This is a genomic window from Winogradskyella sp., assembly GCF_003712105.1.
Taxonomy (GTDB): domain Bacteria; phylum Bacteroidota; class Bacteroidia; order Flavobacteriales; family Flavobacteriaceae; genus Winogradskyella.
Map to the genome: position 1 here is coordinate 230,686 of NZ_RHLG01000002.1, position 115,343 is coordinate 346,028.

Genomic DNA, 115,343 nt, shown 5'->3' on the forward strand with positions numbered 1-115,343 from the left:
AAAAATTTCTTGGTGGTTTTCACTTTAATTACAAACCTAAGTTTAAGTTATCTTATATTGTATTTGTCATTTTTAAGAATCTCGGTGTGTTTAAGATTAAAAGACGTTTTAGCATAAATTAATGAAGGAAAATAACATCATATTAAAAGTTGATAATGTCTCTAAGCAATACCGTTTGGGGCTTATAGGTACTGGCACACTTAGTGATGATTTAAAGCGCTTTTGGTATAAGGTTAGAGGTAAGGACGACCCATTTTTAAAAGTAGGAAATACTAATCAAAGGGATAAATCTGCAAGTTCGGATTATGTTTGGGCATTAAGAGATATCAATTTTGCTGTTAATAAAGGAGAAGTATTAGGAATTATTGGAAAAAATGGAGCCGGAAAGTCAACACTGCTAAAAATATTGTCTCGTATAACATTGCCAACTCAAGGTGAAATAAAAACAAAAGGCCGCATAGCATCTTTACTAGAAGTAGGTACAGGTTTTCATCCAGAATTAACAGGTTTGGAGAATATTTATTTAAATGGTGCGATACTCGGTATGACAAAAGCTGAAATACAATCTAAAGAAGAAGAGATTGTTGAATTTAGTGGCTGTAAAATGTATATAGATACACCTGTAAAACGTTATTCCTCAGGCATGCGAGTACGTTTGGCATTTGCTGTCGCTGCTTTTTTAGAACCTGATATTTTAGTTATAGATGAAGTTTTAGCGGTTGGAGATGCTGAATTTCAGAAAAAAGCTATTGGGAAAATGCAGGATATTAGCAAAGGCGAAGGCCGCACAGTTCTGTTTGTTAGCCATAACATGGCTTCCGTAAAAACCTTATGTACCAGAGCTATTGTTTTAGAACATGGTAAAATTGTGTTTTCTGGCGGAACAGACGAGGCTGTAAGTTATTATCTAAAAGGTGGTGGCGATGTGGAAAATTCAAAAAACTTTGATGAAGATTATGAAAAAGATGACTTTAAGCTAAACCATATAAGTGTCTATAATTTAGGCTCTGATATTAAAGATGCCATCAAAGAAAATAAAGACATAGAAGTAAAAACTTCACTATTTGTTAAGACCAATACTCCAGAAGATTTACACATTACCTATCATTTAACCAATGAATTAGGAGATACAATGTTTTCATTTTCAAACTATAATTCAAAAGCAGTTTTAAAACACGGCAATAATGTTTTAAAGTGTGTAATTCCAAAGATGTTCTTGCAATCAGGTCAATATTTTTTGTCATTATTAATCGTTAAGAATAAAAAACATGCAGCGTTTGTTGGAAGAGATATTTTAAGCTTTACGGTAGTAGATTCTAGCAGAGAACTTGGAGCTTATATGGGAAGAGAACCAGGATATATAAGACCTAACTTTAATTGGAGTACAGCTGATGATTAACGTTACCAAAACATTTTTACCACCTCAAGATGAATATCAAGCTATCTTAAAAAGAGCTTGGCTTAATGGCTGGATAACTAATCGTGGAGAATTGGTTAAAGAGCTTGAGGATAAGCTCAAGAGACATCTTAATACTCCTAATATTATTTGCATGACCAATGGTACGTTACCAATACAGATTGCAATTAAGGCCTTAGCTTTAAAAGGAGAAATTATTACAACACCTTTTAGTTATGTTGCGACTACATCTAGTATAGTTTGGGAAGGTTGTAAACCTGTATTTGTAGATATACATCCAGAATATTTAACCATTGACGAAACCAAAATAGAGGCAGCAATAACAGAGCGAACATCAGCTATTTTAGCTACTCATGTATTTGGTAACCCGTGTAATGTAGATGCAATTAAAGCCATTGCCTTAAAATACAACTTAAAAGTAATTTACGATGCTGCACATTGCTTTGGAGTTACATATAATGGGAAAAGTATTTTTCAGTACGGTGATATTAATACCTGTAGTTTTCATGCTACCAAATTGTTTCATACTGGAGAAGGTGGCGCAATAATTTTTAAGGATAAAGACTTGTATAATGATTTGTATTACCATCACAATTTTGGGCATGATGGGCAAGAAAACTTTTTCGGCCTAGGTATTAATGCTAAAATGTCGGAGTTACAAGCCGCTATGGGATTAGCAGTGTTTCCTTATTTAAGCTCAATTTTAGAAAATAGAAAACGTATTGTAGACTTTTATAATGAACAGCTGTATGATACGGGTTTAAAGTTTTTAAAACTGAGAGATAAAACTCATTGGAATTACAGCTATTACCCAGTGATTTTTCAAAATGAAGCACAACTGCTAAAAGCTGTTAAGGCTTTAAATTCTGAAAACATATTTCCTAGACGCTATTTCTATCCTAGTTTGGATAATCTGCCGTATATAAAAAATCAGTATTGCGAAATTTCAAACACTATTGCTGCTTCTATTCTTTGCTTGCCGTTATATGATGATTTGACAGAAAAAGAGCAAATTAATATTATTGAATTGATTAAAACCAATGTATGAAAATTGCCATAATGCAACCTTATTTTTTTCCTTATATAGGTTATTTTCAGTTAATCAGCGCTGTGGATGAGTTTGTGTTTTATGACGATGTCAATTTTATAAAAAAAGGATATATCAACAGAAATTCGATATTAGCTAATGGAGAAAGATATCAATTTACACTACCATTAAAAAAAGCTTCACAGAATAAACTAATAAACGAAACAGAATTAGCCTTATCCAAAAAATGGATTGGTAATTTTTTAAAGACTCTAGATCACACTTATAAAAATGCACCTTATTTTAAAAGTACCTATAGTTTGGTTAAAAATGTACTAGAAGAAGATTCTAAATCCGTTTCAGAAATTGCTATTAAAAGTATAAGAGAAGTATGTAATTATATAGGTTTGACCACTAATTTCACTTTAAGTTCTCAAAAATATTCTAATAGTAAAACACTTAAAAAAGCAGACAGGTTAATAGCAATTGCTATAGAAGCCGGTAAATATAATTATATTAACCCAATTGGTGGTTTAGAATTATACAGCAAGGATTACTTTGAAGAGAGAAATGTAAAGCTCAATTTTTTAAATTCGAAAACAGTTAGCTATAAACAGTTTCAAAATCAATTTGTTGATTCGCTATCAATTATTGATGTACTGATGTTTAATTCGAAAGCATCGATTAGAGACATGTTAAATCAAAATACCCTGATTTGAAAAAGGACTTAATACGTTTATTAGATTCTATAAACTCTGAATTTTCAGGAGAATTAATTCCCGTTAAAATAGAGCATTATGCAAATAAACTTATTAATAATAGTAAGTTATTCTTAGAATATGATGGCAATAGTTTAATTGGTTTTATAGCGTTTTATGCAAACAATGAAGAAGATAAACGAGGTTATTTAAGCATGCTGGCAATTGATAAAAATTATAGAGGCAAAGGTGTAGCTCAACTATTGCTTTCTAAAGCTATTATTTACCTTCAGAATATTACGTTTGAGTATTTCGATTTAGACGTATTAAAATCTAATTCAAAAGCAATAGAATTTTACAAAAAAAATGGCTTTGATGTTCAAAACGAGAATGAAACACATTTCCAAATGCGAAAACCTTTATAAATATGGAAGTAAGTGTTTTAATGATTACATATAATCACGAAGCTTATATCACTGAAGCCATTAATGGGGTTATCAATCAAATTACCGACTTTGATTTTGAACTTGTTATTGCAGATGATAATTCTCCAGATAATACAGAACACATTGTCAATTCAATTCAGAATTCCTCCAATAAATTAGATATTAGATACTACAAGAATAAGACTAATCTCGGAATGGTTAAGAATTTTGAGTCTGCATATTTTAAAACTACAGGAAATTATATTGCAATATGTGAAGGAGATGATTTTTGGACTGATAGCTATAAACTGCAAAAGCAAGTAGATTTCCTTAAAGAAAATAGAGCATTTAGCTTTTGCTATACGCGCTTTAAAGTTTATAGTCAAACCAATAAAACGTATAAAGAAGATTTTAATGGTAAGCATTTTAGTGATGAAATAAGTTATGTTCCTTTTGACTATAAGTTGTTTTATCGAGGTTGGCATATAGGCAATCAGACGTTAGTTTTTAGAAAAACTGATTTTGACGAACAATCATTTAATAAGTTCAATAATTTTAAAGATGTGCATCTTATATCTCAATTATTAAAAGTCAATCCAGGTGCTTGTCTTAACTTTTTCGGCGCTGTATATCGCCAACATGATGGTGGTATACATACTACTGTTTCAGAATATAATGGCTATAAGATTGGATATCTAACGCATAAGGAAATATACTTAGATAATAAAGCTAATATCTATTTAAGGCTCAAATATTTACATTCATACAAGAACTTTGTCAATGTCAATATCAGAACTGGGCATTTAACTAAAGCATTTTGGATGACCTTCGATTTGTTTTTTAAAGATTGGAAATTCCTAGATTTTTTACGTCATATAAAGCGTATTTTAGTAAAGCTAGTTGGTAATAAATGAATAGCCCTAAAAAAATAGCGATAGTTGTTGGTGTTTTTCCAAGTGTTTCAGAAGCTTTTATAGTAAATCAGATAGAATATTTAATTAGTAAAGGACATAAAGTTGATATCCTAGCCACAAGAAAGTTAGATAAGGCAAACTCACTTTTTTCTTCCGAGAAGTACAAAGATTTAATAGAAAGAGCAAATTTATTAAGCAATGAAGGTGTAATACCAAACTCAAAAGCAGCAAGATTTGTAAAGGCCATAAAGTTGTTCTTAAAATTTAAACTCACCATAAACTTATTTAAGACGTTTAACATCTTTAAATATAGAAATGAAGCCTTAAGTTTTAAAGCATTTTATAGACTATATTACCAACACTTCTTTACAATTAACAACTACGATATAGTACATATCCATTTTGGAGATAATGCAATACATTTAAAAAATCAGATTAAAAATTTTGATAAAAAGATTTTGCTTTCGTTTCACGGGTATGATGCACATAAGTTTGATGCAGAGTTTTATAAGCCATTAGTAGATGTCGAAAATATAGAAATTACAGTTAATACAAATTATACTTCATCAAAAGTGAGACAATTAGGCTTTCGACATAAAATACATGTTTTGCCAGTTGGTTTAGACACAAAATTCTTTAAGCCTATTGATAATCAATCTTCTGAAGAAAAAGATAGTATTAAATTACTTTTTGTCGGAAGGTTAGTGGAATTTAAGGCGCCATTAATTGCAATATCTATAGTTGAAGAATTAATTAAGCAAGGTGTTTTAGCTGAAATGAATATTATTGGAAATGGACCGCTTATAGATAAATGTAAATCCGTTATCACAGAAAAAAATCTAAAAAATCATATTAATTTGCTAGGAAGCAAATCACAAGAAGAAATTGTAGAAATGATGAACATGTCTACAATATTTGTATATCCCGGTATCGTAGATCAGACAGGTAGATGTGAAAATCAAGGTTTAGTTTTACAAGAGGCACAAGCAATGCAATTACCAATAGTAACATCTAATGTTGGTGGTATTGCAGATGGGTTAATTGATAATAAAACGGGATTTTTAGTCGCTGAAAAAGATATATATGAGTTTGTTTCTAAAATTATTTGGTTAATAGATAATCCAAAAGAAAGAAAAGCGATGGGAGAAGCTGGGCGTGAGTTTGTAAAAGCTAATTACGATAGCGCCATTTTAGGAAAGAAACTATTGTCAATTTATAATAATTCTGTTTGTATTTAGGATGAAAGACAACAATCAACCATTAGTTTCTATAATTATACCAAGCTATAATAGGGCAGATTTAATTGGCGAAACATTAAACTCTATAAAAGCGCAAACCATTACTAATTGGGAATGTATTGTGGTTGATGATGGTAGTACTGATAATACTCATGAAGTAATGGTAGGATTTTGTGAAAATGATAACCGCATACAATTTGTTCAGAGGCCTCAAGATAAACCCAAAGGTGCAAATGCATGCAGAAATTATGGCTTAGAGATTTGTAAAGGCCAATATGTAAATTGGTTAGATAGCGATGATATGTATCATCCTGAAAAATTACAAAAACAAATTTCTAGTATTCAAGATAATGAGATGCCCTTCTCGGTTTGTAAGTCTTATGTTTTTAATACATCTATTGATGAGAGTGAATCACTTCTGTTAAAATCGCAGAAAATAAAAACGCAAGATTCTTTCAATGATTTTATATCTAAGCATATTATTATACCAATTCAAGCACCAATTTTTAAGAAACAATTTTTAATTGACAATGATTTTTATTTCGATGAATCTTTACAAGCTGGGCAAGAATGGGAGTTATTTGCTAGGATTTTACACAAGGAAACAAATTACTCTGATTTAAATGAACCACTTGATTATATTAGAAATCATGATAATAACATATCAAATAACATATCTAACGAAAAGTATTGGCATTATTACCTTGCTAGAAATATGTTAGAGAATAAGCTAGAAGGAAATCTTAGTCAAAAGAGTAAAGACATTTTAAATATTTTCTACCTTTTTATCTTTAAACGATTTACTAGACTTGGTAGTTTTAAATATGCTGCGATTGTTTATAAAGAAAAAATTAAAAAAATAGATAAGCTTTCAAACAAAGAAAAAAGACTTTTGAAAATGGGCTTATTTAGTTATAAGTTGTTTTCTAAGGGTGACTCTTTTTTAAGTAAAGTATCTCTATACAAGTAAATATTTATGTTTTTGAATGTAAAAAATAAATACATCAAGTTTATTATACTGGTAAGGCATTTAATCTTTACACTTATAAATAAATTGCTCAATAAAACAGTTAAAGGTCAACTTAAAAACCCTAAAACTATCCCAATAATTATCATAAACTTTAATCAGCTTTTTTATTTAAAACTGTTGATAGATGCATTGCTAAAAAGAGGGTATTCTAATGTTGTTATTATTGACAACAATTCAACATACAAGCCACTTTTGGATTATTATAATGATTTACCTGAAGGTATAAAAATTCATCGATTAAAAACCAATAAAGGACATTTGTCCTTTTGGCATGAAGATCAATTGGTGGAGAAATATGCCAAAGGTTATTATGTGGTTACTGACCCAGATGTTGTCCCAGTTAAAGATTGCTCTGAAGATTTTTTAGAGACCTTTAGAAAGCTATTAGACAAGGCTTATGATAGAACTAAAGTAGGTTTCTCACTTAAGATTGATGATATACCAATGCATAATCCACAGGCTCAAATCATTAAAGATTGGGAAGCACAATTTTGGAAGTCTAAAATTCACCCCAAAGCCTATAAAGCAGAGATAGATACCACCTTTGCTTTATATAGACCTAATTACAGATATAAGCGTAAGAACTTTACCAAAGCATGGCGGACAGATTTTCCATTACAAGCTATACATGGCGGTTGGTATGTGAACCCTAACAAGCTAACTGATGAGCAATGTTATTATATGAAAACAGCTAACGCATCAGCATCTTGGTTGTTAGACGATTCAGGAAACATAAAAGAAACTTTGCATAAAAATACTTATACAAATGAAGACAGATAAACCTCTTGTTTCTATTTGTATCCCAACATATAATGGGGAATTATTCATTGAAGAATGTCTGACTTCGGCAATACACCAAACCTATGATAATTTAGAAATCATAGTTTCTGATGATGCATCTTCAGATAATACACTTTCTATTGTAAATACCTTAAAGCAAAACACGGATATTCCTATTCATGTTTTTAATCATAAACCATCTGGTATTGGTGCTAACTGGAATAATTGTGTAAAGCATGCAAAAGGAGATTACATAAAATTTTTGTTTCAGGACGATATGTTATATCCCAATTGTATTGAAACACTAATGGCACTTATGGCATCTGAAACAAATGTGGGTATGGTCTATGCAAAGCGAAAATTTATTTATAAAGAAAAAACGGAGTCCATTTCTCAATTTGAAGACTTTTATGGAGACTTACACTTGCATTGGTCTGAGATTGAAGTAATACAAGGAGTGTTGGATGGGAGACAATATCTCAAAGATAAAAGCTTCTTAAATGCTCCTAAGAATAAAATTGGCGAACCTACAAGTGTACTTTTGTCTAAGCAGTGTTTTGAAAAAGTAGGCTATTTTAGACAAGATTTAAAACAAGCATTGGATTGTGAGTTTTGGTATAGATTAATGCCATTTTATAAGATTGGGTTTGTAGATGAAGTGTTGAGCTCTTTTAGATTACATGATGCACAAGCATCTGCTATTAATAAATCCAAAAAAATAAATGAAACTGAAACTTTATATAACATCTATTATAATAGTTTATTGCCCTATTTACATATATTATGTCGCAGGAAACTACAAAAAAGATTTCATCCAATAATATCAAGGTTATACAAATTAAAAGTTGTGTTGCGTGGTCTAATTACCTTTAATAAGGAGTAAGTTTATGTTCGGAATATTAAGAACACTTTTAGCAATTAACGTTATGCTATTACATATTTTTAGCGTTCCTAGTCTTGGTAATTATTCAGTTTCTTTTTTCTTTATTCTCTCAGGTTTTTTGATGACTTATATTTCTCATAACACTTATGGTTATAACTATAAAGGCTTCAAACTTTTTTGGGTTAATAGAGTATTAAGACTTTTTCCTGTGTATTGGTTTATTTTTGCCTTAACGATATTATTTATTTTAGTATTTCCAAAGGCGACATCAACTGTAAAAGCAGTTTTTATTCCTACATCTATTTTAGAATGGTTATCCAATATAACCATGATTTTTCCGGAGATAGTTCCGCATAGGTTTAGCCCAAGAGTGGTGCCAACGTCATGGGCATTAACTAATGAGTTATTATTTTATTTTCTCATTTCTTTAGGTATTTCTAAAACACGTTTTAGGACATTGATTTGGGTTGGGTTGAGTATTGGCTACTATATATTTACATACATTTTCTATGATATACCTACATATAGGTATAGTGCGGTATTTGCATCTTCATTACCCTTTTCTTTGGGCGCATTATTATTTTGGATAATAGATCTTTATAAACCTAAAGCATATAGATTTTCATACGTTATTTATATATATATATTATTTATAATTAATGCTATAGTCACATTTTATATGTCTTCTCTAGTAAGAGAGATATCTATTTATATAAATATGATTTTAGCTATGGTTTTAATTTATTGTTTATTCAATATTTCGTCTGATAAAAAATTGAGAAATTTTGATAAGAAAATAGGTATGTATAGTTATCCGATTTACCTTTCTCATTATTTGGTTGCTTTTTTTTATATAACATTTGTAAATATTGGGGTATTAAAAAATAGTTTTAAAATGGAGTTAAAAGCATTGCCAATTTATGGTCTAATGCTGTTTGTGTTTTGTTATTTGGTCGTAGTTTTAATAGATAAAAAAGTTGATAAATTAAAAAATGTTATTAAAAAAAAGCACAAACTTAAAAGTATAAGAATCAAATAAATTAGAATGTCAATAATTACCATATTACTTCCTGTATATAACGGTGAAAAAACACTAAAAGCTACTTTAGAGAGCTTATTGTCTCAAACGTATAAGGACTTTGAGATTATTATTGGTATTGATGGCACAAAGGACAAGTCAAAAGCTATAGCGCTTGCTTTTAATGACCCAAGAATTAGAATTATTGAACATCCACAAAACTTAGGTCTTGCAAATAATCTTAACGCTTTAATTAAATGTGCTCATCAAAGCACTAAATATTTTGCCATGGCCGAACAAGATGATATTTATGTATCAGAAAGATTAGAATGGCAAGTCGAGATTATGGAAGCTCATAGTGATGTGGGTTTGGTTTCAGGAATTTCAGAATTCCAGTCCGATAGTGGCAATGTTTTATTTCCGGGTATATTGGTATATGGTAAGCAGTTTCCTTCAGGTCTAGAACTGTTTAAGCATCTTTATATACATCAGTTAAAAGTTGTTAATACCTGTATGCTTTGGCGTAAATCTGTGCATCAAAAAAATAAGTTGACATTTAATAATACGTACGGGAATTTTAATGTGGATTGGGATTTTGTATTACGTTTTTCATTAATAAGAAAAATACATGGGGTTCCAAAAGTTTTAGTAAAAATGAACCGACATAAAAATAATGAATCTGTAACTAAAAATAGAAAACAACAGCATTTAGCATCAAGGCGCCTATTAAAAGATTTTAGAAAGGAGTTTCCTAATTTATTATCAAAAAACACATATCATAAAGCTATTAAAAACCATTGTAAAATTGAGTTAGGGCATTATAAAAAGCCAGAGCTGTTTTTTAAAAGTATATACTACACAATTGTTTTTAGAGATTTATATTTTTTGCGTTATTTTATGTTTGCATTCAAAAAAGCCCTAAAAGCCAAAACACATTGATTTTTTTATGAAAACCTTTCTTAGTATTCTTAAATCATATGGACTTGAAGGCTTGAAACAATACGTAAAATTGTTTCTAGGAAGAATCGACTATCTGAGATTTAAGGATTCTAAATTTGAAACTATTTATATTAAGGGGTTTTTAAAACCTATTTTACTTAGAACACATACTACAGATTTTAGCACTTTTAAGCAAATATTTCATAACAACGAATATGATATTCAATTTGATTTTAATCCAAGGGTAATTATTGATGCTGGCGCTAATATAGGTTTAGCATCATTATATTTTTCAAAACGATATCCTGAAGCAAAAATTTTTGCCATAGAGCCAGAAGTATCAAATTATGCTAAACTAAAAGAAACTGTTGATGGTTATCAAAACATTAAACCCATACTGGCAGCACTGCATCACACAGAAGGAGAAATATTAGAAGTTTTTGATCAAGGAGTTGGACATTGGGGGTTTGCAACACGGAAGTCTGATGATACAACTATAAATAATACAGCAAGCACTATAGATACTATAAGTATTCCGAGTTTAATTAATAAGTGCGAATTAGATATAATAGATGTACTTAAAATAGATATTGAAGGAGCAGAAGTAGAGGTGTTCGAAAAATATTTTGAGAATTGGTTACCAAAAGTGCGTTGTATCATTATAGAATTTCATGAACGTTTTAGACCAAATTCTGAAAATAAAATTAAATCTGTTCTCAGTAAATTTGGTTTTACATCTTATAAAAAAGGAGAAAACTGGATTTTTACTAATAGTATCATCGCAAAGGATTAGAGTAATAAAATGAAAAAGTCTGTTTATTATAAAAGAGAACTTTTGGCTGAACTAAAAATGCTGGTTCCTAATCTTGCTTATACATTTACGCGAAAAATTAAAACAATTTATATCGGTTGTACCGATTCAAATAATTTAGGTGATGAAGCTGTATTCATAGCTTTAAAGAGAATGCTTTTTAAAAGGTGTTTTTTATATAAAATTTCTTATACTAAGCCATCTAGTGGTCGGTATTTTAGGAAACTTTTTTTTAGAAAACCAGACTTAATATTATTAGGAGGTGGAACACTTATTTTGAAGAATAAAGATGAAGGTTTTTTAAAACTTGCGAGTTATTACAACAAAAAGTATCCAAAATCTAAACTTGCAGTATTAGGGACTGGTGTGGCTAACTCTGATTTGGCTAAAGAAAATGGATTTCCTACTGATTTTATTGCTTGGAAATCTTTTTTAAAGGATTCGGTTTTCACTGCATTACGAGGTGAGAATTCAATAAAAATTTTAGATTACAACATTACTCCAAATTTAGATACTCACGTTTTTTATGATCCAGGTATATATTTTTCAAAGAAAAAAGTTACAAAAAAGAAGGGAGAAAAGACTATCGGTATAAATTTCTGTAATTTAGAAAACAGACTCTTCGGCCATAATAAATTAGAGGTTGAATTGTTTTTTAAAGATTTGATAAAATTATTAATAGATTCCAATTTTCGAATTCATTTTTACGCCACTGCTTTAAAAGACTATTATTACATGAAGGAAGTTTTAGATAGTGTTGATTTGTCTAGAAAAGATATGTTTTTTCATGAATATGAACCAAACATTGAAAAATCATTAAAATTCTTTAATAAGGTAGACGTATTTATTGGACAAAGATTACATTCTGTAGTTTTTGCTACAGCAACTTATACCCCTTTTTTTGCGGTTGAATATGAGTCTAAAACCAGTGATTTTTTAAATAGTCTTGGCCTTTATGATAAGTCTATTAGAACTGACAGTTTAGATGCAAAACTCGTGTTTGATAATATAATTTCAATTTATAATAATTTAGATATTGAGCAAGATTTATTGTTTTCTAAATCTCAAGAAGCTATCAGACTTCAACAGGAATGTCTAGATTCATTTTTTAGTGTTTTATAATGTCGAAGGAAACAGTTACAATTCTACATCCATTTTCAGCAGAAGCAATTGGTCTAAGCTTTAGTGATGTTTTAACATCTCATAGTAAACCGCATAAGTCGGCATTAAAAAGTCTCCAAAGTGCTGGTTATACTGTAAAGGTAATGTATTTGTATTATGGCCTTTTTCCTAAATCTAGATTTGTTAATGGTATTATCCATAAATTCTGGCCGGTGATAAGTCTTAATTTCAAGAAAAAAAATAAATGGCGGAAAGAGAGTTCATGGCTGCACTATTATTCTAATTTTTTCAATCCTAATGATTTAACGATCATTAATATGTCCGGACGTTTAAGTCCTTACACAATAAAGATTGCAAGACTATTAACCTTAAAAAATAAGCCTTATATAGCTATGATTGGCGGGCTTAGTATAGCCACGGGACCAAAGGCATTAGATTACTATAAAGGTGCAAAACATATTATTGTTCATACAAAAAAACAAAAAGAAAGTCTCTTACAGCTAGATGGTTTTAAAACATTAGATGTTCGAGTGATTCCTTTAGGTATTGATACGTCTACCTTCAAGCCTAAAAAGAAAGATAGAAGTTCTAAATCACTTTTGTATGTTGGTAGAATATCTCGATTAAAACAAATTGAATTAGCTATCGATGCATTACATTATTGTAAAAATAGAGGTGTTGACTGTAAATTAAAGATTATTGGTCCCTTTAGTGATAAGCATTATTTTGATGAATTGCGAGAAAAAATAAGAGTATTAAAATTACAGCATAATACTGAGTTTATTGGGCCAGTACCGTATTCTCAATTAGTAGAACATTATCAGAATGCGTCCTTATTACTATTGCCAAGTCAACATGAATCCTTTGGAATGGTTGCGGTAGAAGCAATGGCATGCGGTACACCTGTTGCAGCAATTACTGGTTCTGGAGGTCCAGATGAAATTATAACACACAATGTTGATGGGTTTTTAACAACTAAACAGAATTATGCAAGTTTAGTTTATGAAGTGATAAATAATCTGAGTAATTATTCCGAGGTTTCATCCAATTGTAGAGCAACTGTACTAAAAAAATATAGTGAAGAAGTAACATCTCAATTGATTTATAAATCCGTAAAACATGCATTAAGTAATGGCTAATATTTTAGTTAAAATATACGCGCCTCAAGAGGTAAACCACTCGTCTTATATACATACTGGCTTATTCGAAATGCAGGCTTTAGGGTTGATTGATGTAAAAATATACTTGAAATTAAAAACATATCTGGGTACAATAAGGATTGAAGGTAGTCGGGTTTATAAAGAGCATAAACGCCCTCAACCAAAGACATCTTATTATAAAATAATTGACAAAAAGAAACAAAAAACCCTAACGATTGCTATAGATTTATACGATGCCGCAAATCAATTTTCAGCATATGCCTTGAGTCATTGCGATGTTGTTTTTAAGAGAAATTATGAAACGAAATATATGAATCAATTGCCAAAATCACAGGCACAAAAAATTAAGAGATTTGGGCTTTCGTTTCCATTAAATTCCAAAAATTATACTCATAAAAATAGGATGTTTTTTGGTTTAATAATTAATACGATGCATCTTAATTTAAAATTCGATAAAAACATGTTTTCTCGAATTAAAAAATCTATTAATGTTAACCTCAATGAATGGCGTTATATTCAAAAATCTAGAGCGTTAAGTAATTTTCAGCATTATGCAAAATCTCGATCCAACACTGTTTTGTTTCAAACGCGTTGTTTCCCTCACCAGAATGACACTGATGTAAAAGAAATTCATGAACAACGTTACACTATTATAAAATGTCTTAAGAATAACTTTCGGGATAATTTTAATGGAGGATTCGTGCCATCTAAAATTGCCAATGAATTATACAATGATGCATTAACGAATTTACCAACTGAACAAAAACTATATATAAAAGCGGTTAAAAATGCTGGTATAGTTATATATACAAGAGGTTTATCAAACTCTCCAGCTTGGAAGCTTCCCGAATATTTATCTCAAGGTAAAGTAATAATAGCTGAAAATTTAACGGCCGAGTTACCTGTTCCCTTAGAACATGGTAAAGACGTATTGTTTTTTAATAATTTGGAGGAGTTAGTTTCAAATGTAAATTTGGTATTGAATAATATGAAATTGAGAGAAGAGCTTAGTAAAAATGCTAGGAAATATTATGAAAATTATATAAATCCAGTAGAGCGAATGAAGTATGTAATAAACAACAGTTTTGATTACCAAATAATTAAATGAAAGTTTTCAAAGTATATCATCGTTCTTCTCATCATGCCAGTGTTTCTGGATACAATCAGTTAACTCAATACGGTGAAGATTCTTTAATTTCTGCAACACCTAAGTATATTCCATATAGAGTAGCCAAATATATAAGTCAAAGAACAGATCAGGATGCAGGAATCTATGATTCAAACAGTGTTTTTAAAGATATTAATCTAACTATCAAGATTCTTAAATATGGCATAAGAGCAAAAACTATCCATTACCTAAATGCAGAAAGAGATATTAGAATAGCTAGCATTTTGAAACCCTTTCTACATAAAACAAAAGTCTGTGCTACATTTCATAAACCACCTTCTATTTTAAAGACACAAATTTCAAATACAACATATTTATCAAAATTGGATGGTGCTATTGTAGTGGGTTCTAATCAGGTTTCTTTTATTAAAGAGACGTTTGGCCTGGATAATGTAAAATACATTCCGCATGGAGTAGATGTTCATTTTTTTAAACCTTCCAAAGATGTTTTCAAGTCCTCTAATAAGCCCAATATTTTGTTTGTTGGTCAACATTTAAGAGATTTTGATACTTTAAATAAAGTAATTAAAGTATTTGAGAATAAAAATCAATCCATAATATTCAATATTGTATTACGCGAAGATTTTAGAAACAACGTATGTGATTCGCCAATAGTTAATGTATTCTCAAATATTGATGATTATAAACTTTTAGAATTATATCAGAAAGCAACCTTACTTTATTTACCTTTAAAGGATAGCACTGCATGTAATTCAATACTTGAGGCTATGGCCTGTGGTTTACCAATAATTACAACCAAAGTAGGAGGTAATAGTGATTATTTAAGTAATACAAGTAGTATTCTGTTAGACCCAGCAACCGTTCAAGACAGTGTTACTGTTATTACAAAAGTTATTAATAGTCAAGAATTGCAAAAACATATGTCATTATCTGTTCGAAAAAAAGCCGTTGATTGTTTTAGTTGGAAAATCATTTCTAAATCAATTTCACAATTTTATCATGAGTTGCATAATAAATAAAGTAATTGAAAAGACCTCTTAAAATAGCGATTTATTCTGGCTCCATACCGAGTACAACCTTTATAGAAAACCTTATAGAAGGGTTGGCAGAGCATGAAGTCTCGGTGTTATTGTTTGGGAAAAAGTCTAAACGTGTTGCATACAATAACAAAAATATTAAAGTATATGGCGATTCAAAAAATAGAGGAATTAGACTTGTATTTACACTCTTTCGTTCTTTATTATTACTAATAATATACCCAAAAAGATTTAGCATTTTAATAAATGAAATCAAATCGTATTCATCTGTATATGTGAGGTGGATTTGGTGGAGTAGGTATGTGCCTGTAGTATTATATATACCAGATATTTTTCATGTGCAATGGGCAAAAGATTTAGAACACTGGCTATTTTTAAAACGTAAATTCAACAAAAAAATAATACTAAGTTTACTAGGATCTCATATTAATTATTCGCCCAAAGTAGATAAACAATTAGCAAAATCATACAGAGAAAATTTTTCAAGTGTAGATGCATTTCATGGGGTGTCTCAGGCAATAATAACAGAAGCTAAACTATATAATAATAGTTTAAAAAACGTGAAATTAATATATACTCAGCTTAAGCCAGTTACTTTTGAATATTTTAAAAACGATAAAAAAGAAAAAATTAATAAACTCAGAATTTTATCTGTTGGAAGACATCATTGGGTTAAAGGATACAATTATGCTATTGAAGCTATGTATTTATTAAAAATGAATGGCGTAGATTTTAAATATACTATAATAGCCGAAGGAGAGTTACCAGAGTCATTAATTTTTATGGTAAACGAATATAATTTAACATCTAATATAGAATTCCAAACAGGAATGACACAGCATGAACTCTATAAAAAAATGCAAACTTATGATACATTACTTTTACCAAGTATCAATGAAGGTATAGCAAATGTTGTTGTTGAGGCTATGGCAATTGGTTTATTGGTTGTTTCGTCTGATTGTGGAGGTATGTCAGAGGTGGTAATACCTGAAAAAACAGGATGGTTATGTAAGGTCAGAAATCCAGAATCCATGGCCAAATCTCTTTTAGAAGTAAAAACCTCGTCGCAACAAAAAAGGATGGAGTTAGCTAATAATGCATTTAATAATGTAAAAGAAAGATTTTATGGACCTAAGAAAATAGAAGAGTTTATAGAATTATATAATTCTATTGATTTATGACTAAATTAAAGAATGATATTATACCAAAATCACCTCATCTTATTTCTACTGGAAATGATGATAAATTAGATTTAAAAGCTATTTGCATCTTTGCTGCTATAGGATTTTTCTTAGATCAGGACACCTTTTGGTTAAATAAAAAAGTCTTACCTGCTGCTAGCATTAATGAGTTGAGTTCTAATAATACCCTTGAAAAGAGTAAAACATATTTTGAATGGCATTATACCCCAAGAGAATTAGCGTTCTCTGATGCAGTTGATGAATTTTCTGTTCTTTTTGAGACTATAATTTCCGAACAAACTTCTGGTAAAAAAGTAATTTTGCCATTATCAGGCGGATTAGATAGCAGAACTCAAGCTGCAGCTTTAAAATATTTAAACGCTGATGTTAGCGCATATAGTTATGAATACGAAAATGGATTTGCAGAATCAAAAATTGCACAACAAGTAGCAGATGTTTGTGGGTTTGATTTTCATTCTTATAAAATAAAAAAAGGATATCTCTGGGAACGTTTAGATGAGCTTGTAAAGCTTAATCAATGTTATTCAGATTTTACAAGCCCACGACAAATGGCCATTTCTGAAAAATTTTCTAGTTTAGGAGATGTATTTTCATTAGGCCATTGGGGCGATGTACTTTTTGATAGTTATGGCTTAAATGAAATACCTCATGATGAACAGGTACAGTTTTTAAGTCAAAAACTTCTTAAACGTAATGGACTGCAATTTGCAGAAGATTTATGGGCATCTTGGGGAATAAAAGGTGATTTTAAATCGTATTTCCTAAAACGAATTTCTGATGCATTAGGAACTATTGATATAGATAACACAAATGCTAGGTTGCGTGCATTTAAGTCTAAATTTTGGGCGCCAAGATGGACTTCAGTTAATCTTTCTATTTTTGAAAACTCTAAATCAATAACGTTACCATATTACGATAATCGCATGTGTGAGTTTATTTGTACAATTCCTGAAGATTATCTTAACGACAGAAAAATTCAAATTGAATATATCAAGCGAAGAAATCCTGAATTAGCAAAGCTAATGTGGCAAGACAAACGCCCTTATAATTTATACAATTATAGGGCTCCTAATAGTTTAAAAACAATACGCTACAAGATTTCGAATAAGTTGAATCGAGGGATATTGCGATTGACTGGACAAAAGTATATTCAGCGCAATTGGGAGCTTCAGTTTTTAGGAGAGGCGAATAATGCAGAATTGCGAGATGTATTATTGGAGTCAAAACTATCAAAATTTATTTCAAAGCCAGTTATTGATAAGTACTTGAACGGCTTTTACAGCGGTGAAGAATTAAAAAATGCACATCCTTTAAATATGCTTTTGGTGTTGGCAAAGTTTAATCAAACTCAAAACCATGGCTAAGCGTATTAAAATATTGTACACGATTCCAAATTTTGATACTGCAGGTAGTGGTAAAGTGGTTTATGATTTAGTAAAACATATCGATAAGTCTAAGTTCGAACCTCAAATCTGTTGTTTCCATACTAAAGGTAAATTTTTTGAAAAAATAGAGCAACTTGGTGTGCCTGTTCATGTGTTTAGCTTTCAATCGAGCTATTATCCTTTAATAAAACTGCCCTATCGCATATGGCGTATTAATATATTTTTTAGAAACCACGATTTTGACCTGATTCATTCATGGCATTGGAGTAGTGATTTTACTGAACCGCTTGCAGCTAAGCTTTCAGGAATACCATATGTATACACTAAAAAGGCAATGGGTTGGGGAAATAGAGCTTGGCATTGGCGTTCCAAACTTAGCTCCAAGATAATAACTATAAATACTGATATGAAATCTCAATTTTTCAGTAATATGAAAGATAAAATTGAAGCCATACCAATAGGTCTTAATGTTGAAGATTTTGGGATTTTAGATAAAGCCTATCAAAATGAAGATGGTTATAATGTAAAACAAGATGATTTTGTGATTGTGAGTATCGCTAATCTTGTTGCCGTAAAAGGTATTGAACTACTACTAGAAGCAGTAAAGCAATTAAATGATCCTAAAATAAAGATTTTTATTGTTGGTGATGATACATCAGACTATGCAATAGATTTAATACATATGTATGAGTCAGCAAACGTAGTATTTACAGGTAAAAAACAGAATATAAAATCCTATTTAGCACTTGCTGATGTTTTTGTAATACCAACAAAAGATGAAGGTCGTAAAGAAGGACAACCAATTGCACCTATTGAAGCCATGTTATCAGGTCGTATCGTTTTAGGATCGCGAATTTCAGGAATTAAAGATATTTTAGCGCCTTTTCAATCTTGCATATTCAAACCAAATGATGTAAAGGATATTAAGTCTAAAATTGAATATGTTAGGAGTTTAAATTCAGACGAAAAATTAGCTCTAGCTCAATCAATGTACGACTTTGCCTTTCAAAACTATGCCCTTGAAGGTAGTATAGAAAAACACCAAATACTCTATCAAAATTTAGTAAACTCCAGCAAATGAAGATAGGTATAGTATTAGCAAAAGCACCATCGTACTCTGAAACCTTTTTCAATTCAAAAATTAAAGGGTTAATCGATAATGGTTACGATGTTACTTTATTTGTTAGAGAGACTAAACAGACTTACAGTGCGTGCAAGGTCGTTTCTGCGCCTAAAATTCATAGAAATATAGTATTACAAATCTTTAAAACAATTTGGGTTTTCTTTAAACTTTTACCGTATTTAAAACGTGTTTTAAAATTCTTTAAACTTGAAAAATCAAACCAACGTAATTTCAGTAGCATATTAAAAAATGTCTACACCAATTCTCATATAATCAAGGCTAACATTGATTGGCTCCATTTTGGTTTTGCAACTTTAGCACTAGGAAGTGAACATGTAAGTAAAGCCATTGGTGCAAAAATGGCAGTGAGCTGTAGAGGATATGATATGGATGTATATCCGCTAAAACATCCCAATTGTTATGACCTGGTTTGGAAGCTAGTAGATAAAGTTCATGCAATATCAAATTATATGTTGTCAAGAGCCTATAAAATTGGCTTACCAGCAGATAAACCGAAAAAAATTATTTATCCTGCAATCAACCCGAAGTTATTTGATTTGAATTATACAAGGTCTAAGAAGGACAGAATTTTGTTAACTACAATTGCGAGGTTACATTGGATAAAAGGTATTGATTATACAATTGAAGCCTTAGGAATTCTAAAAACTGAAGGTGTAGATTTTGAGTATCAAATCATTGGTGAAGGTATAGAGTTTGAAGCATTGAGATATACGATTCATGAGTTAGATTTAGAGGATAATGTGAGATTTATTGGGAAATTAACCCATAAAGAGACTATAAAAATTTTAGCTGAAACAGATATTTATATTCAATATAGTATTTCTGAAGGGTTTTGCAATGCTGTTTTAGAAGCACAAGCAATGCAATGTTTATGTGTGGTGTCTGACGGTGGTGCTTTACCAGAGAATATTATTAATAACAAAACTGGTTTTGTTGTACCAAAACGCAAACCAGAACTATTGGCATCAACTTTAAAGGAGATTATGAGTCAAGATGAAAAGGTATTGCATCACATAAAACAAAATGCAGCGCATCGGGTTTTCGAAAGCTTTACTGTAGAACAACAAATTAAAGCGTTTATTGAATTTTATGAATAGCGTTTTAGTCAAAATATATCATAGAATACCTGTAAAGCTTCGAAAAAAGATTGGTCAAGCTAAATGGTTAAAAGGTTTTAGAAGAGTCTTGTTGTATAATGATAGCGGATTTAAAACGGCAACCGTAAAAATTAATAGAAAGTATGGTGATTATGATGTGGATTTTAAGTTTGTAGCCTCTATTAAAACAAGCTCAAAAGCCAAATATGTTGGCATAGAAAATACCGTATTGCGAAACAGTTTTCAGCTTGTAAAAACGTACTTTCCAAATCGAATAGATTTGAAAGTCCTAGATATAGGGGCAAATTTTGGTTACTTAGGTAGTGTTTGGGCTAATTCGGTGGCACGAAATGGGAACGTTTATGCTTTTGAACCTAATAAGAACTTATATAGATGTATTGAGAAAACAATTACATTAAATGCAGATTTTAAATCAAATTTTAAAGTTTACAATAATGCAGTTGGTAACTTTAATAAAACGATTACACTGAATGCAAGTGCGTTCTCATCTAATACTAACAAAATGACATCAAGTATCGAAACTTACAATGTAGAGATGGTTAGAATTGATGACGTTGTGGCAAAACATCGAATACACCAAATCAATTTAATTAAAATTGATGTCGATGGTATTGAGTTAGACATTTTAAAAGGTGCATCTAATGTAATTAGAGATAATAAACCTATTGTTATTGTCGAAACCAATTCAGATAAAAAAATCATAGATTTCTTTAAAAATTTGGATTATATAATTTATGATATGAAGTTAGATCACTTCGATGATTCTAATGTACTACCTTTAAACATATTTTGTGTACCCAAAACTTTAACTAAGGATGTTGTTTAAATTCCTCAAATACCTGCAACCTACACATTATTTTGGCTTAAATAGACAAGATGAAAGCTCAGTATTCCCTGTTGTTGATGAATTTATAAACTCAACATTTCAAGTTGATAATGCTTATAATTCTGAAATAGCTAAACAATACGACTTGTCATGGAGAGCATTACAAAATGGTTATATAGACTATTCAGACTCTATAAACGATATTGAAAATGTATCCGTATTTGACAATTACGTATTTGCTAGAAAGTATTTTAATAAAGCTTGGGTCCTTTATGTTTTTATACTACGCATATTGAGTTTCAAAAATCCTATAAAAGAATATCGAGGTTTCAAGAATACACGTTTTGTTGAGCGCTATAATAATAAAAATGAGATTGTTAAATATGAAGATTATAACGGTTTTGATAGCCAATTAATAGCCAAGAACCCATTAATTTCAATTATAATACCTACACTTAATCGTTACGAATATCTTAAGGATGTTTTAACCGATTTAGAGAAGCAAGACTATTCAAATTTTGAGGTCATAGTTATTGATCAATCTGAGCCATTTAAAAAAGAATTTTACACATCATTTAAGCTAAATTTAACGGCACTATATCAAGAAGAAAAAGCATTGTGGCTAGCCAGAAATGTTGCTATAAGACAATCCAAAGGCGATTATATTTTACTTTTTGATGATGATAGTAGAATAGAACACAATTGGATGTCTCAGCATTTAAAAACCCTAGACTTTTTTAATGCAGATTTATCTTCTGGTGTATCAATTTCAAAAGTTGGAGATAAGATTCCAGCACATTATGCATATTTTAAAATTAGTGATCAATTAGATACAGGAAATGTATTATTGAAGAAAGCTATTTTTAAAGATATTGGTTTGTTTGATAGGCAGTTTGAAAAGCAACGTATGGGTGATGGCGAATTTGGATTACGAGCGTTTTTAAATGGTTATAAAAACATTTCAAATCCCTATGCTAAGCGCTTGCATTTAAAAGTTAATTCAGGCGGTTTACGTGATATGGGAAGCTGGGATGCCTTTAGAACAAAACATCTATTTCAACCACGACCAATACCAAGTGTATTATACTTTTTTAGACGGTATTTCGGGAAAAGACAAAGCATCTTGTCTTTACTAAGAACGGTGCCGATATCTATCCTACCATACCGATTTAAAGGCAATAAGCCGATGCTTATTGTAAGTGGTGTTTTTGCTGTGTTGCTATCACCACTAATTTTACTGCAGGTGTTGAGGTCATGGTATTTAGCTTCAAAAAAGTTAAATGAAGGTTCGAAAATTCAAATTTATTAATGTCTATTCCTAAGAAACATATTGTGCTTCTGACTTCAGAGTTTCCACCATTACCAGGTGGCATAGGAAACCATGCGCTCAATTTAGCAGAATATTTATCGGAGTCTGGATACAAAGTGTCCGTAATTGCAGACCAACGTGATACTAGATCTAAAGAAGCAGAATTTGATAACATATTAAAAAGTAATATATATCGCGTTGCAAAAAAACGTTTTAGAAGTTTAATGTATTTAAAACGTATATGGATATGTTATAAATTAAGTAAAAAGGCTGATGTGTTAGTGTGCTCAGGAAAATTTCCACTATGGGTTGGAGCATTTTTAAAATCATTAGTTAAAGCAGAGACTATAGCGGTTATTCATGGCACAGAAGTTAATTTTTCTAATCCAAGATTAAGAACATCTGTAGATAATTCGTTAAGAAGATACTATAAGGTAATTGCAGTTTCTAACTACACAAAATCTTTGGTAGATCATCTTTTGCTTAAGAATATAAGGGTTATACCAAATGGGTTTTCAATTTCAAAAGGCGATTCTAAATTATCAGAAGCATTAGTTTTAAGCGGTTCGCCAAAATTGCTTACCGTTGGTAATGTTACAGAACGTAAAGGTCAAGCAGAAGTTATCAAACATTTACCAAAGGTTTTAGAACAATACCCAAATGCACATTATCACTGCATCGGGTTTAAAACAGAAGCAGATCAGTGCTTAGCTCTTGCTAAATCACTAAACGTAAGTAAGCATATTACTTTTCATGGTCACGTGTCTCATTCAGAGTTGGTGAACTTTTATTCGGTATCTGATATCTCAGTAATGTTAAGTCAAACTACCAAAACGGGAGATGTAGAAGGTTTTGGAATTGCATTAATCGAAGCTAATTATTTTGGATTACCAACCATTGGCTCAAAAGGTTGTGGTATTGAAGATGCAATTTCTGACGGAAAATCGGGTTTGCTTATTAATGCGTCACATACAACTGAATTTATTAATGCAATGGATCGGATTCTTGATAATAGAGATGAATTTGAAGCTGAATCAAAATTATGGGCAGAAAGACACCAATGGAAAAATATCATTCAACGTTATATTGACTATATTGAATTGTGAGACTTTTAATAATTTCACATACAGAACACTATAAAACAACCGATGGTACTATTGTTGGTTGGGGACCTACAATAAATGAAATCAATCATTTAGCACCTCATTTTACGGCTATAACACATTTAGCAATGTTGCATAGTGGTAAAGCTCCTAAAAGTTCGAGTCCTTATACTGTTGATAATATAAACTTTAAGGCATTACCAGCTTTAGGAGGAACATCAATATGGAGTAAATTGAAACTGATGCTGTACTTTCCTAAAGTTGTGTATTTGGTTTCAAAAGCTTTGAGAGATGTAGATGCGTTTCAGTTAAGAGTGCCAACAGGAATAGGTGTTTATCTTATTCCATTTCTCACATTATTTACCAAGAAAAAAGGATGGTTTAAGTACGCAGGTAATTGGAATCAACATAAACCGCCACTAGGTTATCGCATACAAAGATTGCTGTTAAAACATCAGAGGAGAACAGTTACAATTAATGGGAATTGGCCAAATCAACCAAAACACTGCTTAACTTTCGAGAATCCATGTCTTGAGGACATAGATTTAAAAAATGGTACCTCAATATTAAAAACGAAAGAATTAGAACAAAACATAAATTTTTGCTTTGTTGGGAGGTTAGAAACTCCAAAAGGTGTTGGCCGAATTATAGAGGCATTTAACAATTTGCCTGAGGATCAAAAAAATAGAGTAGGCGATATACATCTAATTGGTGATGGTTCTGAAAAGGAGAGTTTTCAAACTAGTGCTAATCAGAGCTCAATTAATTTTATATTCCATGGATTTTTAGGCCGAAATGAAGTGTTCAATATTTATCGTAAAAGTCATTTTTTCTTGTTGCCAACAACAGCTTCAGAAGGATTTCCGAAGGTCATCGCAGAAGCTGCAAATTTTGGTTGTGTACCAATTGTATCTTCAGTATCGTCGATAGAACAATATATTAAGCATAATCAAAATGGGTTAATATTGTCTTCACCAGATTCAATTGGATTAAAATCCCAATTAGAAAGTATTTTTGAGATGAAAAATGACGACTATAAAAAGCTTGCTCATAGAAGCCAAGATTTAGTTAAGTGTTTTACATTTAGTTATTATAATAATAGAATATTAAAAGAAATTCTTGTAGATAGCATAAATTGAGATACCAATTTTTAAATACATCCTCTTACACACAACTTGTAGTATTACATATAGGTTTGGGTTTGGTATTTTTTATTTTCAAACCCTTTGCCAAAATATTCTTCTTACTCATAATGGGTTACTTTTTGTACCGCATTATTACATCGTCAACTTCTAACCTTACAATGAATGTTCTACTTGGTTGTGCATATTTTGTTGGTATTGAAATTTTGTTTAGGATGACCAAAGGCGGATTAGCGTATGAAGCTTCAAAATACTTGGTTATTGTATTTGTTTTAATAGGAATGTTCTATCGTGGTGTTTCGGGTAAGGGCTATGCCTACTTTATATATCTCCTTTTATTAATACCTGCCATAATAGTCGCCTCTATTACTTTAACTATTGATGCCAAGTTTAGGTCGAATATTACATTTGTATTGAGTGGTCCAGTTTGCTTAGGACTTGCGGCACTTTTTTGCTATGACAGAAAGGTAACTTATCAACAAATTCATAAGCTCATATTATACATCTTATTACCAATAATATCAACGACAACCTACTTGTTTTTATACACGCCAACAATTAAAGATAGGTTAAGTGGAACTGCATCAAATGCAGCACTATCAGGTGGATTTGGTCCTAATCAAGTATCTACGATTTTAGGTTTAGGAATTTTTTGTGTAGTTGTTAGGTTGATTTTAAAATCGCCAAACTTGTTTTTAAAACTACTTAACCTTACAATTTTGGCAGCGATGACATTTAGAGCCATTGTAACATTTAGTCGTGGTGGCGTACTAGCCGCGGCATTAGTAACAGCAGCTTTTTTCGGTACAGTAGTATTACGCTTAAAAATAAAGAGATTAGTTCCATTGTTTGGTTCGGTTTTCCTTTTGGTAAGTATATTAGCTATTACTTGGGTTGTAAGCTCTAATCAAACACGAGGTTTAATCGATAAGAGGTATGCAAACCAGGATGCTTTAGGAAGAGAAAAAGAGGATTTAACTACTGGTAGGTGGGATTTGTTTCTTGAAGAAGTTGATGGCTTTTTAGAAAGCCCATTTTTGGGGATTGGAGCATCAAGAGTAAAAAATAAAAGAGTTCAAGAAACAGGGCAACAATTACCTTCACATAACGAACTTGGTAGATTGCTGTCAGAGCATGGATTGTTTGGGATAATATGTATTCTTATTTTGATATTTAAACCCTTAGCATATAGAACAAATAATAGGCGGAATATATTTTTCTTTTCGTTTTTAGCGTTTTGGTTTGCAACGATAAATCATTCAGGAATACGTATAGCAGCGCCTGCCGTTTTATACGCATTAGCATTATTAAATGTAACGTATGAAAAACCTATTGTACATAGGAAACAACTTAAAGTCAATTAAGTCAAATCCTTCATCAATTCAAGTTTTAGGAAAACTATTTGAAAATGAAGGATACAAGCTTAGGTATGCTTCGTCGTATACAAATAAATTCTTCCGAATTCTTCATATGTTATGGAGTTGTATGAGGTACTCCAAATGGGCAGATTATGTTGTAATAGATACTTACAGTACTCAAAACTTTTATTACGCATTATGCTGTAGCCAAATCTGTAGATTACTTGGTATTGATTATGTGCCAATTCTGCACGGTGGTAATTTACCAAATCGTTTGGCTTCAAATCCTAGATTTTCTCGAATGATTTTTAAGCATAGCAAAAAAAACATTGCACCTTCTTTATATATTAAAAATGCTTTTGAAACAGCTGGATTTTCAAATATTGAATTCATACCGAATTCAATAGAAATAAATAATTATCAAGTAATTGCTAAAGATTTCAACTCTATTAGATTATTATGGGTACGTTCATTCTCAAAAATCTATAATCCTCAAATGGCTATAGATGTTTTGAAAGAGGTATTAGATTTAGGATACAAGGTGAGTTTATGTATGGTTGGTCCTGATAGTGATGGTAGTTTAACACATTTAAAAGAAAAAGCTAATACAGAAAATTTAGATGTTAAATTTACCGGCAAACTTAGTAAACCAGAATGGATCACATTATCTAAAAATTATAACATTTTTATTAATACCACTAATTATGATAACTTGCCTGTGAGCCTTATTGAGGCAATGGCGCTAGGATTTCCAATCGTATCTACAAATGTTGGTGGCTTAGCATTTTTAATTAGTCATTGTGAAAATGGATTATTAGTTGACAAAAATGATACTGAAGCCATGGGGAAATGTATTGTTGAATTGTTTAATAATAAAGAACTAAGAAATAAACTATCAATAGATGCTAGAGCAAAAGCTGAAACCTTTGATTGGAAACACACAAAAAACAAATGGCATAAAATTTTTGAAGAATAGTAATTATAGTTTTTTTAAGACTTTTATCTTTATACAAATTAAATCCCCCACATGAAACAAAGTAATACTATCCACTTTGAAATATCAGAACGCAAGGTGTTGTTGCGTATAGTTGATATTTTGGTTGTCTTTTTGGGGATTTTTGTATTGTCTACATATTTTGATTTTGAGTATTTAAATATTTCTTCAGAGAATACTGTACCATTAATTGTTTTAGTTATTTATATTACAATATTTGGGACAATTTTTGAACTGTATAACCTCCAAAAAGCAAGTAAACTCGATGTGAGTTTTAGAAATATTGTGTTATGCATGTCTACTGTAGTATTGCTTTATTTACTCACACCAATTATTACACCCTTTTTACCTGAAGCTCGACTACAAATCATCTATTTTTATATTGCTTTAATTGCTTTTGTTTTTATTTGGAGAGTATTGTACAATACCTTAATTGCATCACCTCGCTTTTTTAAACGTGTTTTGTTAGTTGGTGAATTATCTAATATCGATAATATAGTAACAACATTAACCACAGCGGATTCAAGTTATAGTTTTGTTGGTTTTATTAATAGTGAAGGCATTTCTACAGATTCTATTAAGTATAACAAGCTAAAAGAGTACACCTCAAAATACCTATCAACTGTAATAATGGAAGAACAAATCTCTGAAATTATTGTAGCAGCCAACAACGCGGAAAATATCACTCCAGATTTGTATCATGAGCTAATGTTACTCTTGGAACGTGGTTATAAGATAAGAGAGTATACTCAAGTATATGAAGAAGTTACTAATAAAGTACCGATACAATACGTAGGTAAAGATTTTTACAAATACTTCCCGTTTAGTAGAAATAACGAAAACCAGCTTTATAAATTCTTTCAACGCACATTTGATATATTATTCTCTGTGTTTGGTATTTTGTTTATGTTATTGATCGTTCCATTTATATATATTGGAAATATAATAGGTAATAAAGGACCATTATTTTATACGCAAGAACGAATCGGTAGAAATAGCACCTTGTTTACGATATATAAGTTTCGGACAATGGTTACTGATGCTGAAGCGAAACGAGCGCAATGGGCAACAAAGGACGATTCTCGAGTAACCACATTTGGAAAATTTTTAAGGCGTTCACGATTAGACGAAATGCCTCAATTTATAAATATTTTAAAAGGTGAAATGAGCATAATAGGTCCAAGACCTGAACGCCCATTTTTTGTTGCTGAGCTCTCACGTTCCATACCATTTTATGAAACTAGACATATCATTAAACCTGGACTTACAGGTTGGGCTCAGGTGAACTCGAGATATGGAGGTTCTGTTGAAGAAAGCTTAACGAAGCTTCAATACGATTTGTACTACATAAAACACCGAAGCCCATTTCTTGATTTAAATATTCTTCTAAAAACATTGAGTACTGTGCTCTATTATCGCGGTCAGTAGCTAGTTAGTTTTTAAAATACTTAACTAAATACAGATATCTAATAAATAGTGCTATCAAGATTGGTAATAAACCTAAGGCGAAAACTTGTACTCCAATAATCCAATGTAAAGTCATTAGGCAAAGCATAATGATTAAAAACTTTAGATAACCTCTAAACCAATGTTTTACTTTAGACTTAAATACTTGAGAAATTAATAACAGATTTAACGGAAATGCCCATAGTAGATTGTAATTATAGCCCGTTACACCATGGTCAGTGCCAAACCATAAAAATAGAAGTATTACTCCGGCTAATCCCGTAATAGAAAACAAAATGGCATCCAGCCATTTGGTTCGTTTTTTAGTTTTAAAATCTCTGTATGTGATATAAATTATGAATACAGATATTAAAGACATGATGAGAAGTGGGTTTAATACACCTACCTTTTTGTATTCTTTTTTGTGTTTTGAAGTATATATTTTACTACTACTTTTCACCAATGGCTGATTGTTTATTGTAGCATTTTCAAAATGTAAATAAACATACTTGGGTAAAAATAGCTGCTCTTCTTTGGTCGTGGTTTTATCAATCAGAGACCCAAGTGCAATATCAATTCCAAAACTTCCCCAAGTATTTTGGCCTACATTTTCATGAATCATATCCCTAAAAGATTTCTCGGGTTGGTCTTTTAATTTATTATAAGCAATACTATTACTTGAACTTATGTTAACAACATCTCTAATCTTTGTGGCACAATTATCATAAAAGAAATCATAGAGATATTTTTGATTCTCAGGTTTGTAGTTATTTACTAAGTAATTATAAATCTTTTGCTTCTGTTCTTGAGAGAGATTAAGTACCTGCTCTTCCATAGTGCGGTCATAAAATCTATAAATTTTATAGAAATCCGAAAAGTTACGTTTACCAATGAGGTAATTTAATTTTCCTTGCGCGAATTTTAGATAAAAATTAGGCGTGTCAAAATCATATCTACCATAATCGTATACCACATCAATTCCATATGCTTTGTCTTTAATACGATAGGCACTATGTCCAAAGGCGTCATTTAAGTTTGTACCTTGACCAATAGTTAATACCGATATTTCTGCTTGCGGAGACAGTTGAAATTGTTGAGAGAAACTAAAATTGATTAATAAAATAGAAACTATAAGTAGTAGACGATTCATTTATAATTTTTTGTCAGGCCGAGTATAGTCGAGACCTTTTAATTTCTATCTAAAAATACTGAAATCTAATTTTACAGAGAATACATTGGAGTATAGCGCAGCACTTTGGTCACCTATATCGGTAAAAGCATAATCTATTTCGATGCCTTTGTATTTAAAACCAACACCAAAGTTTGGCTGAAACGTTAAGTTTTCAGAATTATCTATTTGCAATTCATTCTGAAAATTACCAACACCAGCTCTTAAGAATACTAAATCTGTATATCCAAATTGAAATCCTAATGCCGGAGCCATACTAAAAGCCGAAGTAGAGAATACGTCATTTGTTTCAGCAAAACGCACATTGAGGTTAAAAGCAGCAAGTAACGAGTAATCGTAATGAAACAACCAGGATTTAGAAACACCTAATTCTAATTTAGGTAAAGTAATTTCAGATTTTTCTGGTAGCGTCTGGTTCTGCCCATCAATAGCACCACTGATTTCACCAAACTTTTCCTCATCAATAGTCCACGAATTATATGTTGTCGTTATATCACGAGCCATGAACCCAAACTTCCAATTGTTTTTGCTTTCAAATTGAATGCCAGCATCAAAACCAAAACCCCATGCCGAAGCAAAATCACCAATGACTCTTCGGATAACTTTGGCATTAATTCCATAGTTGAGACCATCTATTGGTAATTTTCGAGCGTACGATAGTGTAACACCATAATCTGCAGTAGAAAATGTATTGATCCTGTCATAGCTTATATTGCCCTGGTCATCAATAAGTTGCGTAGTATCTAAAATATCATCAACACCAAATCTAATTACCGATATGCCAACGGCACTTCTATCATCTATTGGCATGGCATAAGCTATATAGTTGTAATTGGCAATATTAGCAAAGTAACTTGAGTGCATTAAGGCAAGCTGATTATCTTCTAAATGAACCAAACCAGCAGGATTCCAATACCCTGAGTTTACATTATTGGTGTGCGAAGTAACGGCGTTACTCATACCCAAAGCAGCAGCATCTACTCCAATATTCAAAAATTCATTGGAGTATTTTCTAGCTGTTTGACCTAAAGTAGTAGATACTACAAATAGTAAAAGAATTACAGCGTAATTTTTCAAAAACAATTTTTTTACAAAGATGCACAATATTTTGTTTTTATTAAACTTCAAAAACTCTCACTTATTGCATGTTTTACTAACAGAACTAAAATACTTTTATATTTTTACACAAACTTCACTACGAATTCAATGAAGCGACATATTCCAAACCTTTTTACGGCATTAAATCTTTTTTCAGGATGTATTGCAATTTTATTTGCGGTTCAAAATCAATTTGTTGGTGCTGCGTTGTTTGTTTTTCTGGGTATTTTTTTCGATTTTTTTGATGGTTTTTTAGCCAGAAAGTTAAAGGTTCAGAGCCAATTAGGAGTACAACTTGACTCTTTAGCAGATATGGTAACAAGTGGCGTTGTTCCTGGGTTAGTAATGTATGGTTTAATACAAGATGCACTTGGTGGTCAAGGTGCTTTTGTTGTTGATGATGGTTGGAATGCCACTGTCGGTTGGGTTGGTGTAGAAATTACGCCTCTGGCTCTTGTAGGCTTTTTAATTACAATTGCGTCGGCATACAGATTAGCTAAGTTTAATATAGATGAAGACCAACAGTCCTATTTTAAAGGATTACCAGTTCCGGCGAATACAATTTTAATATTGTCATTACCACTAATTTTACATTTTCAATATTCTATAACGGTTTCAAACTTATTGGGGAATATTTGGTTCTTAATTGGCCTAACTGTAGTAAGCTGTATACTTCTTAATTCAAAAGTTAAACTATTTGCATTAAAATTTAGCACATGGGATTTTAAACCAAATGCGGTGCGCTATCTATTTTTGTTGGCTAGTATTTTGTTACTAGTGTTTTTCAAATTTGTTGCAATCCCAATAATTATTATAGGATATATTCTAGTTTCATTATTCACTCAGAAATCAATTAATTAATTAGTTATGGCTGAAGTTATTTTTACACTCTTGATGCTTATTATGCTTCAAGCAGTATTAGGTTTTGACAATCTTCTTTACATTTCTTTAGAATCTAAAAAAGCACCAGAACACGATCGAAAACGTGTACGCAAAATAGGAATCTTAATTGCAATAGGCTTAAGAATTGTATTGCTGTTCTTGCTAGTTTCGGTTATTGACTATTTTCAAGAGCCCTTTAAGTTTTTAACTGGAGAAATTGAAGATGTTTTAAAGTTTGCTTTTAATGGTCACAGCCTTATTGTGTTAGCTGGTGGTGGCTTTATCATTTATACTGCTATTAAGGAAATATGGCATATGATTTCTTTAAAAGATTTAGATATTGATGTAGAAAATGGGTCTAAAGGTCTTAAATCTTCTGGAGCTGTTATTACCAGTATCGTTATTATGAATCTTGTGTTTTCTTTCGATTCTATATTGGCAGCTATAGGCTTAACAAATGAACTCGATAATTCTACTACAGCCTTTATAGTGATGGCAATAGCAATTGTTGCTAGTGGTTTGCTCATGTTATTTTTAGCAGATCGTATTTCAGCATTTTTAGCAAAAAATAGAATGTATGAAGTCTTAGGTTTATTTATCTTATTTATTGTAGGTATTATGCTAGTTACCGAAGGTGGACATTTAGCACATCTAAAGATATTTGGTAACGAAATTGTGCCAATGAGTAAAACAACCTTTTACTTTGTAATTGTGGTACTCGTTATTGTAGATATTGTTCAAGGACGATATCAAAAGAAGTTGTTGAAAGAAAGAGATATGGTGTCTAATCAAAAATTAAGTGAGGAGAATAACGCCTAACAACGCTTAGTGTTTAAAATTCTATTTTCTTCTTACGCAGCTCAAAGTTTTGACCTAGGTATACCTTGCGCACCATTTCATCGTTAGCAAGTTCTTCAGGCTCACCAGCTTTAAGTATGCTACCTTCGAACATTAAATAGGTGCGGTCAGTAATGGCAAGTGTTTCTTGTACATTATGGTCTGTGATAAGAATCCCTATGTTTTTCTTAGTAAGCTTGGCAACAATACGCTGAATATCCTCAACTGCCACTGGGTCAACACCAGCAAAAGGTTCATCTAAAAGAATAAAATTTGGGTCAGTTGCCAAAGCACGTGCAATCTCAGTACGTCGACGTTCGCCACCAGAGAGTAAGTCACCACGGTTTTTGCGGATATGGCCAAGACCAAACTCTTCAATAAGCGATTCCATTTTATCGTGCTGCTCTTTCTTGCTGAGTTTTGTCATTTGAAGCACACTCAGAATATTATCTTCAATGCTTAACTTTCTAAACACCGAAGCTTCTTGAGCGAGGTAACCAATACCATTTTGCGCACGTTTGTACATTGGGTATTTGGTAATCTCTTGGTCTTCTAAAAATATTTGTCCACCGTTAGGTTTTATAATGCCCACAATCATGTAGAATGATGTGGTTTTACCTGCACCATTTGGCCCTAAAAGACCTACGATTTCACCTTGGTTAACTTCAAGTGAAACGTCTTTTACAACTTTTCGTCCACTGTAGGACTTCATTAAATTATGGGCGTGCAGTTTCATTTATATGATTGTAAAAATTTATGTTTTAGTACTTTAAATGTGTTGATTGGTATTACCATTGTTTATCAAATGCCCATTATGGGCTTTCATATGTGGTATTCTCTAACGGTAAAAGTACTAAAAACGTATCTTTAATTCTGATTTTCTAAAGCTTCCCAATATTCGTAAGCACGTCTTAGGTGCGGAATAACAATTGTACCACCAACTAATGTGGCAATACTTAAGGCTTCGCCAACCTCTTCTTTAGTAATACCTTCATTATAACAGGTTTCTAAATGATAGCGTACACAATCGTCGCATCTTAATACTGTAGATGCTACTAATCCAAGGAGTTCTTTGGTTTTTACATCCAAAGCACCAGCTTGAAAAGCGTTAGTATCGAGGTTAAAAATTCGTTTTATTATTTTATTATTATCCGCTAAGATTTTATCATTCATCTTGGCGCGATATGCATTGAAATCTTTTACTAAATCTGACATGTTTAAGCTTTTGCTTTTCGTTCTTTTTTATTTTGATTCCTTACAACGATTCTAGAAATAAAAATACTTACTTGATATAAAATTAAAATTGGCACCGCAACAATTACCTGACTTGTTAAATCTGGCGGTGTTATAACAGCTGATATTATCAGTACTATAACCAGTGCAAATTTTCTATACTTCTTTAATATCTTAGGAGTAACTAATCCAACTTTGGTTAAAAAATAGATAACTATCGGCAATTGAAACATTAATCCTGAGGCTAGAGAAGAAGACCTTACTACCGAGATTACTGAACCAAAATCAAAGTCATTAAATATTCTATCAGAAATACTCTCATTAGCTAAGAAGTTAATCGTTAAGGGCGTAATTACATAATATCCAAACAGTACACCGATGAAGAATAATAGTGATGAAACTATGATAAAGCCTCTTGAATATTTTCGTTCATTAGGTTTCAATCCTGGGCTAATAAATTTCCATAGCTGGTATATGATATAAGGAAATGCTATTATAAAACCGGCATATATAGACGTCCATATTCTGGCTGAGAATTGACTTCCTACTTGTCTACTTTGCATATCAAATGGAAGTCTGTCAGCACAAAATGTGGTGTCATTAATACCTAGGCTTTGTGACATATAACATAACCATTCATAAGTTTGAAAGTTCATTTCTGTTGGTGCAAAAATGATGAGGTCAAACAAGACGTAAGGAAAGCAGAACGCAACAATGCCGAATATTAAAACAGCCACTGTGCATCGTATTAAATGCCATCGTAAATCTTCGAGATGGTCTAAAAAAGACATCTCATTTACGTTTCGTTTTGCCATTATATAATTCCTTCTTTTATTAAATCGTGTAAGTGAACAATTCCAGCGTAAACGCCATCTTTCTCTACTAATAACTGCGAAATACCATGCGCTTCCATAAGCTCTTTCGCATCAACCGCCATGGCATTTTCATCAATTCGTTTTGGATTGCTTCCCATGATGTCTTTTGCAGTAAGATTAGTGATATCATCACTTTTACTTAACATACGTCTTAAATCGCCATCAGTGATAATACCTACAATTTTTGAGTCTTCAGTAACTGCAGTGACGCCCAGCATTTTTTCAGAAATCTCTATAATCACTTCTTTTAAAGTTGCATCAAGACCAACTTGTGGTTTCTGATTTACAGAAGACAAATCATTAACTCTAAGATATAAGCGCTTTCCTAATGCACCACCTGGATGATACTTGGCAAAATCTTTACTTGAGAAACCGCGTAGTTTTAATAAACTTACAGCTAGTGCATCACCAATAACTAATTGCGCTGTAGTACTTGTAGTAGGCGCCAGGTTATTAGGGCAAGCTTCCTGCTCAACATAAGCATTCAATACATAATCCGCTTGCTGACCTAAAAATGAATCTTTATTACCCGTAATAGCTATCATTTTGTTGTTAGCATTTTTAATTAGAGGTACCAACACTTTAATCTCAGGCGTATTACCACTTTTAGAAATACATATTACAACATCATCCTTAAGAATAAGTCCTAAGTCGCCATGTATAGCATCTGCTGCATGCATAAATATAGCTGGAGTACCAGTTGAGTTAAGCGTGGCAACAATTTTATTAGCAATGATGGCGCTTTTACCAATACCAGTAATAATTACGCGACCTTTTGAGTTGTAAATAAGCTCAGTGGCATTAGCAAAATCATCAGTTAATAAGTCCATTAGGTTAGCTATGGCATCACGTTCCATAGCGATTGTAGACTTGGCAATTTCAAGAATAGAAGCTTTGTTTGTCAAAACAGAATTATGATTTTATTATAAAGATTTTTATTATCTTTAAACTTCGCACAAAGGTAAATATAAAATTACGAATAGGGATTAATGAGTGTAGCACAAATTGACTTGCATTCAGAGCTTAAAAAATACTTTGGATTTTCTCAATTCAAAGGTTTGCAGGAAGATGTAATAAAAAATGTTGTTGAAGGCAATAATACATTTGTTATTATGCCTACTGGTGGTGGTAAGTCACTTTGTTATCAATTACCTGCATTAATCAAAGAAGGTACCGCAATCGTAGTATCACCGCTAATTGCCTTAATGAAAAACCAAGTCGATGCCATTAGAGGTGTTTCAGAAAATGATGGTATTGCTCACGTATTAAATTCATCTTTAAATAAAACCGAGGTTAAACGCGTAAAAGCCGATATAGTAAATGGTATTACCAAATTACTATATGTAGCACCAGAGTCGTTAACTAAAGAAGAAAATGTAGAGTTTTTAAGAACCGTCACTATTTCTTTTATGGCAGTTGACGAAGCGCATTGTATTAGCGAATGGGGACACGATTTTAGGCCAGAATACCGAAACCTTAGGCATATTATTAAGCGTATTGGTGACGATATTCCTATTATCGGTTTAACAGCAACTGCGACACCAAAGGTTCAAGAAGATATACTTAAAAGTCTAGGCATACAAAATGCTGTTACGTTTAAAGCGTCATTTAATAGACCAAATTTATATTACGAGGTACGACCAAAAACTAAGAATGTAGATGCAGATATTATTCGTTTTGTAAAACAGAATGAAGGCAAATCTGGTATTGTATACTGTTTAAGTAGAAAACGTGTTGAAGAGCTTGCGCAAGTGTTACAAGTCAACGGTGTTAAAGCAGTACCATATCACGCCGGTTTAGACGCTAAAACTAGAGTGAAGCATCAAGACATGTTTTTGATGGAAGATACCGATGTGGTCGTTGCAACTATAGCGTTCGGAATGGGCATCGATAAACCCGATGTACGTTTTGTAATTCACCACGATATTCCTAAAAGTATTGAGAGTTATTATCAAGAAACTGGTCGTGCTGGTCGTGATGGCGGCGAAGGCCATTGCTTAGCGTACTATGCGTATAAAGATATAGAGAAGCTTGAAAAGTTTATGGCTGGCAAGCCTGTTGCAGAGCAAGAAATTGGTCATGCATTACTGCAAGAAGTTGTAGCATTTGCAGAGACTTCAGTATCGCGACGTAAGTTTATACTGCATTATTTTGGTGAAGAGTTTGATACCGAAACAGGCGAAGGTGGCGATATGGATGATAATGTTCGTAATCCTAAGCCTCAGAAAGAAGCTAAGGACGACGTTAAAATAGTTCTAGAAGTTGTCCAGAAAACCAATCAAAAATACAAGTCTAAAGATTTAGTGCAGGTTATTATCGGTAAAACAAATGCGCTGATTTCTTCTCATAAAACAGACCAACAAGCCTTTTTTGGAATCGGAAAAGATAAAGATGCTAGGCACTGGATGGCCTTAATCCGTCAAATTTTAGTGGCTAAGCTGCTTAAAAAAGATATTGAGACTTACGGTGTGTTAAGAGTCACGCCTCAAGGTGAAGCTTTTGTACAACAACCTACATCGTTTATGATGGCAGAAGACCACGTCTTTGATGAAGCCAATGACGATAGTATTATCACCAACTCAAAATCTGCTGGAGGCGCTACTGACGAAAAATTAATGGCTATGCTTAAGGACTTGCGTAAGTCTAACGCTAAGCGATTGGGTGTGCCTCCGTTTGTTATTTTTCAAGATCCATCATTAGAGGACATGGCGTTAAAATATCCTATAGATATTTCTGAACTCTCTAATGTGCATGGTGTAGGCGAAAGCAAGGCTAAAAAGTACGGAAAGGATTTTGTGGCCTTAATAAAGCAATATGTAGAGGATAATGATATTATGCGACCAGATGATATGGTGGTTAAATCTACAGGTAGCAATTCTGCTATAAAGCTTTACATTATACAAAATGTAGATCGTAAGTTACCTCTTAGTGATATAGCATCTGCAAAAGGTATGGAAATGCCGGACTTTATAAAAGAAATGGAAGCTATTGTGTATTCTGGTACAAAGCTTAACATTAACTACTGGATTGACGACATCTTAGACGAAGACCAACAAGAAGAGATTCACGATTACTTCATGGAATCCGAGACCGATAAAATAGACGTTGCTATCGATGAATTTGATGGCGATTATGATGACGAAGAACTACGTCTATACCGCATTAAGTTTATCAGTGAGGTTGCGAATTAAAAACAGAAAAAGGTATTATAATTCCTATTATCCCGAAATTGAATTGTGATAATGCACAATTTTAACACTATATAACAAGTTGTACAACATTTGACCAAAAATGAAAGTTGAGTTTAAAAAAATAAGAAAAGTATATAAGGAAATTAATGACTTCCTTGAAAATGCTTCTGGAGAAAATGTAAAAGGACTGAATACGAAAATTTGCGAAGATTTAGGGCTTTGGGGAGATGACAATTATTTTCTATTAGAGGAATTTGTAACAAAGAATAATCTGAATTTTGACAAGTTTGATTACAGCGAGCATTTTGAAAGTGAAGGAGAATTATTTAATGGTAATAATGCTTTAATCGGACTCTTGACTTTACCGTTTCTTATTGTCGCTCGAATTATAAAATGGATTTTTCCAAAGATTAAAACACCTTTTGATAATTCTTTTCTTCCTATGAAGAATGAAAGAGCTGATTTGACATTTGGAGATTTAATAGTTTGCAAACTGAAAGGAGAATTTTGTTTGCGAAAGGAAACTCTAATTGAAATATAAAAAACCTAATGGCGAGCATTGATAGAGCAGATTGGCATTATGGAAATGATTTTCCAGAAAATCTTCCCGAAGAAAATGGTGGCACTCACATTGGTATGTATCTAAATTGGATAATTGATAATAATCTAATTAGTGAATTTCATCTTACCGAATCAAAAAACGCTATTGAAAAAGTAAAATCAGGAGAAATAACAGGTCGTGACTTTTTATTTGACTATTGTGACGGAAAATTTTGGGATGAAGAATTAAATGAAATTGGAATAAAGTTCACTGAGAGTTATTACTCAAGTGATAAATATTTTGGAGATTATTCCAAGGTTTTAGCAAACGATCTAGACAGTATTTATGAAGTAAAAGACAATCGAGAAAACTATAAACTGATTAAAGAAAAATTAGACCAAAGATTTAATAAATGGAACTCTCGAAAAGACAAGAAGTTTTGGGAGTTTTGGAAATAAAAAACGTTGTACAACAATGTTTAAGCGCAATAACGGCTGAATTTCCTAATCGGAACTCATTGCAATTTGCTATCTTTCGAATACGGTGGAAAATCATGGGTGATTTTCCGCAACAAGCCATAAACAAAACCATTGTGTGTCATTTTACCTAAACCACATGAAAAGAATATTTCAATTTTTATTTGTTCTACTCTTTGCTTCTTGTATTAATAAAGTAGAATCAAAGGTGAATGTTGCTTCAAGTTTTAATCCCATTGAGTTGGACAAGAATGAACTAAACATTGACGCAAATCTTCTTTCTGATATAAAAAGCGATATCAAAAAAAAACCTATAAAATTAAATCGAGAAGTTTGGAATTATGACAAGGACGGAAATGAAGAGCATTATTTTTTAAATAAAGGGCTAGTCTTTAAATATGTAAATGAAAAAAAAGCACACTCGGTTTTCAATAAATATATAGATGAGGTTGTCAAGGGGAATAATTACATATTTCTCACCAATATGGATTTTAATGAGTCGTTTACGAGTACTTATTACGATGTAATAATTATAGATGGTGCCGATCCATTTGACATAATTAAGCGAATAGGAACAAATGGAATTAATTATGACATTTACAATTCAGATGTTATCAAAACATTAAAAGAATGGAATGACGAAGTGAATTTTAAATTTGTAGTTATTGACGTTTCTAGAATTCATGCATATATGGACAAACTTCCAAAAAATATTAAAGCTTTTTCCAAAAAAGTTTATGCATTTTGCCCAGATGTAATTGATCAAGGGTACAGCTCGATGGATGAAATGATATTAGATTACAAAGAAAATAAGTATTTCTGGTTATGGTGGGATTAAAAAAACGAACACACAACATCGACTATAGTTCATTGCAGTGGAGTTTCTAATCAGTATTCATTTCATTTTCACTACCTTAGGTAACTGAGAGTAGTGTACTCCATTATAACCAACTAATAAGATTCTCGCTTTCTCGGGGAAATGATATATGATTAAATTCTTTAGAAAAATTAGGCAAAAGTTACTCTCCGAAAACAAATTCAGTAAATATCTTGTTTATGCCATTGGTGAAATTGTCTTGGTAGTTATTGGTATTTTAATTGCGTTGTACATCAATAACCAAAATGAAATAAAACAAGCAGAGAAGCGAAGCGAAGCGCTTTTAAACGAAGTTTTATTAGACCTTGAGCACTTAATTAGTACTTCGAATAATCAACTTAATTTTTACTTTAATAAGGAAAAAATATTCTACCATATTCTTCAAGATAAACTCACTTACGAGGATTATGTTAACCAAACATTTCCAAGTCTACATGGCGCTACAATATGGTATAATGGCGGTGTTAAACGCAGAACAGCCTATCAAAATATAATTAATGAACTAAATTCTATCCCAGATAAGTATAAATCCATAATCAACGAGTTGAGTTATATATATAACAATAAGTTCAATGAAAATTATAGAGATATCATTGAAGAGCTATCTAATGAGAATAGAAAAAATAGAGCCAAGAACTATGAGTGGTATTCTTATAATATTTCGAATAACCAAAATAAAGAGATGATTGAATTTATGCTAAATGATTATAGGTATAAAAATGAGGTAAAGCATTATGCAACAATGGTTGGTTTTCACGAAAGTTATATATTACGTGATAAGATTAGGGCGCAAAACTGTTATTTAAAAATTGCAAAAATCCTTAATAAATCTATAGATAATAGCAAGCTATATATGGATGCTAAAAAAAGGGCTATGTTAAGTGGCGATTGGACGTCAAAACAACTACCAGGATTTATAGCTAAAGTTTATGAAGATGAGAGCAGTTTGCGTTATAAAACAAACATCGATTCATTGACACATACGTTTTATCCTATTACAGCAACAAGAGTTATTGATGATAATGGAACTTTTTTTGAAATGATTGAAACAAATGGTGAGTTACGAGTAGAACAAATGGGCGATATAATTTTTGAAAAAGTCAATAAATAATAATATCATAATTCATTTCATTTTAGTCTATTAAAACCATACTCTAGACAGTTATCCATAATTAAATTAAACTTTTGATTTAATTACTAGTCAAAATAACAAAGACTATAACCCAAATCTTATGAAAAGAATTTTTACACTATCCTCTATTTTTATCTTAGCCATTTTTTCATGCAACAACGACGATGACCAAATAGTGGTTTCTAATCAAGAAATCCCTGTAGTTAAGCAAATAGAAACATATCAGGTCATTGAAGAAAAAAACATAACCTACGCAGAAGGATTAAGTCACGAAAGCTTTAATAGTCCAAACTTTACCGTTATGCCAATTAAACTAGATGTTTATTATCCTAATAATAATGAGACAAATAGACCAGTTTTTATGTTTATTCACGGCGGTGCATTTGAAAACGGCTCAAAAGAACAAGCAGCTATTGTAAATATTGCAAATTATTACGCTTCTAGAGGCTGGGTTTTTGTTTCTATTGATTATCGCTTAAAAAATGACTTTGGAACAGTACCTACTGAGTGGGCAAATGTTGCTGCAATCTTGCCCGTTTCTGAGGATGACCGCGCATCATTTAACGCCATGTATCCAGCGCAGCGAGACGCTAAGGCTGCTTTACGTTGGATAATTGCAAATAAAGAAAATTACAATATTAATACAGACTATATTACGGTTGGTGGTGCTTCAGCCGGAGCCAATACAGCTAAAGGAATAGTTGTATCAGACCCTAATGACTTTACAAATGAAATAAGTACTGTACAAGATCCAACATTGTCTACAACAAACTTAGAAGAAATATATCAGGTTGCTACAATAGTTGATTTTTGGGGTGGCCAATCCGTTACTGATGCCTTCGAATTAGTTTATGGAAGAGACTTATTTGATAACAATGATCCAGCATTGTATAAAGCTCATAGTACTGATGACCCTACAGTTCCATATTCAAGTGCTTTAGAGTTGCAACAAGTTTATACATCAATTGGAGTAACCATGAGGTTGGATACATTACAAGATGCTGGACATGGCAATTTTAATGCAACTTTAAATGGTAAACGATTAGAAGAATTAGCATTTGAATTTATTACAGAACAGCAAAATCTAATTGTAGAATAAATGACTTCTACTTTAGGTTAAAACTTGTTGAATTAAAGTAACTCTATTTTTTACTCTCAACATATTTAGTAAACAAAATATCCTGCTTTTTTACCTTTAAATTGATGCTTGTGATGTTGCTTTTTTGAAGTGTTTCAATATCTGATTTCTCGATCTGAAAGTCGATATTAGTAACATATCGTCCTTTGGTTTCTGTGGGATTAGTTTCAAACTCTAAAGAATCAGAATCCAAGGTTAATTCAAACTTATCGCCTTTAAAGGTGAGTTGAGCACCATGTTTACACTTAACATTAAATATACCTACGATAACAGTTTCAAAGAAAAAATAACCGCCTAACTCATTAAGGCCAGCAAACATCACATTACGATCAGAAGTACCATATGGATTTTGTCCTACATAGTCAATTATGGCCTCGATAGTATCACTTGAACTTGCTTCTTGTTGAGCTTTACCAAAAAGTTTAGAAAATGAAAATCCCATAAGATTTGTTTTGAGCAAAACTAAGATTATTATCAAAATAAAGCACATAAAAGTGACAAAGTCGTACTGTGCCTATTTAAGTACTCCAAACTTTTCACGTTCAACTTTTTACTTACTACTTATAGTCTTATCTTTGCAGCCTTAAATAAAACACAAAACAATGCAAGACGGATTATACGCAAAGTTCAATACCTCAAAAGGAGAAATTTTAGTCAACTTAGAGTTTGAAAAAACACCAGGTACAGTTGGTAATTTTGTGGCTTTAGCCGAAGGAAATTTAGAAAATTCAGCTAAGCCTCAAGGCACACCTTACTATGATGGTCTTAAGTTTCATAGAGTGATTCCAGATTTTATGATTCAAGGTGGTTGCCCACAAGGTACAGGTACTGGGAATCCAGGTTACAAGTTCGATGATGAGTTTCATCCAGATTTAAAACACAGTGGCCCAGGTGTATTATCTATGGCAAACGCTGGCCCAGGAACTAACGGAAGTCAGTTTTTTATAACGCATGTTGATACACCATGGTTAGATGGTAAGCACACTGTTTTTGGTAATGTTGTTGAAGGACAAGATGTTGTTGATGCAGTTGCGCAAGGTGATGCTATCGAAAGTTTAGAGATTGTAAGAGTTGGAGCAGATGCTGAGCAGTTTAATGCTGTTGAGGCATTTAGAGTTTTTGAAGGTGCACGCGAAAAGCGTATTGCCGCTGAGCGCGAAGCTGCAAAAGCAGAGTTAGATAAGTTAGCTGCTGGTTTTGAGGAGACAGCTTCAGGGTTACGTTACCAAGTCATACAAAAGGGTAGCGGTAAAAAAGCTGAAAAAGGAAACATGGTTTCGGTACATTACAAAGGTCAGTTAGCTGACGGTACGGTTTTCGATTCGTCATATAAGAGAAATCAGCCTTTAGATTTTCAAGTTGGAGTAGGCCAAGTTATTGCGGGTTGGGATGAAGGTATTTGCCTGTTGAATGTTGGTGATAAAGCACGTTTGGTAATTCCTAGTAATTTAGGTTACGGAAGCGCTGGTGCTGGTGGCGTTATTCCTCCAAATGCAACTTTAGTTTTCGACGTTGAGTTGATGGACGTTAAATAATTTAGTAACAAAATTCAATAAAAATCGTCTCACTTTTAGTGAGACTTTTTTTTACCAATCCAATCAATCAATCGTTACATGAAAACTCAAAACGTATTTCAACTACTCTTAATTTCTTTTTTAATATTAAGTTGTTCTTCTTCAGCAAATTATTCAGAAGAATTTAAATCTGAAACCTCAGGTAAATATCTGTTTAATGCAGATGATTTAATGATCATTTCTTATGAAGGAAATGACCTTTATCTTCATTGGCGTGGTGTAAAGACCAAACCTGTGACTACTGATACTAATGAATTTTTTGTACCAGATTTGTATAAGAAACTTCGGTTTGTAAAGCATCCAGAAACTCAGAAAAGATATATATCGGCTATTTCTGAAGAAAACCCAGACAGCCTAAGCTATGACTACTTAAAAGTAGCCGATGACTATAAAACACCAAGTCAGTATATTAAAGATAAAGACTTTGAGAATGCACTCGAGGGCTTACTAGCTATTAAAGCTCAAGATTCTTTAAGTGATTTTATTAACCAGTATAAATTCAATAGAATAGGTTATAGATACTTAAGAGATGACAATTATAAAGATGCCATTGGTATTTTTACCATGAATACAAAACTGCATCCTAATAGTGGTAATGTCTATGATAGTTTAGCAGATGCTTATCTGCAAAGTGGCGATAGTATAAAAGCTTATGACAATTATAAGAAAGCACTATCCATTAATCAAGATAACCGAAGGGCAAGAAAATATATTAATGCCTATGAAGGCAAGTAATTTAAAAAGCAGCATTAAGCTGCTTTTTTTTATATCTTAACAATTCATCCATTAAAATCTACAATTGGGTACAAATTGATTTTTAGAAGTCCAAAAGCTTCGGATATTTGAATCGAAATTAAAACCAATATCATGAATACAATTTTGAGAATATTAATTAAACTGGTTGTGCAAGCCTCGCTAGTAGTGTTTCAATCAGGAACAATGCATACAGTTACTGTTAACATCACTGGATTAGACAGTAGTGACGGAAAGCTATTAGTAGGATTATACGATTCTGAAGAGCATTTCCTCGATAAGCGCTTTAAATCTGCAATAGGAGAAATTTCTGAAGCTACTGGTCAAGTAGTATTTAAAGATATTCCAGATGGTATTTACGCAATATCTTTTATACACGATGAAAATGATAATGGTAAAATGGATACTAATTTTTTAGGTATACCAAAAGAAGATTATGGCTGCTCTAATAATGCAAAAGGTTTCATGGGACCACCAAAATGGGAAGATGCTAAGTTTGAGCTAAAGGATAATAAAATCGTAAATATTCAATTATAAATTACCAATCAAAAAATACTATCATGAAAAGAATACTAACAGTAGCATTAATTCTAGTTTTTGGATTTAGCTATTCACAAACTAACTTTGAAAAGGGAATGGATAAAGCTTTTGAATTATGGAGTGCTAAACAATTAGATCAGGCAGAAAATTTATTCGAGCGTATTGCTAATGCCGAAAAAGATAATTGGTTGCCTCACTATTATATAGCTCAGATTAATAGCTTAAAAAGTTGGAATGTAAAGGACGAAACGGTTTTAAAAGCACAATTAGATAAAGCACAGGAACATTTGAATACTGCAATGGCATTAAGTAAAAACAATCCAGAACTATTAGTTATGCAAGGACAAGTTTACACCAATTGGATTGCTTTTGACGGAAGAACTTACGGGATGAAGTATGCTGCAAAAGTTACAGAATTGTATAACGAAGCTTATAATATTGACTCACAAAACCCGAGAGTTGTAATGTGCAAAGCAGATTGGGCAATGGGTTCTGCAAAATATTTTGGGCAAGATACTGCGCCTTATTGTAAAGATTTGCAAGCTGCGATTCCTTTATTTGAAACTTATGAACCAGAAAGTGATTATCATCCTAATTGGGGAAAAGGTAGATTGCAAGAAATAGTAAAAAGCTGCGAATAATTAAGGCATATAAAAATAAAATAGTTTAATGAGAGAATTTGGTAAAAATATTGTTTCAGGAATCTTAGTAGCTATCGTAATAATGATAGTAGATCAAGGTGTTAGATATGTCTCAGGAATGACCATTAGTTTTAATGAATACTTCTTAAGATCCTTCTCACAATACTTACTGTATTCTGTTCCGTTAACTATTGTAAATGCGCAGTTCTTTGACTATTTAAACACAAAAGTAAAATGGGTTAAGTATGCTAGATTTAGAATGCTTATTGGCTTTGCTGGGTCTGTAGTAGTTACCATTATTACATTTTTCTTAGTTCGAGTTTTTATTAAAACTGTAATAGATGGTAATACCTGGAGCGAATTTGTCGCTGGAGAACGTTTGTCGTTTTATATGACGGCATTATTAATAACACTAGTAATATCCTTATTCTTTCACGCGGTTTATTATTATAAAGAGCTTCAAAAAACTAAAGTTAAAGAGCAGAAAGTAATTGCTGGAACTGCGAGTGCTAAATTCGATGCTTTAAAAAACCAATTGGACCCTCATTTTCTATTTAATAGCTTAAATGTATTAACCAGTTTAATCGAAGAAAACCCAGATAGTGCTCAAAAGTTTACGACATCCTTATCAAAGGTTTATCGCTATGTGCTGGAGCAAAAAAATAAGGAGTTAGTCACTGTGGATGAAGAACTACGGTTCGCAAAAACCTATATGTCTTTATTAAAAATGCGATTTGAAGACAGTATCATTTTCGAGATACCAGAGCAAGCTTCAAATCCAGAAAGTAAAGTAGTACCATTATCACTACAGTTACTATTAGAAAATGCGGTAAAGCATAATATGGTAACATCGAGTAAGCCATTACATATCAAGATTTACGAAGATGCAGGCTATCTAGTCGTAATGAATAATTTACAGCCAAAGCAAATTGTAAAAAAGAGTAGTGGTGTAGGATTAGAAAACATCAGGCAACGTTATCAATTGCTTTCAGATAAAAAAGTTATCATCAATCAACGAGATAAGGATTTTGCAGTTGCAATACCGATGCTCACAAATCAAGTATCAATCATGAGAACAACACAATTACCAGAAAACAAAATAAACGACAGTTACGTCAAAGCACGTAAGCGACTAGAAGAACTTAAAGGGTTTTACGGAAGCCTAGTATCTTATGTTTTAGTAATACCATTTTTAATATTTATTTGGTATAGATATACGCCGTATACCATACAATGGTTTTGGTTTCCAATGATAGGTTGGGGCATAGGATTGTGTTTCCAGGCGTATAGAGTTTTTGTACACGACGGCGCTTTTGGAGCCAAGTGGGAAGAGCGTAAAATACAAGAATACATGCGCAAAGAAGAAGAAAATAACCGTTGGAATTAAACTTAATACTATGAAAACTAAATATTCAAATTCAAAATATAATCGCGCTAAAAATAGAGTAGAAAAGCTAAAGAGCTTTTATACACACCTTGCGATTTACATCATAATAAATACAATAATTACATTATTTAAAGTCTCCTTTGATAATTGGGACAGATTTTCTGCCGATTTTCTAACTTTTGATACACTAAGTTCTTGGGTAGTTTGGGGCTTTATCCTTCTAATTCATGCATTCACGGTATTCGTTTTACCTTCTATTCTAGGATACGATTGGGAAGAACGAAAAATTCAGAAATTCATGGATGAGGAATTAAATTCAAAAAAATAATATCATGGAAAAGTATAGTATAGAACCCTATAAAGACAACGCTTCTTTTGAAAATGATTTTAGAAAAGAAGAAGCTTATTTAAGAGCTAAGAAACGCGTAGAAGCTATTTCAGGATTTTACTGGCATCTGGCGTCGTATATCATCGTTAATATATTTTTAATCCTATTAATTGGGTTTAATGCTGGATTTTCAGGATTTGGACCTTATGCGACAGCTTTCTTTTGGGGTATTGGATTAGTCTTTCATTTTATAGGTGTTTTTGGTTTCAACTTTTTATTAGGAAAAAACTGGGAGCAACGCAAAATAGAAGAGTATATGGAAAAAGAACGTGAGAAGTATAATGAGTTTAACAGTCATGAATAAAGAGGAAAGAGAACAATTGTTCTATCTAGAAGCACAAAAAAGAGTACAAAAATTAAGATGGTTTTATGTGCATTTAGCAGCCTATATTGTAGTGGTAGCTTGTGTTATTTGGAACCTCTTAATTATTGAGGACACAAAGTATACTGACGCTATTTTGGCAATAAACTACTCTACTATTTTTATTTGGGGCTTTTTTATAGTATTACACATAATTAAAGTCTATAAAGGGCATTCACTTTTCAATAAAAAATGGGAAGAGAAAAAGATGAAGGAATTTATGGGAGATGATCTCAAAAAATGGGAATAATATAGATGAATATGTTTGTAGATATTATAGATGGTGTTATTGGCTGGTTTCATTTTATAACCTCGTTATTGGCAATGTTATCAGGGGCAATTGTTATTTTAAACAAAAAGGGAACGCTATTTCACAAGCGTGTTGGATATATTTATGTAGTATCTATGATATCTCTAAATGTTAGTTCCTTTTTTATTATAAACTTTGGTGGATTTAGCGTATTTCACTTTTTTGCAATACTAAGTTTAGCTACAGTTTTAGGAGCAATAATACCCACAGTTCGAAGAGTTAAAAACTGGTTTCACTACCACTTTTATTTCATGAGTTGGTCTGTAGTTGGCTTATATTGTGCCTTTTGGGCAGAAGTAGGAACGCGCTTTGTAGATAATATGAGAGATTTTTGGTGGATGGTTGCCCTAGCTACTGGAGTCACTGCATTTATTGGAGCTAAAATAATTAACAAACAAGCAAAAAAACTTAAACTCAAATAATGAAAGTTATAATTATTGAAGATGAAAAACCATCAGCACGCCGTTTGCAGCGTATGCTAACTGCTATTGATATGGAAGCACAAACCATGTTACACTCTGTTGAAGAAGCAGTAGATTGGTTTCAGAATAATGCACATCCAGATTTAATCTTTTTGGATATACAGCTAAGTGATGGTTTATCTTTCGAAATTTTTGACGCCGTAGATATTAAATCGGCAGTAATTTTTACAACAGCTTACGACGAGTATGCTTTACAAGCGTTTAAGCTTAATAGTATTGATTACTTATTAAAACCAATTGATGAAGATGATTTAAAAGTTGCTGTAGATAAGTTTAAAACTAGAGCACCAAAACAGCAAGCCGTTACTTTAGACTTTAACGATATTAAAAACCTGTTGGTTAACCCAATTGAGCGTGAGTATAAAAAGCGCTTTTCAGTTAAAGTTGGTCAGCACCTAAAACTTGTTAATATAGACGATATAGAGTGCATTTATAGTGAGAATAAAGGGACTTACGCTTATACTTCCGAAGGCCGAAATTACCTTTTAGATGTAACCTTAGACCAACTTGAAGACGAACTAGAACCACATGTATTTTTTAGGGTAAGTCGCAAGTTTTACGTTAATATTAACGCCATCAAAGATATGGTGAGCTATACCAATTCTAGACTTCAGATTAAGCTAAACAGCTATAAAGAACAAGATATTATTGTTGCTAGAGAACGTGTGAAGGATTTTAAAAATTGGCTTGAATAACCAACTTAATCCTTGACCTTTTTTTACAACTAATTGGTCTTTCCTTAAAAGTATACCTAGGTTTCTCGATTTAATTTTGAGCATATCAATGTTTAATATTAAAATTTAGAAACGATGAAGAAATCGAATCACAGAGTTGAAGTTAAGATAGATGCCAACCCAGACATAGTTTGGGATATAGTTGGGTCAGGTACAGATGTAGATAAATGGTTGCCCGTTATTACCAGTTGCAAAGTAGAAGGTAATAAGCGATATTGTGCTACTGCAGATGGTAATTTTGAAGAAGATATTTTAGAAGTAGACCAAGTCAACAAAATATTTTCATACTTTATTCCTAGACAACATTTGCTTCCAATAAAAGATATTCATGGTATTATGCAGGTTAAAACTGTAGATGCAGATACTACAATAGTAAGTTGGAGTTGGACTTATTTGGTAGAAGATACTGACGATTTAAAAGTTAGAGAAGCACTTAATGGATTAGGAGAAATGGGCATTAAGGGCATAGAGACGTTTGCTAATCATCTTGTCAACTAAACACTTCAATAGATTTTCTATTACATTTGAGTATACGAAGTAATTATTATGATTAAGGAGCATCTGCAGTTGAGTTTGTACGATAAGGGTATTTTTGAACGTGTAGTTCTCAAAGCACCAATGAAAGCACCGGGCGTAATGAAAAACGAGGCATGTTTTATTTACGCTGTTGCTGGTGAATCCGTTGTGTTTTCAGCAGTTAGTGAAATGAAACTTAATACTGAGGAAGCTGTAGTAATGAAATGCGGTAATTTTTTGAATGCTTGGTTAAAAACAGTTGATCAAGAGTTGTGCGAAGCTATTGCAATTCACTTTTACCCTGATGTGCTCAAAAAAATATATGATAAGGAGTTACCAGAATTTTTTAAGTCTATTAAAAATGTAGAACCGAGTTCTATAGCCAAGGTAAAATCGAGCACCTTATTAAAAAACTATATTAATAGCTTACAGTTCTATTTTAAAAACCCTGATTTAGTTACTGACGAATTATTGAAACTTAAGCTTAAAGAAGTTATTCTTTTATTGGTTAAGACAGACACATCAGGTTCAATGAAGCAGTTACTAGCTAGCTTGTTTACACCTTCTGAATATTCATTCAAAGAATTAATCGAAGCTAATGTTTTTAATAATTTAAGTCTAGAAGAACTAGCAATGTTGCATGGTGTTAGTTTGTCTTCTTTTAAAAGAGAATTTAAGCGCGTATATAACGAAAGCCCTGGTAGATATTTTAAAACCCGGAAACTCAATAGAGCAGCCAAGTTGCTCTTAAGTACTAATGAGCGCATTAGTGAAATTGCATTTAATTGTGGTTTTTCTGAAGTGGCTCATTTTTCTAATTCTTTTCATGACCAATTTGGTTGCTCACCTTCAAGTTACAGACTGAACCAAAACCGTAAGTAATTGACCTAATTCTTAAATGTTTTGGGCCACCCAAAATCTAACTTTGATAATAGAAATTTAAAATCTAAAATCATGTTTAAGAATCAAAAATTATCAATTATTATGGCGTTATTTTTTGTTGTAGTAGCTGCAAATAATACAGCAGCTCAGAAAAAAGTTCAGACATTTACTATCTCTAAAGTGATTCCTCATAGTGCAGAAAAAGTATGGCATGTTGTAGGTGTTGATTATGGAGCAGTAGCTAATTCTCATCCTAAAATTATGGCTTCAGATTATGTGGCGGGTTCCTTAAAAGCTGGAGAAGGTGCAGAACGCGTTTGTTATTTTAATGAGAAAAAAACTAGATTGCTAAAAGAGCGAATGGTCTCTTATAATCCAAATGAAATGACATTTATAAACCAGGTGTTTCATGCTGATAAGTTCCCTGTAGATCCCGAATATACTCGCGGAACTTACAAAGTTGTGCCTATAGATAACAACAGCTGTAAGTTTGAATTTAAAATGGAATATCGTACAAAACCTGCATTTATGGGTGCTTTTGCAAAAGGTAAGTTTAAACGATTAATAAAAGATTATGCGATATCAATAGAGCATCACATCTTAACTGGCGAAAACGTGACTAAAGAAAACTTTAGAGATGTAAAACGACAGTATAAAGCCAGAACTAAAAAATAAATAAAGATAGATTGATAGATTGTAGTTGAGTTTTAAAGGTCTAGCTATTTTAATTAGTTAGGCCTTTTTAAAATATGTCAAATACATCACCAAGTGTATCGCCTATAATGTCTCCAAAATCGTCAAACATCCCAAACATACCAATATCAAAGAATAAATCTAATAACAGTAAATCAGTAAGATCAGATTCCCATGATTTTTTTGATTTCTTTTTAGCTTCTTTTTTCCAATCTTCATAGGTCTTTTCTTCTTTTTCGGTAATTACCATTGGCTTATTTGTAGACTGTTTTGCTAACATGTCATCATAAGCTAATCTTTTATCCTTATCAGATAATACATTAAAGGCTTCTATTAACGCATCAAACTTTTCCCTTGCCTCTGGAGATGTGTTGTTTTCAGGATGGTATAATGCAATATTTTTTCGGAAAGCTTTCTTTATAGTTTCTAGGTCTGCATCTTTTTCAACACCTAAAATTGAATAATAGTCAGTTATCATAATTGATGAAGTTTAACTATGAGTATGATTTTTAACATACATGTTACAAACTAATCATCAATTCTATTTTCATCAAAAGCAGATGGTAAAAGTTTAGGGATAAACTTTATAAAAAGAGGTAATAATAACATGCCGCCAGGTAACATAAAAATGGCTAAACTCGGAATGGATTTAAAGATATCTAAAAGCTGATTCTGAATTTTTTTCTGCTCTTCTTCTGTAAGATTCCGTTTAGTAGATTGAGATAGCAATATTAGTGCTTCCTTACTTTGTGATAATTCTTTAGATAAGCGTTTACTATTGCGCTTTATGAGTCTTACAACAATACTACTACTATTATCATAAAAACTTTGTGCTAAATTTTTTGCACTCAAAAAGGAAATATCATCTTTATGATCTTCATAAAACGAATTAATATCGTCCACAGCTTTTATGAGCACATCAGTATCAATAGACAAATCTTGTCGTAACTGATTAAGATATACATATTCTGCCCGGTCAATATGCTTATCACTCCAAGATGCCATGCATACGGTGTCTATAACATAAAGTTTTTCTAATGGTCCTTTGATGATTTCAGCAATTTCCTCGGAATTTTTTCGCTCTGAGTGTTTATGACCTAACGATGCTTCAAATAGCTTTACAAGGTTTTTGTCGTATTCTGTTTTATCTGCTTTAGAATCTAGTACGGTAAATAATACGGTTTCTAAAGCAGCTCCAAAATTGGTTAAGTAATCTTTTGTGCTTTCTTCCGTGGTTAAATAATGATGATAACCAATAATATCCATAAACAGAAATGCATTGATTAAGAAATAATTAAAGTTCTTAGTAATGACATTGTCATCAATATGAATACGCTTGTGAATAATTTGCTCTAGTAAAACATCACTGCTAGGTTGCCCAAATAAATCTGCTAAAAAAGAACGTTTGTGTTCGTCAATACTTTTATAAAAACCGATAACAGAATCTAAGAAATTGAGTTCTGATTGTTCTACAGAATGGATGTAATAAAACGACGATAAAAGATTCACTTTGCAGCGCTCTTCCTCATTAAAGGCATCCACTTTTATCACATCGTTAATGATACAGTCTACATTACTTCCATAAATAAACCCTGAATCTTTTAACTGTGAGTAGAATTCCCCTTTGTTCAATTGCAATATTGAACTTTTAGAGATTACAGTAAATAATTTTTTTATCCAACCTAAGGCCGAAGGATTCATAGACTTTATTTAGGAGTTAAAGATAGTTTTTATCTCCTAAAATTTCAGCTTCAAAAAAAAATTTAAAAAAATAAAACCCACACATTCAATTTTTCGTAGGTAGACCAGAGAACAAAAAAAATAACAAATCTCAGTATTATGAAAAAAACAAAATTTTTAATTCTAGCAGCTATTATTGGTGTAACCAGTATTGTAGCAATTGCGGCAGATCATATTGATGCGCCAGCAGTAATTGGTGGTACTACAGATATCACAGATTTTTATGCCTTTCAAGGTGAGAATACGTCTAACATGGTCTTTGTTGCCAATGTACAGGGTTTATTAAGCCCAGGTTCTACGGCTAACGCAGCATTTGATGAGAACACCCTTATCGAAATTAACATTGACACAAACAATGACAATGTTGAGGACTTGGTTATTCAGGCAACACCAAGAGATGGCAGAATGTACTTTTTTGGTCCTGCAGCACCATTACAAACAGGACTTAATAGTACAATTTTAACCAATGATGCTTCTGGCTCAGTAGAGATAACACCTTACGGTCAGAATGCAATTACTTCAACAGAAAACGGAATACAGTTTTTTGCTGGACCAAGAGACGATCCATTTTTCTTCGATTCTGCGCAGTACAATGCCATTATTGATGGTATGGCTACAAGCTTTAATAATCCAGGTAACGACACATTTGCCGGTACTAATGTATTGTCTGTCGTAGTAGAAGTACCTAAGTCTCTTATTGGTGGCTCAGGAACAATTAACACATGGGTTGAATCTAAAAGAAAACAATAACCACAAAACTAAAATCATGAAATTTAATAGAATAAAATTATTTGCTTTAGCAATTACAACAGCATTAGTTGCCTTTAACTGTAGCAACGATGACGATATTATTACTGGGCCAGTAGGCTTAGATTTTACAGGAACTTTTATACAAGAAGATCAAATGGCTAGACCAGCAGTAGGTACAGTGTTTGTCTCTTCTGGTAGTAAGGATGCTTTTAACGTAACTATTCCGTCGCAACAGAGCTCTGCATTTCAGACGATGTTTCAGAATAATTTAGAAGGATTAAGTCCTGCGTATACAAACCCAGGAGACGCCAATGCATTAGGCTTAACATCAGATCAATTTTCTGGATTGTTAGCTACTGATGTTTTAAATGTGTCTTTAGACGGTACAACAACATTTTTTGATGGCACCAATGTTTTAACTGGTCGTGCATTAGCAGACGATGTTATCACCGTTGAGCTTATTTTAATATTTGGTGGAGAAAATGGCTTAACTGCATCTGAAAATCCAGGATTATCAGATGATAATGTTAGCGCAAATGACAAACCCTTTTTAACAAGCTTCCCTTACTTAGCTACACCTTGGTAAACCCTTATCCATGAACATTTCTAGGGCAGGCTTAGGTCTGCTCTAGAATTAGCTTCAATAGAATTCAAAACTCAAAAATTTAAAAAATGAAATCAATTTATAAGATAGTATTCTTGTTTACTCTAATCACGGCATTTAGTTGTGATTCTAAAAAAGTAACAGATAGAAACGATTATATCGCTTATTTAGAACAAGATACCGACAATTCTAATGGCATAGAAGATGTTGACTTCTGGACGTCGAAATTAAACAAAACCCCAAATCAATTTCCTTATCTAGTAAAACGTGCTAATACTTTTACAAAGTTATTCAGCAACACAGGAAAAATTGAGTATTTAATCAATGCAGAAAAAGACTTAATAGCAGCTAACGAAGCAACTAGCTATAAAAAATCTGGCTATTTAAAAGCTCTAGCACATAACTATATCTCTCAGCATAAGTTTAAAGAAGCTCTGGCAATACTTAAGAAAGCCGAAGTTTTAGGAGAAAAACTATTGGGTACACAAAAGATGTTATTCGATGTGCATTTGGAATTAGGAGATGATACAGAGGCAGAGCATTACTTAACATTAATCAAAAACTTTTCTGACTTCGATTATTTAATTCGTTTGGCAAAATGGGAAGACCATAACGGTAATCTCGATGGTGCTATTACTCATATGGAGCGTGCTGCAATGGTGTCCGAATCTGCCAATAATAAAGCTTTAAAACAGTGGTCTTATACTAATCTTGCGGATTTTTATGGACATGCAGGCAAAATAGACTTGTCTTATAATTATTATTTAAAAGCATTAGAGTTAAATCCTAACGATGCTTATGCCAAAAAAGGTATTGCTTGGATAGTATATTCTTATGAGAAAAACCCTGATGAAGCCTTAGCTATTTTAGACCATATTTCATCCTATTATCATGCTCCCGATTATAGCTTACTAAAAGCTGAAATTGCTGAATTTAAAAATGATGAACCTCTTAAAAACAATGCACAGGAGGATTACAGAACAACGGTAAACAATGAACTCTATGGTGATATGTATAACACATACAATGTATTGCATTATACTGATGATTTGCAGTCACCCGAAGATGCTCTTGCTATTGCAAAACATGAAGTAGAGAACAGGCCAACACCACAAAGCTATGATTTATTAGCCTGGAGCTATTTTAAAGCTGGTGATATAAGCAAAGCTGCAGAGATTGTTGATAGATATATCAGTGGTAAAACGTCAGAGCCAGACGTGCTTTACCATATTGCTGAAATATACAAAGCCCAAGGTAGAACCGAAGAGGTTTCAGCCTTAAAAGAAGAGTTAATAGCTAGTGTTTACGAATTGGGGCCAACATATACATCAAAAATTGAAAAACTATAATGAACTACAAGCAAGTTTTAGTACTGTTTATATTTAGCTCTGTTTTTGCCATACTCAATGCGCAAAGCATTAAGGGATTGGTGGTAAACGAACTTAACCAACCCTTAGAAGCTGCTTATATCTTTAACCTTAATTCGGAAAGTCATTCGCATACTACTGACAATGGTGTATTTGTTTTGACCAATACTAAAGTTGGCGATTCACTACAAATAGGATTATTAGGTTATAGAACTAAAGTAGTCCCTCTAGTTTCTAATGATGTTTTAAATGTTGTACTTGAAGAAAAAGTATTTCAGCTTGATGAAATGGTTATTGAAGAAGAGCTTAACACTGTCAGTACGATTTCTAGATTAGACCTCAATGTAAACCCTGTGAATTCCTCACAAGAAGTATTACGAAAAGTTCCAGGTTTATTTATAGGTCAACATGCTGGTGGCGGAAAAGCGGAGCAAATTTTTCTTCGTGGATTCGATGTGGATCATGGTACAGATGTTACAATAGGAGTTGATGGCATGCCAGTTAACATGGTGTCTCATGCACATGGACAAGGCTACAGCGATTTACATTTTGTAATACCAGAAACGATTAATAAAATAGATTTTGGTAAAGGTGCTTACTATGCTTCTGAAGGCGATTTTAATACTGCTGGATATGTAAATTTTAAAACTAAAGACTACCTCAAAGAAAGCAGTATTTCATTTTCAGTAGGTCAGTTTAATACCTTCAGAACTGTAGGTTTATTCGATCTTTTAGAGAACACGAAGAACCAGAATGCATATTTAGCTACCGAATTTATTTCTTCTGATGGACCATTCGATTCTCCACAAAACTTTAATCGCTTAAATCTTTTTGGTAAGTACACGCTGTTCACACCAGATAATGATAAACTGACTGTAACGGCTTCACACTTTACAAGCAGATGGGATGCTTCGGGGCAGATACCACAACGCGAAGTGGATAGTGGCAATATTACACGTTTTGGAGCGATAGATGATACCGAAGGCGGCAATACAAAGCGTACAAACTTCAACATAACGTTTGACAAATATATCACTGATAATACTAAACTTAACGCCAATGCTTTTTATTCATATTATGATTTTGAGTTGTATTCTAACTTTACATTCTTTTTAGAAGATCCTATTAATGGAGATCAAATACGGCAGAAAGAAAACCGACATATTTTTGGCGCTAATACATCTTTAAATTATTCGACTTTTTTAAATGAAACAGAATTTAATTTAACCACAGGTTTTGGCTTGCGTCATGATAGTGTTGATGATGTTGAACTATCGAAAACGTTAAACAGAAGGGAAACACTTGAAAACGTTCAATTGGGTGATATCAACCAGACTAACATTGACGCTTACGTTAATGCTGAATTCGAATTCGGAGACTTTAAAATTGCACCTGCATTACGATTAGATTATTTCAAATTTTTGTATAACGACCAGTTACAATCAAATTTTGAAACGCAATCTGAAAGTAAAACTATTTTAAGTCCCAAATTGAACATCTATTATAATGCTGCTGACAATTTGCAATGGTATTTAAAATCTGGTATAGGATTTCATTCTAATGATGCTAGAGTAGTAGTTGCCAATAGAGGAGAAGATATTTTACCGCGTTCGTATGGTGCAGATTTAGGTACAGTTTGGAAACCCTTTCCAAATGTTGTTGTGAATTCTGCCTTATGGTATTTGTTTTTAGAGCAAGAGTTTGTTTATGTAGGTGATGCTGGTATAGTTGAACCAAGCGGTAAAACAAGACGTTATGGATTGGATTTAGGCTTACGCTACCAGATGAATGATTGGTTGTTTTTAGATGCTGATGCAACTTATACCAATGCTCGTAGTATTGATGAACCTGATGGTGAAGACTTTATTCCTTTAGCTCCAGATTTTACGTTTACAGGTGGATTATCCGTTGATAATTTGGATAATTTTTCGGGTGGTTTGCGCTTTAGATATCTAGACGATAGACCAGCAAATGAGGATAATTCTATAGTGGCTAAAGGCTATTTTGTTACAGATTTTAATATCAATTACAAGTTAAATAATATAACGTTTGGACTTGCAGTAGAAAATCTATTTGATGTGGATTGGAACGAAACACAGTTTGCCACAGAATCCAGATTACAAAATGAAGCTCAATCGGTTGAAGAAATTCATTTTACGCCAGGCACACCGTTTTTTATAAAAGGGCAATTGACATATCGATTTTAATATGAAAAAGAAAATTTTTGGTTGATTGATTGCTAACTAACAGTTGTGATTTTAAGGGAATCACGAGCATAGAAATATGCTAATTTTTTGAGTTTTGTTAGTTTAAGCACCTGCTAGACATAGCAGGTGTTTTTCATAAAAAATAAGATAATTATAAATGATGAGTTTATTGAAAGGTAGTTGAACCTCATAAAATGAGCCGCAATGAGTTATACACGTTGTTACCTACCGTTTATTTTCTTTTTCAATTCAGCAACACTTAAAGTGTCAATTGCTTTATGCAACATTCTATGACAATTGGGACATACAAGTGCTAAGTCTTTTAGTTTAGTTGTTGTTTCTCCATCAATTTTAGATAAAGGTATTCTGTGATGCGCTTCAATGAATCCTTTTCCTAATTCTCCATAAGTATCATAAAAGTCAAATTTGCAAACTTCACAATCGAGTTTGCCATATTTTTCAAAATAAAGATCTTTCTTTTTCTGATTTAGTTTATTATCTCTTTCTCTTAGTTTATGAAGTTTGTAAATCACTTTTCCTTCCTTGGCTGAATAAGTTTCGTCATCTTCATCATCTTGTATCTGATAAAGTTTTATGTTTATTTTTTGATTTGAGACAGTGCTTTTTATTTGGTTAGCTATAGATTTAAGCTCATCGTTTTTACCTCTAAATTCAAAGAATATTTCTTTGTCTCTTATGCTATAGCTAGACATTCCTTTTCCATCAAAATCTGGGTCAATTGCTCTAAAATTGCTGAGTTTTAAACCCACACCATTTGGATTTCTGAATTTGAGATTTACTTCTCTTTCTTTATGAATCGGAAGTTTATTTAAAATCTCAGACAATTCAATCACTTTAGGATTTCTGTTATCCATTTCTCTTGGCTCTATACTATGGTACAAGTCAAGTGCAAGTATAATTTCATCTCTTTGCCATCTTGGTGGTCTCATGATTTATTCTAATGGTAAATACTTTGTTATCTACCGTTTTCTTTTAATAATTTTAAAATTCGTTTATCTACATTAATAGCAAGGGATTCCATATCGTGACCTTTTTCTTTTTCTTCTTTGAAGATTTTTATAAATATAGGCTTGAATTTTTTAATTTCTGTTCTTTCAATTATACCATAATATTTTAATCTCTTCTCAATAACTCTATTATGTCTTGCTTTTGCATTCTTCAATTGTCTCTTTGCATCACTTATTATTTCATTAAAATGTATTTTTAGAGTTTCCATTATTGTCTCTATCATTTTATTATAACCATTAACTAAATCTTGATTCAAATCTGAAGTTCTTTCTTCACAAAACTTAAGTAACGGTTTTTCAATTCCGTCTATATAAATTGGTAAATCTTCAAATTTGTTACAATCGAAATTATGCGCAAATTGATTTCTAATACTTAGTATATGCAATAAATTAGAGTAGTCTTTTTTTGTTAATTTTTGACAGTCATATAATAAGTCAATTTTTGATTTTAAACTTAGTGATGAAGATTTGTTACTTAAAGTTTTGGTTTCTTGATTTAATGCTAAGCCGATTATATTTTTTATAAGAAAAGAAGTAATACTCTCAATTCTTAATGTCTTTTCAATTGCCAATTGTCGATATGTGAAATCTTTTTTTTTCAAATGGTAGGTAATGGTTTTGGCTATGGCTCGTTGGGGGAAATGAGCTATGATTTTCCGCCGCAATCGAAAGATAGCAAATTGCAATGAATTTCGATTAGGAATTTCAGCCGTAATGAACTATGGCCGTTGTTGGCATAAGTATTTTATTCCACATTGTCTTTTACAACTTTGGTTTTCGATAAAAAGTCGTGAATTCCGTTCTTAGCAAATAAAAACGAAACTCGGTCAAATGGAATAAGTCTACAAAAAGTCCGATTAATTATATCTCCATTTGTAGGATTTTCGCCATTCAATTTCACAACTTTAGTTTTTGTTAAAAACTTCCCTATAGTTTTTTGGAATTTGATTTCCATTATCGAATGGTAAGCAAAAAAACTTCCAAATATTAAAATCAGATTAATTACAGCAACAGTAAAGTTGTTATTTATGATATAAGTCGGAAATATTAAACCAACTATAAAAAAAACAATGACAATCAAAATATACCAAACAATTGAGTCAATTATTAAATTGACAAATCTTATTCCAGAACTCACAACATTTGAGTCAACTTTTTCTTTTTGTTCTTTTTCCGCTATTACTTTTTTTCGGATTTTCTCAAATTCTGATGTGTCGATATTCCGCTTTTCAACTTCCGTATCTGCCGCTTCGATTGCTGTTGGAATGTACCTTTCTCTTTCGACTGTTACAATCTTGATTAATTCTTCATCAGTCCTTTCGGACATTACTTTAGCAAATTCGTTTTCCATAAGTTTGATGGTAGGTCAATACTAATACCAACACGTAAATATATCTGTATTTACGTCATTTTAATTCAAGATAGTAAATTCTTACAAAGCATTAATAGTAATGAGCTATTTAATTTTATGACGCACTAGTGTGTACTATAAAACCTAATCTTTAGGGTGTGGCATTTACAACACCTAGTGTGTAGAGTTGCTCCATGGTTGGTGCTTCGCTACCACCTTTGGGCTCAAGTGTTATACCAAAGGCTTGGCTTTCGTTGTCGTTGGCAATAGCAAATATCTTATTGTCATCGGTATTGAAGTCGTCAATTGTACCCAAGCTTGTTGGCGTTAATGGGTTTAAAGTTAAAGACCAAACTTGCCATACTTTTCCTTCTGGAGCATTAGGCAAGCCTTGTGCATCGAGGTAGATGGTATTATCTGCTTTGTTCCAATAGACTTTTGCGAAGGTGTCTGTAAAGTCGCCTTGGCCACCTAATGGTATCGCTAAAATATCTTTAGCTCTTATAGAGTTTAATAAGTCTTTAGTATTGGCTAAGTCATTACGCGCTACTTCAATGAGTATTTCTAACTGTTCCTTTTCAGAAGTTACAGTTTGTATGTTTTCTTGTAGTGTGTTTTTAGTGTTTAATGCCCAAAATAAGCCAATTGCTAATATTACAGATGCTGCCCAACCTGTATACGATATCCAATTAGTTGTTTTAGGCTTCAACTCTATAACTTTAGACGTATCATCTATTTGTCTTTTGATAGAATCAAAACCAACTGTACTAGGTGCTACTTCTTCACTTAGTTTGCTTAGTGCAGTTTCGATAGCTAAAACTTCTTGGAGTATCTCCGGATGTTTTTGGGTAAGCTCATAGATCTCCTGATTTTCTTGTTCAGACAGTTGCCCGGCTACGTATAGCTCTAAAATTCCAGATTCTATATAAGCGTTTACATCCATATTATAGTACCATATCTCTTAATTTCTGGATACAGTTTCTGTTTCTAGTTTTTATAGTACCAACAGGAATTGCTAATGTTTCAGCAGTTTCTTTCTGTGTGAATCCCTTAAAATAAAGAAATTCAATAATTGTTTTACATTTTTCTCCGAGTTGGTTTACATATTTTTTAATTCCAATAGCATCAGTTTTCTCCTCAAAATTATCATTACCAGCTATTATATCTACGAAAAAGTCGGTGTTGAGGTTCTGTTTTGATTGCTTAAATGTTTTTGAGCGCGTCTTATCGATAGCAGCGTTTCGGGCAATATTAAGTATCCATGTAAAAAAACGCCCTTTACTTGAGGAATAACTATCAGCATTATTCCATGCTTTTATAAAAACATCTTGCATGAGCTCATCACTAATTGCTGCGTCTCTGACAATATTATAGACAACACCATGTATGCTCTTGCTATACATATTGTATAGTTTTTCAAAAGCATCAATGTCTTTTTGTTGAAAGCGTTTTACTAGTGTGTCTAAATCTGCCATCTAAGGCGCTACCTTAATTTTGAGGGCTAAAATTACAAAAGCCATCACTATTAATGATGGCTTTTGTGTTATTATTTTATAGAATATATTATTCGATTATTCCAGCACAACTTACTCTGGCGCCAGCTGCACCAGAAGGTTGAGAAGTAAAATCGTCAGTACCTTGATGTACAATAATTGCTTTACCTAAAATGTCTTTATTCTCATCACCACAACCTATACACCATTCATCAGTAGAGAACTCAACTTTTCCAAGGCCGTCAGCAGCTACATCAAAATTGCCAATATCGCCTTTGTGGTAACCTGTTTCGTTACCCCATTTGCCATGTGGTTGAGCAGTTGGATTCCAATGACCACCTGTAGATTTTCCATCGGCCGATGAGCAATCTGCTTTTTGATGAATATGTATGGCATGAGTGCCTTCTGTAAGTCCTTTCATGTCAGCAACCATCGATACGGTACCATCATTTTGAGTAAAACTTACTGTACCTTCAACTGTACTATCGCTTTTTGGAGATAAGGAAATTGTCATTTCTTTTATGTCGTCGTTTTTCTTTTCAATCTCAACTTCTACTTCTTCATCAGTTTCAACGTCTTTAGAGCTTTTATCATTTTTACAAGCCATTAGTAGCATCACTACAAATAAAAATGGCATTAATTTTAGATGTTTCATCTTAGGTTTTTTTGGTTTGAAGTAAAGTTAAGCATATAACGCGTTCAATGCAAATTGAGTTTAGTGCTTCTTAAACCATAATCTTTGGTCAGAAATACCGCGTTTTAGATTCTCGGTTAGTAATAATGCTTTGTCAATTCTGGTCTGAGAGGATTTATATCTAGAAACCGCATAAATGATACTTCGTTTTTTACCGGCAGTAAGATTCTCAAAAATAGTATAGGCTTCATAATCACTAAGTAGCACAGCTTCTAATTCTTCGGATAGTTCTACGCCATATTTTGAAGTGTCTTCGAATAGTTGAAGCTCGAAATAGTCATTTATAAAAACACCAAGCTCTTTTTGCTTGCCTCTGCTAAAGTAGATGCGGAATAGTCCTGTTTTTTCCTTTTTTAATGCTGCTTGAAATTCAATTTGCTTCTCTTGAAAAGTGGCTTGCACCTTAATGCGTTTATGATTTTTTTCGTGAAACTCTAAAGCAATCTCATCTGGCAGAATAACACTTTGTTTATCTGCCAGAGAGACTTCAAAAGGTTTACTTTTAAGCATTTAATCTGAATTGCATTAACTATTCGGTTTCAGTCTCAGCTTCAATTTTTTCTTTCATGGTCTCATCACCATCTTTTGGTGGTGCATCATTCTTAAGATACTTATCTAAAAACTCTACAACTTTTGTATTGGCTTCAATCTGATTTTCTTTCTTAACAAAACCATGACCTTCATCTTCAAATAACACATATTCTACTGGCACACCATTTTTTCGTACACCAGCTACGATTTCGTCAGACTCAACTTGTAATACTCTTGGGTCTTGAGAACCTTGAAGTACAATCAAAGGTTTTGTAACCTTATCGGTGTGGAATAAAGGCGAAATTCGTTTTAACCTTACAGAATCAGCAGAAAAAGGATCGCCTAATTCATCATAAAGTGCCTCTCTAAATGATTCCCAGTAAGGCGGAATACTTTTAAGCGTTCGCATCCAATTGGTTACTCCAAACAAGTTAACACCTACGTCAAACTCTTCTGGTGTATAGGTTAAGGCCGCCATAGTCATATAACCGCCATAAGAACCACCAATAATGCCAATTTTTTCACCATCTATTTCTGCTTGTTCTGCCAACCAGTTTTTTCCTTCTACACAATCTTGTAAATCTTTTTCACCATGGTTTTTGTCATCCATTTTATAGAATGTTTTACCATAACCGCTGCTACCACGATTGTTAACAGCTAATACTGCATAACCATGATTTACCATATACTGAATCATTGAGCTAAAGCCTTGGCGTGTTTGTCCTCCTGGACCGCCATGTACCCAAACCATTGCTGGTACCTTATTTTCAGCTGAGGCTTGATGTGGTAAATAGTAAATGGCAGGAATTGTAGTACCATCAAAAGATGGATAACGAATAACTTTAGCAGTAACTAAATCCTCTTGATTAATGTCTTTGTTTAGTACGTCACTCAACTGATGTTGTTCTTTTGTTTCAAAATTATAGGTATATAAGTTTGATGGTGTGTTAGAGCCACCCACATACATACGCATCCAGTTTTCGTCACGACTAAAACCAACACTAGTAATACTTTTATCTCCAAAGTCTGGTAAATCAATTGGTTTCATGGTTTTAGCATCCATAACTTCAATGGCGTTTTTTCCATCTTCATTGACATAAACCACCATGTATTTGCCATCCTCAGTAAAGCCGCTTCCCATAATATCCCATTCTTTTTCTACTATTGTCTTCTTTTCGCCAGTTGCCAAGTCGTAAGACATCAGGTAAGCGAACTCACTGCCATCATCAGTAGTATAATAGAATGTTGAATTATCTACCGAAAAATCTTCTGCTGAATTTGCGCTCAAATTAGCATTTACTTTGGTCTGTTCTCCTGTTTTTGAATTGTAAATGAATAGGTCACTATCATTTGTGTTTACCACTTTAGATAAGGCAAAGAAGTTTTCGTCGCTAGACATACCGCTAAAATCAAGACCATTTTCATTTTTATATAATAATTCTGAAGAATAATCTTCCAGATTCATTTTATAGACATCAAAAAATCTTGGGTCTCTTTTGTTTGAACCAAAATAAAGAGATTTTTTATCTTTTGACCATCCATAAAAGCTCGATTTTGCACCTATTTCTGGAGTAATGTCTTTTATGGTACCATCTAGTTCTCTGACAAAAAGATGGTCTATTTCATCACCGTTTCCGTCAGCATTTAACAACATTCTATTGTCCTCTGGGAAAAAGGCATCTGCAAAAATTGATGTACTGTCTGATTGCGTTATAGCTGTCATTTCTCCTCCTTTGGTAGAAACCGTATATACGTTATAAATTCCTGAACGATTACTAGAAACAAGTAATTGTGAATTGTCATGAGAAAAACTTCCGCCGCCAATGGCTTCGTTATCCATAAATTGCTCTATAGTGTACTGTTTAACTTCTCTTGCAACATCAGTTTTTGTAACATCATCTTTGCAGGAGAAGAGCATCACAGCGACACATAATCCTAAAATTTTTGTTTTCATCTGTTAATGTTTTATTGTTTTAATTGTCAGATGGAATTCGTCAATATTTATAAGTAAAATGTAATTAACTTATTTATTATGACTCATTTCATATTGATTGATTTATGTGAATTAATCTATTCCAAATATCTTAGTTTCTTTAAAAGGGTCAATCTTTAAAGATTTCATATCCGTTTCGTACGTCTTCCATTGATTATTAAAGAATGCATTAGTTTCTGAAAGTAACTCTTTTACAGCGTCTTTTGCTTGTTTAATCAATGTGGTCTCAGTTGAGGTTAATCCATTTTGGCTGCTACCTACATACCAATTGGCAGTTCCTAAACGCTGCAATGGTGTTACTTCAGGATTTCTAGTAATACCTTGACGTTTATCTACTTTACCGAAAAACTTATCGAGCAACCCGTCAATTGATTTCACCACAGAATCGGAAGCTTTAATCTGATCTTTATACTTTTCCTTGTCTAACTTCTTTAATTCCGATTGGTATTTTGAAGCGATATTTTTACTTTCAACAAGCTGTTTTGAGGCATCTGCAAGTGTTTGTGACACTTTTTCCAGATCTTTTGAAGCCGCGTATACCTCATTAATATTTTTCTGAGAAACGTTCAATCTTGGGTCAGAAGCCACTGTAATGTTAGCTTCAGAAGTTTGGTCACCGTAATGTAATACAGCTTTGTAAGTTCCAGGTTTTACAGAAACACCACCTGGTTCTCTAGTTTGTTTTCTAATGGTACGCGATGGTCTGCTTACACCAGACTCATTCATAAACCAAGCCCATTTGTGGATGCCATTTTCTTTAGGAGCTTTTCTTTTAAGCGTTCTGATTAGTCTATCGCCATCATATAATTTTAGGGTTAATGAATCCCACTTAACCTTACCATCATCTTTTTTATCACTGATGTTCTTATCTGCTTTTTTAGCATCTGACTTAATATCAGATTTTACAGGTTCTTTTTTATTAAATAAATATGCAAACCTAGCACCGCCAGCACGGTTTTCGCCATGGTAAAGTGCATCCGCTCCAAATCTGCTTCCTGTTGGTTGTTGGTAGGCTGCTTGGTATGCCGTTGGTGGATTAAACAATTTAATGTTAGACGACATCACTGAGCTATTTTTAGCCATTTCACGAAGTGGACGAATATCATCCAAAACCCATGCAGCACGGCCAAACGTACCGATAACTAAATCATGTTCTCTTGGTTGTATCACTAAATCTTTAACTGAAGTTGTTGGGAAACCTTCAGTCCATTTAGTCCATTTTTCACCTGCATTAATAGAAACATACAAGCCATCATCAGTACCTAAGAACATTAAATTTGGTTCTTCTAAATCTTCAACTATAGCTAGCGTATAGCTTTGCACATCCCTTTCATCAACAATACGCTCCCAAGATTTACCATAATTTTTAGTTCTGTAAGCGTATGGTGTGTAGTTAAATCGTCTATAATCATTAGCAATTAAAAGCGCTTCACCTTTATTTTTATTAGATGCTTTTATTTGAGCAATCCAACTACCTTCTGGGAGTTTAGGAATAGCGCTGGTAACTTCTGTCCAATTACTTCCGCCATCAGTGGTATAATGCACGCGTCCATCATCTGTACCAGCCCAGAGCATATCTTTTTCAATAGGAGAAGGTTCTATAACCAAAACTGTACAGTGATTTTCGGCACCAGTAGCATCCATTGTTAAACCACCGCTTTCAGATTGTTTTTGTTTTGCTGGATCATTAGTTGACAAATCTGGGGAAATAATAGTCCATGTTTCTCCCTTATCAGTGGATTTATGTACAAACTGACTTCCAAAATATATGGTACTATTATCAAATGGGTCAATATTTATAGCTGAATTCCAATTGAAACGTAATCTTACATCTGGATCTGGATGCGTTGGTCTAACACTATAGTTATTGCCAGTTTGCCAATCGTATCGACTCACAAAACCTTGTTGACTCATAGACCAGCCGTAACGCGAATCGTCTTTATCGGGTACAACGTCAAAACCATCACCAAAACTTATTTCCTGCCAATAACTGTTACGAATACCTTGAGCACGCCATACATAGGCTGGTCCTCGCCACGAACCATTATCTTGCATACCACCATATACATTGTAAGGGTATTCGTTATCAACTGCAATATGATAGAATTGCGCCACAGGTAAATTTCCTATAAAGCGCCATGTTTTTCCACCATCTTTAGTAATATTCATACCACCATCATTACCATCGATCATGAAGTTTCCATTTTCTGGATGAATCCACCATGCATGATGATCTGGGTGAACACCATTACTTACACCATAAGCTGGCATTAACTGATTGAATTTTTTTCCACCATCTTCTGATACGTTAACGTAAGTAAACACCGAATACACACGGTTTTCATTTTGTGGGTCAACATATATTTCAGAATAATAGAAAGGGCGATTACCAATATCGCTCTTATCGTTTACTTTTTTCCATTTAAAACCGCCATCTTCACTTTTATAAAGCGCATTCTTTTTAGCTTCTACCAGTGCATATATAATGTTTGGTTTGTTTGCTGCAATTGCTATACCTATTCTACCTAAGTCACCTTTTGGTAATCCATCTTTATCAGATATTTTTTTCCAGGTTTTTCCACCATCATGAGTCATGTGCAAACCAGAACCTTTACCACCAGATTTAAAGAACCACGGGTCGCGTTTATGCTCCCACATAGCAACTAATAACTTATTAGGGTTAGTTGGATCCATAACCATATCTGCAACACCAGTTTTAGTATTAGCAAATAATATTTTATTCCATGTTTTACCACCATCAGTAGTTTTAAACACACCACGTTCTGGATGTTCGCCCCAAGGAGAACCAATGGCACCAACATAGACTACATCGGGATTTGTTGGGTCTACAATAATTCTATGAATATGTCTAGTTTTTTCAAGACCCATAGCCATCCATGATTTGCCACCATCTATAGATTTGTAAACACCATAACCACCATTAAGTGAGTTTCTTGGGTTACCTTCACCAGTACCAACCCAAATGACACTTGGATTAGATTGTTGAATCTCAACAGCACCAATAGATGCCGTTAACTCTTCGTCAAAAATCGGGTCCCATTTTATACCACCAGAAGTAGATTTCCATAGCCCACCAGAAGCAGTACCAACATACATTACATCTGGATTATCTATAACAACATCAATAGCAGTAACACGACCAGACATGCCACCAGGACCGATATTCCTTGGTTTCATGTTTTTTACGAGGTCCATTGAAAATTCTTGTGCGGAAAGTAGTGATATGCAAAATAGCATAACACCTAAAAAAAAGTGTCTCATTATAAAAGGTTAGTTAAGTAAAGTCTAAAATTAGTGAAAAGATATGTGAGATTTCTAAAAGAGATGTTAATGCTTTCGTTAAGAATCTTAAAAGCGGTATTTTTATAGTACAATGAAAAAGAAATCGAAAAAAGCAGGATTCGTTTTTAAAACTTACGAAGCACCCAACCAATCTCCTTTTGAAAAACTCTTTGAGATTTTTAAAGAATTAATCACCTATACTTCTGGCGACTTTGATGAAGCCATAGATTGGTTGCGTCAACTCGATAAAGAATATAAGCTAACCACTCCCGATTATACCATTGATGATTTTATAGAAGATCTTAAAAATAAAGGTTACATAAGAGAAGAAATCGACCCAACTGGAGATGGAGATGGTAAAGGTAGAACCACAATTACAGCTAAGACTGAACGTGCTATTCGTCAACAAGCATTAGACCATATTTTTGGAAAAATAAAAAAAAGCGGTGCAGGTAACCATAAAAGTAAAGGTGTTGGTATCGGTGATGAACATACGGGTGATTTTAGGGCATACCAGTTTGGTGATGCTTTAGAGAAAGTATCTATTACAGAGAGTTTAAGAAATGCTCAGATCAATCACGGTATTGGCAATTTCAATCTTACGGAAGACGATTTAGTCGTTGAAGAAACACTGCATAAAAGTCAGATGAGCACTGTGCTAATGATAGACATTAGTCACAGTATGATACTGTATGGTGAAGACCGTATAACACCCGCAAAGAAGGTAGCCATGGCATTATCTGAACTTATAACTACACGTTACCCTAAAGATAGTATAGAAGTTTTGGTATTTGGTAATGACGCTTGGCCAATAAAAATTAAAGATTTACCATATCTAAAAGTTGGACCTTACCATACTAATACTGTAGCTGGTTTGCAATTGGCAATGGATATGTTGCGCCGTAAACGTAATACAAATAAGCAAATTTTTATGATTACAGATGGTAAGCCAAGCTGTCTGCGTTTGCCTGATGGTCAATACTACAAGAATAGTAATGGCCTTGATCCATACATTACTAATAAATGCTATGCTATGGCTCAGCAGGCAAGACGTTTACATATTCCTATTACCACTTTCATGATTGCTGAAGACCCATATTTAATGCGTTTTGTTAGAGAGTTTACTCAAGCTAATAGAGGTAAAGCATTTTATACAGGTTTAAAAGGTTTAGGTGAAATGATTTTTGAAGATTACGAAAACAATAGAAAAAGAAGAATTAAAGGATAAAAATGAATATAGAAAGTATTAAAACTTTAGGTGATTTAAAGAAATCGGGTTATCAATCAAAATCCATTAAGGATGAATTGAGAGGTAATTTGATTGAAAATATTAAACATAAAAAAACAACTTTTGAAGGTATTCATGGTTATGAAAACACTGTGATTCCTGAATTAGAACGGGCCATATTATCTAGGCACAATATTAATTTACTAGGACTACGAGGTCAAGCAAAGACACGACTTGCAAGAATGATGGTTAATCTTTTAGATGAGTATATACCTGTGGTTGAAGGTTCAGAAATTAATGACGATCCATTAGAGCCTATATCACGTTACGCAATAGAGTTGATCAAAGAAAAAGGAGATGCTACACCGATTTCTTGGTTGCACAGAAATGAGCGTTTTGCAGAAAAACTAGCGACACCTGATGTCACTGTAGCAGATATTATTGGCGATGTAGACCCAATAAAGGCTGCAAATTTAAAGTTGAGCTATGCAGATGATAGAGTGATTCATTATGGTATGATTCCGCGAGCTAACCGCTGTATTTTTGTGATTAATGAATTACCAGATTTACAGGCAAGGATTCAAGTAGCATTATTCAATATTTTGCAAGAAGGCGATATTCAGATTCGTGGATTTAAATTGCGATTACCATTAGACATGCAGTTTGTATTTACTGCAAACCCTGAAGATTATACCAATCGTGGTAGTATTGTTACGCCATTAAAAGATAGAATTGGAAGTCAAATATTGACCCATTATCCAGATTCGGTTGATACTGCAAGAACAATAACTTCACAAGAAGCAAAATTAGACGAGAGACAAAAAGCGTCTGTTTATGTCCCTGATTTGGCAAAAGATGTATTAGAGCAAATTAGTTTTGAAGCCCGTGAAAGCGAATATGTCGATGTGAAAAGTGGTGTAAGTGCGCGTATGAGTATTACAGCTTTCGAAAATTTATTAAGTACTGCTGAGCGCCGTGCACTTCTTTCAGGTGAAACAGAGACTACCATAAGATTGTCAGACTTTATTGGTGTTATACCAGCTATTACTGGTAAAGTAGAATTGGTTTATGAAGGCGAACAAGAAGGCGCAGATTTTGTGGCAAATACTTTGATTGATTCAGCAATTAAAACACTATTTCCGAGATACTTCCCTAAAATTGAAAAATTAGAAAAGCAAGATGAAGAATCACCTTATGACGATCTGATATCATGGTTTTTTAATGGCGATGGCTTCGAGTTACTTGACGAATACGATGATACCACATATAAAGCAAAACTAGACGAAGTAAATCCATTGGATGCGTTGATTGCAGATTATCAGCCAGATATTGATAAGCGTGATGTGTATTTCGAAAAGGAATTTATACTATGGGGTTTAGTACAGTTTAAGAAATTGAGTAAGTATCGTTATTCCGAAGGATTACAAATTAAAGATCCATATGGTAGTTATATCAGTAGATTATAAATTAAAAGGGAAGCCACCTGGCTTCCCTTTTTTACTCTTTGGTTGGTTCAAAAACCCACCAGACTTTCCCATTGCTTGAATTGAAACTTAATTTTAAAACACCTAAATCGCTATAGATTAGATATTTGTATTTTATAGTTAATTCTTCTTCATTTAAAGTGGCATTATAAACACCATCTTCGTATATAAATTTTATTCCATTGCTAAGAACAAATTCTAGATTCTTTTTACCTTCTATCGTTTCAGAATTAGAGACATTAGATGTGGCAGTAACGCCATTGCTATGAATGCTTTTTACACCGGATGCTTTACGAGAATCGCTAAACTTATAGGTAAGTAGTTTTTCGACTTTACCTTCGGTTAATTCAAATATGTCAGCGTCATCTTTCCAACTAGGGTAGACATATAAAGTGTGTTTGTCTTCAATATCAATATTCCCTGGCTGATCACTATTTTTAAAAACAATGTAGCCTTCTTTTGTTTTCAATTCAAATTTTGTTCCTGGTGGATACATTACATAATCATGGGCTTCATTACTCTTGGTTACCTTAAGGTATGTTTTTTGAGCAAAACCACTCATACAAAGAAGTATGGTTGTACTTAGTGTTAGTAATATAGTTTTCATAGTTTCTATTTTTTAGTATTAAATTTTGGCGTTTTTATACGTTCTAAACATTTAGGTTGTGGCGCTGCATTTGGGTTTTCAAAAAAACTATTTGCGACTTCCATGCCACAAGGATTATTCCAGTAGGTGGTTGGTATATGTTTCCATCCTTTGAATATGATATGATATGCATTTTCTAGATTTGGAAGCATATTTTTGGCCCATTTAAGGGGTGTGCTTTCATCGTATTCTCCACTAATTAGTAGTATTGGAACATTGCTTTTAATAGCTTCATTTTCTTTTTTAGAAACAGGGTTTACACCCCAAATTTCACAGACTGAAGATTTAAAAACAGCAGGATTTAAGCCTATAACTTCTGGATAACGATTAGCCTCCATTTCAATCTTTTCTTTAGAATTAAATGGATATTCTTCAGAACACCATACTGAGAGTCTCATGCCTTTTCCAGAGCCATCACCCTTTTGAGAAAAAAGCGATGTCTGGTAGCTTATGATTGTACTTAAGTCGCCATTTAAGATTTTGTCCACTTCGAGAGGTAGGTTTGGTACATTTCCTGTTGAATATAAACTGAAGATTTGTATTAAATCTGCACCTTTAAAATGGAATGTTTCCATCTCTCCATTTTCTGGATTTTGAATATTTATACTCAGTGGATTTTCGGTTTTTTCTCTCAGAAAATTGAAAAAACGGTTTTTTAAATCAGGAAATGCTCTATCACATTCAGTATCTTCAGAGCAATCATCAAGTACTTTTTCTGCAACCTCAATTAAGTTAGTAATGCTTTCTTCATCGTAACTTACTTCTAAAGGTAAAGGTGAGTCCATAACCACGCTGCGTATACGTTTAGGATAATCTCGTAATAAGACTTGAGCAATTTTTGTGCTATAAGAAATGGTCAATAGATTGTATTGCTCAATTCCTAATACATTGACGAGATCATTAATATCAGCTGCTATTTCATTGGTATTGTAACCGTTTAAATCAATATTCTTTTTAGTTAAACGGTTTTTACATTTTCTGGCAGCATTATCAAACAATTGATCTGTTTGTTCGTCATCAAAACCAAAACTATTAGACTTAGTAATAGCATCTCCCCATTCTGGGCAATCTAAATGCGGCTCTGCATAATAATTACCTCGTTGTTCGACCAATATAAAATCACGGTTATCCAGATATCTATAATATTTCATGTATTGAGCTGAAGGCATAGTTGTATATCCTGGACCACCAACAGTATATATTATAGGGTCAGGATCAGGATTTGGGTTTCTACTTTTGAATATATATACAGGAAACTTAATGGTTTTACTATCAGGATGATCTCTATTCTCTAATACTTCCATATATCCAAATGTATAATCTTGATCTTCGGCTATTTTATGAGTAGTTGTCGTAGAGACTTTAAAATTTGGTTTGAAATTGTTTTGCTTCTGACCATAGCAAGCATAAGAACTCAATAGGCCTAGTGTGATTAATATGTGGAATAATTTTACTTTCATTGAATGATATTTTAGCGACCTATTCTATTTTTTTCTGCATCAAGACCTGTGTTACGTTTTCTGGCTTTTTTAATTTCATTACGACCAAAATTATAAGTAAGATTAAAACGTACTTGTCTACTATCGCTACCACCATCACCGTTTATTCTGAGGTTTCCGAATTCGGTAACACCTTCCCAAGGAGAAGTAAATAGAATATCGTTAAAGGATAAACGCGCAGTTAATTGATCGTCAAAAAAGCGTTTTTGAAATGCGACATTTAAAGACCCAATACTACGAGTTTCGTATGTGCCACCCCAAATTGAAGGCGAACTATACCATCCTGAAATTTCTGCTCTAAAACCCTTTGGTAATTTAAAGGTATTTTGAGCATATAAGCTTAATGTATTTTGCGAAATAGGGTTAAAATCTGGATTTGTTGCTTCAAAAATACTTCTAAAGGCATTTACACTAAAGTATATATTCCACCAATCGTTAAAACGTGTAGGATAGCTTACACCTATATTTATAACCTTTTGATTTGCCACATTTCTTGTAGTCAAGAAGTTTTGATTTTGGCCAACAGCCTCGGTGATTTTAGCAAAATAGTCTTCTATAAAACTATAACTTATAGATGTTGTTAGCCTATAATTAAACGTATGTGACAATTTTAAATTATCAGTATACTGTGGCTGTAAAAATGGATTACCTCGGCTAAAAGACAACTCGTCGATTTTGTATTCAAATGGATTTAAACTTGCATAATTAGGGCGTTGAATACGGCGACTGTAAGTTAAAGCAAAAGCGTTTTTTTGGTTCAATTGATATGTGATTCCACCACTTGGAAACCAATCGGTATAGTTACGTTGTACGCGATTATTTTGGTCTGCTTGTAATGCAGTTAAGATACCATCAGATTGTGTGTTTTCCATACGCAAACCAAATTGAATATTCCATTTTTTAAACTGACGCTTAAAGTTAAAATATAAAGCATTTACGTTTTCATCATATTCAAAATCGTTAGTGCGTTCTTGATTTAAAATATCTTGACCGTTAATTCGGTCAAAAAAATCAAATTGATTATCAGTAACCACTTTAGAGAATTTTCCGCCAACACTTAATTTTCCTTTAAAAAGAGGTTGCTCATAGTCTAATTTAGCCGTAAATAAGTCGATGTCAATTGGCGTAACCATAAAGTTGATAACTTCACTAATGAGTTGAGATTGATTGCCATCAAAATATTGATTCGGTTGAAGATTTTCTCGTTCGCGCGAATAGCGACCATAATCTACATCAATATTTAAGCTTGTATCATTACTTCCTTTATATCTATAATTAGCATTAGCATAAATATTAGAAGTTTCACTTTGAACATCACTACCAGCTACTAATATTTGATCAGGATTGGTGTTACCATCAGGAATAATAGGTGTTCTGGAATCGGCCAGTGATTCGTTATCAGAAAAATTTCCAGATACAATAACTCCAAATGTAGATGTCTTGTCTACATACCAATCAAATCCCATTCTTACATTATTATTAACATCATCGCTTATGGTTTCTGTACGGGCATCAAAAATGGTGTTATTTTGCTGTCTAAAGAGATTAATAAAGCTTAAGCTTTCACCAAATCGGTTACTTAGCGTACCATAAAAACTTGTTTTCTTATTTCTATTATTAAATGATGCCGAAGTATTTACACGAGCAAATTCACCATATGTTAAGCCAGAAGTCAAGCTACCGTTTGTACCTAAACTTTTATCGCGCTTAAACTTTATATTGATGATACCTGCATTACCTTCTGCATCGTATTTTGAAGATGGTTGGGTAATAATTTCAACAGCATCAATATCACTAGACTGAATTGTTTTAAGGTAGTTCACCAAGTCTTCACCTCTTAGTACTGAAGGCTTATCATCTATATAAATAAGCACACCAGTTTTTCCTTCGACTATTAAGTTGTCGTTATTATCGATAATTACGCCAGGTGCTTTTCTTAATAAATCAAAACCAGAATCTCCAGCAGCATTTATCGTATTCTGTACATTAAATACCGTTTTATCTGCCATAACTTGCACCATAGGTTTTTCGGCTTTAACAACAACTTCATCAAGAGATTCGGATGCGGGATTTAATTTAATTGCACCTAGGTCTTTTTCAGAATTGGTAACACTAAATATCTGCGAAGTATACTTTTCAAACCCAAGACTGGTTATGGTTAATGTGTACTTTCCAGTATTTAAATTTTTGACGACGAAATTTCCGTCAGTTACTGTTACTGCAGCTTTTATAAATGCAGTTTGGTCTGAATTATAAATTGATACTATTGCACCTGGAATAGGTTCAAGGTTTTCATCAACAACAATACCAACGACATTGGATTGTGCGTAACCAATTAATGATAAAAATAAGAGTAAGTAAACTGTAATCGTTTTCATAATTAATGTATTTATACTCCAAATCTCCGGATAAGTTTACAGGTATACACCTTAGAAATGATGAGTTGACCAATACGCCGATAAGTTGGAAAGACCATTTAACTGACTATAGGTCAACTCATCGATTAGAAGGTGATAAAAAAATATACTAACTTTAAGTTTGTTGAAAAGTAAACTTATGGAAACCATTACGCCATTTTATCAAAAACGTCTATTAGGTATTAAAATAGGTGAGTTAGGTATTTTTATAGTATTTTATTTGTTCTGGGCATTTGCTTATCATGCGGCTATCACAATTAACAGTAGGGCTTGGAATGAAGGTGAAACATCTCTTTTTGACATAAAGGAATTTATGGATACCGTTGGAATAGATTATATTTTAAAAGCTGTTCTGACTTTTCCAGTTTGGTGGTTGTTAATTAGAAGGTTAAAAAAATGGAAGTATACTAATAAGATATTACTACATATTATTTTACTGCCATTATTTGTAATTGTATGGCAGCAATTATATTACTATGTATGTGATATTATTGGTTTTGGTCATTTAAGTGGTCCTGCATCTGCTTGGGATATTTATATTCCAGCTTTGTTTTATGCGTTGCAGTTTGGTATTATTCATTCTTATAATTATTACTTAGAAAATCAACAAAAAATACGTTTAGAAGGCGAACTCAGAACTGTTGCACTTAAAAGTGAACTTTCAGCACTAAAGGCGCAACTTAATCCACACTTTTTATATAATATATTTAATACCATTAGCGCATCAGTACCTCCAAAGAATGAAAAGACGAGGCATCTTATTGCAGAGCTTTCAGACTTATTTAGGTATCAATTAAAGGCTTCACAGGTTGAAAAAGTACCTTTAAGGGAAGAGTTAGAGTTTGTGAATAAATACCTTGATTTAGAAAAAGAACGTTTTAAAGAGCGATTAGAAGTTGAGGTCCATGTAGAAGACGATTTAAAAGATGAATTGATTCCGCCTATGTTACTGCAACCTTTAATAGAAAACTCTATAAAACACGGTTTATCATCTCTTATTGAAGGCGGTAAAATTTCAATTAAGATTTTTAAGAAATTAGATAAATTACATTTTGAAATTTCTGATACCGGAATTGGCATAAAAGATAAAGCTTCAGTTTTTGAAAAAGGTATTGGATTAACCAACACAAAACTTCGATTAGAAAAAATGTACCAAAGCACACTTAGTCTATCTGACAATTCACCAAAAGGATTAAAAATATCTTTTGCTATATGAGAAAGGTGATTATAATTGACGATGAAGAAGCTGGAAGACAGCTTATAAAAGAATATTTAGAAGATTATCCTGATTTAATTTTGCTTGGAGAGGCAAATAATGGAGTAGATGCTGTTAAAATTATTAATGAGTTTAGACCAGATTTGGTGTTTTTAGATATTCAAATGCCAGGAATGACTGGGTTTGATGTACTCACACATCTCGAAGAATTACCTCAGATTATATTTTCTACTGCCTATGATCAGTATGCTCTAAAAGCTTTCGAAGTACATGCTGTGGATTATTTGCTGAAACCTTATACCAAAGACCGCTTTAAAGTTGCTGTTGACAGATTAAAGGCCAATACAGACGAGAATAAAGCAAGGCCATTAGCTGAGAGTCTTTTAATGGATAAGCCAAAATTTCCTCAGCGTATACTGGTACAAAGCCAGAATAAGTTAGTTACTGTTGCTTTGGAGGATGTTATTAGGATTGAAGCTTATGGTGATTATTCAAAACTTATAACCGAAGGAAAAACCTACGTTAGTAACTATGGTATTTCTACACTTGAGGAAAAACTGAACCAAGCTATTTTTATTAGAGTACATAGGTCTTCCATAATTAATTTGAATACCGTAAAAGAGTTAAATAAGTATACTAAAAGCTATGACGTTACTATGAAAAATGGTGATGTTGTTAGGGTTAGTAGAGGTTATATGGATAATATTAAAAAACTAATGTTTTAATTTACCAAGCTTCTCTACTTTTAATATTAGCATTACAAAGTCTAATAATTTCAGTTATTCTTTTTTGTTTGGTTTCTTCACGTTTTGCACTTTGTAGCCATGACAGATAGCCTTTTCTATAACCTTTAGAAAAGTTTTGGTAGTTTTCAAATGCCCTAGGGTTTTTATCAAATGCTTTCTGAAGATTTTCTGGAATGATACCGTTTTCAACATCATCCATCGCAGTCCAAGTGCCTGTTTCTTTTGCAAGGTTAATCATTTTCCAGCCTGAGTCTTGGATTAATCCTGATTGTTCAAGTTCTACGATGTACTTTTTATTTAGAGCACTCCAATTACTTTTTGGATTTCTTGGTGAAAAATACTGTCGGCGCTTACCTTGGCCTAAACTTTTTACTGTAGAATCTATCCAACCAAAGCATAATGCAACCTTTACAGCTTCTTCCCAACGCATTGTTGGTATGCCAGTTTCAAGCTTATAAAAAATAAGATAAATGGCTTTGTATTTATCGTGGTTTCCTAATAGCCAATCGTACCATTCAACATCGCGTTCAAAATAGAGTTCTGGGATTTCCATGGCTACACTTTTTTGGTATATATATAATAGTCTCTATCCACCTTGAATTCATCACTTTCAACGTTTATAGTTTGCCAGCTAGACTTTGGGAAAATCCATTCTTTTTTATCGCCAATTTCCACCTCGATTGGCATATCAAAATTCTCAACAATATTCACATAACGGAACTTCAGTTTGTTATTTTCAATACTGTATTCTAACGTTGGGATTCTTGTATCTCTTAAATACTGATTAAAAAATGCAGATAAGTCTTTTTTAGTTTTTTCACTTATGTAATCTTCAATCTCTTTTGTAGATACTGTTTTATGGTAAAATTTTGAATTTAAACCTCTAAGAATTTGTCGCCATAACTCATCATCTTCGATTAATTGGCGTAACATGTGTAGCATGTTTCCGCCTTTATAATACATGTCACTAGAGCCTTCGTGATTAACATCGTATTGCCCAATAATAGGTTTGTCATTTGCAATATTAGCACGGGTTCCAATAACATAATCTGCTGAAGCTTCTTTCCCGTAATAATAGTCTAAATACAAATTTTCGGAATAGTTTGTGAAGCTCTCATGTATCCACATATCAGCAATATCTTTGTTGGTAATGCTATTGGCAAACCACTCATGTCCTGCCTCATGGATTATTATAAAATCGAATTTTAAACCCCAACCCGTTCTAGATAAATCCGTACCTCTGTAGCCTTTTTTATACCCGTTACCATAAGTGACTGAACTTTGATGCTCCATGCCTAAATAAGGTACTTCTACCAGCTTAAAACTGTCGTCATAAAAGGGATATGGTCCAAACCAATGTTCAAAGGCTTTCATCATTTTAGGAGCATCTTTAAAATGCGCTTTTGCTTTATCGAGATTATAGCTTAAAACCCAATAGTCCATATCTAAATCACCATTTTCACCTTGATATACTTCGGAAAAATTGACATAATCGCCAATGTTAACATTAACACCATAATTATTAATTGGGTTATTTACATACCAATGTGATTTTACTTTATCACCTAAATCCTCAAGCTTTCTTAATCTACCATTCGATACATTGGTTAATCCTTTAGGATTAGTAACACTTATTAGCATACTATCCACTTCATCGTACATATGATCTTTATTTGGCCACCAAACACTTGCACCTAAACCTTGGCAAGACGTTGCAATAAAGTGCTTATCATTCATGTCTTTTTTCCATGAGAAACCGCCATCCCAAGGTGCGCGTTTCGCTTCTCTAGGGTGACCTTTATAGTAAACAGTAATGGAATTAATATCACCTTTTTTTTGTTTTTCATTTAACGAAATGAAATGTGCATTTCCGTCGTGTTTTACATCTAATTCTTTATCATTTTGAGTGACTTTTATGATTTGCATGGGTTCTTGCAAATCGATCTGCATGACATTATGAGGTTCCAAAACTTTATATTGAATTGTATTTTTTCCTGAAATGAATTTTTCATCAGGCTTTACTTCAATATCTAAGTGGTAATAGGTTAAATCCCACCAAGCTCGCTCTGGCGTAATGCTTCCGCGAAGTGTATCTTGTTTAGTAAAATCAGTTTTATGAGATAATAAATCTTGCCCAAAAGCCATATTAAGACTTACTACAAATAGAAAATATATGATGTGTTTGAGTGTTTTCATTTTTTAGAAATTAAATCTCCTCTTTTTAAGGTTTTACCTTGAATTGAATCTATCATTATAGGTATGGATGCTAATCCAGTTTTAGTAGGTATGTAAACCCCAAAATGCAAATGTGGTACAGTTGTCCAACCCGTAAATCCAGATAATGCAATAGGCTGATTCGCTTTAACTGAATCTCCAACTTTAACCAAGCTTCCATTTTGTTTTAAATGAACATATTGAGAAAACGTATTGTCCTCATGATACAAAATAACATAATTTCCATAATCTCGAAATTTTTCAGATGTACCTTGTTTGTTGTGCTTTTGAGTTACTCTAACTACGATGCCGTCTCTAGCTGCTGTTATAGTGTCTCCAACTTTCATGTCAAAGTCAATTGTCTTAGCAGAAAAAGCGCCATAATGCGAAAAATCTCCATCATAACCTTGTATAATTTTTGAAGAATACCCTTTTAAAAATGGTAAGCTATAATTGTAATTGGTATCATAGGCTTTAAAAGGATATACACCGTAATAGCCTAAAAACTTATATTTTTTTAAAATACCATTCGAATCTCTTTCTTTTTCAGGGTAGCTTAAAATCACTTTTTCTTCAGTTGCTTGTAATTGCCTGTAAAGCGTATTATCATTAGTTCTATCAATAATCTTTACATACATAGGGCAATTCAATTTGTTATATGAAATAACATGTATTGAATCGTTTTCTGTCTTAAACTTTATAAAACTCGGTTTAGATATCTCTTTAGAGCAATTGATAAAACTGCAAAATAGTAAACAAAAAAAAATGGCTCTAGACATTAAATAGTAAATCGATTATAGGTTTTATAGGTGTCAATTCTTCATCCGTAGTAGCGACAGATTCTAAAATGCTTGTGCCAACAACATCAAAATTGTTTATTAGCTCAAGGATGATCTTTTGAGCTTTATCAGTAGTTATCCCATTATTTACATTAAAATATGCTGATTTGTAGGATTTCGGGTCTAGACAATCTACATCAAAGTGAATATACAATTGAGTAATATTCTTATTCTGAAGTGTTTTTATCAAGTCATTAGTATCAAAATCACTAGGCGCATAAATGCCCTCTTTAACTATGTATTTTTGTTCTGATTCATCTATACTTCTTAATCCTATATAATGTATTTGAGAAGCGTTGATTGTGCTAAAAAGCAGTGATTTTAATTCAGTATCACCTTCGCCAAGTAAGGTTCGCAGAGGCATACCATGAAAATTACAACTAGGAGATTCTTCAGGCAGGTTAATATCTGCATGAGCATCAAACCAAATTACTCCTAGGTTATTGTATTTAGATGCTAAATAGCTAACCGGAATAATCTCAAGACCACAATCACCACCAATAGTTTGTAATGTTTTTGGTTGTGTGGACTCAAGAGTGCTTCTAAAATTTGTGAGCTGATGTACTAATGCTTCATGTCCATTGATGTTGGATTGTTTTTCTAAAGCTTTATCAGAAAGCGGAAGTTTGGTTAGATGTGTATTCAAATAGTTTACTACGGTTTCAGCACCAGTTTTCATTGAAACTCCTGTACCCGAACCCTGCCATTGAGGAAAAAATATTTGCATCTACCGAATTATTTTATTTGGAAAAACTACAACACTCTCATGTCCGTCTTTACCAACTGCTGCTATTCCAAATAAGAAATTATCAATTACTATGCCTTTCAAAGTATGTTCAGATACATCACCTACATACCTGCTATTATCCCAAGTTGCCGAAGTGGTATCTCGCCAATAAATTTTGTAACCTACAGCGCCATCTACTTTGTTCCATTTAAATTTTGCTGAGGCCTCAACAATGCCACCAATACCGACATTTGTTGGTGCTGGCGGAGCAGAAGCTATATTAGCCATTGTAATAGCGTTAACAGCAGTTAGCTTTTTACAATACGGGAAATTTACATGCTCAAAAGTATCACCATAATTTATGCCATTTTCTGTTCTTATATCTTGATGCTGTTGTGTGTAATTCTCATGTGCTTCCATAATGCGTATACCGGCAAACCCAATATCATTAAAAGGTCTATGATGTCCACCACGACCAAACCTGTCTAAACGATACACCATTACAGGGTTCATTTCGGGCATGTAAGTCTTTGTCGTTTGATGAACATAACGTGCTAATTGACGCGAAATTCCATCAACTTCACCACCATAAAAACGACGTAATCTGGCTGCACGCTTAAGTTGTTCAGCATCTGTAATATCTGTTGTAATCGGTTCTGAAAAAATCCTAAATGTACGATTGTCAATCACACCGTCTACGCCTTCAATATTTCCAATCATGTCGTTATTGAGCACACCAATAATCTCCCAATTATTTTCCTTAGCATATCTTGCCATGCCTTGACCACCAAATAACCCTTGTTCTTCTCCAGATAAACCTAAATAGACAATACTACTTTCAAATTTATATTTTGAAAGCACTCGTGCAGCTTCAATAGCTCCAGCCATACCTGTTGCATTATCATTGGCACCAGGTGAATCATCTGTAAAGTTAGTAGGGTCGCTTATTCTTGAATCTATATCGCCACTCATTATGATATAACGATTTGGGTATTTTGTACCACGTTGAATGGCCACCACATTCACCACCATTACGTCTTTAATAATACGTTGATTGGCACCTTTTTTTACTAAATCCTTCTGGAAAAACACCTCTAAGCAGTCGCCACAATCTTTTGAAATATTATCGAATTGAGATTTTATCCAACGGCGTGCAGCACCAATACCTCTAGTATCTGAAAGTGTATCACTAAGTGTATGTCGTGTGCCAAAATCGGCAAGTGTTTTTACATCTTGTCTTAATCTATCTTCAGAAACAGCATCAATAATATCATAAATTTTTGGGTCTGTTTGAGCATTGGAATTGAAGATAAAAAGGCAGATTAGGATAAAAGAAATTCGTCTCATTTGGTTAGTGTTTTTTGATAACCTAAAAATACAACTTTCTAAAAAGACCAATTCTAAAGAATTGTTAATACAGACTTTAGTTTTTTCCTAAAGTTAGTAGAAGCGTTCCAAAGATTGAAGCATCTTTCCAACCTCTATCTTTATCATTTCCAGGCACAAATATCGAGCCTATAAAATTTTCTCTATGCTCACTAATGTCGTTATCACAGTAGGCCAAGGCAAACCCTATTTTTTTATCTATGCTGAGTTTTACAGGCGTATTTATTTCATCATCAACGTACGTATCATTAAACAATAAAATTTTCACTTCCCAAATGGTGGTGTTGCCATTTGTTTGTCTTGCTGAAGTAACATGAGAATTGTAGAGTTTACCATTTTTAGTATAATTCACATCAACGACATTTCCTTCTAAATCCACATGGTAAGCAAATGCATTGTGGTTGTATTGATGGTCACCACCACTATTATCTTCATCGATAAAAATTTCTAAACAATCTTCGTCCCACCAACTTTTTAAAGGATCTTTGTATACATCTCTTAATTTATCATCTTGTATTTCAGCAAGTAAGTAAAGCGCATCTTCTGTCCATGTAAGTTTGTATTTACCCTGAAAATCTTCTTTAGTAAAAGCTTTTCCAATCCATAGCTGATTTATAGGAAACCATTGCGCATCTTGCCAAATAGCTTCATCGGCTATACCGTCAATTTTAGGTGTTGATTCGGCTTGTTTTACTGTAATAAGTTGTTTGGTTTGTTTTTCTTTTTTATAGTTGAATTTTATGGTCTCTACTTTGTCTTTTTCTTTGACATCCACATAGACATTCATTTCAGAGTCTGACACTTTCTCAAAACTCATACCTTCAAAAACTACTTTGTTTTCTGTAATATATTTTAACGGAAAGTCAACTGTTTCGTCTTTGGTTTCCCAACCTTTTAAATCGTTATTAAAATGCTTGAGCTGAAGTACTAGATTATTTTCAATTTCACGAATAATTTCAATTTCATAAAATTGTACTTTACCATCCACGGTAAGCTTAAATGTGGCCATCATAGAGCCACCAGATGGTTCACTCCAAATTTCTTCAGTTTTACCACCAAAAGCTTCACCATGCCAAGTACCAGCTATCCAAGCTATATTTTCTAGCTTAGGTTCTAGATGTTTCTCTTGTGATAAAGCACAGAGTGTAAACAGAATAAAAGTATAAGTTAAAAATTGTTTCATTTCTCAATCTATTGCATAAATGTTACTCTAGTAATTTTTCCATTATTAACTTCGTAAATGGCTATTGCATTAAAGGTTTGTCCGTTTGCACTAACTTCTTCTTCATCAATTACCTTATTGCCAAAAACGATACGTTTTTTAATGACTGCTTTAAGTCCTTTGGCACGTTGAAACCAACTTTCGTATCCTTTTCGCATGGCTTCTTTGCCATCAGTTCTTAACTCATTAGGGTAATTATAGATTTTAATATCCTCTGAATAATCTGCCATAAAAGCATCAATATCTTGAGCATTATATGCATCTAAATTACGCTGTACTATGGCTTCAATATCAGAAGCTGAACTTGTGTTAGATGCTGAATCTGAACTTGAAGTTGAACCTGAATCATTATTTGACACTTTTGGTTTACCATTAATTTCAGCAGCTATTAAAAACTTATTAGAAATACTATTACCAGTAATTCGTGTAATCTTAGTGATGCCGTAATCGGAGAAATCTGCAATTTCTTTCCAGTCCTTATCTTTATTTAATGTAAGCTTATAAAGCTTGGCATCTTTACCCATCAGAATATCACCATTTATCATCCAGCACATATCTTCGCTACCACTTAATGTGTTGGCAAGGACTTTAGTAGCACCAGAAATGGGATCTAAGGATTTTATAGTCCAAGTCTCATTTTCCTTAGAAATATAACTTACCAAATTACTGTTTGGTATTTTATGAAATGAACGCCCAACATTCTCTTGATATTTACGACTTCGACCGTCTTGTAAATTGGTTACAAAGAGATTTAATTTTTGATCTTCAATAACTGATGACACAATGATATCTTCATTAAACCAAGTGTAATAAGCAACAACAAGGTCTTCAATTAGCTCAGTAGATTCGCCATTGCTTAGGTTATAGCTGTATAAGCGTTGCTTACCATCTTTGTCTAATCTTACAGCGGAAACGGCGTGTTTGTTTGGTATTTTCAAAGGTGTGTATTCTCCACCTTCAGTATAATTTATCCATGTTTTAGTACTGTAATTAGTTCGGTAAGACACAATATCTGTTTGTCCTTTGCGAGTAGAAGCAAACACTATTTGATTATCATTTACAAAAGAAGGCTGATTGTCATAACCTTCATTATTAGATATATTTTTTCCGTTTGAGAAGTTATATCCGCTATTTTCAACGGCTATATCGAATAAGAAAATTTCAGTGTTTGGTTGTTGAGCTGAAGCTAACGAAAAACTAAAAAGTAATAAAATGAAGTATTTCATTGTAGGATGTTTATATAATGATTTAAATATAGTGAATAAAAAAGCCGTACTAAAATAAGTACGGCTCTTACATTGCATAACGCAATTATTTGAGTTAGTCAGACATTAAAAACAATAGCCGTTCTCAGCAGATAATTTATCTGCAATTTGAGTACGTAATGCCACAACATTTGGCATATTTGTATACTTAGTAAAACGTTTTAAGCCCATAAGCATCATACGCTGCTCATCGCCTTCAGCAAAGCTTACGATACCTTCTTTAGCTTTACTATTAATAGTATCAACGGCATTGTATAAGTATAATTTAGCCATAGCAATTTGATGCTCTTGTGCATCTTCACCAAAACGCTTAGCATTTTTCTCTGTACGTAAAATGGTAGATTCTGCCATGTATACTTCAATTAAAATATCAGCAGCAGCCATTAATAATTGTTGGTGTTCTTCTAACTGTGGCCCATATTTTTGAACGCCAGCACCAGCAACCATTAAGAACACTTTTTTAAGTTTCTTAATCATGTCTTTCTCTTCAGAGAATAATTCTGAATAGTCAGGCGTATCAAAAGAAGGAATTCCCATGAGTTCATCAGCTACAGCAGTTGCTGGACCTAATAAATCGACATGTCCTTTCATGGCTTTCTTTACTAACATACCTACAGCTAGCATTCTGTTGATTTCATTAGTTCCTTCATAAATTCGTGAGATACGAGCATCTCTCCAAGCAGATTCCATAGGTGTATCTGAAGAAAAGCCCATTCCTCCAAAGATTTGAATACCTTCATCAGTACAGTTTTGTACATCTTCAGAAACAGCTACTTTCAAGATTGAACATTCAATAGCATATTCTTCAACACCTTTAAGCTCAGCTTCTTGATGTGTGTTTCCTTGCTCTTGACGAATAGCAATTCTGTCTTCAATATTTTTTGCAGCACGATATGAAGCTGACTCACCTGCATAACAACTTGTTGCCATGTCTGCCATTTTAGCTTTGATTGCACCAAACTTTGCGATAGGTGTTTTAAACTGAATACGCTCATTAGCATATTTTACAGCTTCAGTAATGACGCGGCGTTGTGCATCTAAACAAGCTGCAGCCAATTTAATACGACCAACATTAAGCGCATTCATTGCAATTTTAAATCCGCCACCACGCTCTGATAACATATTCTCAACAGGAACTTTAGTCTCGTTAAAGAAGACTTGACGAGTAGAAGATGAGTGAATACCTAATTTATGTTCTTCTTCACCTAAAGTAATTCCGTTTGGATTGTCTTTGTCATACTCAACTATAAAACCAGTAATATTTTTATCATCTTCAATTCTAGCAAATACGATGAATGTCTCTGCGAAACCTGCATTAGAAATCCACATTTTCTGTCCAGAAATTAAATAGTGCTTTCCATCATCAGATAAAACCGCTTTTGTTTTCCCAGAATTAGCGTCAGAACCTGCACCTGGTTCTGTTAAACAATAGGCACCAAATTTTTGTCCAGTTGCTAAAGCAGGAACATATTTTTTCTTTTGCTCTTCTGTACCATAAAGTGTAATTGGCATGGTACCAATTCCTGTATGTGCACCAAAAGCAGTAGCGATAGATCCAGTAGCTCCAGAAATATAATCACATACAAGCATTGTAGACACAAATCCCATTTCTAATCCATCATACTCGGCTGGAACAGCAATACCTAATAAACCTAACTCACCAGCTTTACGCATGATTTCTTCAGTAAAGGCATAATCTTTCTTCTCGAAACGTTCCTTGTGTGCCCAGATTTCTCTATCAACAAATTCTTTTACGGTTTCTAACATCATTTTTTGCTCTTCCGAAAAGTCTTCTGGAGTGAAAATGTCGTCACAGTTTGTGTCTTTAACGAGGAATTGTCCTCCGCGTAAAATTTCCTTTTCTTTTTCTAAAGTTTCCATAATTCCTATAGTGTTAAGTTTCTTAATTTAAAAATTCGAATATTCCTGCAGCACCTTGTCCAGTACCTACACACATGGTTACCATACCATATTTATTTTGCATATTACGTTTACGCATTTCATCAAATAATTGTACAGAGAGTTTTGCTCCTGTGCATCCAAGAGGATGACCTAGAGCAATTGCGCCACCATTTACATTGACGATATCTTGGTTTAAGTTTAACTCACGCATTACAGCTAATGATTGTGATGCAAATGCTTCGTTAAGCTCAATAAGTTCAATATCATTTTGTTGTAAACCTGCTTGCTTTAATGCTTTTGGGATTGCAGCAACAGGGCCAATTCCCATAATTCTTGGAGGAACACCTGCAGCAGAATAGCTTACCATACGTGCAATTGGCTCAAGATTTAATTCTTTAACCATATCTTCACTCATAACCATAACAAAAGCTGCACCATCACTTGTTTGAGATGAATTACCCGCAGTAACTGAACCGTTAGCTGCAAATACAGGACGTAATTTTGCTAAAGCATCTACGCTAGTTCCACGTCGTGGACCTTCATCTTTAGTTACAGTGAATTTGCGAGTCGCTTTTTTACCATTACCATCAATGTAAGTTTCTTCAACTTCAATTGGAACAATTTGATCTTGGAAACGGTCTTCATCTAAAGCCTTTAAAGCTTTCATATGTGAATTGAACGCAAATTCATCTTGATCTTCACGAGATACGTTATAGTCTTGAGCTACAGCTTCTGCTGTATTTCCCATTCCCCAATAGTAATCTTCATGACCTGCATTTACTAGCTCATAATTCAATTCGGGTTTAAAACCAGTCATTGGGACAGAAGTCATGCTTTCAGCACCACCAGCTATAATACATTCAGCCATTCCAGACTGAATTTTAGCCACTGCCATACCAATGGTTTCTAATCCTGAAGAACAGAAACGGTTCACCGTAACACCAGGGACATCAACAGTTTCTAACCCTATTAATGAGATAATACGAGCCATATTTAATCCTTGAGAACCTTCTGGCATTGCATTACCAACTATAACATCGTCAATACGTTTTACGTCAAATTCTGGAAGCTTACCCATCATGTACTGAATTGTTTCAGCGGCAAGTTCATCAGCTCTTTTAAATCTGAAACCACCTCTTTTGGATTTTCCAACGGCAGTTCTATATCCTTTTACTATATATGCTGTTTTCATTTTTCTTAATTTCTTAATGGTTTACCAGTTTTTAGCATGTGTTGAATACGCTCTAAAGTTTTACGTTCTGTACATAAGCTTAAGAATGCTTCACGTTCTAAGTCTAATAAGTATTGCTCAGAAACTCGTGTAGGTTCTGATAAATCACCACCAGCCATTACATAGGCTAGTTTATTTGCAATTTTTTGATCGTGGTCAGAGATATACTTCGATGCTTTCATTGCATCAGTACCAACCATAAATGTACCTAATGCTTGTTTACCAAGGACAAGTACATCTTTACGTTGTGGCTTTTGAGTATAACCTGCTTCAGCCATTAGTAATGCATGTTTCTTAGCTTCAGCAATTTGACGGTCTTTATTAACTACCACAACATCTTTTCCTTTTTGAAGTACATTAAAATCGAAAGCTTCATAAGCAGAAGTTGCAACTTTAGCCATACCAATTGCTAAAAAATGCTCTTGTAAAACATTCAATTGAACATCACCTTGGTGGAATAAATCTTGAGCTCTTAAGGCCATTTCTTTAGAACCACCGCCGCCAGGGATAACACCAACACCAAACTCGACAAGTCCGATATAAGTTTCGGCTGCTGCAACGACTTTATCAGAATGCATTGATAACTCACAACCACCACCTAAGCACATGCCGTGAGGTGCAGCAACTGTTGGAATAGAGGAGTAGCGCATGCGCATCATGGTATCTTGGAAATACTTGATGGCCATATTTAATTCGTCATACTCTTGTTCAACAGCCATCATGAAGATCATCCCAATATTTGCACCAACTGAGAAGTTTGCACCTTGGTTACCTATTACTAAACCTTCATACTCTTTTTCAGCTAAGTCAACAGCTTTGTTCAATCCAGCTAAAACATCGCCACCAATTGTATTCATTTTAGATTGGAATTCGCAGTTTAAGATGCCATCTCCTAAATCTTCAATTACAACACCAGAGTTTTTAAAGACTTCGTTAGATTTACGGATATTGTCTAATATGATAAATGCATCTTGACCCGGTTTCTTAACCTGAGCTTTTGCAGGTACATCATAGTAATAAGTAGCACCATCTTTTACAGTATAGAAAGATGTTTCGCCTTTAGTTATCATATCTGTTACCCAAGTTGCAGGCTCTTTACCTTCGGCTTTCATAAGTTCGATACCTTTTTCAACACCAACGGCATCCCAAATTTCGAATGGACCATTTTCCCATCCAAAACCTGCTTTCATGGCATCATCAATTCGGTATAACTCATCAGAGATTTCAGGGATTCTATTTTGAACATACGCAAACATGGCAGCAAAGTTCTTACGGTAGAATTCACCAGCTTTATCTTTTCCTCCAACCAATACCTTAAATCTATCAATTGGTTTATCAATCGTTTTCGTAAGTTCTAAAGTTGCAAATTTTGCTTTTTTAGATGGACGATATTCCATCGTCTCTAAATCAAGAGCTAAAATTTCGCGCTTACCTTCTGCATTAGTAGTCTTTTTATAAAACCCTTGTTTTGTTTTATTACCTAACCACTTATTTTCCATCATGGTATTGATAAAATCTGGTAATTTGAATAACTCATGTGCTTCGTCATCTGGACAGTTGTCATAAATACCATTTGCTACATGCACCAAGGTGTCTAGGCCTACAACATCGACAGTTCTGAAAGTTGCTGACTTTGGACGTCCTATAACTGGACCAGTCAATTTATCAACTTCTTCGATAGTTAACCCTAACTCCTTTACTTGGTGAAATAAAGATTGAATTCCAAAAATTCCGATTCTATTACCAATAAATGCGGGTGTGTCTTTTGCCAAAACCGAAGTTTTACCCAAGAACTTGTCACCGTATTCCATTAAGAAATCTGTAACTTCTTGTTTACAGTTTGGACCAGGAACAACTTCAAATAACTTTAAATAACGAGGTGGATTAAAGAAGTGTGTTACTGCAAAATGCTGTTGAAAATCTTCACTACGACCTTCGTTCATGAATTTTATAGGAATACCAGAAGTATTAGAAGAAATAATAGTACCAGGAGTTCTGTACTTTTCTACTTTTTCAAAAACCTGCTGCTTAATATCTAAACGCTCTACAACTACTTCCATAACCCAGTCTACATCTTTGATTTTGTGTAAATCGTCATCTATGTTTCCGGTAGTAATTCTATCAGCGAATTTTTTATTATAAATAGGAGAAGGTTTCGATTTTAGTGACGCTGTCAAGGCATCATTGACCAAACGGTTACGAACAACCTTATCTTCTAAAGTTAGTCCTTTTGCTTTTTCTTTGTCGTTTAGCTCACGAGGAACAATGTCTAATAATAAAACATCAACGCCAATATTTGCAAAATGACAAGCAATACCAGATCCCATAATTCCGGAACCAATGATTGCTACTTTTTTTATTCTTCTTTTGCTCATTTATTTGTTTATAGTTTCTTTTTGATTATAAATTTTTTTGTTAGAAATCATATTATTGATTAGCTCAGCTACTTCATAAAATCCATTCAACTGCTCATCAGAAATATTTTCTCTAATAGCTTCATTGAATGTTAATACACGATCTCTCGAATAATCTCTTTTTTCGCGACCAAAATCTGTTAGAAAAATTAGTACTCCACGACCATCTTCAGGATTAGGTCTTCGTTCTATAAGTCCTTTTTCTTCCATAGTTTTTAGTGTGCGTGAAAGACTAGTAGCTTCCATGCCCATTTTTGGTCCTAAGGACGTAGAAGGTGTTCCTTTTTCAGGATCTATACTTAATAAAGCAAAGCCAGTAGCCATTGTGCTACCAAATTTTGCAGCTTCTTCGTTATACATTTTATTTACTGCTAACCATGTGGTTCTCAGCACATAATCTATTGTTTTATCTTTCATATAGAATTTGTAAGTCTTCAAAGATAACAAAAAATACTATGCGTGCATAATAAATTTTTCTAAAAATTGGTGAACAAAAAAAGCGCTCCTGGATAGGAACGCTTTAAAATATTATGTTGGATTTAGTCTATTTCACCTTACCACTTACAAGGCCAACCACTGCACCAACAACGGCAGCCATTATAATAGATACTAGTAATTCTATACCATATCTTTGATAATCTACTTCAACGTCATTAGCCATATTGAAGAATATGGTAATAAGTCCCATGAACAAACCAATTACTGCACCAGCTTTAGCACCAGAACTCAACGTTGAAATTTGAGCCCATTGGTTAAAAATATAAGAGATAAAAAAACCAAAGGAAAAACAGCCAAATGTTATAAAAATCAGGGCGTTTGTGCCTTCTTGTGGTTGCGGAAAAGTTTCTGCGAAGATTATCCCATAGAATAACCATCCTAATAACCAATCTACCACACCACCAGCAAGTCCAGCGATAATAAATGTTTTAGTTTTCATAAGTGAAATTATTTAGTTAGTACCACTAAATATATGATAAAATACTTAAAGTGTTAAAAATCAGTAAGTAACGGATTACAAGTTAGAGACATTGACAATGTCTTTACGTGATTTTATATTTAGCTTATTATAAATTGAGCTTACGTGAGATTTTACTGTACTTACACCTATATTAAACGCTTCAGAAATCTCTTTGTTAGATTTACCTTCTACTAGCAAGCAATATATTTTTCGTTCTTGTACACTTAATAATTTTAAATGCTTATTATCCTTTTTTCTCCTCGCATTCATTGAGTTATTTATGATATATCCGAGCAGGAAAAAAAAGATTGCTGAAATTATAATCCAAAGTGCAGGACTATTCTTTTTTTCAGGAAATTTTGATCTCAACTCATTAAAATAGGACGAATTTTCATCTTTCCATTTGTCTAGATAGTTTTCATAGAATTTTTGATTTTCCAAATATGAAGATTCAAATTTGCTGTTGGTTAACGCGTATAACGAGACGATCGGATGAGAAGCTGTATCTGCTATGTGTCTTAGTTCTTCGTATATAGTTTTATTAATAAACTCCTTTTTTAGATTACTATTTGGTGATCTTAAATTATCATTGTTGATTATAGTGTGGATAGATTTAAAGTCCGTATTTGGTTGATATCCATTAATATCATAATCATAAAATAGACTATCTCTAATCTTATTTTTAATAAATATCTCTGAATGCTTATTTGCAATAAGGAAAATGTGATTTTCTTCTTTACCACCAATAATTAATGAAGCTGCAGGAGATTCTTTTTTAGAAAGATGTAATCGATAGAGGTTATCTTCTTTAGGAAATGATTCCGTTGAAAAGTAAAAAGAACCAGAACTGTCTACTTTAGTTTCTGCTATGATTATTTCATTAGACATGGTGTACATGTCCTTAAAAGAAGATATATAAGATAGGTAAACTACAGGTTCCCAAATAGAGTCTAGCTGCAGTTTACCTTTGATTGATTGAGATTGTTCGTTTTTTGTTTTATGTTGTGAAAAACAACTAAAACTATTAATGAAAATTAAGAACAACAGTAATCCAAAAGAATTTAAGTAAATGTGATTAATGTTGGTCGTTAGTTTATTCATCGTATAGCGAAGTGCAAATTGAAACGTCACCAACTACTTTTTTTGGTACAAGTACAACAGACCATTTACCTTTAATTGGGTCTTCTATATATTTTTGCATCTGACCACAAACCTGCTCTTTAGTCTTAGAGCTGTTAGATTGGCTTTCGATAGAAAAGTTACCTTTTTTATTTCCTTTAGGGTCGTATAGTTCTACAGTTAAGTAACCAGATTCCACTTTACTATTAATGTTTAGGTGCATCTTACCTGTATCTTCAGAAACATCAACAGTTATTGTTTCCTTGTCAGAACTGCCATCTAATTGAATCGTTCGATTTAGACAAACGGCACTACAGCTTTTTTGTGAGATTTGCTGTGCATTTACTATTGCCGTGAATAAGAAAAGGCAAGCAAATACTTTAAAGATTTTTTTCATGATTGATAAAATTTAAAATTAATACTACAAAGCTATTCTTACATGTAGCATTTAAGAAATTTTACTAGTCTGAAAAAGGTAGTAATTAAGTTTTAAAAACGTGCTAATCCCTTAAATTTTCTAAGGTCTATATATTTTTTCATAAAGTGTATCGTACTTTTTACGGATTACACTTCGTTTCATTTTCATCGTTGGAGTTAAAAGACCATTATCAATTGTCCAGGCTTCAGGAGTAAGTTCAAATTTCTTAATACGTTCCCATTTACCGAATATTTCATTATGCTTAGCAACTTCTTCTTGAATTTGGTTTATAACAACATCTGATGTTGCAATCTCAGCTTCAGTTGTACCAATGTCTAAACCTTCGTCTCCAATCCAATCTCTGATATATTCAAAATTAGGTTGAATAAGCGCACAAGGCATTTTTTCACCTTCTCCAACAACCATAATTTGTTCTATGAACAACGATTGTTTCATTTGATTTTCAATAAGAGGTGGAATTACATATTTACCTCCAGAGGTTTTAAACATCACTTTTTTACGACCAGTAATCTTTAAGAACCCATCTTGATCGACTTCACCCTTATCTCCTGTATGGAAGTAATCACCAGTCATAACTTCAGCCGTCTTTTCAGGGTCTTTATAATAACCCATCATAACATTTGGCCCTTTAATTAAAAGCTCTCCATCTTCGGCGATTTTAACTTCAACATTTCTTATTGGTTTTCCAACAGTGCCAACTTTATAATGGGCATCTTTGTACATACCAACAGAAACAACAGGTGATGTCTCCGTTAAACCATAACCTTCCATTACTTGCATTCCTGCCGCGCCAAAAACTCTAGCCAATCTTGTTTGTAAAGCTGCACTACCAGATACCATAGTGGTTAACTCACCACCAAGTGCCTCACGCCATTTACTAAAAATAAGTTTGCTAGCTATCCTAAGTTTAAACTCGTACCAAGCACCATTTTGCTTATAGGGTTTCCATTGGTCTCCTAATCTCACTGCCCAATCAAATAGTTGCTTTTTAATGCCTGTAAGTTCATCAGCTCTAAGCATTATTTTGTCAAATACTTTTTCTAATAAACGCGGAACAACACTCATCATCTGGGGTTTTATTTCCTTGGCGTTATCACCAATTTTATCTAAACCTTCAGCGAAATATATAGATGCTCCAGCATATTGATAGACATATATTAAAACACGTTCAAAGATGTGACATATAGGCAAGAAACTTAAAACCCTAACGTCACCAGACTCAGGAAGTGGAACACGTGGTGAACTATCTAGGGCATTGCTTGTAATATTGTTATGAGAAAGCATTACACCTTTTGGTCTTCCAGTAGTTCCTGAAGTATATATTATTGTTGCTAAATCTTCTGGTTTAACGGCATCTTTTCTTGCTTCAACATCAGATTGGTTACTTTCATCTTTACCAAGCTCGAATAATTCAGAATAATGTTTGCAACCTTCAATATGGTCAAATGAGTAAACCTCCTTTAGTTTTGTGTTTGCTTGGACTTTACGCACTTTATTTAAAACCTCTTCATCAGACACAAAACAATATATAGACTCGCTATGGTTCAATACATACTCATAATCTTCAGCACTAATGGTTGGATATATTGGAATGTTTTGTGCTCCTGTTTGAAGGATGCCAATGTCCATAATATTCCATTCGGTTCTATTTGTAGAAGAAATTACAGCGATTTTGTCATTTTTTTGAACCCCTAATCTCAGTAATGCTCTACTCATTGCATTAGACTTCTCTATGTATACTTGGGTTGACATAGGTGTCCATTCACCATTATATTTAGTTACTAAAGCATTTGGGTTAGGTTTATGTTCAAGTTGATAATATGGAAAATCAAAAAGGCGTGTAACGTCAGTCATTATTTTAAAAACAAAAAATTAATAGGAATATTACGAAAATAGGAAAATTAATAGGAATTAAATTAAGCTTTAGAAATTTAATACTAAATTTTTTGACAACTAATTATTTTCTATCCATTTTCTGGCATTTACAAAGGCTTCTAACCAAGGCGAAACATCATCTTGTCTACCATTAGGGTAATTTGCCCAATTCCATTGAAATGTTGAGCGTTCTATATGCGGCATAGTCACTAAATGACGACCAGTTTTATCACAAAGCATCGCCGTATTATAGTCTGAGCCATTTGGGTTATGCGGATAGCCTTCGTAACTATATTTAGCACAAATGTCGTACATGTCTTCAGAATGCGGTAAATCGAATTTACCTTCACCATGACTAATCCAAACGCCAAGTGTACTTCCTGCCAAACTAGATAACATCACAGAGTTATTTTCTTGGACTTTTACAGACGTAAATGCACTCTCATGTTTCCCTGAGTCATTAAAGGTCATTTTACCATGTTTCTCGTGGTCTGGATTAATTAAATCGAGTTCCATCCATAGTTGGCATCCGTTACAAATACCCACTGAGAGAGTATCATCTCTTTCAAAGAACTTCTTTAAAGCAGTGTTAGCTTTTTTGTTGTATTTAAATGCGCCGGCCCAACCTTTTGCTGAACCTAAAACATCTGAATTTGAAAAACCACCAACAGCTCCGATAAACTTGATATCCTCTAATGTTTCTCGACCAGATATTAAATCTGTCATATGTACATCTTTAACATCAAAACCAGCCAAATACATAGCATTTGCCATTTCGCGTTCAGAATTACTACCTTTTTCACGAATAATAGCAGCTTTTGGTCTTGGTTTAGACTCATCAATAACTGGGAGTTTTCCTGTAAAATCTTCTGGGAATTGATATTGTAAAGGTTGATTTTTGTAATTTTCAAAACGCTCATCTGCTAATCCATTTGCGGTTTGCTTTCGATCGAGTAGAAGTGAGGTTTTGTACCACATATCTCTTAGGCGAGAAATGGTCAAGGTATAAACTTCATTATGATTTATGAGACTTAAGACGTCACTATCTGTTACTTTTCCAATATTGTGATATAGAATTCCAGCCGCATTTAAGGTGGTTTCAATTGAACTATCTGAAGCCTGAAATACTATTCCTGAATTTTCGGCAAACAACAATTTGATAGAATCTTTTTCATTTAGTGCCGATAAATCAAGTTCTGCACCAACATTATTTTCTGAAAAACACAATTCAAGCAAGGTCGTAATTAAACCTCCGGAAGCTACATCATGTCCTGCAACAATCTGCCTATCCTTGATTAACTGTTGAATGGTATTGAATACATTTTTAACATATTCTGCACTTTTTACATTTGGAGTTTCATTACCAATTGTGTTCATTATTTGAGCAAAACTACTTCCTCCAAGTTTATATTGGTCTTGAGATAAATTAATGTAGTAAATATCGCCCTTGCCCTGTTGTAAAACAGGTTCAATTATGTTACTAATATCATTGCAATTTGCTGCTGCAGATATTATAACAGTGCCAGGAGCAATCACTTCACCATCAGGATATTTTTGTTTCATAGATAATGAATCTTTACCTGTTGGAACGTTAATACCTAAGTCAATTGCAAAATCTGAAATTGCCTTTACAGCCTCGTACAAACGTGCATCTTCGCCTTCATTTTTACATGGCCACATCCAATTTGCTGACAACGAAACACTTTTAAGATTATCTTTCAGTGGTGCCCAAATGATGTTAGTAAGTGCTTCAGTTATGCTATTTCTACTACCAGCTACTGGATTGATTAAGCCAGAAATTGGGGAATGGCCAATAGATGTTGCAATACCTTCTTTCCCATTAAAGTCAAGCGCCATAACACCCACATTATTAAGTGGTAATTGTAATGCACCAACACATTGTTGTTTTGCTACTTTACCGCCAACACAGCGATCAACCTTGTTGGTAAGCCAGTCTTTACATGCCACTGCTTCTAATTGTAAAACTTGGTCTAAGTAATCATGAAAATTATCTGAATTATATGATATATTAGAATAGTTATGTGCAATGGTTTTATCTGTCAGTATAGTTTTAGGAGAGCTTCCAAACATATCCTCTAACCCTAAGTCCATAGGTGTATTACCATTGGATTGCGACTTAAACGTAAATCTGTGGTCACCAGTAACATCACCAACACTGTACATTGGCGAACGCTCTCTGTCAGCAATTTTTTGAAGCGTTTCGAGGTGTTTCTCGGCGATAACTAATCCCATGCGTTCTTGAGATTCATTTCCAATGATTTCTTTGGCTGAAAGTGTAGGGTCACCAACCGGTAATGCATCTAAATCTATTTTTCCACCGGTATCTTCCACCAATTCTGAAAGGCAATTTAAATGTCCGCCGGCGCCATGATCGTGAATTGAAACTATTAAGTTTTCATCACTTTCTACCATTCCACGTACAGCATTAGCAGCTCTTTTTTGCATCTCAGGATTTGAACGTTGAACGGCATTAAGTTCTATACCAGATGAAAATTCACCAGTATCAGCAGATGATACTGCAGCACCACCCATGCCAATACGATAGTTTTCACCACCTAAAATCACAATTTTGTCACCAGTTTTGGGTGTATCTTTTATGGCTTGGTTAGCTTTTCCGTAACCAATTCCACCGGCTTGCATAATTACTTTGTCATAACCTAGTTTTCGGTCTTCTTGCTCATGCTCAAAGGTTAAAACAGAACCACAAATAAGTGGTTGGCCAAATTTGTTACCAAAATCTGAAGCTCCGTTAGATGCTTTTATTAAAATATCTATTGGTGTTTGGTAAAGCCAATCTCTAGCTTCAAATTTTTGTTCCCAAGGTCTATTTTTTTCTAAACGCGAATAGGATGTCATATATACTGCAGTTCCTGCTAGTGGAATAGAGCCTTTTCCTCCTGCAAGTCGATCTCTAATTTCTCCTCCAGATCCTGTTGCTGCACCATTAAATGGTTCAACAGTTGTTGGGAAATTATGTGTTTCGGCTTTTAAAGAGATAACAGATTCAAAATCATTGATGGTATAAAAATCTGGAATATCGGCACGTTTTGGAGCAAATTGTTTAACAACTGGTCCTTTTATGAATGCGACATTATCCTTGTATGCAGAAACAATATCATTGGGATTTTGTTTTGACGTCTCTTTAATCATTTTAAAGAGCGATGTTGGTTTTTCTTCACCATCAATAACAAATGTGCCATTAAATATTTTATGTCGGCAGTGTTCAGAATTCACTTGCGAAAATCCAAAAACCTCTGAGTCCGTTAGTGGTCTTCCAATTTTTTCAGATACCAGGTTGAGGTACTCGATTTCTTCATCACTAAGTGCTAAACCTTCTTGCACGTTATAAGCTGAAATATCTTCAATGTCCTGTATTGATTCTGGCTGAATATCAATGGTGAAAGTATCTTGATTAAGACCATTGAATCTTTCAGAAATCATTGGGTCATAGTCTTTATAGTCCGCTGATATTGCCATGAATTCTTCAATTCGGATAATGCCATCTATACCCATGTTTTGAGTAATTTCGACAGCATTGGTACTCCATGGTGTAATCATGGCAGCACGAGGCCCAATAAAAAAAGCATCAATCGATGCTTGCTCTAATTTTGGTTGGTCGCCAAATAACCACACTAATTTTGAAATTGTTTCAGCTGATAATTCTTTTGTTGCTTGAACAGCAAATACTTTACTGTTTTGGTTTCCGAAGAAATGAATCATTATATGTATGTCTGTTATATTTTTGAGATTGTAAATTTACACTTTTTTAAGTGTATAGGTTCTATATTGTTTGTACTAAATGTTATAGTTATTCACTAGTTATTAAATAAAAAGAGCGACTAAAAGCCGCTCTTTAATTTTATTGTCTAATTAATTTTTTTGTTGTTGTTCCCGAATCAGTTTTTAATCGCATTAAGTAAATCCCTTTTTTGAGATTAGATATGTTTAATTTTTTCTGATTCGCTGTTAAATTCTGAACCTTTACTCGTTTGCCTAAAACATCATAAACTTCAGCTAATATTGCTTTGTTAGATATGATAGTTACCTCATTTCCAGTCGCTGGATTTGGGAATATTTTAATTTGATCTTCTTGAAAATCCTCTGTTGATAATGTTCCCCAACGGTCTTCAGCATCTGGTCCACCCCAAATTAATGTTGCTAAAAATGGGTTGTCGATAAATGGATTTCTATTTAGGTATACTGTTTCTAATCTATCATTTCTATTGTCTTCGATTTGCGAAACAGGGTCATCTACATTCCATTGTAATAATATCTGTAGCATATCAGTTGCTCCTTGTTTAGATCCGCTTGCATTTAGCTCTGGCAAGCATCTATCGCCATACCTAGTATACATGTACATCATTATTCTTGCAACATCACCTTTCCATTCATCTCCAGGGTAATAATCTCCATTTCCTAAAACAACAGAATTTCCAGAACCATCTCCAAATTTCCTATTACCTCTATTGCTATTTCTTTGAACGTCAGTGGCTCTTAAGTTGTGAGGGTCGGCTGCTATACCTGTATCACCATTACTCACGCTACCCATTGTAGGATTTGCATTTGATCTAGCAAATACGTGCTCCCTATTGTACTCGCATGTACCTCCTCCAAAATCATCTTTATCTCTGATTCTTCTGTCTGTTTGTCCTGAAGTGCAGCTTAGATTATTTGTAAAGCCATAGGTTAATAAAACATTAGAATCGGTAACATCGTCAGGATCTAGCTCCATGATTTTGAAGTCATCTCTTACATCGCCATAGGTGTATGTATCACTTGCGTTATCGATAAGCTGCCCCAAAGTAGTATATAAAGGATCTCCATTTAAACCAGTAAAGTCAATACTGTCATAATAGGGCTGTTGACCGTATGCAAACGTTGTGAGTAATAAAAATAATAAGTAGATGTTCTTCATAAGTTTAGTTTTTCTTTTCTAACAGGGCCATGTAAAAACCGTCATAACCAGATTTGTGGGCTAATATTTTTTTATCTGCTACAAAGTTAAACGCTTTTCCGCTTTCTTTTGTTAAAAATTGTTCAATTTGTTTCTCATTCTCAGAAGGTAAAATGGAGCAGGTTGCATAAACCATTTTACCACCATCTTTTACCATTTTAGAATATTGTTCTAAAACTTGAGATTGTGTTTGCTTAATATTTTCTATAAACTCTGGTCTTAGTTTCCATTTTGCATCAGGGTTGCGACGTAAAACACCCAAACCAGAACATGGTGCATCAATCAATAATCTATCTGCTTTACCATGCAGTTTTTTTATGGGTTTGGTAGAATCTATTGCTTTTAACTCGATATTATGAACACCATTACGGCGTGCTCTTACTTTGAGTTTTTTTAATTTACTTTCGTAAATATCCATAGCAATTATCTGACCTTTATTTTCCATAAGTGATGCGAGATGCAAAGTTTTACCACCTGCACCTGCGCAAACATCTACAACTTTCATGCCTGGTTTTACATCTAAAAAATCGGCAACTAGCTGAGAAGATGCATCCTGAACCTCAAACCAACCATTTTTAAAAGCGTCAGTTTTAAAAACATTTGCTCGTTTTGTAAGCTTTAATGCCCAAGGATAATTTGGAATAGATTCAGTGTCAATATCTTCAGATTGGAGCTTAAGCTGTAAGTCTTTTTTTGTGGTTTTTAAGGTATTAACTCTTAGGATAACTTCGGCTTGTTGATTTTGCATTGCAATTTCGTTAGTCCACAAAGTTTCACCTAATTCTTCTAACCCTAAATCATCGATCCAGTCCGGGATTGATTCTCTAAATTTTCGTGTATTAGAAAGCTCGTCGAATTTTCCTTTTATTTTTCGGGTTGGTGTATTTGTAAAATATTTCCAATCCGGTAATTTAATGCCTTTTAGTGTTGCCCAAACTGCAAAAATGCGCCATAGATTATCTCTGTCGAATGGTTCTTTTACATTGGCAATTTCTGCATATAGCCTTTTGTAGCGGACAATTTGGTAGACAGTTTCAGCTACAAAACCGCGGTCGCGACTTCCCCAGCGTTTATCGCGCTTTAATAATTGTTGAACCACCTTATCAGCATATTCACCTTCATTAAAAATAAGGTGTAAACCATCAATTACTGCAAAGCATAAGTTTCTGTGTAGTCGCATGTTATAAATTATAGCGTGCAAATTTAAGATTAAATGTTTATTTGTAGAAAGGTTTAATCGTTTATTCGTTTGGCTTTTCTATTTTTAGAAAAAATTTATCAAATGAAATACACTTATATACTTTTTTTATTAGTCTTTTTTTGTTCATGTAAAGATGACTACAAAAGACCAGAAATAATATCAAAAGTGACTATAGACACTATAATTAGAGATTCTATTTTAAGTGCAAGAGCATTGGATTTTAATAAAGATTATCTATTCTATGGATCATCCGACCATTTTGGTAAATACGCTTTAAATAAAGAATTGAAATTTGATATTGATAACCTTAAACTTAGTAATTCTGAAAACTATTTTAAGCACATCGTAACTCATGAAGAAAAGCCACTTCATTTTAGAGCAATAGAAATCGTATATGGTAATATGTTTGTAATTTCTGTTGGAAATCCAGGAAAGCTTTACAAACTAAACCGAAAAGCAAAAAATCCGAAATTAGTTTATGAAGAACATCACGAAAAAGTATTCTACGATTCCATGGATTTCTGGAATGAAAATGAAGGTATTGCTATTGGTGATCCTACAGACGATTGCATGAGTATAATTATTACCCGTGATGGTGGTCATACGTGGAACAAAATATCATGCACTGACTTGCCAAAAGCTAACGATGGTGAAGCGGCATTTGCAGCAAGCGATACCAATATTGCTATAGTCGGTGATAATACTTGGGTGGCTACTGGAGGAACATCTAGTCGTATATTATACTCTCCTGACAAAGGGAATTCGTGGCAAGTTTTTGACACACCAATAGTACAAGGGAAACCAACTACAGGTATGTATTCTGTAGATTTTTATGATGAAAATAATGGCTTTGCCATCGGAGGCGATTATACAAAACCTAATGATACACTATCTAATAAGATAAGAACTCAAGATGGTGGAAAGACTTGGCAAGTTGTTGCTGATGGACAATCTCCTGGTTACAGAAGTTGTGTACAGTATGTACCAAATAGTAATGCTCAAGAGTTAGTAGCTATTGGGTTTAAAGGTATTGACTACAGTAATGATGCTGGAGAAAGTTGGAAGCATCTTAGTGATGAAGGCTTTTATACGATTCGATTTTTAAACGATTCTGTAGCCTATGCTGCTGGTAGAGGACGAATAAGTAAACTTATATTTAAATAAAAAAAGCTCCATATGGAGCTTTTTTTAATTCTTGTTTCTACGTTCTCTAAACTCTCTGAGTTTTTGAAGTAATTGCTTATTAAACTCATCTTCAGCGGCTTTGAGTTTTATAATCTTAACTGCTGGTATGACAGATTTTAAATCGTTTATCAATTTCATTTTAGCATTATGCATAGCTGTGTCGGCATTTACAAGTCTATCAAGTAATTTGTTTGCTTCACTATCGGACATGTCTGGGTTTTTACGAAATTGCTGTCTTATAGAGCGCAATTCCTGAGTTTTAATACGTTCAGTTGTGGCTTCAAACTCATTGTAAATTGGCCAAAATTGTTGTGCCTCTTGTGTTGTAAGACCTAATTTTTCAGTAATAAAAGCAATCTTTTGGGTCTTTATGCGCTGTTGCATTCGTTTGCCTCCAGGTTGGGCAAAACTCAATAAGCCTACCATTATGAGGGTTAATGTTACTAATTTTTTCATCTGCTTTGAAATTTTTTGTTTTCTGAATGTTCAAAAAATTTAAATACATTCAGGAACTCTCATAAACTTTAATCATTTTTTTAAACAAATTAAAATGAAGAAACTTTATGCTCGTTTCATGTGTTAATTGTTATATTTTTCAAGTCTTTACTTAAAGACTTTCGTGTACGTGTTATTCTAAAATAGATTCTAAATCAACTTCATTTAATAAATACTCTTCTAAATTTTCTTCGCTATATTCGGTCTCAGTTATCGTAAATTCTTCTTCAAGCATATCAGCATCTGCTAATAACTCAGCCAACTCATAACTATCTAAATCTCTACTTTCGAGATAAGTTTCTACCATTTCTACTGATAATTCATCACTATTAGTTGTATTGGTAAAAATTGCAAAAAGCAATAGCAAAGACGCAGCAATACCTGTTATATAATACAATCTAGTTTTTGAGAATAAGGAAATTACCGGGGTTTCACCATCTGTGTCAAGCTTACTAATAATGGTGTCTTCGATATTATCAAAGTAATTATCAGGAATACTAAACCCAGGGGCATCTATACCTTCAATTAATTTATCTTCCTCTAAACGATCAAATAGCTTTTCGTTAAAAGATTCAAAGTAATCTTTGGGTGTTTTAAAACCACTTGATGTAATAGTATGTAATTTATCTTTTTTCATTTTATGCTGAACTTACGTCAGTGTCTATATCTATGACTAACAGATGACTTAAAAGTTTAATCTGAGGTCAAAAACGTTTCAATCTTCTTTACTGCAATATGATAGGAAGCTTTGAGCGCACCTTCACTTGTTTCCAAAATCTCTGATATCTCCTTGTACTTCATATCGTCAAAATATTTCATGTTAAAAACCATTTGTTGTTTTTGTGGCAACGTTGCAATGGCTTTTTGAAGCTTTAATTGAATCTCGCTGCCCTCAAAATACACATCGGCCTTGAGGTTATTTATTGCATTATTTTGTATCTCTTCGCTAGAAATTTTATGTCGTTTCGCATTTTTATTAATGTGCGTTATAGACTCATTTGTCGCAATACGGTACATCCAGGAATAAAGCTTGCTTTCGCCTTTAAACTTATCAATGCTTCTAAATACTTTTATAAATGTATTCTGAAGCACATCATCGGCATCATCATGGCTTATTACAATTTTACGTATATGCCAATACAACCGTTCTTTGTAGGTGCTGAGTAGCTCTCTAAAAGCGGCTTCTTTTGAGGCATTGTCTTGTAATCGCGCAATTAAGTCTAATTCGTCAGTCAAGGAGGATTGAGTTTATTGCTTTGACTAAGGTACTAAGAAAAGGTTTAATCTTGAGTTAAGAGTTAAGAGTTAAGAGTTGAGAGTTGAGAGTTAAGAGTTGAGAGTTAAGAGTTAAGAGTTAGGAGTTATTAGTGAAAAGTTATAAGTTAACAGTTGAGGACTAAATTGTTTTGAGCTTATTGTAGTAATTAATCAAAACTCTGCATTTCAACTAGCTTCTTGTAAACGCCATTTTTTGTTATAAGCTCGCTATGGGTACCTTGCTCAGCTATTTTACCTTTAGACATAACTACAATTTGGTCAGCATTTTGAATGGTAGATAAACGATGTGCTATAACTATAGATGTTCTGTTTTTCATCATGTTTTCTAAAGCCACTTGCACCAAACGTTCACTTTCAGTATCTAAGGCAGAAGTTGCCTCATCTAAAATCATTATTGGAGGATTTTTCAATACCGCACGAGCAATACTCAAACGCTGTTTTTGTCCACCAGATAATTTTCCACCAGCATCACCAATATTGGTCTCAATGCCTTTAGGAAGGTTTTTTACAAATTCCCATGCATTTGCAATTTTTAAGGCTTCCATGACTTCATCATCAGTAGCATCTTTTTTACCTAATAGAATATTATTTTTTACGCTATCATTAAATAAGATTGAGTCTTGAGTTACTAAGCCCATTAAACCACGAAGTGATGCCTTTTTTAAGTCTTTAATATTTTCACCATCTATAGAAATTGTACCATTGTTAACATCGTAGAATCGTGTAACAAGATTTGCAATTGTACTTTTTCCGCTTCCAGATTGCCCTACAAGAGCAACACTTTTACCTTTAGGCACTTTTAAAGTAAAATCTTTTAGCACAAAATCATCTTCGTATTTAAAAGCGATGTTGTCAATGGCAATTTCAGAATCAAAGGTTTCTTTTGATTTTGCGTGTTCTTTATCACCAAGAGGTGATTGAGTATTTAAAATTTCCAAGACACGTTCGGCTGCAGCATTTCCTTTTTTAACGCTATAACTGGCTTTACTTATAGCTTTTGCTGGTGTAAGAATGTTATAGGCAAGCCCCATAAAAGTTAAAAATTGTTCGCCTTTAAGAGTGCCATCCACTAATACCATTTGACCGCCAAACCAAAGTAGTACGCCAATTACAGCTATACCCAAAAACTCGCTAGTTGGTTTTGCTAGGTTTGTTCGGTTTAATAATGAGTTTGAGAATTTAAAAAATCTGCTTGTAGAATTCTGAAATTTAGACGCAAAACTTCCTTCAGAATTATAACTTTTAATGACTTTTAATCCACCAAGTGTTTCTTCTAATATAGATAGAAATGTGCCTTGCTCTGACTGAACTTTGTCCGATTTTCGTTTTAAACTCTTGCCAATTAAAGAGATTATAAATCCGGATACAGGTATAAATATGAATACAAAAATGGTAAGCTTTACACTAATAGTAAGCATAAAAGCTATAGTAAATATAATTGTAAGTGGTTCTCTAAATAATAATTCTAAAATGGATAGAAATGAATGTTGAATTTCTAATACATCTGTTCCAAATCGGGCCAATATATCCCCTTTTCGTTTTTCAGAATAGAATGATATCGGTAGCTCTAAGGTTTTATCGTACAAAGCATTGCGTAAATCCTTTAATACACCATTGCGTAAAAAGGTAATGAAATACATTGCTAAGTAGTTAAATAAATTCTTCAAGAAAAAGACACTAATAATTAAAACAATCACGAACGTCAATGCTTTTGAAGCATCAGATCCTGCCAAATCTGAAATGTAATAATTAAGGCTATCGCTAAAATAATCTGCAAACTCAGTAAACCCATTATATGTAGGTTTTTCAGTTATCTTAACTGCATCTTTCTTGAATAGCACTTCTAATAATGGCATTAAAACCATGAATGATAATCCAGAGAATAATGCATAGAAAATATTACATATTATGTTAAGTATACCATAGGTTTTGTATGGTAAAGCAAAGCGAATTATTTTTTTGAAATAGTTCACACGTTTAAATTTTGATAATTTTTATGTCCATCATAATCATAAAATTAAGAACGTGTGTAAACACTTCGTTCTCGTATTAAAAAATTTAAAAAAATTCTAACAATTAATTTTTAAATTTTATTCAACTTCCTTTTATCTAAATGTTCATGTCTTTTAAAATGGTGTCAATTTTAGATTCCAATAATTGCTCCGTTTTACTTAAGTCGGACATATTGTCAAGTGTAGCGTTTACACTAATATAAAATTTAATTTTCGGTTCAGTACCGCTAGGTCTTAATGCAATTTTACTTCCGTCTTCAGTGTAATATATTAATACGTTTGATTTTGGAATATCTATATCATACTCTTCATGAGTTTGAAGGTTTTTTGCCTTAGATAATTTATAATCCTCAATCAATACTACTTTTTCTCCATTAACTTCTTTCAAAGGGTTTTGGCGTGCATCAATCATTATTTGTTTGATCTCTTCAGCACCTTCAATTCCTTTTTTAACTATAGAAACAAGGCGTTCTTTGTAAAACCCATGTGTTGTGTATAGTGATACCAATTCCTTGTAAAACGAACTACCTTTTGCTTTTGCTTGAGTTGCAATTTCACAAGCTAAAAGCGTTGAGGTAACTGCATCTTTATCTCTTACAAAGTCACCTACCATAAACCCAAAACTTTCTTCGCCACCACCAATAAAATCAAGTTCAGGGAAATCTTTAATCATTTTTGCTATCCACTTAAAGCCAGTAAGGCCAATTTTGATTTCAGTATTATAGGCATCAGCTAAAACACTCATCATTGGCGTTGATACTATTGTAGAGCCTATAAATTCATTTCCGTTTAACTTTCCGCTTTCTTTCCATTGTTTTAGTAAAAATTCGGTCATCACTACCATAGTTTGATTACCATTAAGTAGTATCATCTTACCATCCAAGTCTCTTACTGCAATACCTAATCGGTCACTATCTGGGTCAGTACCAATAACAATATCAGCATTAGTTTTTTCGGCTAATTCTATTGCCATTTTCAGGGCTTCAGGCTCTTCGGGATTAGGAGATTGTACTGTTGGGAAATCGCCGTTTGGTTCAGCTTGTTCTTCAACAATATGAACGTTATTATAACCTGCTCGTTTTAATGTTTCAGGAATAGCAGTTATTGAGGTACCATGCAGTGATGTAAACACAATATTAAAATTGTCTTTTGCCTCTTGTGATGTATTAAAACTTCCATTTTCAACAGACGAATTAATAAATACATCATCTACTTCTTTTCCTATATAATGAATTAAGTCTGAATCACTTTCAAACTTTATTTCGGAATATTCTAGCTTGTTTATTTCTGCAATTATTTCGGCATCTTGAGGAGGAACCAATTGTCCACCATCTTGCCAATATACTTTATACCCGTTGTATTCTGGTGGATTGTGAGATGCAGTAAGTACAATTCCACAATGACAACCGAGATGTTTTAATGCGAACGATAACTCGGGCGTAGCTCTTAAATCTTCAAATAAATACACTTCGATACCATTAGCAGAAAATACATCTGCTACAACTTTACCAAAAGACTTACTGTTATGTCTACAATCGTAAGCAATTGCCACTTTTATTGATTCGCCAGTAAATACACTTTTTAGGTAATTACTTAAACCTTGAGTGTTTTTGCCTAATGTATATTTATTAATACGATTATTACCAATACCCATTACACCGCGCATTCCACCAGTACCAAACTCTAGATTTTTATAAAAGCTTTCTTTAAGTTCTTTTGGATTATTAGCAATGAGTTGCTTTATGCTATTTTGGGTATCAATATCAAAAGTAGGCGTAAGCCATTCGTTTACTTTTTCTTGTATTTCAGGTTCTATATGAAGCATGTATTATAATATTCTAGGTGCAAAAGTACACAATTACAAAAACGAAGTAGTGTGTGAAGTGTTATTTAATCTAAAATTAATCTAGATTCAGATGCTCTTTAACAAGGTAACGTTTATTATCTCGTTTTGAGCCTAAAATAAGTTCGCCTAAAAATCCAGCAATAAAAAATTGAGTACCAATAATCATTGTTGCTAATGCAATATAAAATGTTGGACGTTCTGTAATTAGTCTGCCACTTCTATGAAGGAATAATTTGTCAACTCCCATATAAAAAGCAAAAGTAAACCCAATTAAAAACATGATAACGCCAAGGGCTCCAAATAAGTGCATTGGTCGTTTACCAAACTTAGAAATAAACCAAATAGTAATAAGATCTAGGAATCCATTTACAAAACGATTCATACCAAATTTTGTAGTGCCATATTTTCTTGCTTGGTGTTTCACCACTTTCTCTCCAATAGAAGTAAATCCAGCATTTTTTGCCAAAACAGGTATATAACGGTGCATTTCACCGTTAACATCAATAGTTTTAATTACAACTTTTTTATAAGCTTTTAAGCCACAATTGATATCATGTAGTTTTAAACCAGAGGTTCTTCTTGCAGCCCAATTAAATAATTTTGAAGGTAAATTTTTAGCAATTACAGAATCGTAGCGCTTTTTTTTCCAACCAGATACCAAATCAAAATTCTCCTCAGTGATCATATTATAAAGTTCTGGTATTTCTTCGGGATTGTCTTGTAGATCAGCATCCATTGTAATAACCACATCACCTTCAGCTTTGTCAAAACCTGCATGTAAAGCTTGAGATTTGCCAAAGTTTTTAAGGAAGCGAATTCCCTTTATATTACTATCCTTTTTTGATAAGCTGAGGATAGTTTGCCATGAATCATCAGTACTACCATCATCTATAAATATGATTTCATAGGAAAACGAATTGGATTGCATCACAGATACAATCCAATCGTGTAATTCTGTTAGCGACTCAGCTTCGTTGAGAAGCGGAATAACTATAGATATATTCATGTTATTTAGTTGTCTTATGTTTAAGACTCCAAATTTAGTTAAAATTATTAAGCTGCATCAGGGTCTTTTCTTTTAACAACTAAAGCTACAATCAAACCTACAACACTAAATCCTACAAGTTGATAAGCAATAGACTTGAAGATATTACCAATGGAGTACATGTTGCCATTAGCTTCCATTTGTTGTACTGCAGCGTCAATACTTTCTTGAGGCGCTCCAAAGCGTTCCATCATTGCCATTTGATTCTGTATAATCATATCTTGTAAAACAACTGCAGACTCAGGATCAACAAAATTGAAAATAACAATGCTAACGACAGAACTGATTAAAATACCTACTAATACAGTAATGAAGTAAGCTGTGAATGCTTGCTTAAAACTTATGAAGCCTCCAAGAAGACTTCTTGACTTCATTGAGGATACTATTCCGAATATAATAACTAATAAGAGTAACGCTATCCCAAACCACCATTTTGTAAATAGCTCAAGAGATACTACGTATCCTATAATTGTTAATGTCGAAAGTATCAGTCCAAGATAAAGACCTTGATTTACTGCTGTTGACTTTAAAGATTTTTCCATGATTTTTTTAGTGTTTATTGGTTAATCAGTTAGTATGTATATAAATATAGTGAAACGTTACAAAAACAGAAAAAATAAAAAAGAATAAAAAGATTGTAGTTTTATAAAAAATAATTAAATTTGCACCTCGAAAAAATCGAAAAATTAGTAAAGCATTTAGTGATGAGAAAAGATATACATCCAGAGAATTATAGAATAGTAGCTTTTAAAGATATGTCTAACGACGATGTGTTTTTAACTAAATCTACAGCAGATACAAATGAAACTATTGAGGTTGATGGTGTTGAATATCCATTAGTAAAATTGGAAATCTCTAGAACATCTCATCCTTACTATACTGGTAAATCTAAATTAGTAGATACAGCTGGTCGTATCGATAAGTTTAAAAACAAATATGCTAAGTTTAAAAAATAAGCGAGCAATAAGATATTTTTTAAAAGCCTTTCTGAATTCAGAAAGGCTTTTTTGTTTTAGGGATTTAAGCTACTTTTGAAATTAAATTGTCTAACTTAAGTCTTCATGAACTATATACTTTTTGATGGTCCTAACAGAAACAACTTGTTACCATTTACATATACAAGACCAGTAGCTGATATTAGAGTTGGTATTCTCACCATTAGAGAAAAATGGGAATCACATTTAGATTATACAACAACTACAATTACTGAAGACTATTTGTCAGATAAGTTTCCTATGGTTGAAATGGAAACTAATGTGATGATAAATGCATCGTATTTACCAAATCATGAAATTATTGCCCTGATTAAAAATTTGGAGGTCAATCAAGCTATTTTTAAAGATGATGATGTAGTTGCGTTTTGTGTAGAAGAAGGCGCAGAGCACGACGATTTTTCGAATTTTGAAGCTATAGAGTTTGATAACGACATTATTAAAATCGAAAATACATGGGATATTTTTTCTAAAAACGGAGAAGCTATTACTGAAGATTTCGAATTGATATCAAAAGGAAGACAATCACAGCCTATTCCTTCGACAGTAAATACAATTAATCCAGAACGCATATTCATAGAAAAAGGAGCCAAACTAAATTTTGCAACACTTAATGCCAGTAGTGGACCAATTTACATCGGTCGAAATGCAGAGGTTATGGAAGGCAGTATTGTTAGAGGTCCGTTTGCATTATGTAATAATAGTGTATTAAAATTAGCCGCTAAAGTTTACGGACCCACAACTGTTGGCCCTTATAGTAAAATTGGTGGCGAAGTAAATAATTCAGTAGTTTTTGGGTATTCTAATAAAGGACATGATGGATTTCTTGGAAATTCTGTTTTAGGAGAATGGTGTAATCTTGGTGCAGATACTAATAATTCTAACTTAAAAAATAACTATGCTGAGGTTCGACTTTGGGATTATAACTCTGAAGGTTTTGCTAAAACGGGGCTTCAGTTTTGTGGTTTAATGATGGGTGATCATAGTAAATGTGGAATAAATACCATGTTTAATACAGGAACAGTTGTTGGTGTAAGCTCTAATATTTTTGGTAGTGGTTTTCCAAGAAATTTTGTACCAAGTTTTTCGTGGGGTGGCAGTAAGGGATTTGTAACTTATAAGACCAGTAAAGCATTTGAGGTTGCGGAAGTTGTTATGAAAAGACGTAATGTTGAATTTTCTGAAAAGGATAAAGCCATTTTAGAGACTGTTTTTGAACTTACCCAGAAGTACAGAAGAAATTAATTTTATTATTGAGTTTTTCTTACGAGTCTTAAGTCCAAAAGATTTGTTGCATTTATTCCTAATCCACGTACATTTTTTCTTGTAAAACGTACCACCTCATCATAAAACAATGGTACAATTGGTGCAGACTTCATTACCAAGCTATCCATTTTTGTATATAGATAAGAACGCTTTTCGGGATCAGTTTCTAAGAATGCCTGTTCGTATAATTCGTCAAACAGTTCATTATTAAAATGCGTATAGTTTGGACCATTAGGGGCATAGTTTTTACTATAATACAAAGACAAGTAATTTTCTGCATCTGGGTAATCGGCGATCCAACTTGCTCTAAAAAAATCAAGTTGTCCATTAGCTTTTAAGTCTTTTAAGCTCGATGCAGGTATGACATCCACAATGATTTCAAGCCCAATTTTTTGAAGCTCTCGTTGAATATATTCGCAAAAATTAAGATAGTTACTTGTTGTAGTCAAAGTTATTTTTGGATTAGAGATTCCAGTACTAGTTTCAAAAGTACTAAGCAACTTTCTGGCTTTTTCCGGATTATAATAATACCCAATATTCTCGCTATAACCGGGCAACCCCTTGGGAATAAAACCACCCGTGGCAGCTATACCAATACCATTGCGCAGGTAAGTTATCATTTTACTTCGGTCAAACCCTAAATTTATGACTTGACGTAATAACTGTGATTGGACTTCAGTAACATCAGATTCCATAAAAAACCCCAAATATTCGGTATTTAAATATGGGCCTCGAATCATATTTACATCATTGGCATATTTTGATTTCAACTTGCCTTTGGATGTAAGTATTTCGTCTTTGTATGAGGCATCCAAACCTGAGACAAAGTCAATATTGTCTTGCGCAAATTGTAAAAACTCACTTTGTTTATCAGGTAAAAAAGTAACAGCAACGGCTTCAAGATAGGGCAATTGCTTTCCTTGTTTATCTGTTTCAAAATAATTGGAGTTACGACGCAATACTAGTTTTATATTTTCTTCCCATCGTTTAAACTTAAATGGACCAGTACCGATTGGGTTTGCTCTAAAATCACTACCATAAAACTCTACTATTTCTTTCGGAACCACAGAGCAATATTTCATGGTTAATAAACCTAGAAATGCTGGAAATGGCTGTTTAAGTTTAATCTGAAACGTAGAATCATTTACAGCTGAAAATGAATCAACCTTACCCAAAACCCAACTTCCTGGAGATGCTAATGATTTGTTTTTGAGTCTATTAAAGCTATATTCAAAATCTTGAGCTTTTACTGTTCGCGTAGAATCTTGTTTAAATAATTGATGTTTATGAAAGTAAACCTCTGATTTAAGTTTGAATGTATATGTTTTTGCACTATCTGTAATGGTCCATGACTTTGCAATTGATGGCTTTACATTAAGACTATCATCCATTTGTACTAGGCCATTAAATATCTGATTTGTTGCCCAAATGTCAGCCAAATCTTTAGAAAATGCAGGATCTAATGAACTTATATTTCTATGCTCATTGTACCTAAAAACCAAGTGGTTTTTTTCAGAGTCAATTGAACTACTGCAAGAGGAGAATAGCAATGCTAAAAAAGCAATAGCTACATAGCTTAGGAATAAGAGTCTATAGCTTAGTATTTGTTTTAGCATTTTATGTTTTAATTGTAAATTTGCAACCTTGATAACTCAATGCCCACTTAATTGTGATTAATTTAAGTTTAAGATAGTTTTTCAAATATCAAATCTCGATTATCGAGTAAAAGTACAAGAATGAACGCTAGAAAAAAAGTTGCATTTTATACATTAGGTTGTAAGCTTAATTTTTCTGAAACCTCTACTATTGCCAGAGACTTTATCAATGAAGGTTTTGATCGTGTAGATTTTAAAGAAAATGCGGATATCTATGTAATAAATACATGTTCTGTTACTGAGAATGCCGATAAGCGATTCAAAACTATTGTAAAGCAAGCTCAGAACGTTAATCCTGATGCTTTTATAGCAGCCGTGGGCTGCTACGCACAGCTTAAACCTGAGGAGTTAGCCACCGTGGATGGTGTTGATTTGGTACTTGGTGCTACTGAGAAGTTCAAAATCACAGATTATATAAATGATTTATCTAAGAATGATTTTGGCGAAGTTCATTCTTGCGAAATCGAAGATGCTGATTTTTATGTCGGCAGTTATTCTATAGGTGATCGTACAAGAGCTTTTTTAAAAGTTCAAGATGGTTGTGATTATAAATGTACGTATTGCACAATTCCATTAGCTCGAGGTATTTCTCGAAGTGATACCATGGATAATGTTCTAAAAAATGCCAAGGAGATTTCAAAACAAGGCATAAAAGAAATAGTGCTTACAGGAGTTAATATTGGTGACTATGGCAAAGGCGAATTTGGTAATAAAAAGCATGAGCATACTTTTTTAGACTTAGTCACTGAACTTGATAAAGTTGAGGGAATTGAACGATTACGCATATCTTCTATAGAACCTAATTTATTGAAGAATGAAACCATAGAATTGGTATCTAACTCTAGAGCTTTTGTACCACATTTTCACGTACCTTTACAAAGCGGTAGTAATGAGCTTTTAAGAAAGATGAAACGCCGTTACATGCGAGAACTTTATACAGATCGCGTTGCTAAAATAAGAGAAGTTATGCCGCATGCCTCTATTGGAGTAGATGTTATTGTTGGGTTCCCTGGAGAAACAGATGAATTGTTCTTAGACACTTATAACTATCTATCTGATTTAGATATTTCTTACCTTCATGTGTTTTCGTATTCTGAACGCGATAATACAGAAGCCGCATCATTTGACGGAGTAGTACCAAAGAACGTTAGAACTAAAAGAAGTAAAATGTTGAGAGGTTTATCTGCGAAAAAGAGACGCGCTTTTTACGAGAGTCAAATAGGATCTAAAAGAACAGTATTATTCGAAGGAGAAAATAAACAAGGTTATATTCATGGTTTTACAGAAAACTATGTAAAAGTAAAAGCACCTTGGAATCCAGAGCTAATTAATACATTACATTCAGTTGAGTTGACAAAAATTGATGAGGACGGTTTAGTTAGGTTTGACTTTCTCAACTAGTATTATACGTCGATTAAATAAGTAATTTACCTGATTTTTACTTCAATTGCTTTTGCTTAGATTATGTTTACCGCACAATAAACAACCTACTATGTCTTATAAATTTACCAAGTTAATACTAATCACCCTCGTAGTATTTGTGACATCCTGTTCAAATGATGTTTCAGAAATAGACGTCTCATCAGAAATTTTAGGTACTTGGGAAAGAGTGACAGTAAACAATAACGAAACTACAAATTATAGATTAGTATTTTCTGATACTACCAATGGGTTAGAAATTCACAGTGTTACAAATCAAGAGAATATGATAGTTTCTAATGCAACTGAATTTACTTGGGATTATGATGGTAATGCGACAATAACTATTAATAATACACTTTATACGCTCGTAACTAATGGTGACATGCTGCAATTAGAAGATGGAGTTGAAACGCCTATAATTAAAATCTCTGACCAGTTTTTATACTAAGACACTTAATATATACAATAAAAAAGCACCTGATAGATAGGTGCTTTTTTATTGTATAGGATGGTATGGTTATATTCTTATACCAACAGGTAACATACGTTTGTACTTTCTATTACCTCTAACAAATTTGGCAATTTCTGGACTTGTAGGAACAACACATATGTTTCGTTCTTTAATATTATTAAAAACCATATCCACGAACTCTAATTCAAACTCTCTTGTTCGTATGGCCTCAGGAATAATTAGTTTA

111 protein-coding genes (2 of these 111 only partly in view) are annotated in these 115,343 nt (G+C 33.1%); 63 read left to right on the forward strand and 48 right to left on the reverse strand.

Features of this window, described 5'->3' with window-relative positions; all coding sequences use genetic code 11:
• The 28 genes in view from ED556_RS05470 to ED556_RS05605 are tightly spaced (at most 51 nt apart) and all read left to right on the forward strand, a layout consistent with a single transcriptional unit that may run on beyond the window.
• On the forward strand, positions 1 to 122 hold the 3' portion of the coding sequence (locus tag ED556_RS05470) for a glycosyltransferase (protein ID WP_296320416.1). 691 nt of this gene lie to the left of the window's left edge; only the last 122 of its 813 coding nucleotides appear in the window; the start codon falls outside the window, past its left edge; it ends in the stop codon at positions 120 to 122.
• The gene (locus ED556_RS05475) at positions 122 to 1,399 is read left to right on the forward strand and encodes an ABC transporter ATP-binding protein (RefSeq protein WP_296320418.1); all 1,278 of its coding nucleotides are present in this window, start codon (positions 122 to 124) and stop codon (positions 1,397 to 1,399) included. The genes ED556_RS05470 and ED556_RS05475 overlap by 1 nt, the downstream gene beginning before the upstream one ends.
• Complete coding sequence (locus ED556_RS05480) at positions 1,392 to 2,465, forward strand: DegT/DnrJ/EryC1/StrS family aminotransferase (protein WP_296320421.1); 1,074 nt, start codon at positions 1,392 to 1,394, stop codon at positions 2,463 to 2,465. The genes ED556_RS05475 and ED556_RS05480 overlap by 8 nt, the downstream gene beginning before the upstream one ends.
• Positions 2,462 to 3,163, forward strand: a complete 702-nt coding sequence (locus ED556_RS05485; RefSeq protein ID WP_296320424.1) for a WbqC family protein — start codon at positions 2,462 to 2,464, stop codon at positions 3,161 to 3,163. The genes ED556_RS05480 and ED556_RS05485 overlap by 4 nt, the downstream gene beginning before the upstream one ends.
• The gene (locus ED556_RS05490) at positions 3,160 to 3,567 is read left to right on the forward strand and encodes a GNAT family N-acetyltransferase (RefSeq protein WP_296320427.1); all 408 of its coding nucleotides are present in this window, start codon (positions 3,160 to 3,162) and stop codon (positions 3,565 to 3,567) included. Before ED556_RS05485 ends, ED556_RS05490 begins: the two co-directional genes overlap by 4 nt.
• Before the next feature lie 2 nt (positions 3,568 to 3,569).
• Positions 3,570 to 4,481, forward strand: coding sequence for a glycosyltransferase family 2 protein (locus ED556_RS05495; protein ID WP_296320431.1), 912 nt, complete (start codon positions 3,570 to 3,572; stop codon positions 4,479 to 4,481).
• Positions 4,478 to 5,719: a glycosyltransferase gene (locus ED556_RS05500; RefSeq protein ID WP_296320433.1), complete on the forward strand. Its 1,242-nt coding sequence runs from the start codon at positions 4,478 to 4,480 to the stop codon at positions 5,717 to 5,719. Before ED556_RS05495 ends, ED556_RS05500 begins: the two co-directional genes overlap by 4 nt.
• Before the next feature lies 1 nt (position 5,720).
• Positions 5,721 to 6,689, forward strand: coding sequence for a glycosyltransferase family 2 protein (locus ED556_RS05505; protein ID WP_296320436.1), 969 nt, complete (start codon positions 5,721 to 5,723; stop codon positions 6,687 to 6,689).
• 12 nt (positions 6,690 to 6,701) lie between these two features.
• The gene (locus ED556_RS05510; protein ID WP_296320439.1) at positions 6,702 to 7,529 is read left to right on the forward strand and encodes a glycosyltransferase family 2 protein; all 828 of its coding nucleotides are present in this window, start codon (positions 6,702 to 6,704) and stop codon (positions 7,527 to 7,529) included.
• Positions 7,516 to 8,412 (forward strand): glycosyltransferase, encoded by an 897-nt coding sequence (locus ED556_RS05515; RefSeq protein WP_296320442.1) that lies wholly within the window; start codon positions 7,516 to 7,518, stop codon positions 8,410 to 8,412. The genes ED556_RS05510 and ED556_RS05515 overlap by 14 nt, the downstream gene beginning before the upstream one ends.
• A 4-nt stretch (positions 8,413 to 8,416) precedes the next feature.
• Positions 8,417 to 9,451 carry an acyltransferase gene (locus ED556_RS05520; RefSeq protein WP_296320444.1) on the forward strand — a complete coding sequence of 345 codons (1,035 nt, stop codon included), beginning with the start codon at positions 8,417 to 8,419 and terminating at the stop codon, positions 9,449 to 9,451.
• A 6-nt stretch (positions 9,452 to 9,457) separates the two neighbouring features.
• Positions 9,458 to 10,369 (forward strand): glycosyltransferase family 2 protein, encoded by a 912-nt coding sequence (locus ED556_RS05525; protein WP_296320449.1) that lies wholly within the window; start codon positions 9,458 to 9,460, stop codon positions 10,367 to 10,369.
• A 7-nt stretch (positions 10,370 to 10,376) separates the two neighbouring features.
• Positions 10,377 to 11,162, forward strand: a complete 786-nt coding sequence (locus ED556_RS05530; protein ID WP_296320452.1) for an FkbM family methyltransferase — start codon at positions 10,377 to 10,379, stop codon at positions 11,160 to 11,162.
• Between the two features lie 9 nt (positions 11,163 to 11,171).
• The gene (locus tag ED556_RS05535) at positions 11,172 to 12,302 is read left to right on the forward strand and encodes a polysaccharide pyruvyl transferase family protein (protein ID WP_296320455.1); all 1,131 of its coding nucleotides are present in this window, start codon (positions 11,172 to 11,174) and stop codon (positions 12,300 to 12,302) included.
• Positions 12,302 to 13,441 carry a glycosyltransferase family 4 protein gene (locus ED556_RS05540; RefSeq protein WP_296320458.1) on the forward strand — a complete coding sequence of 380 codons (1,140 nt, stop codon included), beginning with the start codon at positions 12,302 to 12,304 and terminating at the stop codon, positions 13,439 to 13,441. The genes ED556_RS05535 and ED556_RS05540 overlap by 1 nt, the downstream gene beginning before the upstream one ends.
• Positions 13,434 to 14,570 carry a glycosyltransferase gene (locus ED556_RS05545; RefSeq protein ID WP_296320460.1) on the forward strand — a complete coding sequence of 379 codons (1,137 nt, stop codon included), beginning with the start codon at positions 13,434 to 13,436 and terminating at the stop codon, positions 14,568 to 14,570. The genes ED556_RS05540 and ED556_RS05545 overlap by 8 nt, the downstream gene beginning before the upstream one ends.
• On the forward strand, positions 14,567 to 15,610 hold the full coding sequence (locus tag ED556_RS05550; RefSeq protein WP_296320462.1) for a glycosyltransferase family 4 protein: 1,044 nt from the start codon (positions 14,567 to 14,569) through the stop codon (positions 15,608 to 15,610). The genes ED556_RS05545 and ED556_RS05550 overlap by 4 nt, the downstream gene beginning before the upstream one ends.
• Before the next feature lie 5 nt (positions 15,611 to 15,615).
• Positions 15,616 to 16,809, forward strand: a complete 1,194-nt coding sequence (locus ED556_RS05555) for a glycosyltransferase family 4 protein (protein WP_296320464.1) — start codon at positions 15,616 to 15,618, stop codon at positions 16,807 to 16,809.
• Complete coding sequence (locus ED556_RS05560; protein WP_296320466.1) at positions 16,806 to 18,194, forward strand: asparagine synthase C-terminal domain-containing protein; 1,389 nt, start codon at positions 16,806 to 16,808, stop codon at positions 18,192 to 18,194. The genes ED556_RS05555 and ED556_RS05560 overlap by 4 nt, the downstream gene beginning before the upstream one ends.
• Complete coding sequence (locus tag ED556_RS05565; protein ID WP_296320467.1) at positions 18,187 to 19,296, forward strand: glycosyltransferase; 1,110 nt, start codon at positions 18,187 to 18,189, stop codon at positions 19,294 to 19,296. Before ED556_RS05560 ends, ED556_RS05565 begins: the two co-directional genes overlap by 8 nt.
• Positions 19,293 to 20,456, forward strand: a complete 1,164-nt coding sequence (locus ED556_RS05570; RefSeq protein WP_296320469.1) for a glycosyltransferase family 4 protein — start codon at positions 19,293 to 19,295, stop codon at positions 20,454 to 20,456. The genes ED556_RS05565 and ED556_RS05570 overlap by 4 nt, the downstream gene beginning before the upstream one ends.
• A complete protein-coding gene (locus ED556_RS05575; protein ID WP_296320470.1) occupies positions 20,449 to 21,303 on the forward strand; it encodes an FkbM family methyltransferase in 855 nt (284 codons plus the stop codon). Before ED556_RS05570 ends, ED556_RS05575 begins: the two co-directional genes overlap by 8 nt.
• The gene (locus ED556_RS05580) at positions 21,293 to 22,612 is read left to right on the forward strand and encodes a glycosyltransferase family A protein (protein WP_296320472.1); all 1,320 of its coding nucleotides are present in this window, start codon (positions 21,293 to 21,295) and stop codon (positions 22,610 to 22,612) included. The genes ED556_RS05575 and ED556_RS05580 overlap by 11 nt, the downstream gene beginning before the upstream one ends.
• Positions 22,612 to 23,718, forward strand: coding sequence for a glycosyltransferase family 4 protein (locus tag ED556_RS05585; RefSeq protein WP_296320474.1), 1,107 nt, complete (start codon positions 22,612 to 22,614; stop codon positions 23,716 to 23,718). The genes ED556_RS05580 and ED556_RS05585 overlap by 1 nt, the downstream gene beginning before the upstream one ends.
• Positions 23,715 to 24,854 (forward strand): glycosyltransferase, encoded by a 1,140-nt coding sequence (locus ED556_RS05590; protein WP_296320476.1) that lies wholly within the window; start codon positions 23,715 to 23,717, stop codon positions 24,852 to 24,854. The genes ED556_RS05585 and ED556_RS05590 overlap by 4 nt, the downstream gene beginning before the upstream one ends.
• Positions 24,851 to 26,221 (forward strand): O-antigen ligase family protein, encoded by a 1,371-nt coding sequence (locus ED556_RS05595; RefSeq protein WP_296320479.1) that lies wholly within the window; start codon positions 24,851 to 24,853, stop codon positions 26,219 to 26,221. The genes ED556_RS05590 and ED556_RS05595 overlap by 4 nt, the downstream gene beginning before the upstream one ends.
• Positions 26,178 to 27,191 carry a glycosyltransferase family 4 protein gene (locus ED556_RS05600; RefSeq protein WP_296320480.1) on the forward strand — a complete coding sequence of 338 codons (1,014 nt, stop codon included), beginning with the start codon at positions 26,178 to 26,180 and terminating at the stop codon, positions 27,189 to 27,191. Before ED556_RS05595 ends, ED556_RS05600 begins: the two co-directional genes overlap by 44 nt.
• 51 nt (positions 27,192 to 27,242) lie before the next feature.
• Positions 27,243 to 28,637 (forward strand): sugar transferase, encoded by a 1,395-nt coding sequence (locus ED556_RS05605; RefSeq protein ID WP_296320481.1) that lies wholly within the window; start codon positions 27,243 to 27,245, stop codon positions 28,635 to 28,637.
• 4 nt (positions 28,638 to 28,641) lie between these two features.
• Here ED556_RS05605 and ED556_RS05610 read toward each other — a convergent pair whose 3' ends face one another.
• Both ED556_RS05610 and ED556_RS05615 read right to left on the reverse strand, forming a co-directional pair.
• Complete coding sequence (locus ED556_RS05610; RefSeq protein ID WP_296320482.1) at positions 28,642 to 29,805, reverse strand: DUF4105 domain-containing protein; 1,164 nt, start codon at positions 29,803 to 29,805, stop codon at positions 28,642 to 28,644.
• A 45-nt stretch (positions 29,806 to 29,850) separates the two neighbouring features.
• Positions 29,851 to 30,921 (reverse strand): PorV/PorQ family protein, encoded by a 1,071-nt coding sequence (locus ED556_RS05615; protein WP_296320483.1) that lies wholly within the window; start codon positions 30,919 to 30,921, stop codon positions 29,851 to 29,853.
• A 129-nt stretch (positions 30,922 to 31,050) separates the two neighbouring features.
• On the opposite strand from ED556_RS05615, the gene ED556_RS05620 reads away from it, so the two are divergent.
• Together ED556_RS05620 and ED556_RS05625 are read left to right on the forward strand one after the other, a co-directional pair.
• Positions 31,051 to 31,803, forward strand: coding sequence for a CDP-alcohol phosphatidyltransferase family protein (locus tag ED556_RS05620; protein ID WP_296320484.1), 753 nt, complete (start codon positions 31,051 to 31,053; stop codon positions 31,801 to 31,803).
• Positions 31,804 to 31,809: 6 nt separating this feature from the next.
• A complete protein-coding gene (locus ED556_RS05625; RefSeq protein ID WP_296320486.1) occupies positions 31,810 to 32,643 on the forward strand; it encodes a TerC family protein in 834 nt (277 codons plus the stop codon).
• Positions 32,644 to 32,656: 13 nt separating this feature from the next.
• Here ED556_RS05625 and lptB read toward each other — a convergent pair whose 3' ends face one another.
• From lptB to ED556_RS05645, 4 genes are all read right to left on the reverse strand, one after another.
• Positions 32,657 to 33,397 (reverse strand): LPS export ABC transporter ATP-binding protein, encoded by a 741-nt coding sequence (gene lptB, locus ED556_RS05630; RefSeq protein WP_296320488.1) that lies wholly within the window; start codon positions 33,395 to 33,397, stop codon positions 32,657 to 32,659.
• A gap of 131 nt (positions 33,398 to 33,528) precedes the next feature.
• Positions 33,529 to 33,876, reverse strand: a complete 348-nt coding sequence (locus ED556_RS05635) for a carboxymuconolactone decarboxylase family protein (RefSeq protein ID WP_296320490.1) — start codon at positions 33,874 to 33,876, stop codon at positions 33,529 to 33,531.
• A gap of 2 nt (positions 33,877 to 33,878) precedes the next feature.
• On the reverse strand, positions 33,879 to 34,709 hold the full coding sequence (gene tatC / locus ED556_RS05640) for a twin-arginine translocase subunit TatC (RefSeq protein WP_296320492.1): 831 nt from the start codon (positions 34,707 to 34,709) through the stop codon (positions 33,879 to 33,881).
• Entirely contained in the window at positions 34,709 to 35,674 is a 966-nt protein-coding gene (locus ED556_RS05645; protein ID WP_296320494.1) for a KpsF/GutQ family sugar-phosphate isomerase, read from the reverse strand. Before ED556_RS05645 ends, tatC begins: the two co-directional genes overlap by 1 nt.
• Positions 35,675 to 35,758: 84 nt before the next feature.
• Between ED556_RS05645 and recQ the strand changes: the two genes are divergently transcribed.
• The 6 genes from recQ to ED556_RS05675 all read left to right on the forward strand — a co-directional run bounded on the left by recQ (position 35,759) and on the right by ED556_RS05675 (position 42,085).
• Positions 35,759 to 37,960 (forward strand): DNA helicase RecQ, encoded by a 2,202-nt coding sequence (recQ, locus tag ED556_RS05650; protein ID WP_296320496.1) that lies wholly within the window; start codon positions 35,759 to 35,761, stop codon positions 37,958 to 37,960.
• A 100-nt stretch (positions 37,961 to 38,060) separates the two neighbouring features.
• Entirely contained in the window at positions 38,061 to 38,501 is a 441-nt protein-coding gene (locus tag ED556_RS05655; RefSeq protein WP_296320497.1) for a hypothetical protein, read from the forward strand.
• 8 nt (positions 38,502 to 38,509) lie between these two features.
• Positions 38,510 to 38,959: a hypothetical protein gene (locus ED556_RS05660; protein WP_296320500.1), complete on the forward strand. Its 450-nt coding sequence runs from the start codon at positions 38,510 to 38,512 to the stop codon at positions 38,957 to 38,959.
• A gap of 157 nt (positions 38,960 to 39,116) precedes the next feature.
• Positions 39,117 to 39,815, forward strand: coding sequence for a DUF4253 domain-containing protein (locus ED556_RS05665; RefSeq protein ID WP_296320503.1), 699 nt, complete (start codon positions 39,117 to 39,119; stop codon positions 39,813 to 39,815).
• Positions 39,816 to 39,963: 148 nt separating this feature from the next.
• Positions 39,964 to 40,965: a hypothetical protein gene (locus ED556_RS05670; protein ID WP_296320504.1), complete on the forward strand. Its 1,002-nt coding sequence runs from the start codon at positions 39,964 to 39,966 to the stop codon at positions 40,963 to 40,965.
• Between the two features lie 121 nt (positions 40,966 to 41,086).
• Entirely contained in the window at positions 41,087 to 42,085 is a 999-nt protein-coding gene (locus ED556_RS05675; protein ID WP_296320505.1) for an alpha/beta hydrolase, read from the forward strand.
• A 43-nt stretch (positions 42,086 to 42,128) separates the two neighbouring features.
• Here ED556_RS05675 and ED556_RS05680 read toward each other — a convergent pair whose 3' ends face one another.
• On the reverse strand, positions 42,129 to 42,566 hold the full coding sequence (locus ED556_RS05680) for a hypothetical protein (protein ID WP_296320507.1): 438 nt from the start codon (positions 42,564 to 42,566) through the stop codon (positions 42,129 to 42,131).
• Between the two features lie 160 nt (positions 42,567 to 42,726).
• Here ED556_RS05680 and ED556_RS05685 point away from each other — a divergent pair, with 160 nt between their 5' ends.
• The 13 genes from ED556_RS05685 to ED556_RS05745 all read left to right on the forward strand — a co-directional run bounded on the left by ED556_RS05685 (position 42,727) and on the right by ED556_RS05745 (position 51,367).
• Entirely contained in the window at positions 42,727 to 43,659 is a 933-nt protein-coding gene (locus ED556_RS05685) for a peptidylprolyl isomerase (RefSeq protein ID WP_296320509.1), read from the forward strand.
• 78 nt (positions 43,660 to 43,737) lie between these two features.
• Positions 43,738 to 44,433, forward strand: coding sequence for a tetratricopeptide repeat protein (locus ED556_RS05690; protein WP_296320511.1), 696 nt, complete (start codon positions 43,738 to 43,740; stop codon positions 44,431 to 44,433).
• 132 nt (positions 44,434 to 44,565) lie between these two features.
• The gene (locus ED556_RS05695) at positions 44,566 to 44,988 is read left to right on the forward strand and encodes a DUF2141 domain-containing protein (RefSeq protein ID WP_296320514.1); all 423 of its coding nucleotides are present in this window, start codon (positions 44,566 to 44,568) and stop codon (positions 44,986 to 44,988) included.
• Positions 44,989 to 45,011: 23 nt separating this feature from the next.
• Positions 45,012 to 45,632 (forward strand): hypothetical protein, encoded by a 621-nt coding sequence (locus ED556_RS05700; protein ID WP_296320517.1) that lies wholly within the window; start codon positions 45,012 to 45,014, stop codon positions 45,630 to 45,632.
• A gap of 28 nt (positions 45,633 to 45,660) precedes the next feature.
• Positions 45,661 to 47,019: a 2TM domain-containing protein gene (locus ED556_RS05705; protein WP_296320519.1), complete on the forward strand. Its 1,359-nt coding sequence runs from the start codon at positions 45,661 to 45,663 to the stop codon at positions 47,017 to 47,019.
• 10 nt (positions 47,020 to 47,029) lie between these two features.
• Positions 47,030 to 47,347 (forward strand): 2TM domain-containing protein, encoded by a 318-nt coding sequence (locus ED556_RS05710; protein ID WP_296320523.1) that lies wholly within the window; start codon positions 47,030 to 47,032, stop codon positions 47,345 to 47,347.
• A gap of 4 nt (positions 47,348 to 47,351) precedes the next feature.
• Positions 47,352 to 47,711 (forward strand): 2TM domain-containing protein, encoded by a 360-nt coding sequence (locus tag ED556_RS05715; RefSeq protein WP_296320525.1) that lies wholly within the window; start codon positions 47,352 to 47,354, stop codon positions 47,709 to 47,711.
• Positions 47,704 to 48,018, forward strand: a complete 315-nt coding sequence (locus ED556_RS05720) for a 2TM domain-containing protein (protein WP_296320529.1) — start codon at positions 47,704 to 47,706, stop codon at positions 48,016 to 48,018. Before ED556_RS05715 ends, ED556_RS05720 begins: the two co-directional genes overlap by 8 nt.
• Positions 48,019 to 48,029: 11 nt before the next feature.
• Positions 48,030 to 48,500: a DUF2306 domain-containing protein gene (locus ED556_RS05725; protein WP_296320533.1), complete on the forward strand. Its 471-nt coding sequence runs from the start codon at positions 48,030 to 48,032 to the stop codon at positions 48,498 to 48,500.
• Entirely contained in the window at positions 48,500 to 49,255 is a 756-nt protein-coding gene (locus ED556_RS05730) for a LytTR family DNA-binding domain-containing protein (RefSeq protein WP_296320535.1), read from the forward strand. The genes ED556_RS05725 and ED556_RS05730 overlap by 1 nt, the downstream gene beginning before the upstream one ends.
• 114 nt (positions 49,256 to 49,369) lie before the next feature.
• Positions 49,370 to 49,792 (forward strand): SRPBCC family protein, encoded by a 423-nt coding sequence (locus tag ED556_RS05735; protein WP_296320537.1) that lies wholly within the window; start codon positions 49,370 to 49,372, stop codon positions 49,790 to 49,792.
• Positions 49,793 to 49,840: 48 nt separating this feature from the next.
• A complete protein-coding gene (locus ED556_RS05740) occupies positions 49,841 to 50,692 on the forward strand; it encodes an AraC family transcriptional regulator (protein WP_296320540.1) in 852 nt (283 codons plus the stop codon).
• 72 nt (positions 50,693 to 50,764) lie between these two features.
• Positions 50,765 to 51,367, forward strand: a complete 603-nt coding sequence (locus ED556_RS05745; protein ID WP_296320543.1) for an SRPBCC family protein — start codon at positions 50,765 to 50,767, stop codon at positions 51,365 to 51,367.
• A gap of 67 nt (positions 51,368 to 51,434) precedes the next feature.
• Here ED556_RS05745 and ED556_RS05750 read toward each other — a convergent pair whose 3' ends face one another.
• Both ED556_RS05750 and ED556_RS05755 read right to left on the reverse strand, forming a co-directional pair.
• Complete coding sequence (locus ED556_RS05750) at positions 51,435 to 51,863, reverse strand: DnaJ domain-containing protein (protein WP_296320545.1); 429 nt, start codon at positions 51,861 to 51,863, stop codon at positions 51,435 to 51,437.
• A gap of 50 nt (positions 51,864 to 51,913) precedes the next feature.
• Entirely contained in the window at positions 51,914 to 53,086 is a 1,173-nt protein-coding gene (locus tag ED556_RS05755; protein ID WP_296320548.1) for an LETM1-related biofilm-associated protein, read from the reverse strand.
• A gap of 138 nt (positions 53,087 to 53,224) precedes the next feature.
• Between ED556_RS05755 and ED556_RS05760 the strand changes: the two genes are divergently transcribed.
• The 4 genes from ED556_RS05760 (at position 53,225) to ED556_RS05775 (ending at position 58,053) form a co-directional block, all read left to right on the forward strand.
• A complete protein-coding gene (locus ED556_RS05760; protein ID WP_296320552.1) occupies positions 53,225 to 53,875 on the forward strand; it encodes a DUF4331 family protein in 651 nt (216 codons plus the stop codon).
• 16 nt (positions 53,876 to 53,891) lie between these two features.
• The gene (locus ED556_RS05765) at positions 53,892 to 54,461 is read left to right on the forward strand and encodes a DUF4331 family protein (RefSeq protein WP_296320554.1); all 570 of its coding nucleotides are present in this window, start codon (positions 53,892 to 53,894) and stop codon (positions 54,459 to 54,461) included.
• An 86-nt stretch (positions 54,462 to 54,547) separates the two neighbouring features.
• The gene (locus tag ED556_RS05770) at positions 54,548 to 55,828 is read left to right on the forward strand and encodes a cell surface protein (protein ID WP_296320557.1); all 1,281 of its coding nucleotides are present in this window, start codon (positions 54,548 to 54,550) and stop codon (positions 55,826 to 55,828) included.
• Positions 55,828 to 58,053, forward strand: a complete 2,226-nt coding sequence (locus tag ED556_RS05775) for a TonB-dependent receptor (RefSeq protein ID WP_296320560.1) — start codon at positions 55,828 to 55,830, stop codon at positions 58,051 to 58,053. Before ED556_RS05770 ends, ED556_RS05775 begins: the two co-directional genes overlap by 1 nt.
• Positions 58,054 to 58,274: 221 nt before the next feature.
• Here the strand turns inward: ED556_RS05775 and ED556_RS05780 are convergent, their stop codons facing one another.
• From ED556_RS05780 to ED556_RS05820, 9 genes are all read right to left on the reverse strand, one after another.
• The gene (locus ED556_RS05780; protein ID WP_296320562.1) at positions 58,275 to 59,003 is read right to left on the reverse strand and encodes an HNH endonuclease; all 729 of its coding nucleotides are present in this window, start codon (positions 59,001 to 59,003) and stop codon (positions 58,275 to 58,277) included.
• A gap of 26 nt (positions 59,004 to 59,029) precedes the next feature.
• Positions 59,030 to 59,683: a hypothetical protein gene (locus tag ED556_RS05785; RefSeq protein WP_296320565.1), complete on the reverse strand. Its 654-nt coding sequence runs from the start codon at positions 59,681 to 59,683 to the stop codon at positions 59,030 to 59,032.
• Positions 59,684 to 59,826: 143 nt separating this feature from the next.
• A complete protein-coding gene (locus ED556_RS05790; protein WP_296320568.1) occupies positions 59,827 to 60,432 on the reverse strand; it encodes an RDD family protein in 606 nt (201 codons plus the stop codon).
• A 151-nt stretch (positions 60,433 to 60,583) separates the two neighbouring features.
• Positions 60,584 to 61,375: an anti-sigma factor gene (locus ED556_RS05795; RefSeq protein WP_296320572.1), complete on the reverse strand. Its 792-nt coding sequence runs from the start codon at positions 61,373 to 61,375 to the stop codon at positions 60,584 to 60,586.
• 1 nt (position 61,376) lies between these two features.
• The gene (locus tag ED556_RS05800) at positions 61,377 to 61,907 is read right to left on the reverse strand and encodes a sigma-70 family RNA polymerase sigma factor (protein ID WP_296320575.1); all 531 of its coding nucleotides are present in this window, start codon (positions 61,905 to 61,907) and stop codon (positions 61,377 to 61,379) included.
• 88 nt (positions 61,908 to 61,995) lie between these two features.
• Positions 61,996 to 62,580, reverse strand: a complete 585-nt coding sequence (locus tag ED556_RS05805) for a superoxide dismutase family protein (protein WP_296320577.1) — start codon at positions 62,578 to 62,580, stop codon at positions 61,996 to 61,998.
• A 60-nt stretch (positions 62,581 to 62,640) separates the two neighbouring features.
• The gene (locus ED556_RS05810) at positions 62,641 to 63,129 is read right to left on the reverse strand and encodes a YdeI/OmpD-associated family protein (protein ID WP_296320580.1); all 489 of its coding nucleotides are present in this window, start codon (positions 63,127 to 63,129) and stop codon (positions 62,641 to 62,643) included.
• 19 nt (positions 63,130 to 63,148) lie between these two features.
• On the reverse strand, positions 63,149 to 65,104 hold the full coding sequence (locus ED556_RS05815; protein WP_296320585.1) for an alpha/beta fold hydrolase: 1,956 nt from the start codon (positions 65,102 to 65,104) through the stop codon (positions 63,149 to 63,151).
• Positions 65,105 to 65,215: 111 nt separating this feature from the next.
• Complete coding sequence (locus ED556_RS05820) at positions 65,216 to 68,401, reverse strand: hypothetical protein (RefSeq protein ID WP_296321760.1); 3,186 nt, start codon at positions 68,399 to 68,401, stop codon at positions 65,216 to 65,218.
• Positions 68,402 to 68,537: 136 nt separating this feature from the next.
• Between ED556_RS05820 and ED556_RS05825 the strand changes: the two genes are divergently transcribed.
• Both ED556_RS05825 and ED556_RS05830 read left to right on the forward strand, forming a co-directional pair.
• On the forward strand, positions 68,538 to 69,674 hold the full coding sequence (locus ED556_RS05825) for a VWA domain-containing protein (RefSeq protein ID WP_296320587.1): 1,137 nt from the start codon (positions 68,538 to 68,540) through the stop codon (positions 69,672 to 69,674).
• 2 nt (positions 69,675 to 69,676) lie between these two features.
• The gene (locus tag ED556_RS05830; RefSeq protein ID WP_296320589.1) at positions 69,677 to 71,140 is read left to right on the forward strand and encodes a magnesium chelatase; all 1,464 of its coding nucleotides are present in this window, start codon (positions 69,677 to 69,679) and stop codon (positions 71,138 to 71,140) included.
• Positions 71,141 to 71,171: 31 nt separating this feature from the next.
• Here the strand turns inward: ED556_RS05830 and ED556_RS05835 are convergent, their stop codons facing one another.
• From ED556_RS05835 to ED556_RS05845, 3 genes are read right to left on the reverse strand one after another with little or no spacing between them, the layout of a single operon-like run.
• Entirely contained in the window at positions 71,172 to 71,765 is a 594-nt protein-coding gene (locus ED556_RS05835) for a hypothetical protein (RefSeq protein ID WP_296320591.1), read from the reverse strand.
• 5 nt (positions 71,766 to 71,770) lie between these two features.
• The gene (locus tag ED556_RS05840) at positions 71,771 to 73,264 is read right to left on the reverse strand and encodes an alpha/beta fold hydrolase (protein ID WP_296320593.1); all 1,494 of its coding nucleotides are present in this window, start codon (positions 73,262 to 73,264) and stop codon (positions 71,771 to 71,773) included.
• A gap of 11 nt (positions 73,265 to 73,275) precedes the next feature.
• Positions 73,276 to 75,681: a TonB-dependent receptor gene (locus tag ED556_RS05845; RefSeq protein WP_296320595.1), complete on the reverse strand. Its 2,406-nt coding sequence runs from the start codon at positions 75,679 to 75,681 to the stop codon at positions 73,276 to 73,278.
• A 5-nt stretch (positions 75,682 to 75,686) separates the two neighbouring features.
• Here ED556_RS05845 and ED556_RS05850 point away from each other — a divergent pair, with 5 nt between their 5' ends.
• From ED556_RS05850 to ED556_RS05860, 3 genes are read left to right on the forward strand one after another with little or no spacing between them, the layout of a single operon-like run.
• Positions 75,687 to 75,833 (forward strand): hypothetical protein, encoded by a 147-nt coding sequence (locus tag ED556_RS05850; RefSeq protein WP_296320598.1) that lies wholly within the window; start codon positions 75,687 to 75,689, stop codon positions 75,831 to 75,833.
• Positions 75,834 to 75,859: 26 nt separating this feature from the next.
• Positions 75,860 to 76,936 (forward strand): histidine kinase, encoded by a 1,077-nt coding sequence (locus tag ED556_RS05855; RefSeq protein ID WP_296320600.1) that lies wholly within the window; start codon positions 75,860 to 75,862, stop codon positions 76,934 to 76,936.
• The gene (locus ED556_RS05860) at positions 76,933 to 77,661 is read left to right on the forward strand and encodes a response regulator (RefSeq protein ID WP_296320603.1); all 729 of its coding nucleotides are present in this window, start codon (positions 76,933 to 76,935) and stop codon (positions 77,659 to 77,661) included. The genes ED556_RS05855 and ED556_RS05860 overlap by 4 nt, the downstream gene beginning before the upstream one ends.
• Position 77,662: 1 nt before the next feature.
• On the opposite strand, the gene ED556_RS05865 is transcribed toward ED556_RS05860, so the two are convergent.
• From ED556_RS05865 to ED556_RS05950, 18 genes are all read right to left on the reverse strand, one after another.
• Positions 77,663 to 78,235: a YdeI/OmpD-associated family protein gene (locus tag ED556_RS05865; RefSeq protein ID WP_296320606.1), complete on the reverse strand. Its 573-nt coding sequence runs from the start codon at positions 78,233 to 78,235 to the stop codon at positions 77,663 to 77,665.
• A gap of 2 nt (positions 78,236 to 78,237) precedes the next feature.
• Positions 78,238 to 79,878, reverse strand: coding sequence for a M1 family metallopeptidase (locus ED556_RS05870; protein WP_296320609.1), 1,641 nt, complete (start codon positions 79,876 to 79,878; stop codon positions 78,238 to 78,240).
• Positions 79,875 to 80,534 carry a M23 family metallopeptidase gene (locus tag ED556_RS05875; protein ID WP_296320612.1) on the reverse strand — a complete coding sequence of 220 codons (660 nt, stop codon included), beginning with the start codon at positions 80,532 to 80,534 and terminating at the stop codon, positions 79,875 to 79,877. Before ED556_RS05875 ends, ED556_RS05870 begins: the two co-directional genes overlap by 4 nt.
• 133 nt (positions 80,535 to 80,667) lie before the next feature.
• Positions 80,668 to 81,462, reverse strand: coding sequence for an arginase family protein (locus ED556_RS05880; protein WP_296320615.1), 795 nt, complete (start codon positions 81,460 to 81,462; stop codon positions 80,668 to 80,670).
• Complete coding sequence (locus ED556_RS05885; RefSeq protein ID WP_296320618.1) at positions 81,463 to 82,809, reverse strand: M28 family metallopeptidase; 1,347 nt, start codon at positions 82,807 to 82,809, stop codon at positions 81,463 to 81,465.
• Between the two features lie 76 nt (positions 82,810 to 82,885).
• On the reverse strand, positions 82,886 to 84,031 hold the full coding sequence (locus ED556_RS05890; protein WP_296320621.1) for a DUF6265 family protein: 1,146 nt from the start codon (positions 84,029 to 84,031) through the stop codon (positions 82,886 to 82,888).
• 8 nt (positions 84,032 to 84,039) lie between these two features.
• Positions 84,040 to 85,296, reverse strand: coding sequence for a nuclear transport factor 2 family protein (locus tag ED556_RS05895; RefSeq protein ID WP_296320624.1), 1,257 nt, complete (start codon positions 85,294 to 85,296; stop codon positions 84,040 to 84,042).
• A 105-nt stretch (positions 85,297 to 85,401) separates the two neighbouring features.
• Positions 85,402 to 87,216, reverse strand: coding sequence for an acyl-CoA dehydrogenase family protein (locus tag ED556_RS05900; protein ID WP_296320627.1), 1,815 nt, complete (start codon positions 87,214 to 87,216; stop codon positions 85,402 to 85,404).
• Between the two features lie 22 nt (positions 87,217 to 87,238).
• The gene (locus tag ED556_RS05905; protein WP_296320631.1) at positions 87,239 to 88,429 is read right to left on the reverse strand and encodes an acetyl-CoA C-acyltransferase; all 1,191 of its coding nucleotides are present in this window, start codon (positions 88,427 to 88,429) and stop codon (positions 87,239 to 87,241) included.
• A gap of 5 nt (positions 88,430 to 88,434) precedes the next feature.
• A complete protein-coding gene (locus tag ED556_RS05910; RefSeq protein ID WP_296320632.1) occupies positions 88,435 to 90,843 on the reverse strand; it encodes a 3-hydroxyacyl-CoA dehydrogenase/enoyl-CoA hydratase family protein in 2,409 nt (802 codons plus the stop codon).
• Entirely contained in the window at positions 90,844 to 91,299 is a 456-nt protein-coding gene (locus ED556_RS05915; protein ID WP_296320636.1) for a MarR family transcriptional regulator, read from the reverse strand.
• 127 nt (positions 91,300 to 91,426) lie between these two features.
• Positions 91,427 to 91,819, reverse strand: coding sequence for a hypothetical protein (locus ED556_RS05920; RefSeq protein WP_296320639.1), 393 nt, complete (start codon positions 91,817 to 91,819; stop codon positions 91,427 to 91,429).
• A 75-nt stretch (positions 91,820 to 91,894) separates the two neighbouring features.
• Entirely contained in the window at positions 91,895 to 92,941 is a 1,047-nt protein-coding gene (locus ED556_RS05925) for a helix-turn-helix transcriptional regulator (RefSeq protein WP_296320641.1), read from the reverse strand.
• On the reverse strand, positions 92,934 to 93,356 hold the full coding sequence (locus ED556_RS05930) for a hypothetical protein (protein ID WP_296320644.1): 423 nt from the start codon (positions 93,354 to 93,356) through the stop codon (positions 92,934 to 92,936). The genes ED556_RS05925 and ED556_RS05930 overlap by 8 nt, the downstream gene beginning before the upstream one ends.
• Before the next feature lie 120 nt (positions 93,357 to 93,476).
• Positions 93,477 to 95,252, reverse strand: a complete 1,776-nt coding sequence (locus ED556_RS05935; RefSeq protein WP_296320647.1) for a long-chain fatty acid--CoA ligase — start codon at positions 95,250 to 95,252, stop codon at positions 93,477 to 93,479.
• 99 nt (positions 95,253 to 95,351) lie between these two features.
• Positions 95,352 to 99,014, reverse strand: a complete 3,663-nt coding sequence (gene purL / locus ED556_RS05940; RefSeq protein ID WP_296320648.1) for a phosphoribosylformylglycinamidine synthase — start codon at positions 99,012 to 99,014, stop codon at positions 95,352 to 95,354.
• Between the two features lie 139 nt (positions 99,015 to 99,153).
• A complete protein-coding gene (locus ED556_RS05945; RefSeq protein ID WP_296320652.1) occupies positions 99,154 to 100,209 on the reverse strand; it encodes an endonuclease in 1,056 nt (351 codons plus the stop codon).
• Positions 100,210 to 100,213: 4 nt separating this feature from the next.
• Positions 100,214 to 101,428 carry an RsmB/NOP family class I SAM-dependent RNA methyltransferase gene (locus ED556_RS05950; protein WP_296320656.1) on the reverse strand — a complete coding sequence of 405 codons (1,215 nt, stop codon included), beginning with the start codon at positions 101,426 to 101,428 and terminating at the stop codon, positions 100,214 to 100,216.
• A gap of 102 nt (positions 101,429 to 101,530) precedes the next feature.
• On the opposite strand from ED556_RS05950, the gene ED556_RS05955 reads away from it, so the two are divergent.
• Entirely contained in the window at positions 101,531 to 102,613 is a 1,083-nt protein-coding gene (locus ED556_RS05955) for an oxidoreductase (RefSeq protein WP_296320658.1), read from the forward strand.
• 24 nt (positions 102,614 to 102,637) lie between these two features.
• On the opposite strand, the gene ED556_RS05960 is transcribed toward ED556_RS05955, so the two are convergent.
• The 7 genes from ED556_RS05960 to ED556_RS05990 form a co-directional block, all read right to left on the reverse strand.
• Complete coding sequence (locus ED556_RS05960) at positions 102,638 to 103,090, reverse strand: hypothetical protein (protein WP_296320662.1); 453 nt, start codon at positions 103,088 to 103,090, stop codon at positions 102,638 to 102,640.
• A gap of 172 nt (positions 103,091 to 103,262) precedes the next feature.
• Positions 103,263 to 103,766 (reverse strand): hypothetical protein, encoded by a 504-nt coding sequence (locus ED556_RS05965; protein WP_296320665.1) that lies wholly within the window; start codon positions 103,764 to 103,766, stop codon positions 103,263 to 103,265.
• 56 nt (positions 103,767 to 103,822) lie between these two features.
• On the reverse strand, positions 103,823 to 104,365 hold the full coding sequence (locus tag ED556_RS05970; RefSeq protein ID WP_296320667.1) for an RNA polymerase sigma factor: 543 nt from the start codon (positions 104,363 to 104,365) through the stop codon (positions 103,823 to 103,825).
• Between the two features lie 188 nt (positions 104,366 to 104,553).
• Positions 104,554 to 106,380, reverse strand: a complete 1,827-nt coding sequence (locus tag ED556_RS05975) for an ABC transporter ATP-binding protein (RefSeq protein WP_296320670.1) — start codon at positions 106,378 to 106,380, stop codon at positions 104,554 to 104,556.
• Between the two features lie 136 nt (positions 106,381 to 106,516).
• Positions 106,517 to 108,244 (reverse strand): phospho-sugar mutase, encoded by a 1,728-nt coding sequence (locus tag ED556_RS05980; protein ID WP_296320675.1) that lies wholly within the window; start codon positions 108,242 to 108,244, stop codon positions 106,517 to 106,519.
• A gap of 76 nt (positions 108,245 to 108,320) precedes the next feature.
• Positions 108,321 to 109,271, reverse strand: a complete 951-nt coding sequence (locus ED556_RS05985; RefSeq protein ID WP_296320677.1) for a glycosyltransferase family 2 protein — start codon at positions 109,269 to 109,271, stop codon at positions 108,321 to 108,323.
• 47 nt (positions 109,272 to 109,318) lie between these two features.
• Positions 109,319 to 109,852 carry a DUF4199 domain-containing protein gene (locus ED556_RS05990; RefSeq protein ID WP_296320680.1) on the reverse strand — a complete coding sequence of 178 codons (534 nt, stop codon included), beginning with the start codon at positions 109,850 to 109,852 and terminating at the stop codon, positions 109,319 to 109,321.
• 162 nt (positions 109,853 to 110,014) lie between these two features.
• On the opposite strand from ED556_RS05990, the gene ED556_RS05995 reads away from it, so the two are divergent.
• Together ED556_RS05995 and ED556_RS06000 are read left to right on the forward strand one after the other, a co-directional pair.
• Complete coding sequence (locus ED556_RS05995; protein WP_296320682.1) at positions 110,015 to 110,266, forward strand: type B 50S ribosomal protein L31; 252 nt, start codon at positions 110,015 to 110,017, stop codon at positions 110,264 to 110,266.
• Between the two features lie 105 nt (positions 110,267 to 110,371).
• A complete protein-coding gene (locus ED556_RS06000) occupies positions 110,372 to 111,547 on the forward strand; it encodes a GlmU family protein (RefSeq protein ID WP_296320685.1) in 1,176 nt (391 codons plus the stop codon).
• Between the two features lie 5 nt (positions 111,548 to 111,552).
• On the opposite strand, the gene ED556_RS06005 is transcribed toward ED556_RS06000, so the two are convergent.
• The gene (locus tag ED556_RS06005; RefSeq protein ID WP_296320688.1) at positions 111,553 to 113,184 is read right to left on the reverse strand and encodes an ABC transporter substrate-binding protein; all 1,632 of its coding nucleotides are present in this window, start codon (positions 113,182 to 113,184) and stop codon (positions 111,553 to 111,555) included.
• A gap of 120 nt (positions 113,185 to 113,304) precedes the next feature.
• Here ED556_RS06005 and mtaB point away from each other — a divergent pair, with 120 nt between their 5' ends.
• Together mtaB and ED556_RS06015 are read left to right on the forward strand one after the other, a co-directional pair.
• Entirely contained in the window at positions 113,305 to 114,624 is a 1,320-nt protein-coding gene (gene mtaB / locus ED556_RS06010; protein WP_296320691.1) for a tRNA (N(6)-L-threonylcarbamoyladenosine(37)-C(2))-methylthiotransferase MtaB, read from the forward strand.
• Between the two features lie 91 nt (positions 114,625 to 114,715).
• Entirely contained in the window at positions 114,716 to 115,093 is a 378-nt protein-coding gene (locus tag ED556_RS06015; protein ID WP_296320697.1) for a hypothetical protein, read from the forward strand.
• Between the two features lie 69 nt (positions 115,094 to 115,162).
• Here ED556_RS06015 and ED556_RS06020 read toward each other — a convergent pair whose 3' ends face one another.
• Positions 115,163 to 115,343 carry the 3' portion of an N-acetyltransferase gene (locus tag ED556_RS06020; RefSeq protein WP_296320700.1) on the reverse strand. The gene runs 116 nt beyond the window's last position, so 181 of the gene's 297 nt are visible here — the last part of the coding sequence; the start codon falls outside the window, past its right edge — the gene reads right to left on this strand; it ends in the stop codon at positions 115,163 to 115,165.

Coding starts and splice junctions, on each gene's coding strand:
- ED556_RS05515 (WP_296320442.1), top strand. CDS start 7,516: ATGAAGACAGATAAACCTCTTGTTTCTATTTGTATCCCAACATATAAT.
- ED556_RS05545 (WP_296320460.1), top strand. CDS start 13,434: ATGGCTAATATTTTAGTTAAAATATACGCGCCTCAAGAGGTAAACCAC.
- ED556_RS05730 (WP_296320535.1), top strand. CDS start 48,500: ATGAAAGTTATAATTATTGAAGATGAAAAACCATCAGCACGCCGTTTG.
- ED556_RS05900 (WP_296320627.1), bottom strand. CDS start 87,216: ATGGAAACTTTAGAAAAAGAAAAGGAAATTTTACGCGGAGGACAATTC.
- ED556_RS05505 (WP_296320436.1), top strand. CDS start 5,721: ATGAAAGACAACAATCAACCATTAGTTTCTATAATTATACCAAGCTAT.
- ED556_RS05820 (WP_296321760.1), bottom strand. CDS start 68,401: ATGCTATTTTGCATATCACTACTTTCCGCACAAGAATTTTCAATGGAC.
- ED556_RS05665 (WP_296320503.1), top strand. CDS start 39,117: ATGAAAAGAATATTTCAATTTTTATTTGTTCTACTCTTTGCTTCTTGT.
- ED556_RS05760 (WP_296320552.1), top strand. CDS start 53,225: ATGAAAAAAACAAAATTTTTAATTCTAGCAGCTATTATTGGTGTAACC.
- ED556_RS05920 (WP_296320639.1), bottom strand. CDS start 91,819: ATGAAAACTAAAACATTTATTATCGCTGGACTTGCTGGTGGTGTGGTA.
- ED556_RS06015 (WP_296320697.1), top strand. CDS start 114,716: ATGTCTTATAAATTTACCAAGTTAATACTAATCACCCTCGTAGTATTT.
- ED556_RS06005 (WP_296320688.1), bottom strand. CDS start 113,184: ATGCTAAAACAAATACTAAGCTATAGACTCTTATTCCTAAGCTATGTA.
- ED556_RS05865 (WP_296320606.1), bottom strand. CDS start 78,235: ATGGAAATCCCAGAACTCTATTTTGAACGCGATGTTGAATGGTACGAT.
- ED556_RS05890 (WP_296320621.1), bottom strand. CDS start 84,031: ATGAAACAATTTTTAACTTATACTTTTATTCTGTTTACACTCTGTGCT.
- ED556_RS05680 (WP_296320507.1), bottom strand. CDS start 42,566: ATGGGATTTTCATTTTCTAAACTTTTTGGTAAAGCTCAACAAGAAGCA.
- ED556_RS05520 (WP_296320444.1), top strand. CDS start 8,417: ATGTTCGGAATATTAAGAACACTTTTAGCAATTAACGTTATGCTATTA.
- ED556_RS05675 (WP_296320505.1), top strand. CDS start 41,087: ATGAAAAGAATTTTTACACTATCCTCTATTTTTATCTTAGCCATTTTT.
- ED556_RS05985 (WP_296320677.1), bottom strand. CDS start 109,271: ATGAATATATCTATAGTTATTCCGCTTCTCAACGAAGCTGAGTCGCTA.
- ED556_RS05875 (WP_296320612.1), bottom strand. CDS start 80,534: ATGTATGTAAAGATTATTGATAGAACTAATGATAATACGCTTTACAGG.
- ED556_RS05740 (WP_296320540.1), top strand. CDS start 49,841: ATGATTAAGGAGCATCTGCAGTTGAGTTTGTACGATAAGGGTATTTTT.
- ED556_RS05725 (WP_296320533.1), top strand. CDS start 48,030: ATGTTTGTAGATATTATAGATGGTGTTATTGGCTGGTTTCATTTTATA.
- ED556_RS05880 (WP_296320615.1), bottom strand. CDS start 81,462: ATGCAAATATTTTTTCCTCAATGGCAGGGTTCGGGTACAGGAGTTTCA.
- ED556_RS05605 (WP_296320481.1), top strand. CDS start 27,243: ATGAAACAAAGTAATACTATCCACTTTGAAATATCAGAACGCAAGGTG.
- ED556_RS05775 (WP_296320560.1), top strand. CDS start 55,828: ATGAACTACAAGCAAGTTTTAGTACTGTTTATATTTAGCTCTGTTTTT.
- ED556_RS05840 (WP_296320593.1), bottom strand. CDS start 73,264: ATGAAAGTAAAATTATTCCACATATTAATCACACTAGGCCTATTGAGT.
- ED556_RS05495 (WP_296320431.1), top strand. CDS start 3,570: ATGGAAGTAAGTGTTTTAATGATTACATATAATCACGAAGCTTATATC.
- lptB (WP_296320488.1), bottom strand. CDS start 33,397: ATGAAACTGCACGCCCATAATTTAATGAAGTCCTACAGTGGACGAAAA.
- ED556_RS05930 (WP_296320644.1), bottom strand. CDS start 93,356: ATGAAAAAAATCTTTAAAGTATTTGCTTGCCTTTTCTTATTCACGGCA.
- ED556_RS05950 (WP_296320656.1), bottom strand. CDS start 101,428: ATGCGACTACACAGAAACTTATGCTTTGCAGTAATTGATGGTTTACAC.
- ED556_RS05895 (WP_296320624.1), bottom strand. CDS start 85,296: ATGAAATACTTCATTTTATTACTTTTTAGTTTTTCGTTAGCTTCAGCT.
- ED556_RS05990 (WP_296320680.1), bottom strand. CDS start 109,852: ATGGAAAAATCTTTAAAGTCAACAGCAGTAAATCAAGGTCTTTATCTT.
- ED556_RS05795 (WP_296320572.1), bottom strand. CDS start 61,375: ATGGATGTAAACGCTTATATAGAATCTGGAATTTTAGAGCTATACGTA.
- ED556_RS05620 (WP_296320484.1), top strand. CDS start 31,051: ATGAAGCGACATATTCCAAACCTTTTTACGGCATTAAATCTTTTTTCA.
- ED556_RS05720 (WP_296320529.1), top strand. CDS start 47,704: ATGAATAAAGAGGAAAGAGAACAATTGTTCTATCTAGAAGCACAAAAA.
- ED556_RS05500 (WP_296320433.1), top strand. CDS start 4,478: ATGAATAGCCCTAAAAAAATAGCGATAGTTGTTGGTGTTTTTCCAAGT.
- ED556_RS05550 (WP_296320462.1), top strand. CDS start 14,567: ATGAAAGTTTTCAAAGTATATCATCGTTCTTCTCATCATGCCAGTGTT.
- ED556_RS05485 (WP_296320424.1), top strand. CDS start 2,462: ATGAAAATTGCCATAATGCAACCTTATTTTTTTCCTTATATAGGTTAT.
- ED556_RS05780 (WP_296320562.1), bottom strand. CDS start 59,003: ATGAGACCACCAAGATGGCAAAGAGATGAAATTATACTTGCACTTGAC.
- ED556_RS05765 (WP_296320554.1), top strand. CDS start 53,892: ATGAAATTTAATAGAATAAAATTATTTGCTTTAGCAATTACAACAGCA.
- ED556_RS05670 (WP_296320504.1), top strand. CDS start 39,964: ATGATTAAATTCTTTAGAAAAATTAGGCAAAAGTTACTCTCCGAAAAC.
- ED556_RS05660 (WP_296320500.1), top strand. CDS start 38,510: ATGGCGAGCATTGATAGAGCAGATTGGCATTATGGAAATGATTTTCCA.
- ED556_RS05850 (WP_296320598.1), top strand. CDS start 75,687: ATGTATTTATACTCCAAATCTCCGGATAAGTTTACAGGTATACACCTT.
- ED556_RS05700 (WP_296320517.1), top strand. CDS start 45,012: ATGAAAAGAATACTAACAGTAGCATTAATTCTAGTTTTTGGATTTAGC.
- ED556_RS05750 (WP_296320545.1), bottom strand. CDS start 51,863: ATGATAACTGACTATTATTCAATTTTAGGTGTTGAAAAAGATGCAGAC.
- ED556_RS05835 (WP_296320591.1), bottom strand. CDS start 71,765: ATGAAAACTATATTACTAACACTAAGTACAACCATACTTCTTTGTATG.
- ED556_RS05925 (WP_296320641.1), bottom strand. CDS start 92,941: ATGAATAAACTAACGACCAACATTAATCACATTTACTTAAATTCTTTT.
- ED556_RS05585 (WP_296320474.1), top strand. CDS start 22,612: ATGTCTATTCCTAAGAAACATATTGTGCTTCTGACTTCAGAGTTTCCA.
- ED556_RS05935 (WP_296320647.1), bottom strand. CDS start 95,252: ATGACTGACGTTACACGCCTTTTTGATTTTCCATATTATCAACTTGAA.
- ED556_RS05570 (WP_296320469.1), top strand. CDS start 19,293: ATGAAGATAGGTATAGTATTAGCAAAAGCACCATCGTACTCTGAAACC.
- ED556_RS05860 (WP_296320603.1), top strand. CDS start 76,933: ATGAGAAAGGTGATTATAATTGACGATGAAGAAGCTGGAAGACAGCTT.
- ED556_RS05995 (WP_296320682.1), top strand. CDS start 110,015: ATGAGAAAAGATATACATCCAGAGAATTATAGAATAGTAGCTTTTAAA.
- ED556_RS05800 (WP_296320575.1), bottom strand. CDS start 61,907: ATGGCAGATTTAGACACACTAGTAAAACGCTTTCAACAAAAAGACATT.
- ED556_RS05655 (WP_296320497.1), top strand. CDS start 38,061: ATGAAAGTTGAGTTTAAAAAAATAAGAAAAGTATATAAGGAAATTAAT.
- ED556_RS05845 (WP_296320595.1), bottom strand. CDS start 75,681: ATGAAAACGATTACAGTTTACTTACTCTTATTTTTATCATTAATTGGT.
- mtaB (WP_296320691.1), top strand. CDS start 113,305: ATGAACGCTAGAAAAAAAGTTGCATTTTATACATTAGGTTGTAAGCTT.
- ED556_RS05745 (WP_296320543.1), top strand. CDS start 50,765: ATGTTTAAGAATCAAAAATTATCAATTATTATGGCGTTATTTTTTGTT.
- ED556_RS05855 (WP_296320600.1), top strand. CDS start 75,860: ATGGAAACCATTACGCCATTTTATCAAAAACGTCTATTAGGTATTAAA.
- ED556_RS05690 (WP_296320511.1), top strand. CDS start 43,738: ATGAAAACTCAAAACGTATTTCAACTACTCTTAATTTCTTTTTTAATA.
- ED556_RS05770 (WP_296320557.1), top strand. CDS start 54,548: ATGAAATCAATTTATAAGATAGTATTCTTGTTTACTCTAATCACGGCA.
- ED556_RS05980 (WP_296320675.1), bottom strand. CDS start 108,244: ATGCTTCATATAGAACCTGAAATACAAGAAAAAGTAAACGAATGGCTT.
- ED556_RS05525 (WP_296320449.1), top strand. CDS start 9,458: ATGTCAATAATTACCATATTACTTCCTGTATATAACGGTGAAAAAACA.
- ED556_RS05910 (WP_296320632.1), bottom strand. CDS start 90,843: ATGAGCAAAAGAAGAATAAAAAAAGTAGCAATCATTGGTTCCGGAATT.
- ED556_RS05755 (WP_296320548.1), bottom strand. CDS start 53,086: ATGAATCCTTCGGCCTTAGGTTGGATAAAAAAATTATTTACTGTAATC.
- ED556_RS05955 (WP_296320658.1), top strand. CDS start 101,531: ATGAAATACACTTATATACTTTTTTTATTAGTCTTTTTTTGTTCATGT.
- ED556_RS05945 (WP_296320652.1), bottom strand. CDS start 100,209: ATGAAGAACATCTACTTATTATTTTTATTACTCACAACGTTTGCATAC.
- purL (WP_296320648.1), bottom strand. CDS start 99,014: ATGATTCATTTCTTCGGAAACCAAAACAGTAAAGTATTTGCTGTTCAA.
- ED556_RS05480 (WP_296320421.1), top strand. CDS start 1,392: ATGATTAACGTTACCAAAACATTTTTACCACCTCAAGATGAATATCAA.
- ED556_RS05960 (WP_296320662.1), bottom strand. CDS start 103,090: ATGAAAAAATTAGTAACATTAACCCTCATAATGGTAGGCTTATTGAGT.
- ED556_RS05965 (WP_296320665.1), bottom strand. CDS start 103,766: ATGAAAAAAGATAAATTACATACTATTACATCAAGTGGTTTTAAAACA.
- ED556_RS05715 (WP_296320525.1), top strand. CDS start 47,352: ATGGAAAAGTATAGTATAGAACCCTATAAAGACAACGCTTCTTTTGAA.
- ED556_RS05815 (WP_296320585.1), bottom strand. CDS start 65,104: ATGAAAACAAAAATTTTAGGATTATGTGTCGCTGTGATGCTCTTCTCC.
- ED556_RS05790 (WP_296320568.1), bottom strand. CDS start 60,432: ATGGAAAACGAATTTGCTAAAGTAATGTCCGAAAGGACTGATGAAGAA.
- ED556_RS05575 (WP_296320470.1), top strand. CDS start 20,449: ATGAATAGCGTTTTAGTCAAAATATATCATAGAATACCTGTAAAGCTT.
- ED556_RS05870 (WP_296320609.1), bottom strand. CDS start 79,878: ATGAAAACACTCAAACACATCATATATTTTCTATTTGTAGTAAGTCTT.
- ED556_RS05625 (WP_296320486.1), top strand. CDS start 31,810: ATGGCTGAAGTTATTTTTACACTCTTGATGCTTATTATGCTTCAAGCA.
- ED556_RS05685 (WP_296320509.1), top strand. CDS start 42,727: ATGCAAGACGGATTATACGCAAAGTTCAATACCTCAAAAGGAGAAATT.
- ED556_RS05735 (WP_296320537.1), top strand. CDS start 49,370: ATGAAGAAATCGAATCACAGAGTTGAAGTTAAGATAGATGCCAACCCA.
- ED556_RS05540 (WP_296320458.1), top strand. CDS start 12,302: ATGTCGAAGGAAACAGTTACAATTCTACATCCATTTTCAGCAGAAGCA.
- ED556_RS06000 (WP_296320685.1), top strand. CDS start 110,372: ATGAACTATATACTTTTTGATGGTCCTAACAGAAACAACTTGTTACCA.
- ED556_RS05580 (WP_296320472.1), top strand. CDS start 21,293: ATGTTGTTTAAATTCCTCAAATACCTGCAACCTACACATTATTTTGGC.
- ED556_RS05825 (WP_296320587.1), top strand. CDS start 68,538: ATGAAAAAGAAATCGAAAAAAGCAGGATTCGTTTTTAAAACTTACGAA.
- ED556_RS05905 (WP_296320631.1), bottom strand. CDS start 88,429: ATGAAAACAGCATATATAGTAAAAGGATATAGAACTGCCGTTGGAAAA.
- ED556_RS05885 (WP_296320618.1), bottom strand. CDS start 82,809: ATGAGACGAATTTCTTTTATCCTAATCTGCCTTTTTATCTTCAATTCC.
- ED556_RS05560 (WP_296320466.1), top strand. CDS start 16,806: ATGACTAAATTAAAGAATGATATTATACCAAAATCACCTCATCTTATT.
- ED556_RS05710 (WP_296320523.1), top strand. CDS start 47,030: ATGAAAACTAAATATTCAAATTCAAAATATAATCGCGCTAAAAATAGA.
- ED556_RS05810 (WP_296320580.1), bottom strand. CDS start 63,129: ATGCTTAAAAGTAAACCTTTTGAAGTCTCTCTGGCAGATAAACAAAGT.
- ED556_RS05695 (WP_296320514.1), top strand. CDS start 44,566: ATGAATACAATTTTGAGAATATTAATTAAACTGGTTGTGCAAGCCTCG.
- tatC (WP_296320492.1), bottom strand. CDS start 34,709: ATGGCAAAACGAAACGTAAATGAGATGTCTTTTTTAGACCATCTCGAA.
- ED556_RS05475 (WP_296320418.1), top strand. CDS start 122: ATGAAGGAAAATAACATCATATTAAAAGTTGATAATGTCTCTAAGCAA.
- ED556_RS05535 (WP_296320455.1), top strand. CDS start 11,172: ATGAAAAAGTCTGTTTATTATAAAAGAGAACTTTTGGCTGAACTAAAA.
- ED556_RS05565 (WP_296320467.1), top strand. CDS start 18,187: ATGGCTAAGCGTATTAAAATATTGTACACGATTCCAAATTTTGATACT.
- ED556_RS05635 (WP_296320490.1), bottom strand. CDS start 33,876: ATGTCAGATTTAGTAAAAGATTTCAATGCATATCGCGCCAAGATGAAT.
- ED556_RS05915 (WP_296320636.1), bottom strand. CDS start 91,299: ATGAAAGATAAAACAATAGATTATGTGCTGAGAACCACATGGTTAGCA.
- ED556_RS05600 (WP_296320480.1), top strand. CDS start 26,178: ATGAAAAACCTATTGTACATAGGAAACAACTTAAAGTCAATTAAGTCA.
- ED556_RS05610 (WP_296320482.1), bottom strand. CDS start 29,805: ATGAATCGTCTACTACTTATAGTTTCTATTTTATTAATCAATTTTAGT.
- ED556_RS05530 (WP_296320452.1), top strand. CDS start 10,377: ATGAAAACCTTTCTTAGTATTCTTAAATCATATGGACTTGAAGGCTTG.
- recQ (WP_296320496.1), top strand. CDS start 35,759: ATGAGTGTAGCACAAATTGACTTGCATTCAGAGCTTAAAAAATACTTT.
- ED556_RS05705 (WP_296320519.1), top strand. CDS start 45,661: ATGAGAGAATTTGGTAAAAATATTGTTTCAGGAATCTTAGTAGCTATC.
- ED556_RS05805 (WP_296320577.1), bottom strand. CDS start 62,580: ATGAAACATCTAAAATTAATGCCATTTTTATTTGTAGTGATGCTACTA.
- ED556_RS05830 (WP_296320589.1), top strand. CDS start 69,677: ATGAATATAGAAAGTATTAAAACTTTAGGTGATTTAAAGAAATCGGGT.